At 29.3% G+C, this 115,343-nt stretch carries 105 protein-coding genes, 1 tRNA gene and 3 rRNA genes (2 of these 109 cut by a window edge); 7 read left to right on the forward strand and 102 right to left on the reverse strand.

The window, feature by feature from the left end; all coding sequences use genetic code 4:
- The 15 genes from SALLE_RS02580 to SALLE_RS02650 form a co-directional block, all read right to left on the reverse strand.
- Positions 1-812, reverse strand: the 5' portion of a protein-coding gene (locus tag SALLE_RS02580) for a Y-family DNA polymerase (protein ID WP_115558079.1). The gene continues 487 nt to the left of window position 1, outside the view; 812 of the gene's 1,299 nt are visible here — the first part of the coding sequence; the start codon lies at positions 810-812; its stop codon lies off the left edge, out of view.
- 1 nt (position 813) lies between these two features.
- A complete protein-coding gene (locus tag SALLE_RS02585; protein ID WP_115558080.1) occupies positions 814-1,635 on the reverse strand; it encodes a TlyA family RNA methyltransferase in 822 nt (273 codons plus the stop codon).
- A gap of 9 nt (positions 1,636-1,644) precedes the next feature.
- The gene (locus tag SALLE_RS02590) at positions 1,645-2,247 is read right to left on the reverse strand and encodes a hypothetical protein (RefSeq protein ID WP_115558081.1); all 603 of its coding nucleotides are present in this window, start codon (positions 2,245-2,247) and stop codon (positions 1,645-1,647) included.
- 9 nt (positions 2,248-2,256) lie between these two features.
- Complete coding sequence (locus SALLE_RS02595) at positions 2,257-3,894, reverse strand: 1-deoxy-D-xylulose-5-phosphate synthase (RefSeq protein WP_115558082.1); 1,638 nt, start codon at positions 3,892-3,894, stop codon at positions 2,257-2,259.
- A gap of 17 nt (positions 3,895-3,911) precedes the next feature.
- Positions 3,912-4,130: an exodeoxyribonuclease VII small subunit gene (xseB, locus tag SALLE_RS02600; RefSeq protein ID WP_115558083.1), complete on the reverse strand. Its 219-nt coding sequence runs from the start codon at positions 4,128-4,130 to the stop codon at positions 3,912-3,914.
- Between the two features lie 22 nt (positions 4,131-4,152).
- On the reverse strand, positions 4,153-5,412 hold the full coding sequence (xseA, locus tag SALLE_RS02605; RefSeq protein WP_115558084.1) for an exodeoxyribonuclease VII large subunit: 1,260 nt from the start codon (positions 5,410-5,412) through the stop codon (positions 4,153-4,155).
- Positions 5,413-7,740, reverse strand: coding sequence for a hypothetical protein (locus tag SALLE_RS06010; protein WP_179948038.1), 2,328 nt, complete (start codon positions 7,738-7,740; stop codon positions 5,413-5,415).
- 11 nt (positions 7,741-7,751) lie between these two features.
- The gene (locus tag SALLE_RS02615) at positions 7,752-8,150 is read right to left on the reverse strand and encodes a transcription antitermination factor NusB (protein WP_115558085.1); all 399 of its coding nucleotides are present in this window, start codon (positions 8,148-8,150) and stop codon (positions 7,752-7,754) included.
- A gap of 13 nt (positions 8,151-8,163) precedes the next feature.
- The gene (locus tag SALLE_RS02620) at positions 8,164-9,081 is read right to left on the reverse strand and encodes a lipoprotein (protein ID WP_115558086.1); all 918 of its coding nucleotides are present in this window, start codon (positions 9,079-9,081) and stop codon (positions 8,164-8,166) included.
- A 114-nt stretch (positions 9,082-9,195) separates the two neighbouring features.
- Entirely contained in the window at positions 9,196-10,104 is a 909-nt protein-coding gene (locus SALLE_RS02625; RefSeq protein WP_115558087.1) for a deoxyribonuclease IV, read from the reverse strand.
- 47 nt (positions 10,105-10,151) lie between these two features.
- Positions 10,152-11,048, reverse strand: a complete 897-nt coding sequence (locus tag SALLE_RS02630) for a riboflavin kinase (RefSeq protein ID WP_115558088.1) — start codon at positions 11,046-11,048, stop codon at positions 10,152-10,154.
- A 20-nt stretch (positions 11,049-11,068) separates the two neighbouring features.
- On the reverse strand, positions 11,069-11,311 hold the full coding sequence (locus SALLE_RS02635) for a hypothetical protein (protein WP_115558089.1): 243 nt from the start codon (positions 11,309-11,311) through the stop codon (positions 11,069-11,071).
- A 12-nt stretch (positions 11,312-11,323) separates the two neighbouring features.
- On the reverse strand, positions 11,324-12,061 hold the full coding sequence (locus SALLE_RS02640; RefSeq protein WP_115558090.1) for an SDR family oxidoreductase: 738 nt from the start codon (positions 12,059-12,061) through the stop codon (positions 11,324-11,326).
- On the reverse strand, positions 12,042-12,344 hold the full coding sequence (locus SALLE_RS02645; protein WP_115558091.1) for a hypothetical protein: 303 nt from the start codon (positions 12,342-12,344) through the stop codon (positions 12,042-12,044). Before SALLE_RS02645 ends, SALLE_RS02640 begins: the two co-directional genes overlap by 20 nt.
- Positions 12,337-13,041 carry a hypothetical protein gene (locus SALLE_RS02650; protein WP_115558092.1) on the reverse strand — a complete coding sequence of 235 codons (705 nt, stop codon included), beginning with the start codon at positions 13,039-13,041 and terminating at the stop codon, positions 12,337-12,339. The genes SALLE_RS02645 and SALLE_RS02650 overlap by 8 nt, the downstream gene beginning before the upstream one ends.
- Positions 13,042-13,137: 96 nt before the next feature.
- Here SALLE_RS02650 and plsY point away from each other — a divergent pair, with 96 nt between their 5' ends.
- Positions 13,138-14,001: a glycerol-3-phosphate 1-O-acyltransferase PlsY gene (plsY, locus tag SALLE_RS02655; protein ID WP_115558093.1), complete on the forward strand. Its 864-nt coding sequence runs from the start codon at positions 13,138-13,140 to the stop codon at positions 13,999-14,001.
- A gap of 24 nt (positions 14,002-14,025) precedes the next feature.
- On the opposite strand, the gene SALLE_RS02660 is transcribed toward plsY, so the two are convergent.
- The 7 genes from SALLE_RS02660 to SALLE_RS02690 all read right to left on the reverse strand — a co-directional run bounded on the left by SALLE_RS02660 (position 14,026) and on the right by SALLE_RS02690 (position 20,354).
- On the reverse strand, positions 14,026-14,244 hold the full coding sequence (locus tag SALLE_RS02660; protein WP_115558094.1) for a YneF family protein: 219 nt from the start codon (positions 14,242-14,244) through the stop codon (positions 14,026-14,028).
- Between the two features lie 49 nt (positions 14,245-14,293).
- Positions 14,294-16,267, reverse strand: a complete 1,974-nt coding sequence (gene tkt / locus SALLE_RS02665; protein WP_425451053.1) for a transketolase — start codon at positions 16,265-16,267, stop codon at positions 14,294-14,296.
- A 131-nt stretch (positions 16,268-16,398) separates the two neighbouring features.
- A complete protein-coding gene (locus tag SALLE_RS02670; RefSeq protein ID WP_115558096.1) occupies positions 16,399-16,596 on the reverse strand; it encodes a DUF896 domain-containing protein in 198 nt (65 codons plus the stop codon).
- A 1-nt stretch (position 16,597) separates the two neighbouring features.
- Positions 16,598-17,554 (reverse strand): ROK family protein, encoded by a 957-nt coding sequence (locus SALLE_RS02675; RefSeq protein ID WP_115558097.1) that lies wholly within the window; start codon positions 17,552-17,554, stop codon positions 16,598-16,600.
- 11 nt (positions 17,555-17,565) lie between these two features.
- A complete protein-coding gene (gene yqeH / locus SALLE_RS02680) occupies positions 17,566-18,786 on the reverse strand; it encodes a ribosome biogenesis GTPase YqeH (protein ID WP_115558098.1) in 1,221 nt (406 codons plus the stop codon).
- On the reverse strand, positions 18,773-19,366 hold the full coding sequence (locus tag SALLE_RS02685) for a YqeG family HAD IIIA-type phosphatase (protein ID WP_115558099.1): 594 nt from the start codon (positions 19,364-19,366) through the stop codon (positions 18,773-18,775). The genes yqeH and SALLE_RS02685 overlap by 14 nt, the downstream gene beginning before the upstream one ends.
- A gap of 58 nt (positions 19,367-19,424) precedes the next feature.
- Positions 19,425-20,354 carry a hypothetical protein gene (locus SALLE_RS02690; protein ID WP_115558100.1) on the reverse strand — a complete coding sequence of 310 codons (930 nt, stop codon included), beginning with the start codon at positions 20,352-20,354 and terminating at the stop codon, positions 19,425-19,427.
- 95 nt (positions 20,355-20,449) lie between these two features.
- On the opposite strand from SALLE_RS02690, the gene SALLE_RS02695 reads away from it, so the two are divergent.
- Positions 20,450-21,301 carry a hypothetical protein gene (locus tag SALLE_RS02695; protein WP_115558101.1) on the forward strand — a complete coding sequence of 284 codons (852 nt, stop codon included), beginning with the start codon at positions 20,450-20,452 and terminating at the stop codon, positions 21,299-21,301.
- A 129-nt stretch (positions 21,302-21,430) separates the two neighbouring features.
- The gene (locus tag SALLE_RS02700; RefSeq protein ID WP_115558102.1) at positions 21,431-21,928 is read left to right on the forward strand and encodes an isochorismatase family protein; all 498 of its coding nucleotides are present in this window, start codon (positions 21,431-21,433) and stop codon (positions 21,926-21,928) included.
- Positions 21,929-21,978: 50 nt separating this feature from the next.
- On the opposite strand, the gene arcC is transcribed toward SALLE_RS02700, so the two are convergent.
- From arcC to rpsU, 7 genes are all read right to left on the reverse strand, one after another.
- A complete protein-coding gene (arcC, locus tag SALLE_RS02705; protein WP_115558103.1) occupies positions 21,979-22,911 on the reverse strand; it encodes a carbamate kinase in 933 nt (310 codons plus the stop codon).
- A 60-nt stretch (positions 22,912-22,971) separates the two neighbouring features.
- Positions 22,972-24,552 carry a YfcC family protein gene (locus SALLE_RS02710; protein ID WP_162807938.1) on the reverse strand — a complete coding sequence of 527 codons (1,581 nt, stop codon included), beginning with the start codon at positions 24,550-24,552 and terminating at the stop codon, positions 22,972-22,974.
- An 86-nt stretch (positions 24,553-24,638) separates the two neighbouring features.
- The gene (gene argF, locus SALLE_RS02715; RefSeq protein ID WP_115558104.1) at positions 24,639-25,634 is read right to left on the reverse strand and encodes an ornithine carbamoyltransferase; all 996 of its coding nucleotides are present in this window, start codon (positions 25,632-25,634) and stop codon (positions 24,639-24,641) included.
- A 24-nt stretch (positions 25,635-25,658) separates the two neighbouring features.
- A complete protein-coding gene (locus tag SALLE_RS02720) occupies positions 25,659-26,846 on the reverse strand; it encodes an arginine deiminase (protein WP_115558105.1) in 1,188 nt (395 codons plus the stop codon).
- Positions 26,847-26,970: 124 nt separating this feature from the next.
- Positions 26,971-27,927, reverse strand: coding sequence for a Holliday junction branch migration DNA helicase RuvB (ruvB, locus tag SALLE_RS02725; RefSeq protein ID WP_115558106.1), 957 nt, complete (start codon positions 27,925-27,927; stop codon positions 26,971-26,973).
- Positions 27,908-28,486 (reverse strand): Holliday junction branch migration protein RuvA, encoded by a 579-nt coding sequence (gene ruvA / locus SALLE_RS02730; protein ID WP_115558107.1) that lies wholly within the window; start codon positions 28,484-28,486, stop codon positions 27,908-27,910. Before ruvA ends, ruvB begins: the two co-directional genes overlap by 20 nt.
- 69 nt (positions 28,487-28,555) lie before the next feature.
- On the reverse strand, positions 28,556-28,720 hold the full coding sequence (gene rpsU, locus SALLE_RS02735) for a 30S ribosomal protein S21 (protein WP_025251067.1): 165 nt from the start codon (positions 28,718-28,720) through the stop codon (positions 28,556-28,558).
- A 155-nt stretch (positions 28,721-28,875) separates the two neighbouring features.
- On the opposite strand from rpsU, the gene coaBC reads away from it, so the two are divergent.
- A complete protein-coding gene (coaBC, locus tag SALLE_RS02740) occupies positions 28,876-30,051 on the forward strand; it encodes a bifunctional phosphopantothenoylcysteine decarboxylase/phosphopantothenate--cysteine ligase CoaBC (RefSeq protein WP_115558108.1) in 1,176 nt (391 codons plus the stop codon).
- Positions 30,052-30,065: 14 nt separating this feature from the next.
- On the opposite strand, the gene SALLE_RS02745 is transcribed toward coaBC, so the two are convergent.
- The 24 genes from SALLE_RS02745 to udk all read right to left on the reverse strand — a co-directional run bounded on the left by SALLE_RS02745 (position 30,066) and on the right by udk (position 61,237).
- The gene (locus tag SALLE_RS02745; RefSeq protein ID WP_115558109.1) at positions 30,066-31,949 is read right to left on the reverse strand and encodes a PTS transporter subunit EIIC; all 1,884 of its coding nucleotides are present in this window, start codon (positions 31,947-31,949) and stop codon (positions 30,066-30,068) included.
- Between the two features lie 77 nt (positions 31,950-32,026).
- The gene (locus SALLE_RS02750; RefSeq protein WP_115558110.1) at positions 32,027-33,019 is read right to left on the reverse strand and encodes an NAD(P)-dependent oxidoreductase; all 993 of its coding nucleotides are present in this window, start codon (positions 33,017-33,019) and stop codon (positions 32,027-32,029) included.
- 238 nt (positions 33,020-33,257) lie between these two features.
- Positions 33,258-34,217: an L-lactate dehydrogenase gene (locus tag SALLE_RS02755; RefSeq protein ID WP_115558111.1), complete on the reverse strand. Its 960-nt coding sequence runs from the start codon at positions 34,215-34,217 to the stop codon at positions 33,258-33,260.
- 155 nt (positions 34,218-34,372) lie between these two features.
- Complete coding sequence (deoC, locus tag SALLE_RS02760; protein WP_115558112.1) at positions 34,373-35,032, reverse strand: deoxyribose-phosphate aldolase; 660 nt, start codon at positions 35,030-35,032, stop codon at positions 34,373-34,375.
- Between the two features lies 1 nt (position 35,033).
- On the reverse strand, positions 35,034-36,014 hold the full coding sequence (locus SALLE_RS02765) for a Gfo/Idh/MocA family protein (RefSeq protein WP_115558113.1): 981 nt from the start codon (positions 36,012-36,014) through the stop codon (positions 35,034-35,036).
- Positions 36,007-36,597, reverse strand: a complete 591-nt coding sequence (locus tag SALLE_RS02770) for a hypothetical protein (protein WP_115558114.1) — start codon at positions 36,595-36,597, stop codon at positions 36,007-36,009. Before SALLE_RS02770 ends, SALLE_RS02765 begins: the two co-directional genes overlap by 8 nt.
- Positions 36,587-37,741 (reverse strand): N-acetylglucosamine-6-phosphate deacetylase, encoded by a 1,155-nt coding sequence (gene nagA, locus SALLE_RS02775; RefSeq protein ID WP_115558115.1) that lies wholly within the window; start codon positions 37,739-37,741, stop codon positions 36,587-36,589. The genes SALLE_RS02770 and nagA overlap by 11 nt, the downstream gene beginning before the upstream one ends.
- Positions 37,742-37,873: 132 nt before the next feature.
- A complete protein-coding gene (locus tag SALLE_RS02780) occupies positions 37,874-38,557 on the reverse strand; it encodes a hypothetical protein (RefSeq protein WP_115558116.1) in 684 nt (227 codons plus the stop codon).
- A gap of 488 nt (positions 38,558-39,045) precedes the next feature.
- Positions 39,046-39,918, reverse strand: coding sequence for a hypothetical protein (locus SALLE_RS02785; RefSeq protein ID WP_115558117.1), 873 nt, complete (start codon positions 39,916-39,918; stop codon positions 39,046-39,048).
- A complete protein-coding gene (locus SALLE_RS02790; protein ID WP_115558118.1) occupies positions 39,899-42,367 on the reverse strand; it encodes a hypothetical protein in 2,469 nt (822 codons plus the stop codon). The genes SALLE_RS02785 and SALLE_RS02790 overlap by 20 nt, the downstream gene beginning before the upstream one ends.
- Before the next feature lie 408 nt (positions 42,368-42,775).
- Entirely contained in the window at positions 42,776-43,018 is a 243-nt protein-coding gene (locus tag SALLE_RS02795) for a P-loop NTPase family protein (RefSeq protein WP_115558119.1), read from the reverse strand.
- A 205-nt stretch (positions 43,019-43,223) separates the two neighbouring features.
- Positions 43,224-45,692 (reverse strand): hypothetical protein, encoded by a 2,469-nt coding sequence (locus SALLE_RS02800; RefSeq protein ID WP_115558120.1) that lies wholly within the window; start codon positions 45,690-45,692, stop codon positions 43,224-43,226.
- A 280-nt stretch (positions 45,693-45,972) separates the two neighbouring features.
- On the reverse strand, positions 45,973-46,704 hold the full coding sequence (locus SALLE_RS02805) for an ABC transporter ATP-binding protein (protein ID WP_115558121.1): 732 nt from the start codon (positions 46,702-46,704) through the stop codon (positions 45,973-45,975).
- 14 nt (positions 46,705-46,718) lie between these two features.
- Positions 46,719-48,377, reverse strand: coding sequence for a hypothetical protein (locus SALLE_RS02810; RefSeq protein ID WP_115558122.1), 1,659 nt, complete (start codon positions 48,375-48,377; stop codon positions 46,719-46,721).
- Positions 48,378-48,405: 28 nt separating this feature from the next.
- Positions 48,406-49,017, reverse strand: a complete 612-nt coding sequence (locus SALLE_RS02815; protein ID WP_115558123.1) for a hypothetical protein — start codon at positions 49,015-49,017, stop codon at positions 48,406-48,408.
- Between the two features lie 52 nt (positions 49,018-49,069).
- On the reverse strand, positions 49,070-50,701 hold the full coding sequence (locus SALLE_RS02820; protein ID WP_115558124.1) for a hypothetical protein: 1,632 nt from the start codon (positions 50,699-50,701) through the stop codon (positions 49,070-49,072).
- An 88-nt stretch (positions 50,702-50,789) separates the two neighbouring features.
- Complete coding sequence (scm1, locus tag SALLE_RS02825; protein ID WP_115558125.1) at positions 50,790-52,040, reverse strand: motility-associated protein Scm1; 1,251 nt, start codon at positions 52,038-52,040, stop codon at positions 50,790-50,792.
- 13 nt (positions 52,041-52,053) lie between these two features.
- Entirely contained in the window at positions 52,054-54,261 is a 2,208-nt protein-coding gene (recD2, locus tag SALLE_RS02830; RefSeq protein WP_162807939.1) for an SF1B family DNA helicase RecD2, read from the reverse strand.
- Positions 54,262-54,331: 70 nt separating this feature from the next.
- Positions 54,332-54,544, reverse strand: coding sequence for a hypothetical protein (locus SALLE_RS02835; protein ID WP_115558127.1), 213 nt, complete (start codon positions 54,542-54,544; stop codon positions 54,332-54,334).
- A 44-nt stretch (positions 54,545-54,588) separates the two neighbouring features.
- Positions 54,589-57,081 carry a DNA topoisomerase IV subunit A gene (gene parC, locus SALLE_RS02840; RefSeq protein ID WP_162807940.1) on the reverse strand — a complete coding sequence of 831 codons (2,493 nt, stop codon included), beginning with the start codon at positions 57,079-57,081 and terminating at the stop codon, positions 54,589-54,591.
- 14 nt (positions 57,082-57,095) lie between these two features.
- A complete protein-coding gene (locus SALLE_RS02845; protein ID WP_115558129.1) occupies positions 57,096-58,085 on the reverse strand; it encodes a hypothetical protein in 990 nt (329 codons plus the stop codon).
- Between the two features lie 22 nt (positions 58,086-58,107).
- Positions 58,108-60,048, reverse strand: a complete 1,941-nt coding sequence (parE, locus tag SALLE_RS02850; RefSeq protein WP_115558130.1) for a DNA topoisomerase IV subunit B — start codon at positions 60,046-60,048, stop codon at positions 58,108-58,110.
- 83 nt (positions 60,049-60,131) lie between these two features.
- On the reverse strand, positions 60,132-60,599 hold the full coding sequence (locus SALLE_RS02855) for a hypothetical protein (protein WP_115558131.1): 468 nt from the start codon (positions 60,597-60,599) through the stop codon (positions 60,132-60,134).
- Positions 60,599-61,237, reverse strand: a complete 639-nt coding sequence (gene udk, locus SALLE_RS02860) for a uridine kinase (RefSeq protein ID WP_115558132.1) — start codon at positions 61,235-61,237, stop codon at positions 60,599-60,601. Before udk ends, SALLE_RS02855 begins: the two co-directional genes overlap by 1 nt.
- A 92-nt stretch (positions 61,238-61,329) precedes the next feature.
- Here udk and SALLE_RS02865 point away from each other — a divergent pair, with 92 nt between their 5' ends.
- Entirely contained in the window at positions 61,330-62,337 is a 1,008-nt protein-coding gene (locus SALLE_RS02865) for a hypothetical protein (RefSeq protein WP_115558133.1), read from the forward strand.
- Between the two features lie 54 nt (positions 62,338-62,391).
- Here the strand turns inward: SALLE_RS02865 and SALLE_RS02870 are convergent, their stop codons facing one another.
- From SALLE_RS02870 to rdgB, 24 genes are all read right to left on the reverse strand, one after another.
- Positions 62,392-65,058 (reverse strand): HAD-IC family P-type ATPase, encoded by a 2,667-nt coding sequence (locus tag SALLE_RS02870; protein ID WP_115558134.1) that lies wholly within the window; start codon positions 65,056-65,058, stop codon positions 62,392-62,394.
- Positions 65,059-65,201: 143 nt separating this feature from the next.
- Positions 65,202-66,749, reverse strand: a complete 1,548-nt coding sequence (locus SALLE_RS02875) for a lipoprotein (protein WP_115558135.1) — start codon at positions 66,747-66,749, stop codon at positions 65,202-65,204.
- Positions 66,750-66,892: 143 nt separating this feature from the next.
- On the reverse strand, positions 66,893-67,504 hold the full coding sequence (locus SALLE_RS02880) for a lipoprotein (protein ID WP_115558136.1): 612 nt from the start codon (positions 67,502-67,504) through the stop codon (positions 66,893-66,895).
- 142 nt (positions 67,505-67,646) lie between these two features.
- The gene (locus tag SALLE_RS02885; protein WP_162807941.1) at positions 67,647-69,515 is read right to left on the reverse strand and encodes a hypothetical protein; all 1,869 of its coding nucleotides are present in this window, start codon (positions 69,513-69,515) and stop codon (positions 67,647-67,649) included.
- 381 nt (positions 69,516-69,896) lie between these two features.
- The gene (locus SALLE_RS02895) at positions 69,897-70,499 is read right to left on the reverse strand and encodes a lipoprotein (protein ID WP_115558139.1); all 603 of its coding nucleotides are present in this window, start codon (positions 70,497-70,499) and stop codon (positions 69,897-69,899) included.
- A gap of 227 nt (positions 70,500-70,726) precedes the next feature.
- Entirely contained in the window at positions 70,727-71,326 is a 600-nt protein-coding gene (locus SALLE_RS02900) for a lipoprotein (protein WP_115558140.1), read from the reverse strand.
- A 197-nt stretch (positions 71,327-71,523) separates the two neighbouring features.
- Positions 71,524-72,135 (reverse strand): lipoprotein, encoded by a 612-nt coding sequence (locus SALLE_RS02905; RefSeq protein WP_115558141.1) that lies wholly within the window; start codon positions 72,133-72,135, stop codon positions 71,524-71,526.
- 336 nt (positions 72,136-72,471) lie between these two features.
- Positions 72,472-72,816 (reverse strand): lipoprotein, encoded by a 345-nt coding sequence (locus SALLE_RS02910; protein ID WP_115558142.1) that lies wholly within the window; start codon positions 72,814-72,816, stop codon positions 72,472-72,474.
- A gap of 189 nt (positions 72,817-73,005) precedes the next feature.
- Positions 73,006-73,692, reverse strand: coding sequence for a lipoprotein (locus tag SALLE_RS02915; RefSeq protein WP_115558143.1), 687 nt, complete (start codon positions 73,690-73,692; stop codon positions 73,006-73,008).
- Positions 73,693-73,888: 196 nt separating this feature from the next.
- Positions 73,889-75,715, reverse strand: a complete 1,827-nt coding sequence (locus tag SALLE_RS02920) for an ABC transporter ATP-binding protein (protein ID WP_245886022.1) — start codon at positions 75,713-75,715, stop codon at positions 73,889-73,891.
- Between the two features lie 74 nt (positions 75,716-75,789).
- On the reverse strand, positions 75,790-76,512 hold the full coding sequence (locus SALLE_RS05950; protein ID WP_162807942.1) for a hypothetical protein: 723 nt from the start codon (positions 76,510-76,512) through the stop codon (positions 75,790-75,792).
- Between the two features lie 59 nt (positions 76,513-76,571).
- Positions 76,572-76,679: ribosomal RNA gene (gene rrf / locus SALLE_RS02930) — 5S ribosomal RNA — on the reverse strand.
- Positions 76,680-76,790: 111 nt separating this feature from the next.
- Positions 76,791-79,704, reverse strand: a 23S ribosomal RNA gene (locus tag SALLE_RS02935).
- A 272-nt stretch (positions 79,705-79,976) separates the two neighbouring features.
- A 16S ribosomal RNA gene (locus SALLE_RS02940) occupies positions 79,977-81,497 on the reverse strand.
- The 16S, 23S and 5S rRNA genes sit together here, the layout of an rRNA operon.
- 283 nt (positions 81,498-81,780) lie before the next feature.
- On the reverse strand, positions 81,781-83,973 hold the full coding sequence (locus tag SALLE_RS02945) for a heavy metal translocating P-type ATPase (RefSeq protein ID WP_115558144.1): 2,193 nt from the start codon (positions 83,971-83,973) through the stop codon (positions 81,781-81,783).
- Complete coding sequence (locus tag SALLE_RS02950; protein WP_115558145.1) at positions 83,963-84,181, reverse strand: heavy-metal-associated domain-containing protein; 219 nt, start codon at positions 84,179-84,181, stop codon at positions 83,963-83,965. The genes SALLE_RS02945 and SALLE_RS02950 overlap by 11 nt, the downstream gene beginning before the upstream one ends.
- Positions 84,182-84,191: 10 nt before the next feature.
- Positions 84,192-84,470, reverse strand: coding sequence for a metal-sensitive transcriptional regulator (locus SALLE_RS02955; RefSeq protein ID WP_115558146.1), 279 nt, complete (start codon positions 84,468-84,470; stop codon positions 84,192-84,194).
- 65 nt (positions 84,471-84,535) lie between these two features.
- Complete coding sequence (locus SALLE_RS02960) at positions 84,536-85,570, reverse strand: hypothetical protein (protein ID WP_115558147.1); 1,035 nt, start codon at positions 85,568-85,570, stop codon at positions 84,536-84,538.
- A gap of 22 nt (positions 85,571-85,592) precedes the next feature.
- Positions 85,593-86,213, reverse strand: coding sequence for a deoxynucleoside kinase (locus tag SALLE_RS02965; protein WP_115558148.1), 621 nt, complete (start codon positions 86,211-86,213; stop codon positions 85,593-85,595).
- A gap of 24 nt (positions 86,214-86,237) precedes the next feature.
- On the reverse strand, positions 86,238-86,903 hold the full coding sequence (mtnN, locus tag SALLE_RS02970) for a 5'-methylthioadenosine/S-adenosylhomocysteine nucleosidase (RefSeq protein ID WP_115558149.1): 666 nt from the start codon (positions 86,901-86,903) through the stop codon (positions 86,238-86,240).
- A gap of 12 nt (positions 86,904-86,915) precedes the next feature.
- Positions 86,916-88,019 carry a nicotinate-nucleotide adenylyltransferase gene (locus SALLE_RS02975; protein WP_115558150.1) on the reverse strand — a complete coding sequence of 368 codons (1,104 nt, stop codon included), beginning with the start codon at positions 88,017-88,019 and terminating at the stop codon, positions 86,916-86,918.
- Positions 88,020-88,035: 16 nt separating this feature from the next.
- The gene (locus SALLE_RS02980; RefSeq protein ID WP_162807978.1) at positions 88,036-88,560 is read right to left on the reverse strand and encodes a TrmH family RNA methyltransferase; all 525 of its coding nucleotides are present in this window, start codon (positions 88,558-88,560) and stop codon (positions 88,036-88,038) included.
- An 11-nt stretch (positions 88,561-88,571) separates the two neighbouring features.
- The gene (locus SALLE_RS02985; RefSeq protein ID WP_115558152.1) at positions 88,572-88,919 is read right to left on the reverse strand and encodes a hypothetical protein; all 348 of its coding nucleotides are present in this window, start codon (positions 88,917-88,919) and stop codon (positions 88,572-88,574) included.
- A gap of 11 nt (positions 88,920-88,930) precedes the next feature.
- Positions 88,931-89,530 (reverse strand): RdgB/HAM1 family non-canonical purine NTP pyrophosphatase, encoded by a 600-nt coding sequence (gene rdgB / locus SALLE_RS02990; protein ID WP_115558153.1) that lies wholly within the window; start codon positions 89,528-89,530, stop codon positions 88,931-88,933.
- 69 nt (positions 89,531-89,599) lie between these two features.
- Between rdgB and SALLE_RS02995 the strand changes: the two genes are divergently transcribed.
- A complete protein-coding gene (locus SALLE_RS02995) occupies positions 89,600-90,391 on the forward strand; it encodes a phosphotransferase (protein WP_115558154.1) in 792 nt (263 codons plus the stop codon).
- A 56-nt stretch (positions 90,392-90,447) separates the two neighbouring features.
- Here the strand turns inward: SALLE_RS02995 and SALLE_RS03000 are convergent, their stop codons facing one another.
- The 9 genes from SALLE_RS03000 to truB all read right to left on the reverse strand — a co-directional run bounded on the left by SALLE_RS03000 (position 90,448) and on the right by truB (position 96,261).
- The gene (locus SALLE_RS03000; protein WP_115558155.1) at positions 90,448-91,173 is read right to left on the reverse strand and encodes a DxFTY motif-containing membrane protein; all 726 of its coding nucleotides are present in this window, start codon (positions 91,171-91,173) and stop codon (positions 90,448-90,450) included.
- A gap of 81 nt (positions 91,174-91,254) precedes the next feature.
- Positions 91,255-91,328, reverse strand: a tRNA-Gly gene (locus tag SALLE_RS03005).
- Between the two features lie 78 nt (positions 91,329-91,406).
- Entirely contained in the window at positions 91,407-92,336 is a 930-nt protein-coding gene (gene miaA / locus SALLE_RS03010; protein WP_115558156.1) for a tRNA (adenosine(37)-N6)-dimethylallyltransferase MiaA, read from the reverse strand.
- Positions 92,337-92,581: 245 nt separating this feature from the next.
- Positions 92,582-92,857, reverse strand: a complete 276-nt coding sequence (locus tag SALLE_RS03015; protein ID WP_115558157.1) for a hypothetical protein — start codon at positions 92,855-92,857, stop codon at positions 92,582-92,584.
- Positions 92,858-92,962: 105 nt separating this feature from the next.
- Positions 92,963-93,124, reverse strand: a complete 162-nt coding sequence (locus SALLE_RS05955) for a hypothetical protein (protein ID WP_162807943.1) — start codon at positions 93,122-93,124, stop codon at positions 92,963-92,965.
- Positions 93,125-93,493: 369 nt separating this feature from the next.
- Positions 93,494-94,018 carry a hypothetical protein gene (locus SALLE_RS03020; protein WP_115558158.1) on the reverse strand — a complete coding sequence of 175 codons (525 nt, stop codon included), beginning with the start codon at positions 94,016-94,018 and terminating at the stop codon, positions 93,494-93,496.
- 187 nt (positions 94,019-94,205) lie between these two features.
- A complete protein-coding gene (gene rpsO, locus SALLE_RS03025; RefSeq protein WP_115558159.1) occupies positions 94,206-94,472 on the reverse strand; it encodes a 30S ribosomal protein S15 in 267 nt (88 codons plus the stop codon).
- A 113-nt stretch (positions 94,473-94,585) separates the two neighbouring features.
- Positions 94,586-95,341, reverse strand: coding sequence for a nucleotidyl transferase family protein (locus tag SALLE_RS03030; protein WP_115558160.1), 756 nt, complete (start codon positions 95,339-95,341; stop codon positions 94,586-94,588).
- Positions 95,341-96,261, reverse strand: coding sequence for a tRNA pseudouridine(55) synthase TruB (truB, locus tag SALLE_RS03035; protein ID WP_115558161.1), 921 nt, complete (start codon positions 96,259-96,261; stop codon positions 95,341-95,343). Before truB ends, SALLE_RS03030 begins: the two co-directional genes overlap by 1 nt.
- Before the next feature lie 210 nt (positions 96,262-96,471).
- On the opposite strand from truB, the gene SALLE_RS03040 reads away from it, so the two are divergent.
- Positions 96,472-97,008, forward strand: a complete 537-nt coding sequence (locus SALLE_RS03040) for a hypothetical protein (RefSeq protein WP_115558162.1) — start codon at positions 96,472-96,474, stop codon at positions 97,006-97,008.
- 39 nt (positions 97,009-97,047) lie between these two features.
- On the opposite strand, the gene SALLE_RS03045 is transcribed toward SALLE_RS03040, so the two are convergent.
- The 16 genes from SALLE_RS03045 to uppS form a co-directional block, all read right to left on the reverse strand.
- The gene (locus SALLE_RS03045; RefSeq protein ID WP_115558163.1) at positions 97,048-97,917 is read right to left on the reverse strand and encodes an ABC transporter permease; all 870 of its coding nucleotides are present in this window, start codon (positions 97,915-97,917) and stop codon (positions 97,048-97,050) included.
- On the reverse strand, positions 97,907-98,620 hold the full coding sequence (locus SALLE_RS03050; protein WP_115558164.1) for an ABC transporter ATP-binding protein: 714 nt from the start codon (positions 98,618-98,620) through the stop codon (positions 97,907-97,909). The genes SALLE_RS03045 and SALLE_RS03050 overlap by 11 nt, the downstream gene beginning before the upstream one ends.
- A 13-nt stretch (positions 98,621-98,633) precedes the next feature.
- Positions 98,634-100,004 carry a hypothetical protein gene (locus tag SALLE_RS03055; protein ID WP_115558165.1) on the reverse strand — a complete coding sequence of 457 codons (1,371 nt, stop codon included), beginning with the start codon at positions 100,002-100,004 and terminating at the stop codon, positions 98,634-98,636.
- Positions 100,005-100,014: 10 nt separating this feature from the next.
- Positions 100,015-101,163 carry a hypothetical protein gene (locus tag SALLE_RS03060; protein ID WP_115558166.1) on the reverse strand — a complete coding sequence of 383 codons (1,149 nt, stop codon included), beginning with the start codon at positions 101,161-101,163 and terminating at the stop codon, positions 100,015-100,017.
- Between the two features lie 15 nt (positions 101,164-101,178).
- Positions 101,179-101,898 (reverse strand): RsmE family RNA methyltransferase, encoded by a 720-nt coding sequence (locus SALLE_RS03065; protein ID WP_115558167.1) that lies wholly within the window; start codon positions 101,896-101,898, stop codon positions 101,179-101,181.
- A 96-nt stretch (positions 101,899-101,994) separates the two neighbouring features.
- The gene (gene rbfA / locus SALLE_RS03070) at positions 101,995-102,345 is read right to left on the reverse strand and encodes a 30S ribosome-binding factor RbfA (protein ID WP_115558168.1); all 351 of its coding nucleotides are present in this window, start codon (positions 102,343-102,345) and stop codon (positions 101,995-101,997) included.
- A 1-nt stretch (position 102,346) separates the two neighbouring features.
- Positions 102,347-104,239, reverse strand: coding sequence for a translation initiation factor IF-2 (gene infB, locus SALLE_RS03075; RefSeq protein ID WP_115558169.1), 1,893 nt, complete (start codon positions 104,237-104,239; stop codon positions 102,347-102,349).
- A gap of 18 nt (positions 104,240-104,257) precedes the next feature.
- Complete coding sequence (locus SALLE_RS03080; protein ID WP_115558170.1) at positions 104,258-104,572, reverse strand: L7Ae/L30e/S12e/Gadd45 family ribosomal protein; 315 nt, start codon at positions 104,570-104,572, stop codon at positions 104,258-104,260.
- Positions 104,572-104,850, reverse strand: a complete 279-nt coding sequence (gene rnpM, locus SALLE_RS03085) for an RNase P modulator RnpM (RefSeq protein ID WP_115558171.1) — start codon at positions 104,848-104,850, stop codon at positions 104,572-104,574. Before rnpM ends, SALLE_RS03080 begins: the two co-directional genes overlap by 1 nt.
- 8 nt (positions 104,851-104,858) lie before the next feature.
- On the reverse strand, positions 104,859-106,247 hold the full coding sequence (nusA, locus tag SALLE_RS03090) for a transcription termination factor NusA (protein ID WP_115558172.1): 1,389 nt from the start codon (positions 106,245-106,247) through the stop codon (positions 104,859-104,861).
- A gap of 18 nt (positions 106,248-106,265) precedes the next feature.
- On the reverse strand, positions 106,266-106,760 hold the full coding sequence (locus SALLE_RS03095; RefSeq protein ID WP_115558173.1) for an LSm family protein: 495 nt from the start codon (positions 106,758-106,760) through the stop codon (positions 106,266-106,268).
- Between the two features lie 119 nt (positions 106,761-106,879).
- The gene (locus tag SALLE_RS03100; RefSeq protein WP_115558174.1) at positions 106,880-111,349 is read right to left on the reverse strand and encodes a PolC-type DNA polymerase III; all 4,470 of its coding nucleotides are present in this window, start codon (positions 111,347-111,349) and stop codon (positions 106,880-106,882) included.
- A 14-nt stretch (positions 111,350-111,363) separates the two neighbouring features.
- Entirely contained in the window at positions 111,364-112,734 is a 1,371-nt protein-coding gene (locus SALLE_RS03105; protein WP_115558175.1) for a site-2 protease family protein, read from the reverse strand.
- A 14-nt stretch (positions 112,735-112,748) separates the two neighbouring features.
- Positions 112,749-113,882 (reverse strand): 1-deoxy-D-xylulose-5-phosphate reductoisomerase, encoded by a 1,134-nt coding sequence (dxr, locus tag SALLE_RS03110; protein WP_115558176.1) that lies wholly within the window; start codon positions 113,880-113,882, stop codon positions 112,749-112,751.
- Position 113,883: 1 nt separating this feature from the next.
- A complete protein-coding gene (locus SALLE_RS03115; protein WP_115558177.1) occupies positions 113,884-114,969 on the reverse strand; it encodes a phosphatidate cytidylyltransferase in 1,086 nt (361 codons plus the stop codon).
- Positions 114,956-115,343, reverse strand: the 3' portion of a protein-coding gene (gene uppS, locus SALLE_RS03120; RefSeq protein WP_115558178.1) for a polyprenyl diphosphate synthase. The gene runs 332 nt beyond the window's last position; the window shows 388 of its 720 coding nt (coding positions 333-720); its start codon lies off the right edge, out of view — the gene reads right to left on this strand; the stop codon is at positions 114,956-114,958. The genes SALLE_RS03115 and uppS overlap by 14 nt, the downstream gene beginning before the upstream one ends.

A 115,343-nucleotide genomic window follows, 5' to 3' on the forward strand; every position in this document is an offset into this window, starting at 1 on the left:
CAAATTCAATAAATTATACTTCTAAGTTCCTCTTCATTACTTGTAGGAAATTCAAGTGTCATTTCATTGCCAATGCTCTTCATTTCATTACTTTGAAAAGCCACCTCATCATCGCCCTTACCTAGGGCGTTTAATTTTAATGCTCGACCATTCTTACCAAGCAATGATTCTAAAAAACTTATTTCAGTATTTGCAATATCCCCAATAGTAAAAATATTATTTTTATTTAAAATTTCTGCAGTAGCAATTCCAATTCCAAACATTTTCCTTATTTCTAAAGGTCAAATTAATTGTGGAACTTGATGTGGTAATATTACCATTGTTCCGTAAGGTTTTTTAAACTCAACGGCCGTTTTGGCTAAAAATTTATTAGTGCTAATTCCTATAGAACAACTTACATTTAATTCGTCCATAATTCTGCTTTTAATTGCTTCTGCCATGTTAGTAACGGATTTAAATTTTTTATATTCTTGTGTCACATCTACATAGCATTCATCGATTGAGGCTACTTCCATTTTTTTTGAAAAATTATTGTAAATCAAATCAAAAATTTTGCTAGAAAATTCAATATAAGTTTTAAAATCAGTTGGTAAAATTATTAAATCCTTTGATATTTTTTTTGCCTGAAAAACTGGCATTCCGGCCTTAATCCCTAGATTTCTAGCGGCATAACTTGCTGCTGTAATAATTGATCTACTATTTGGCGAAGCTACACCCACTATTGAATTTAGGGGAAGTTTGTTTTTGGCCATTGAACAAGATGCAAAAAAAGCATCTAAATCAATTAAAAAAATAACTTTATTATTGTCCATATTAAACTTCTTTCTTCATTAATAGATCCTGGGAATCTTTGACAACTTTATTAATTTTATCTTCCGATACTTTTATTTCGGGATTTAATTCCTGTTTCAATAAACAAATATATTCTATGTTATTTTTCTTGCTACCTAAAATTGGTGAAAAATCCAATTCAACTACCGAAAAGTTATTTTCAATTGCGTACTTAAAAACTTTTTCAATTGCTTGTTTATGATTTTTTTCTCCCAAAACTTTTCCATTTTTTATTATTTCTCTATTTGACTCAAACTGAGGTTTTATTAATATAACACCAATTGCTGGCTTAACCAATATATTTTTTAAAGCTGGCAAAATTTTGCTTACTGAAATAAAACTTACATCACAACAAAAAAAATCAATTTCTCCTTTGTTAAAATTTTGGATTGTAACATATCTAAAGTTTGTCTTTTCCATAGAAATTACTTTTGGATTATTTCTTATTTTTCAATCTAGTTGGTTTGTACCAACATCAACTGCATAAATCATTTTTGCACCATTTCTCAAGCAACAGTCAGTGAAACCTCCTGTTGATGAACCTATATCTAAGCAAATTTTATCATTTATATTTAGATCTCACACTTCGATTGCTTTTTGCAATTTCTCCCCAGCTCTTGAAACAAAGTTTTTTTCATTATTAATTATTTGAATTTTGATGTTGCTACCATCAAATAATGTACCGGGTTTAGTTTCCTTTAAATCGTTAACCAAGACTTTTCCATCTATTATTAATCCTCTTGCTTTACTTCGATTTTCAACTAACTCTTTATCTAATAATATTTGATCTAAACGCTTTTTCATATTTTCCTCTTATTTATCTGAATATAATTCTTCTTCTTGTTTTATCCATTCTGCTACTTTTGCCAAAAAATTTGATCCATAATTATTTTCTATCTCGTTTGTAAAACTCTCAACTCTTTTAATAATTTCTCGAGTCTTATCGGTCAATTTTCTTTCTAATTTAATTCTAATAAAACCTAAATGAAAAAAATCGTTTTCCTCTAATAATTTTTTATCTGTAAATTGTAAACTTTGTGATACATCATTATTTTTATCAAATTCATCCCCATCATTATTTAAAATATCAATTTCAATTTCTTCTGAAAGTTCTAAACTATTATCGGATAAATCATCAACTCAATTACTAACTAGCTCTGGATTTTTATACTTATATCCATAATTATTCATATTGAATTTTTCTAACTCGTTAATTAAATTATCTTCGCTGTCCTGTGAGACTCCTGTTGATAAAATTTTTTTCTTTAAATTTTTATTAAAACCATCTCTAATGTGTAGCATTTTTTTTAATTCATTAACGTCTTCTAATATTTTTTCAAAAATTTCTTCATCTTGATTTTCTTTAAATAATTCATCAGATTTGATTTTATTTTTTAGAAAATTATTCTCATTCATATTTTCTCCTTAGTTCAAAATATATTTTATGACATCATTATACCAAAGATTATTTTCTTTTAATAAACTTTCCATATCACCATGTCCTATTTTATTTTTTTTAAAGTTTAAATCAATAATCTGAATATTTAACTTTTTAAATAAACTTGCAAGACTACCATTATAAATTACGTGTTCATAAACATATATTTTTGTATTTTTTACTTTTTCCACGGATTTTTCATCTATCGTGTGAAGTCATCTAGCATTTATTAGGTTAATTGGGAATTCATTTTCCCTAATAATTTTTTCAAAAATATTGCAATTTTCCCCATAGGTAATAATAGTATTTTCGTTATTTTCATCATATAATACTGATTCATATTTTCCGATATCAAAGTTATCTTTTTGATGATTATTCTCCTTAACAAAGTTCTCTAATCTGATAAAAAATGGACTTAAATTATTTTCCTTACTAATTTCTAAAACCCTATTGAGTTCAAATTCATTTCTAGGTTGAACAATAATCTTATTTTCAATATTTTGACACATTGAAAGATCATAAATTCCGTGATGAGAAACTCCATTTCCAATACTCAAACCAACCTTCTCGATTAGAAATGTCACTGCTAAACTATTTCTTATAACATCATGAATTAACTGATCAAAAGTTCTTTGAAAAAATGTTGAATAAATCGAAACAACCGGTTTTTGATTATTAATGGCTAAACCAGCAGCTAATAAAACAGCGTGTTCTTCATTTATTCCAACATCTATGACATTTTTTGGGAATTTACTTTTCAGATCAAATAACAAATTTGACTCAATCATTCCTGGTGAGATTAATTTTATACTTTTATCTGAATTAATATTTTTTTCATAAAATTTATTTATAATCACATCTAAGTTTTTTTTGCTTTTATCCTCTATTAGAGAAATATTATGATTTGCTGTTCTAGAATTGTTATGATCATAGCCAAAACTTTTTTCTGTTTTAAAGTGAATTACAGTTGTTTTTTCAAATTGTGATGCTTTTTTTATTGCGTTTAATACATCTACTATGTTATTACCATTTTGACAAAAAACGTATTCTAGATTTAAACTTTTGAAAAAATTTTCAGAATCTTTTATCTTTAATTTATTTTCACCAATTCCATGACCATTATCATTATAGATAATAATAATTTTTTCAGATTGATTTGCTATATTAATTAACCCTTCAAAAGCCACTCCGTTCAATAAAGCGGCATCCCCTATAATGGCAATGATATTTTTTTGCAAATCACTAATTTTATGAGCCAGAGCAAAAGACAAACTTGTAGATGAATGACCTGATGAAATATGGTCATACTGACTTTCTCTAATTTCTTGAAACGGACTTATCCCTTCAAATTTTTTAATATTTGCAAAATCTTCAATTCGCCCTGTTAATAATTTGTAAAAATGTGATTGATGTCCAGTATCAAAAATTATTTTAGTTTCATCCAGTTTGAAATAGTTTAATAACCCAACTGTAATTTCCAAAACTCCTAAATTACTTCCTAAGTGTCCACCATTATTTTCGTTATGTTTAATTAAAAAAAATCTTAAATCATTAATTAATTCTTCAATTTCATCAATACTATTTTTATAAATATCTTTTCAATTTTTGTAATTAATTAATTTCATGATTTAAGATCCACCTTTTAGTTTTCGAAATCAACAATTTTATTGTCGATCATTACTTTCTTTACTTCGCCTTTTATATTTTCTAATTTATCTTTAGCCTCTTTTATTATTTCTAAACTTTCTTTAAATATTTCTATAGAATCTTCCATATTTGTTTGAGAAGAGTCTAATTTATTTATCTTTTCTTTTATCTGGTTCAAAAGTTCATCAAAACCCTTTTCTTTTAATTCGTTCATTTTGTGTCCGCCCCCCTTTTAATTACTCTGTTTTAGTATTTATAATTCCATCTCTCATTTCAATAGAAACTATTTTTTCAGCACTTATTTCATTTATGCTTCTTAAAATTTGATTATCTTTATTTCTAACTATTGCAAAACCTTTTTCCAGTGGTTTCAATGGATTTAGAAGTTTTATTTTATCATTAAAATGGTTTAAATTAACTTCATTTCATTCAATTTTATTTTTAATTTTAAAATATTGCTGATTTAAAGAGTTGTCTAAAAAATCATCAATTGATTTAATTTTAGAATTTATTATTTGAATTAAATTCTTTGAAATTAAATGAAACTCTCTATCAAAGTTCAGAAATTTATTTTTAAAAGACTTGATTGAATTCTGATAATAATTTCTTAGCTCTTTTTTAAAGTCATTATGTTTTTTTATTATTCCCTTTGAAATTTGTGCTTCATAGTTTTCCAAAGCTCTTTTTAGTTCTTCAATACTTGGAGTCGCAATTTCCGCTGCAGCTGTTGGAGTTGCCGCTCTCAAATCTGCAACATAGTCTGAAAGTGTAAAGTCCGGCTCATGTCCTACTGCTGAAATTGTTGGAATAATGGAATCCCTTATTGCTTCCAAAACAGGCATTTCATTAAAGGATCATAAGTCTTCATAACTTCCACCGCCTCTTCCAACAATAAGCACATCCAATTTTTTTTCAAAATTATTTGCTTGTTTAATTTTATTTGCGATATCAAATTGTGCTTGTTCTCCTTGAACCAGTGTTGGAAAGACATAAACATTTGCTTGTGGATATCTTCTCGATATGGTTTTTATTAAATCCTGAACAGCAGCTCCTGTACTGGCTGTAACTATCCCGATATTTTTTGGAAAATTTGGGACTGTTTTCTTTATTGATTTATCAAATCATCCAAGATTTTCTAATTGAATTTTTCTTTCATTATAAAGCAAATGAAGTTGTCCAAAACCATCAAGTTTAATATCAACAACTTCAAAGTTTGTTTTTCCATTTGGTACATAATAAGTTACTCTACCTGTAACAGTAAGATTCATTCCCTCTTTTGGATTTAGAGATTTTAATAGAATTGATTTATCCTTTCAAATCATACAGGAAATTGCAGAGCCTTCATCTTTAATTGAAAAATAAATATGTCCAGATTTATTAAATGTTAGATTACTTAGCTCACCAGTGACGTTGATATTTTTTAAATACTCATTTGACTCTAAATTTCTTTTAATAAAATTATTTAGTTCTGTAACTGATAAAGCCTTCTCTTCCATTTATTTTTGTCCCCTTTTTCAATTTGTAATTAATGTTTGCGCTTCTTCAAATTTACTTTGAACATGAAGAAATAAAGTATAAATTCTCAGAGCGAATAAACTATCAACCTCTTTGTTATAAATTTTGTTGAAAATCATCGAGCTATTTTCTTTTAAAAATTCATATGTTTCTTCGATATTCATGTATCTTAAATTTTCCTCAAATTTTTTGAATTTACTTTTATCGTATTTTTTTGAGTTAACAACTAAATTATCTTTTTGAATCTGAAATTGATCCATAAAATATTCAAAATATACTGCTCATCTCATAACTTCTGGCAGCGACTTATTATTCTTTAAGTAAACAAAATCCTCGGTAATTTCGGTTGTTAAATTATTTTCAAAAACCATTTCGAATGTATTATTAATAAATTCGTCATTAATTTCTTCAACTGTCATATCATTTTCGATTAAGTTTTTTTCATAAATATTTTTTTCTTTATTTTTAATAATTTTTTTAGGTTGATCTTTTTCTTTTTTTCTTTTTTCTTTTTTTAGTTCCGTAGTTTTATTAATAGTTTTCACTTCTTCAATTACTGGTTCTTCAATTACTGGTTCTTCAATTACTGGTTCTTCAATGATTTTTTCAAACTCTTCTTCAAGGACTACTGTAAAAATTTCATCCTCTTCAGAAAACTCGGTTGTAAAATCAACTTCTTTGGTTTCATCAATTTCTTCTTCATCGATATTATTTTTTTCGTTATTATCAAAAATATCACTTTTTTGAGCATCTTCTATTATATTTATTGGAATAACTTCTTTTCAAATATCAAGTAAATATTCACCGCTTAAATTAAATTTTTTCTCTTTTTCTTTAAACTCAATTGTGTGAATTTCGTTATTTTCATCTACAAATTCTGTTGTTGGGTCAAACGCAACAAATTCCTCTAAAACAATTGTTTCCTCAACATTTTTTTTATTTTTAGTTTTTCTTTTAGTTAAAAATGGTTCTTCAATTACTGGTTCTTCAATTACTGGTTCTTCAATTACTGGTTCTTCAATTACTTCTTCAATTACTGGTTCTTCAATTACTGGTTCTTCAATTACTGGTTCTTCAATTACTGGTTCTTCAATTACTTCTTCAATTACTGGTTCTTCAATTACTGGTTCTTCAATTACTTCTTCAATTACTTCTTCAATTACTTCTTCAATAACTGGTTCTTCAATTACTTCTTCAATTACTTCTTCAATTACTTCTTCAATTACTTCTTCAATAACTGGTTCTTCAATTACTTCTTCAATAACTGGTTCTGGAAAAATAATTTCTTCATCGAGTTTTGTATTACCTAATGGTATTGAAGAATCCAAGATTGATGTGTTTTCAAAAATAACTTTCTCTTCAAATACCGGAAACGTCATGTCTTTAACGGCTTCGTTTTTACAATTTAATTGTGATGATTGAATATTATCTAAAAATAATTCATCTAAACTAGCAATCTTTTTTAAATAAAAGCAGCTAGTAAGTGAATGAAAAAAATTGTTTGTTGGATTATATTCAATTATAGGTAATTGATTTTCTAATAAATTATTGTTAATAAAATCAAAATTATTTTCTAATAAATCATCTTTTAACTCCAAATTTACTAAATTTGAATTATAAATAATTATTAAAGAGTTTTTAAAAAACAATTCCTTTAAATTACTAATTACTATACTTCCTTTTTCTGATTTCATCAAATACTGTTTTAACATAGGTTTGACAGCTTCCTTAATAAATTGGAAATAAAGTTTTTTATAATCGTAATTTTCTTTTATGTTGATTAAATTCTCGTTAATTATTTTAAACTGTTCGAAATCAAAGTTAATATAATCGCTCATCTGGTATTCGATTAGGTTTTCTAATTCTAATTCACTTATTTTATTTTTCCCTACAAGTTGTTTTAGATCAATCTTTTTAAATTTAGTCTTTCGGTTTCAATTTTTCTTTATTGAATTGAAAATTTCTTTCTTCTCTAATTCACTTATTTTACCGTTATTTTCAATAAAACAAACATCTTTAAATTGACGATTATCAAAAGATTTTTTAGCTTCACTAAGATAGCTTCCTAAAAAATCATCTTCGTCTTCGATTAATTTTTTAAATTCTTTTTCTAAATTATGTAGAATTAATTTACTCTTAAAAATTTCGTTAAGAAGTTCTCTTTTTGAGTTTGCAGAATCGTTATTTGACAATTTTTTCTCATAATTAAAAATAGCATTAATAAATATTCTTAACAAAATATTTTTATCAAGACTATTTTTAATTACTTTTAAATTGTGAAATTGATCTGAAAACTTAGTTTTACTCATTGTTACCTCATCTATGATATTTTATCTAAAATTGCATTAATAAATTTAGAATCTAAGTCCGGTTGATAGCTACGTGACAATTCAACCATCTCGTTAATTATTATTGCTTTTGGAACCTCTAAAATTTTTATTTCAAAGATGCCGACTATTATTATTGCTTTAAAAATATTTGGAATTCTACTTCAAGTCCATTCTTTTGATAGCAAGTCTGTCGCAATTGTCTCAAGTTCACTTATTTTATCTAAGAGATTTAAAGTGGTCTGAATTGCATTTTCATCAAACTCAAGTTGAAAATTATCAAGTATCTCTTGCTTAATTTTATTTTCATTACAATCTAAAATATAGTATCGATATATAATCCTTATAAGTCCTTTTCTTCTAGATGTCAAACTTGTGCTTAGAATTTCCATTATTAATCCCTTTCTAATTACCTAAATAAATTGAGAATCAAACCCCTGCTATTTCAATTGGTTTTGAAATTTCTGAAGTATTATTTGCTTGAAAATCAATTAGAAGTTTCTTCATTGACTCATTTAATTTTTGAGTATCCGAATTTTCTTTTGTGTACAAGAAATTTACAAATTCAAAAAAGTTTAAACAATAAGATTTACCTTCATTACTAAATCCCTCGATAATATAATTTCTTTGCAACTGATTACTTATTTCTGTTGTAATCCCATCTTTAAATCTTTTAAGTTGCAAACTTTCTTCATTTGGATTGGTATTTCATTCAGATGGTTTTGAGCCTCTAAAATTCATGAAAAATGTTGAAGTGAAGCTAACCTGAAGTGGTTTTTCTTCGCTATTTTCTAATCCGGTGAATGACAATTTTTCGCCATTTCCGTTTACATCAATCTTTTCTAAATTAGATAAGGTGAATTGCAAGAAACTTGTTTTTTTATCCCCTTCAACGAATTTTATAAAATAGTTTCCAGGATTATTTAAAATTCTACCGTTTTCCGCGTCACCTTCTTTATGAAACAAACCCATTGGAGAAACAAAGTCATTATCAAGTATTCTTGATTGTTCCCTATTTGTACGATAAAACTCAATTTCAAATTTACTTATGTCGTTGATTATTTTGTTACTAGAGTTATTGTTTGTAAATTTAACTGCACTTTGATGATAAATTTCTTCCTTGATTTCTTTTAACGCGTCACCTTCTTTAGTTTCGCTACTTACATTACTAATTATAACTTTTTTAGAATTTGATCATGCTTTCTCGAATGAATCAATATTTTTGAATTCCACAAAAGTTAAGTGTTCAGCGCAAGCAACGACTCCCAAACTAGCTGTTGATGTTAAACCAAAAGCTGCTAAAAAACTCAATAATTTTTTCATATTTCCTCCTAAAATGTAATTTTACATATTTATTCTCTATTTAAATATACACTATTTCACAGTATTTTTATAGTTTCCTAACCCTATTAAAGTAAAAAAATAGTTATAAAATAACTATTTTTCATTATTGAGTTCTGGAAAATTATCTTTGAATTTTTTTTCCTTTAACATTGCTATTTCTGTTTTGTAAGGATTTTGGTCATTTACTCAAGGTGTTTCTAAAACTATCGGAATTCCTTGTAGTCTAGGGTTTTCTGTTATGCTAAGCAAAGAATCAAAACCAATCTTTCCATATCCAATATTTGCATGGCGATCTTTGCGGCTACCACTCTCGTTTAATGAATCATTAAGATGGACAGCTAATAATTTATCAAGTCCCACAATTTTATCGAATTCCTCAATAACACTATTAAAATCATTTTTTACATTGTAACCTGCATCATTTAAGTGACAGGTATCAAAACAAACTCCAACAAATTCTGGATACTTAAGACGATCTATTATATACTTAAAATCTTCAAATTTTGTCCCGACTTCATTACCTTTTCCTGCCATTGTCTCTAAGGCAATTTTAACATTTTGACCGGGCTTAATAACTTCATTTAGACCTTTTACTAGCTGATTTAAGGCTTGTTCAATTGGAGCTCCTAAAGAACTTCCTGGGTGAAGAACAAGAGTCTTAATTCCAATTGCTTCAACTCTATTAATTTCTTCTTTTAATAATCTAACTCCAAATTCAAAAGTTTCTGGCTTTAATGAATTCGCTAAATTAATTGTGTACGGTCCGTGGACAATTAAGTCGTTTATATCTATATTGTTTTCTGTCATTTTTTCTCTAAATTCTGAGATATTCAATTCTTCAACCGGAGTTCTTCTAGTGTTTTGTGGAGCTCCTGTAAAAATCATAAACGTATTTGCACCACAATCTAAAGCTTCTTGTAGTGAACCTAATAGATATTTTCCTGGTTTATTCATACTTACGTGGCATCCCAATAATAATTTTTTATTTTCTGCTAAACTCATACTAATTTTTACCTCCCCTATTGGTAAACAAACTCCCCTATGAGGTTTTATTTTATCTTACTTATTAAATTTTTGGCTTTTTCAAGATCCTTATTTATTAATTCTTTAAGTTCTTCCAAATTATTAACTTTTTTATTTTCTCTAATATATTCTAACGGTACTATTCTAACCTGTCACCCATAAATGTCTTGGTTAAAGTCTAAAATATAAGTCTCAAACATAGTTTTTCCTTCGGCATTGTCTCAATGATCACTAATTCCAAAAAATGATCTGTCTTCAATTCCTCTAACATAAACCTTTGATAAAAAAACTCCTTTTTCTAAAGGCAGTTTATCATCAACCTCTTGATTTATTGTTGGAAAGCCAATTTTTCTACCAATTTTTTTACCCTCTTTAATGAATTCGCTAAACTCATATTTCATCCCGGTTCTTTTTTCAAACTCTAAAAATTTACCGGCTTTTAGTAATTTATTTAATTCTAAAATTTCGGGATTTTCTCGACCTTTTAAATATTTAAAATTACCTTCAAAGCAATCGAATTTAGATTCATCTAAAATTCCGTTATCATAAAATTTAAAACTATCATCATAAAGTGCCGCTTGTGTATTCAAGTTCAGTTTCATAGCATAAAAAATACTAGTTACAGGGTCTTCGTTAAAAATATTTGTAGGATAGTAACAATAAAATATTAAGTAATCAATATCATAGTTTGAAAATTTTTCAATTATATTATGTTCGGCTCATAAACGATTGTGCTCTAATGTTTCAATCATAAATACAGTAATTGAGGTTTTTAATTTTCTCTCTCTACCATATTTAATCAATTCCTCAATTTTTTCATCATGATAGTCTGTTCAATTAGCAAAATCCGCTACTAGAGTTACATTCGGATCTAAGTGATGCAACATTCTGTTGTATGGATTAAAATAGGTTACTCTACTCATATAAAAAACTCCTTTAAAATTTATTTTATATTTTTTACTACAATTCGATGGCGAAATTTATTAAATCTAATTTTTCCATTTAGATTAAATTCACTACCACATTTCAAGCAACCATATATTGCTGGAGGTCCAACTAATCTAATCTTTTCGTGAGAACAAGTTGGCATTCCTTGTCCAATGCTATATTTTACCAATGAGTTCGAAGGACTTTCTGCTTCCTCTTTTTCAATTCCAAATCGGTAATCCTTTGCGGTTTTATTCATTGCTACCTCCAATTATATTTTTTGATTAACATGAGAAATAACTAATTCTTTAATAGCGATATGCTGTGGCAAACTATAAATGTATAATATTTGCTGAGCTATTTCTTCACTGGTTAAACCATTATTTATTTTTTTCTTAATTGTTTTATATTTATCAACAATTTCCAAATTCTTGCTTGTACTTAAAAGATTGGTATCAACAATTGCTGGAGCAATCAAACAAATTCTGACTCCTGAATCACTTACTTCTCTTCTTACAGCTTCAGTAAGTGCGTGTACTCCGAATTTAGTTGCATTGTAAACCGCTCTTCAATCACTAGTTCATCTACCAGCAACTGAACCAACGTTAATTATTGTTCCATGATTACGTTTTGTCATATTGGATAGAACACAATCCATTCCGTTTATAACTCCTTTTAAGTTAATATCTATCATATCCATTTTTTCGTTATGATCTTGACTTAAAAACCAATCAACTGGCATCACTCCTGCATTATTTATTAAAAGATCGACGGGTCCAAACTCCTTTTCGCCTTTTTCAACAGCTTTTTTAAATTCTTGAAAATCTCTTACGTCAACTTTTGCAGCAATACAATTATTTAATTTTAACTCTTCTATTAATTCTACTCTTCGAGCCATTAATAATAACGGGAACCCTTGAGCTGCAAACATTTTTGCGCACGCAAGTCCAATACCGCTACTTGCTCCTGTAATTGCAATTAAAGGTTTATTATTTTTGCTTTTCTCCATTTGAATCAACCTCTTGTTCCTTGTTCTTTTTGTAAAAAAGTAATTGTAACTCTAATAGTGCCATTTCTTCTTTAATTTTTCTCATTGGAATTTGAAATTCTGGATTTTCATTTCTTCTTTGAATGGCAAAATAGTAAATTAACATTCCAATAATAGGAATCATAAATCAAAGTCATAATTTACCTCTTTTTATTTTATCAATCTCTTTCTCTTTTTTATAAAGTTCGCTTAATCGGTCTTCAATCTCTTTTAGTTCTTCGGGATTTAAATCTTTTTTAATCATTGGCTACTTCAACCACTCTTTTTAAAACTCTTTCAACTAAAATATCTACCGACTGTAAAACTATTTTTAATTCATTTAATTGTGTTAGAAATATTTGTTGATCACTATCTAGTTCTAGACTTGATGACTTTAAGTCAACAAATGAATTTGTTTGTAATCATAACACAAATTCTTCTACACGGGCAATTTTTTCAATAAAATCCTTCTCAGTTAAAGCGGTAGAAATTTTATTATTTAATTTAGTAGAAAATACCTCATTTCAAACACTTAGTTTAGTTTCTCTTACGATTGCTAAAAAATTATCAAAATAAAAATCAATTTGCTTGCTGAAAAAAGGAACATAAATTGACTCAAAAGTTGCTGTTGGATTAGTAATTGATTCAGCAGAAATCGGATCTGTAAAATTATTATAGTTTACATATGTCTGATAAAAATAGTGATATCTTTGGATGAATTGTGATATAACCATCGCTTCGTTAAAACTTTCTTCTTTAGCTAATTTTTCAAATAAGGCTTCCAAGTCATTTAAAAAATCCTTTGGTTCAACCTTTTTTGTAATTTTCTGAAATTCTTCAACCATGCCTTTATTTACTATAAAATCATTACTCTTATTATTTTTTAGTGATTTTAAATCATCTAAAATAATTTCTCTGATAATTGGTTTAAAATTAATCACTTCATTTATTTTTTGACTCATATTATTTCTCGCTTTCAATATAATATTATTTTAACTCATTTATTCAATTATCTATTATTTTATTGTAAAATAATGATTATATAAAGGAGTTCATAAATGATATTAGGTACATTATTTGCAAGTATAATTGGTTACTTGATTGGAAGTATTAGTTTTTCGATAGTTTTTGTTAGATTTAAAACTGGTGGCGATGTTCGAAAACATGGTAGTAATAATGCTGGAGCAACAAATGCTAGCAGGATTTTAGGAAAAAAATGAGGTTTATTCATTGTTTTTCTAGACCTTGTTAAAGTAGTGGTTGCATCATTTGTTGCTTTAGGAATAAGCGCGATTCCGCATTCATTATTTTCTGAAACTTCGTTATTTATCCCGGCTCTGTTCGCCTTAATTGGCCACTGTTACCCGGTCTATTACAAATTTAAAGGTGGAAAGGCTGTTAGTTGTTTTATTGGTCTAATATTAGTCGCAAATGGCTTCTATGCGGTTATTTTCACCATCATCTGATGAACTACTATATTTGTTTTTAGAAAAATAAGTATTTCATCACTTGCAGCAACTATTGGGGTTTTGATTTTAGCTTGAGTACCTCAAATATCAAGTTTATCAAATTTCAGTATAAATGGTAGTGATTTTAATCAAATTTACTTCCAAGATGATTTTGTCAGTCGCCAAACTTGAATGAATTTCTTTCATAGTTTTGTTGGTCAAGATGGTGATTACTTTTTTGAAAGTTGATTAGTAATTAACATTACTGTTACAATTGGGGGTATTATTCTAATTATAAAACACCATGCTAATATCAAAAGACTATTCCAAGGTACAGAACCATATTACTTTACTTACGGACAAAAAACTAAGCGTATTGATGTGACAAAAGAATCAGATCAGTTAGTAGAAAAAGAATCAGTTGTAAAAGAACTAAAATCAAAAATAACCAAAAAAGGCAATTCATCAGAATAATGAATTGCCTTTTTTAAATAATATCTAAGCGCCTTTTTTAACTGCGTTCATAGTTCTTTTTATATCGCTTTCGCTTGGTTTACGACCCATGCTCATATACATTGCACGAATTTGTGCTTCATTTATAGGTGGGTTTTCTTTCAGTTGTTTCTTTACGATTTTTTTAGTAATTAAAAAACCGCTAAAACCTCCGACTACGAGTGCAACAATAATTAAAATTAATACTCAATATCACTCTAGCATTGTAATCCCCCCTTCATAATATTTTTCTCTAATTAGAATAACACATTTTTTATTTATTTAATTTTTTAATTATTTCTTTACTAATTTTTTCAACTGTAAAGCCAAATTCTTTAATTACCAAATCACCAGGAGCTGAATGACCAAATTCATCAATTCCAAAACTATATCCAGAATCGCCTAAATATTTTCCTCATCCAAATGTTGTTCCCATTTCAATTGAAAATCTTTGAGTGTTTTTATTAATAATTTTGTCTTTGTAGTCTTTTGGTTGTTGATCAAATAAATTCATTGATGGCATTGAAACGACGTTAACTCCAATTTTTTGAGTTTTTTCAATTTCATCACGAACCTTAATCGCTAAGTTTACTTCACTACCAGTGGCAATCAAAGTAACTTTGGCATTTTTTGATTCTCTTATTAGGTAAGCGCCCTTTTTAACGTTTTCAAGAACTTTTTCATTTTGAATTTCTTCTAAATCTTGACGAGTTAAAATGAATGCACTTGGATGATTTTTATCCTCTAATGCTGTCATATAAGCTGCGTAAGTTTCTTTAAAATCAGCAGGTCTAAAAACATTTAAACCCGGAATACTTCTTAGCATTGCTAATTGTTCAACAGGTTCATGAGTTGGTCCATCTTCTCCGACTGCAACTGAATCGTGAGTGAAAACATAAAAGCTTTGTAAATTCATTAAAGCAGCTAATCTTATGGCTGGTTTCATGTAATCTGAGAACACAAAGAATCCTCCAGCAAATGGTAATAAACCTCCGTGAGCAGCAATTCCGTTATTAATTGCTGTCATTCCAAATTCTCTTACCCCATACATTAAGTTTCTTCCAACAAGGTTTTTGTTATTAAAATTACCATCTGCTCCTTTAGCTTTTGTTGAGGCGGTTAAATCTGCACTTCCCCCAATAAAAGAAGGAATTAGTTGTGAAATTTTGTCTAAAACTTGACCAGAAGAAACCCTTGTTGCTTGCGCTTTTCCAGGAACCATGCTTTCAAAATCGCTTTCCTTAATTTGGTAATTTTTAGAAATTGCATTTTTGAATTCTTTAAATTCTGTTGGGAAAGCTTTTTCATAATCTTTTAGTAATTTATCTCATTGCTCTTGAACTTTAGCTCCACGTTGAGCCACTTTTTCTTGGTAATGATCATAAACTTCTTTATCAATTTGAAAACTTTCGTTTGTTCAATTGTAATATTTTTTAACATTAACTAAATCATCTTTAACTGGTTCTCCATGAACTGAACTGGTTCCTTGTTTGGTTGCTCCCAATCCGATTATAGTTTTAACTTCAATGTAAGTTGGTTTTGAAGATTTTTTAGCTTTTTCAATTGCCTTGCTAATTGCATTTAAGTCTTCTCCATCAGTTACTAAAATAGTTTCTCAATTAGCTGATTTAAATCTTTCAATCATATTTTCAGATTGGGCAACATTAACTGGTCCATCCAATTGAATATCATTTGAATCATGAAAAACGATTAATTTGTTTAATTGATAATTACCAGCAAACGAAATTGCCTCTTGAGAAATTCCTTCTTGCAAATCTCCGTCCCCAAGTAAAACGTAGGTAAAGTGATCAATAATTTCAAATTTAGGTTTATTGAATTTACCTGCTAAATGTTTTTCAGCCACGGCCATTCCAACTGCTGCTGCTAGACCTTGTCCTAAAGGTCCGGTTGTCACCTCAACACCATCTGTCATTCCAAATTCGGGATGACCTGGAGTTAATGAATGTAATTGACGAAATTGTTTTAAATCCTCAATTGATAATTTATGACCACTTAAGTGTAAAATTGAGTATAATAATCCACTTCCATGACCTGCTGATAAAACGAATCTATCGCGATTAAATCACTTAGAATCTTTTGGATTAATATTGATATGTTTTGTATACAATTCATATACCATTGGAGCTGCCCCTAAAATAATTCCAGGGTGCCCTGAGTTAGCCTTATTTACTGCTTCTACTCCTAAAATTCTTAAACTGTTTAAAAATTTGTTACTTTTATTGTCCACCATTAAATAAATCTCCTTGACTTTATTATTATATAACTAATTTTATAGATTATAAATAATTTTGGAATTTTTACCATTTAAATTAATATAAAATAACTAAAAATAGTAGCATTAGCTACTATTTTAAAAAATTATTTTCGTTTCGGGGTAATGTCGTTCCCATCTTTATCCACAACTTTAATTGCTTCTAAATGTTGTTTAAATCCAGCTCGAAAGTTTTTAATATATTCTTCACGCAATAGTGTTCGCTCATTTGTTTCGCTTAAAGTTAAATCTCTATCCTTAGCAATTTGGCTTAACTCATTAATTCTCTTAATTAACTTTTCCATATTACTTACCTTCTTTTTGAAGAGCATAATATGCGGCTCCAATTATCCCAGCATCATTTCCTAATTCTGCGGTTTGAATTTTTAAATCCGCTGCATAAACTGGCAACAATAATGGTTTTAGTCCGGTTCTGATAATATCAATTAGAGGGTCACCCATTTTGCTCCCCCCTCCACCAATTAAAATTGCTTCTGGATCCAATGCTTTAGTCATTAGTGCCATATGATTTAATAATGGCTTATACATTGTGATAATTAAATCTTTTAAATCTTGGGGAAAATTATTTTTTTTATAGACATTCGCGATGTCTACCATTTCAACTTCTTGGGGATTAGGAAAGTAACTTAAAGTTGAGTGATTTGGATTTTTCAGTCAAAATTTCTTAATGGCTTTACTTAGACCAACAGCGCTTGTGGTCGGTTCTAAACAATGTTTCAAACCACAATTACAGTCAATTTCGTGTTGCATATCACCACCGTGACCAAATTCTCCCGCATAACCGTGTTGACCTTGAATTAATTGTCCGTTAATGATGATTGCTCCTCCGATTCCAGTACCAAGAGTGTAAAAAACCACTGATTTATATTTTTCCCCAGATCCAACTCAAAACTCACCTAGCGCTGCTGCGTTGGCGTCATTTAAAACGACTACAGGTTTTTTGAATAATTTTTCTGCTTGATCTTTGAGATTAAAGTCGAATCAATTAAGATTACCAGCGATTCTAACAATACCTTGTTCATGGTCGATGAATCCCGCAGTTGAAAATCCGATTAAATCAATTTCTTCGTATTGAAAGTTTGATTCCTTCAGTTTTTCCTTAATTTTTTCTAACAGATTGGGTAAAATGTTTTTCATATCGTTTTCTACAATAAAGTTAATATCTACCTTACCATTCTGATCAACAATTCCAACTTTTGCGCTTGTCCCACCAAGATCGATTGACAATATTTTATTTTTCATTATTTCACCCCTTAAATAAGTGCTGGTAACAATTGGATTTTAACACCCATTGCTGTTTTTGGAAATGTCACACTAATTTTTAATCCTGGATAGGAATTGAAATTAACTCATCCTAAACCCGAAATATGTAAGTCAACATTTTCGCTTTTAGAAAATTCAAATTTTTTAGTTTCAAATTCACTGTCATTATCAGCTAAGCGAGGAGCTAATACATGACGATTTTTTCTAAAGTAATTTTCAGCATTGATTGCCTTAGTTCGATGCAATGGTAAATTTCGATTTACATAGAAATGAAAATTTGTGGCATTGCGCGATTTATGATTACTTAGTGGATTAATTCCCTCTTCGAAAGTGATTCAAGCAATTCCACCATAAAAAATTGTTTGTCCCGATTCTAATTGATAAGTTTTTTGAACTAATTCTTTGGCGAAAAAGAAAAAGTCTCAATATGAAGTTGCTGTTGCATTAGCTATGTGATGATGTTTCACCAAACCCGGAGTATCATAAATAGAATTGTTTTCTGTAAAATTAATTTTTATTCTGTCTAAAGTTGTATTTACATATTTACTAGCAACAATTGAAGAAATTTGGTTATTTGCTTTTAACATGGCGTTTATTAGGCTCGACTTACCAGCATTAGAAATTCCAACAACATACTGATCATAACTTACCTTCATTATTTCTTTTAGCAATTCTTCAACATAAATATTTTTCAAAGAACTTGTTAAAATAATTTTAGATTCTTTTAATGGAGTTGATGAAAATAGCTCCTTAACATATTTAATTATTTTCTCAGGTTTAACTGATTTTGGTAATAAGTCCTTTTTGTTAACAACGATTACAACTTCTTTAGTGGCAATTAATGATTCCAATCAAGTAATTCTGCTACCAGGAAGGTCGAATATATCGATTACATAATAGTAACGAATTTTATTTTTTTCTTTATTGATATTGTCTAAAATTTCAATAAAATCTTTATCATTAATTTCTTGTTCGACTAGACTATTATAGTACTTTATTTTAAAGCAACGAAGACAATAATCTTGCAGTTCGATATCCTTTACATAACCAGGTTTTTTAATATCTCTGGTATGAAGAAAATGACCACATCCAACACACTTTTTATTAGACTCGTTTTTATTAGTTGTATTACCAACATTTTCATCATTTTCTTTTAAAGCAGTTTTTGACTTGCCTTTTTTGCTTCCATCATCTGAATTAAAGAATCTCATAATTACCTCCTAATTCACCCTCTGTATAAAAACCTTCCTGAAGAATATTTTTTTGTGACAAACTCTTATAAATAAAGTTCTCCAAGAACCTCACAATTTTGCTGTCCTCATTTATTTTACTAATTGGTGAAACCAAAATACTTTTAATGTGAGCTCGATTGGCGACTAAAATATCAGTTATTAGTTGATCGCCAATCATAATAATTTCTGAATCATCGAATGGTAGTAATTTTTTTACAATTTTCATTTTACCCAAAAGCGGCTTTTTACAATCTCAAAAATAATTTTCAATCCCAGCTTTTTTTGCGAAGTTTTGAACTCTACTTCTGATATTATTTGAAAACAAAACAAATTCAAAACCATTTTCCTTAACATTTTTAACAAAATTCATTATATCTGCATTTGGAACTCTTTGATTTCAACCAATCAAAGTATTATCTAAATCACATAAAATAACTTTAATTCCGCTATTTTTCAAACTATTTAAATTAATTTTTTTATAACTTCTTAAGTAAATTGAGGGTTTGAAATAGTTTAGAAGTAAAAAGTTTCTGCCGCTGTTATTTTTCTTATTTGCCATTTTTAAGCCCTCCCTTTAGACACATATTTATATTATATTTGAATTTAATGCCAAATTGCTAACTTTGACCACTTTTTATGTATTTATTATCTTTATACGGAAGGAAAGAAAATGAATACAAAAAATCAATTAGTAATAATAATTTTAAAACATCGTTATAGCAATGTTTACGTATTTGTTTTATATCATTATTCAATTCTTTATATTTTTCTAGACTCACTTTTTTATAACTATAAAATTCAAGAGCTCGACAAGAGAGTTCATAAACATCTTTCTCCTCATAAAAATCATAATTATTTATTTGTTTAAAATAATCAAAAAACTTTTTCAAACCCGGTATGGAAATCATATCTTCGCCACACCAACCTGTCTTTAAAAAATTTTTAACATGAAATTCATGCCCCTCTTTATTAAAATTAGAAAAAGCTAAAGCTTCTTCTAATGGTTTATAAATATCAAAAGAATTAATGTCTGGTAAAGGACCTTTGCTATTGAAGTTGAATAAATCAATTTTTTTATTCTTGAATAATCCGTGGTATTTAGCTGCTCACTCGCGAATTATTTTATTATCATTAGTACCACCGGCAACAATCATTGTTCTTATTCTTTTTTTAATGCAGTTTGACAAAAAACTTTTAATCATTTTTTCGTACTGAGCTTCAAAGTCATACTTGCTATCGTTATAACCCCTTTTTAGAGATACCGATTGTATCGCTTTTGTATTATCTCTTGTTGTAATTTCTTTTAAGTTACTTATAAATGAATATTGAAAAACTACTACTACATCTTTTCTATTTTCATTATAAAGCTTTTCGTTGTTTGGATCATTTCGGTCGTGGGAGTGGTTGAAAAATTCAGTATCAATAACAATCGCTGGAAATTTAATCTGACTTAAGTAAGAATTTAACTTAGTTCGATCAATTTTCATAAATTGATGTTCATTAATAAAGAATTTGCCATCTCTTGGCGTAATTGAATATTTCTTCATGATACCACTCTCTCTTAATAAATAATATCAAATAAATTCTATTTTTTAAAAGTATTATGTTATAACATTTAAGTAAGAAAGTTTTGGAGATTTAAATGAAAAAAACCAATTATGATAAAAATTTAAAGCAATTTATAGATGAAATTGCTTTGTCTTGATTTAAAAATAATTTATCAATTAAAATAGAAAAATTAAAAAAAGACTTTTTAGAAATTTCAAACGGTGGTTTTGGTGAGTTCAACCCCCTAAGCGATGAAAATGCTGCAATTTCAATTAAACCACAGGTGATTGACAATGTCTACAAAGATTTTCAAATTAGGGTATCTGAGTGAAAAACCATTGAAGACATTAACTCATACTCTATTGATAGCCAAAATATTTTTGATTTATCAAAAATATTTTCAAATCAAAATACAGAAATCGGGACAGATATTGTTCAAGACTTAATTGAAAATCAAGTTGATATTGGAGAATTGATTGTTAAAGTTCAAATTGAAACTATCATTAAAATGTTGGCAAATAGCCTAGAAATAATGAATGATTTGGTAAATAAATTAGGACCTACTACCACATTGCAAAGTATCGATTTAGAGGACTTAGATTACATTTTAAAATTAAGTATTAAAAAATCAGTTGATAATTTTGAAAAATGAATAAATAGCAATTATAAAGAACTAGAAAATTTTAAGGAAGAATTTTTAATTCTTAAAGACGATAAAAAAGATTTAGAAATTAGGTTAGAAAAAGCTGATGTAATCAACATATTCTTTAAACAATTTAAAAGTAAAGAAATCGCCAAAGACATTGAGTCAATTGATTTAAATAATGATGCTGGTGTTTCGCAAAATACAGCTGAAAAGTTCATTAATTTTACTAACGGAGCACAAATAGCTGGAGATATTAAAAACCGTATTAAAATAGCTATTTTAATAAAAGAATCTTTTTAAAACTTTGTTCAATATTTAACAAAGTTTTTTATTTAAAAAAATATGGTTAAAGAAAATTTAATAAGCTAATTGATAATTATATCTATGCAGCAAATATTTGATAAAATATTTAAAGAAAGTGGTGAATGAATGAAAAAGGCGTTGTTAATAGTTGATTACCAATATGACTTTGTAAATCCTTTAGGAAGCCTATATGTTAAAGGTGCAGAAAAATTGTCAAATTACATCACGGAATTATTGACAAAATTTAAAGAAGAAAATCACATGGTTTTTGCTTCTCAAGACTGACATCCTAATAATCATTATTCATTTAAGCAATGAGGCGTTCATTGTTTACAAAATGAACAAGGCTCGCAATTGTGCCTTCCAGTTGATCAAGTTGATGAAATAATTATTAAAGGAACAGACCCTGAAATAGAAAGCTACAGCGCTTTTTATGATGAAAAAGGCAATAGTAATCATCTTCACGAAAAATTGGAGCAACTAGGCATCAAAGAACTAACAATTGTGGGAGTAGCCACCGATATTTGTGTTGCTAATACAGTTGCAGACGCAATTAAATTGGGTTACAAAACTATTCTAGACTTAGAGGGTTGTGCTGGATTTACCGACAAAATCCCCTTCTAATTTACAATATTAAAGTTAAAAAAAGAATCCTAATGGATTCTTTTTTAGTGCTATAACATTATTTTTGTTCCTGAATTTCCCTCAAGAACTTCTTTAACTTTTTCTAGATTTCCAATTACTGCAATATTATCTTTTTTTCTTGCAGCAAAACTAATTGCCGCTTCAACTTTTGGTAACATGCTTCCTGGAGCGAATTGGTTGTCTTTGATATGTTTCTCTAAATCTGTTGTTGAAATTTCCTTCAATGCTTCTTGGTTTGGTTTACCATAATTTATCATAATATTATCAACAGCAGTCAAGATAATTAGTTGATCGGCATTAATAATTTCTGCTAATTTTGCTGCAGCAAAATCTTTATCAATTACAGCAGCAACACCAACTAAATTTCTTTCTTCAAGAATGACAGGAATTCCTCCACCTCCTGCTGCGATTGGAACGATATGATTTTCAACCATTGAAATAACAATATTTTTCTCAACGATATCAGTTGGTTTTGGTGAAGCGATGACTCTTCTTCATCCCCTACCAGCATCTTCTTTAATTGACCAATTATTTTTTGCTGCTAAATCTTTGGCGGTCTTTTCATCATAAAAAGATCCGATTGGTTTTGTAGGATTTTTAAATGCTTGGTCATTTTTATCAACTAATGTCTGAGTGATTAAACTAGCAACTTCTTTTTTTAAATTCATTTTTTTTAACTCATTATTTAAAGCCTGTTGCAAATGATAACCAATGTAACCTTGACTCATACTTCCGCATTCTGGAAAATCAACGATTGGAGATTTACTCTCATTTTTATGAGCAATATCAAACCCTAAGTTAATCATACCTACTTGAGGACCGTTACCATGAACAATCACTAGTTTATTGCCTGCAGCAATAATATTTGCTAAATGTTTTGCGGTATTTTTAACAATTTGTTTTTGTTCTTCTGGGCTATCACCTAAAGCGTTTCCCCCGATTGCTACAACAATTTTACTCATTTTAATTTTCTCCTTTATTAAAAATATCACACACCAAGTGTGTGATATTAGTTTTTATTTTTAAAAAATTGGTGATGGTAATAATGGACCAACTGAAAGTAATACAATCGAAATTAGTAATACTCCTAGTAGGTAAATTCATCCACCTTTAAATATTTTGCTGTACTCAATTTTAGCAATTCCTAATGCTCCCATTACTACTCCTGAAGTTGGAGTAAATAGGTTTAAGAAACCTGAAGCAAATGAGAATGCTGTAATCGATCCACTAGCCGCACTTATTGAAATGCTTCCAGCAACTGGTCCTCATAAAGGGAATATTGCTGTGGCAAATCCTGAAGTTGATGGAATTAAGAATGATAAAGGAATAAAGAGGAAGAAAGAAATTACTACAAATCCTATTGTATTTAATCCTCCCAGACCACTTGAAAGTCCAGTAATAATTAGAGTTTGTAAACCAGTTTCGCTCATAATGAATCCAAGTCCAGCTGCAACTGCAATTACCAAACATACTCCTAACATATCTTTACTTCCAACAATAAAACCATCAATATAGTCTTCCTCACCTTTTCAATCAATTAATGCAATAATTAATGAACTAATAATGAAGAAACATGCAACCTCAACAAGTCCACCAGTTCCAAATCCTGGAATTAGTCCTGAAAGGAAGAAAACGTATTTGTTAAATCATTCCCCCGCTTGTTCTGCACCGTTACTTCCTAGGATGTCATTTCACCCCACTAAGTACAAAATCATAATTACAAAGGTTAATAAAAACACTACAAGTGAAGCGATTCTTTTTTTATTGAATTTTACTTCTTCAACTGATTCGCCAAGAAAGAAAATACGATCTCTTTCAGCTGTTTCGAAAACAACTGATTTTTGTGGATTTTTTTTAACCTTACTTGCATATCACATAATAAAGCAAATTGTGAAAAAAGTGAAGATTATTCAACCAATTCAACGAAATGCCATTCCTGTACTAGTTGTTAGTTCTGCAACTTTTGAAGCTTCAACAGCCAAACCAATTAAGAATGGGTTTACTGTTGAGGCAACAACCCCGGCTCCGGCTCCAAATAAAACAATCATCAAGGCTGTAAAGCTATCAAAACCCGCAGCAATCATTAATGGAATTACAATCATGTAGAAACCTAATGTTTCTTCTGCCATCCCATAAGTTGAACCACAAAAACTGAAGAAGGTTACTAAGATTGGGATAACTCAAATTGTTCTTTTACCCATTTTTTTAGTTATTGATTGGGTAAAAGCTTCCAGTGCTTTTGTTCTCATTATTATGTTCAAGAAACCTCCCAAACAAATAATGAAGATAATAATATCCGCTTTACCAACAAATCCTTTAGTCATTGCTAGGAAAATATCGAATATTCCAGCTCCTTTTACAACTACGTCTTTTTCAATTGTTTCAGGTACAAGAACTCCTCCACCAGGAGCGATATGTTCAGGAACTACTCTATCATAACTTCAGCCTGCTAAATTACCAATTCAGGTAAATATCACAACTATAAATAGTATGAAAAACAAGATTGTAAACGACGTTGGCATTTTAAATTTTCTTTTTTTGGCTGGTTTCGAACTCTTATCAGCTTTGAAATCTACATCAACCACTTTGTCATTTTTTTTCATAAAAAACCTTTCTATATTTAACAGATATAATGTTTATTTTAAACAATATTTCCTTAAATTAATAGTTCTTTATAATATTTTAAAAACTAATTTCCAATCATCGCAACCATAACGGCTTTGATTGAGTGAACGCGGTTCTCAGCTTCTTCAAAAACAACTGAATTTTTAGATCTAAAGACCTCGTCGGTAACTTCCATTTCTTTTAAACCAAATTTTTTATTGATATCCATTCCTACTTCTGTATTTAAATCATGGAAAGCTGGTAAACAGTGCATAAATAATGCGTCTGCTTTAGCTTGTTTTAAAATTTCTTTGTTAACTTGATATGGTTTTAATTCTTTAACTCTTGATTCTCAAACCTCAGCAGGTTCTCCCATTGAAACTCAAACATCTGTATAAAGTACGTCAGCATCTTTGGCAGCTAGTTTTGCATCTTCTTGAAATTCAATTTTAGCACCAGTTTCTTTGGCAATTGCTTGACATTCTTTTACTAAATCTTCATCAGGTCAGTATTTTTTTGGTGCAGCAGCAACAAAGTGCATTCCCATTTTAGCAGCCCCAATCATTAGTGAGTTACCCATATTGTTTCGAGCATCTCCGAAGAAAACTAATTTTTTACCTTTTAATTCCCCTCTTTCCTCAATGATAGTCATAAAGTCAGCTAGAATTTGAGTTGGATGGTATTTGTCTGTTAATCCATTAAATACTGGAACTCCGGCGTGATTGATTAGAATCTCAACATCTTCTTGTTTATAACCCCTAAATTCAATTCCGTCATACATTCTTCCTAAAACTTTGGCAGTATCTTCAACAGATTCTTTTTTACCCATTTGTGATCCACTAGGTCCTAAGTAAGTAACTCGAGCACCTTGGTCAAGAGCTGCTACTTCAAAAGCACATCTAGTTCTTGTTGAATCTTTTTGAAATAGCAAGCAAATATTTTTACCTACTAATTTTGGAATTTCATTCCCAGCGTATTTAGCTCTTTTTAAATCCCTTGCTAAGTCTAGCAAGTATCTAATTTCTCTTGGTGAGAAATCTAGTAAAGTTCTAAGACTTCTCCCTCTTAAATTTAAGGCCATATTTTTTCTCCTAACTTATATAGTTTATTTTAAATCTTCTCTTACTAGTGGCATTGTCATACAACGAGGTCCACCTCTACCGCGAGAAAGTTCGCTACTTGGAGTTGTGATTACCTCAACTCCAGCTTTTTTAAGTAAATCAATTGTTACTCAGTTTCTTTCATAAGCAATTACTTTACCTGGAGCGATTGTGATTACGTTTGTTCCATCGTTTCATTGTTCTCTACCTGCAGCAATTTCATCTGATCCACCACATTTTATTAGTTGAACATCTTTTCCAACTACTGAACTTAAGAATTCAATTAATGGTAGTTTAATTTCTTTTTTACCTGCTTTTGTAATTTCGAATATTTTAAATTCACTTATTGCATCGAAAATCAATGGATGCACAATAAATTTATCAAAATCAATATTAGTAAATACTGTATCTAAGTGCATATAACTTCTAGTTTTAGGCAAGTCTAATACTATAATTTTTTTAAATGTTTCTTCACCCTTGAATAAGTTTTGAGCTAATTTTTCAACAGCTTCATGACTTGTTCTTTGTGAAACACCAATTATTAATGTCTCCTTATTTAATACTAAGATGTCACCACCTTCGATAAAATCTTTATATTCTCTTTGATAAACTTTTTCTACATTATTTTTGTAATCTTTGTGATTATCAAAAACAAAGTCTGGAAATAGTGTTTCGCGATTTCTTGTCTCACTTCACATTTTGTGAATTGTAACTTTATTACCAACTGATGCAAATGGATCTCTTTGGAATAAAACGTTTGGCAGTGGATCTGCGATAAATGGATATGGTGATTTGTCATCTTGATTTAACTCAATTTTTTTAGTACCACCAATCATTTGTTTTACCATGTCAATATTTGTCATTTTTGATAAAAAGTCTTTAAAATCTTTTGCATATTCTTTTTTGACTTTTGCTTCTTCGATAAATTTGTTAATAAAACCGTCTCTTAAATCTGGGTTTTGATCTAGTGCTTCAGCAACTAGATTTTCAATATATTTTACTGTTACTCCGTTTTCAGTTAGCAATTGGGTAAACCTATCATGTTCATACTGTGCAACTTTTAGAAAAGGAATATCATCAAATAGTAAACGGTCTAATAAATCTGGAGTTAAATTTTCAACTTCATTTCCTGGACGGTGTACTAAAACTTCTTTTAATTTTCCGATTTCTGAAAATACATTAATTTTGCTCATATTAATAATTCCTCCTTCTTGATTTTTACTACTACTCTAGGCGTCACCCCCAAAATCTATCTTCACGATTATTATTACACTTTAAAATTTAAAAGCAATAGTTTTTTAGAAATATTACCGCATATTAATATTTCTTTTGGTGAAAATTATTTTTGAAAAGAATAGAAATTCCATCATCTGTTAGCATTCTTCCTTTAGAAGTCCTTTTTATAAGGTTTTGAATCAATAATGGAGGCTCAATAACTGACAAAATGACAGAAATCGGAATTGAAGCAATGTGTGAAATTGTTTCAATTCCGATGGGTTGATACTCTTTGACTATTAATAAATAATTAATATCAACATCAGTCAAACCATAATCATAAATATTCATTTTCTCCAAAATTGTTTTTAGTCGCGAAATTGTTAATATATCATTTTCTTCATAAACAATATAATCATAAATTCTTTTTAAAATATTGATCGCAACTCTTGGAACTTGTTTACAATGATTAGCTAAAAAACAAGCTAATTCCTCAGTAAGTTTAAGACCTATTTTTTCGCTCGCTCTAAAAACTATTTGACTAATTTCTTTGATATTATAGTTTTTTAAGTGTAAGTTAATCGCAAATCGATTTGAAAATGGTACCGGTAATTTATTTAATTCTGTTGTTGCCACAATTATTGTGATATCAGGAATTTTAATATTTATAACCTTAGAATTATAATCTTTACCGATTATTACACTAAGTTTACCTTCTTCAAGTACTGGATATAGAATTTCTAAGACCTCTTTTGTAACTGCGTGAATTTCATCAATAAATAAAATTTCTTTTTCCTTAATTGAAGTAAGAGTGGAAATTAAATCACTTGGTTTTTGTAAGCTTGGACCATTTAAAATGTGAATTTTTTGATTCATTACTTTTGAAATTAAATAAGCAAGCGAAGTTTTTCCCATTCCACTCGGACCATGAATTAAAATATTATCAAGAGATTTTCCTTGAATTTTTGCAGAACTTACATAAACCTTAAGATTGTTTATAATGTTTTCTTGTCCAAAGTATTCTTTTCAGGTCTTGGGTCTAAATACTTGACTGTTCATTTTCAACCACCCTAACTAGTACTTTTTGAAACATTTCTTCAATTTTTAAATTGTTATCAATTTTACTAACTGCTTGATAAATTCTTCTTTGGTTATAACCAAGTTTTTGTAAACTGTCAATTACACTTAATTGTTTGGAATTATAAGTTACTTTAAAGTACACTTTTTGTAACTCATTAATAATAACCTTAGCTGTAAAAGATCCAATATTTTTTAAGTCTTCTAATTTTTCAAAGTCATTGTCTTGAATTATTTGAATAATTTCGTCGTGCTCAAAACTTTTCATAATTAATTTTGCCGTCTTAATTCCAACTGTTTTTATTTTATTTAGTTCTGAGAATAATCTTTGATTATTTTCGTTTTCAAAGCAAAAATAAAATGACTCAAAATCCGACTTTATTTCTGTAACAAAGACCTTATTATTACTTGTTATATTTGTTTCAAATCCCTTATCTCCTAATGATTTAAAGTAATTGAACCTGAAGCCGATTTTTTGCTCAGTTTCGATTATTAAGAAGTTTTTTTCTATTTGTTTAATATCACCAATTATATAATGCATTTTTCATTCCCCTAATATTAATCGTATTTTTGGCAATTAAATAGGCAATAAAAAATAAAAAAATTTGGCTTAGCCAAATTTGCGGTTTTGTTTTTGTTTGTAAATACGTTTTTCTTTTTTACTTAAGTGATATTCACGTTTACGAGCTTCTGCTTTATTTGCTGAAGCAACTTTTTGAAAACGTTTTAATGCTTTTTCGATTGGTTCACCTTCGTGTAAAGTAACACTAGCCATCTTTTTCAACTCCAATTCAATTAAATTTTATAAAATTTCAAGAAATATTTCAACTAAAATGTTGATAAAGTTGAAAAAAATTACAATTATATTTTATTTTTCAAGAAAATTAACACTAATTTTAGTAAAATTATACAAAAGAAAAGGATGATAAAATGAAAAAGGTTAATTTGATTGTCACAGGTGGAATAGCTGCAAGTAAGAGTTATGAATTATATCAATTATTAAAAGAGAAATATGAGGTTAGTGTTATTTTAACCAAAAATGCATTTCGTTTTGCTAAGTTTGAAAATACCAAAATTTCGAGCAAGATATTTGATCAAGAATTTTATGATTCTCATAGTACTGGAGAGCACATTTCTAAAACCTATGACTCAGATTTCAATATAATTTATCCAGCAACATACAACTATATTGGTAAAATAGCATCAGGAATTTGTGATGATTTGGCATCTTTGATATTTGCTGCAAGTAATACGAAAACATGAATATTTCCTAGCATGAATTCAAGGATGTACTTAAACCCAATTTTTCAGAACAATAGAGAAACCTTGCAAAAATTAAATCACATCTCTTGAATCGAACCTAAAGAAGGTCGCCTTGCTAGTGGAGAATATGGAATTGGTCGAGCACTCGAACCCAAAGAAGTTTTAACTACAATTGAAAAAAACTATTATAATAAATTTAGCAAAATAAAGGATAAGAAATTTTTGATTAATTTTGGAAGAACCAGAACTTATCTAGATAAAATTAGATATTTAACAAATGAAAGTTCTGGAAAAATGGGGTTGGAAATTCTAAAGGTTCTTGAATCGAACCTTATTAATTCACAAGCAGTTGTTGGAGATTGCGACTTCTCCCTACCCAATAATTATAGCTACCAAAAAGTTAAAACCAACTATGAAATGCTTGAAGCAATGAAAAACAATTTTAAATCCGCAGAAGTTGTGATTTGCGCTGCAGCTCTTAATGATTTTGAATTTACAAATACTTCTGATAAAAAAATTGAAAAAAGAAGCATCGATTTAAAAAACTATAAAATAGACTTGAAGGGAAGTGTTGATGTTTTAAGAGAGCTCGGTAGAATTAAAACTAATCAATTTTTAGTCGGTTTTTCACTTGCAAATGATTTTAATTTAGAGAAGTCATGGGAAAAAATTCATGAAAAAAATCTAGATGCCTTAATACTAAACCTAACAACAGCAATGAGTAATTCAGAAACTGAAATAAAAATTCTTATCACTAAAACTAAAAAAGTTATTGATTTTAAATTAATGTCAAAAGTTGAAGCAGCTTTTGAGATCGTCAAAACTTTAAATGAAATAATGTAGTATTGCAAAAGAGTTTAAACCAATTTAGTGGCTTTAAATTCTTTTTTTAATTTCAAATATTTTTCTCGATCTTCTGAGAAGTTCTCTTGATTTTTATTTAAAGAATATATTCAAAGTCTACCCGCATAAGTTATTTGTGATTTATCGAATTTAAAGATAATTCTTTTTTCTGTAATAGAAAAACTTTTTATAAATTTATATTTATCTAAAATCTGCAAATCAATTTTAGCAACTTTGAGTTCTATTTCAAGACTTTCATCATTGATCATTGTGACTTTTGAAATATTTTTGATTCCCCTAAATGATAAATTCAAGATTTGAAAGGCATGTTTTTCCTGTAAGAATCTATTCTTCATTTTTAAAATACTTATATCCTGAATTAATGTTTTTTTTCAAACATCCTTTTTGTATAGATAGAAAAATGTCAAAAATGAAATTAAAGCAAAAACTAAGCCGATGATAAAAATATATCAAATTTTCATATCTTGATCGCCATTAGCTAGACTTGGTATTATTCCGTTAGTTGCAAAATCAAGTAACCCTGTAGAAAAAGTTGAACCAATTTTAATCTCTAATAAATTTGCAATCATTGCTTGCAATCCAGCCATTGGTGCATAAAAACCAAAATAAATAATAGGATTAGAATATAGAAATAGAAATTCAATTGGCTCAGTAATCCCCAAAAGAGCTGACATTAAAATTGCCATTAAATAATAGCCTTTTCTCTGTTTCCTTTCATTTTTATCTAAACTAAAAAATAAACTAGCACCAATAGCTGGTAAAACAATCATAGAATTACTAAAGCCCCCGCTTGTAAATCTTGTAAGTTTTAGACCAACATTCCAAAAATCTTGAATATTAACATAGCTGTTATTTAAAACTAAAACACTAGCAATTTGATCACCTTGGGCACTTCAAAAATTAACTCCAGTTCCCTGTCATCAATTTTCGACTAATGGAATAAAGTCCCCACAACTATTAAGCGACATTTTGTAAATCACTTCATTAATAAGGTCTTGATTGACTAAAGCTTCACTAATTTCTCATTGTGCAAATAAATTTTTATTAGCTGAACTGGTTATTTGAATCACATAATTTTGTAAAACTAGGTATTGATAATCAATTAAAGAACCCCCGACACTAGTTCATCAAAATGGACCATGTCAAATAACTTGGCCTTGAAAAACTACCAAAACTCTTTGAATAAATTTGAAAATAAAACTATCAATTCCAAATGGTAATTTAGTTGTTCAGTTACCAAAGATATTTAAACCGATTACAAAAATCGGTCAAACCAAAATAAAGATAACTCCTAAAAGAATTGCTAAAATCGGGGTAATTAAAAGTACAAAACGCTCTTTTGCAATGAAAGTTAAATAACTTGGCATTTGAAAATCTTTTAACTTATTATAAGCCAAAATAACAACAATCCCAACAACCATTCCACCAAGAACTCCGGTTTGCAAAGTTTCTAATCCATAAAAACTATCTAATAGTAGTTTGCTTTGCTGATTTTTGTAAAATCAAATATTAATCGTCCCATTATTGTTATGAACGATAAAAGCACCCATAAATGCTATAAAAACAAAATAACCCAAAACCCCAGATAAAATTGCAAAACCTTTATTTTTAGTGAAACCCAATATTAATGCGAGGCAAAAAAACAATCCTAAATTTTTAAATAAAATCCCCCCAATTATGTTAAAAACATTTGAGGCTTGATTAGGTCCATGACTGATATTTGTAATAATATTTGCAATTGAAAGTGATAATCCAAAAAAAGGCATTAATATAACAACGACAAAAAGACTCGAACCGATCTTTTGAAAAAAACCCGAAACGATGACTTTATTAAAATCTTTGATAGCAAAATTTGACACTGGTTCTTGATTTGACATTATTTATTCCTCAACTACTTTAATTAACTATAAACTAATCATACAAAAAAACCTCTCAAATGAGAAGTTTTTAAAAATTATTTAATTGGATTTTTGCAAGTTCCTGTTGCAACTAATTCTTTAATATTTTCAAAACTGGTTTCAACCATGTTTTTAATTGCTTCATCTGTAAAGTAAGCGATGTGAGGAGTAACTATTACTCGTGGATGCATACTAATCAATTCTTTTTGAACTGTTGATTTCATATCATTTTTTCACTTTTTGAAAAATAACTGATCTTCATTTTCTATTACATCTAAAGCTGCCTGTTTAACATGTTGACTTTTTAATGCATTCACCAAGTCTTCTAGATTAATTAATTCTCCTCTCGAAGTATTAACAATTATTACTCCTTTTTTCATTTTTGAAATTACTTCTTTATTAATAAAGTGTAGATTTTGACCCGGAATATATGGAATGTGTAAAGAAATTAAATTTGAATTTGCAAGTAAGTATTCCAAGTCTTTGTATTCCAGAATTCCTTTTGCATTATCACTTTTAAAAACATCATATCCAATTACATTAGCTCCCATACCCTTTCACGATTTAGCGGTTTCTAACCCAATTCTACCAGTTCCGATTATCCCAATGGTTGAGTTTCGAGCTTCAGTGGAAAACATTTGAGAGTCTACTGTAAAATCTTGATTTAAAAATTTTTCATAACAATAGAAGTTATTTCTTAGCATTGACATCCCCATTGAGAATGCCAATTCACTAATTGCATTTGGTGAATACCCTGGCACATGGCCCATTAAAAATCCTAATTCTTTTGCTTTTAAAATATCAATGTGGTTTGTTCCCACTGTTCTTGTTAGTAAATATTTAATTCCAAAATTTTTGATAATTTCTAAGCGAGCCTCGTTAGCATAACAATTTGTCATTAATAAAACTGCATCATGCCCCTTAGCTTTAAGAACGGTTTTATCATCTAAAAGATCTTCCAACAAAGTTAAATCAAAACCATATTCTTGATTTATCTTGTTAAAAACAACCGCTTCAACGTCACGGACACCATAACAAATAATTTTCATTTTCTAAATTCCCCATTTGCCTATTTTATAAGACTTTTCTACATAAACAAATCTAATTGCCTATATTAAAATTCTATCTTTGTTAAAAAAATATAACAAAAATAGGAAAAATATTTAATTTATTTTAAAATCAAAATATATTTGAATATTATTGTAAATATTCAGAAAAATGATTATAATTTTACGAATAAAAAATTGAAACCAGTTTGGTTTCAATTTTTTTTGTATTAAAGTTTTACTATTTTTTAATAGCTTCTCTTGCTTTGCTAATTGCAGCAGATAATGTAGTACATGATTCATTGAATAATTTTTGTTCATCTTTTGTTAAATCTCATTCAATAATTTTTTCTCATCCGTTTTCACCAATTATAGCAGGTACTCCTGTAAATAAATCTTTATTTCCATACTCCCCGTTTAATTTAGCTCCAACCATTAATGTAGCGCGTTCATTTCTCAAAACTGCCTTAACGATTCTTGTTAAACAAACACCAATTCCGTAGAATGTTGCGCGTTTTAGTTCAATAATTTTATAAGCCATGTGAACAGCTTCTTCTCTAATTTTATCTAAATCTGCTTGCTTAATTACTCCATCGCTGATGTATTTGCTAATTGGTTGTCCCATAACTGAAGCGCGTGATCATACAGCAACTGAAGAATCACCATGTTCTCCCGCTAGGAATGCATCAACTGATTCTGCTCCAACATTAAGTTTTTCAGCAAGCAATCTTCTTAAACGAGCTGAATCAAGTGTAGTTCCTGAACCAATAACTTTGTGTTGATCAAATCCTGTAACTTCTTGGTAAACTAATGTTAATACGTCAACTGGGTTTGAAGCAATAACTGTAATTCCTTTAAAACCAGATTTTTTAATTTCTTCACCGATTGATTTCATAATAACTGCATTTCCAGCAACCATGTCTAATCTAGTTTCTCCATCTTTTTGTGGTCTTCCTGCTGTAATAACAATTACATCAGCGTCTTTACAATCTGAATAATCTCCAGCTTTAATTGAAGTAAATGGTTGTGGTAAAACAGCCATTGTATCAGCTAAGTCTAAAGCATTCCCTTGCGCTGCTTGAGGAAAGGCATCAATTAATACATATTCTGACGCAATTCCTTGATTAATTGCAGAATACATAAATGAGGTCCCAACAGCACCAGCTCCTACTAAAACGACTTTGTTAGATGTTTTTTTCATTTTTCTCTCCTCTTACCCATTATTAGGTTATCCTTCTTTATAAACAAAAACCGAAATTGTTTATAAAGAAATTATAGCACTTTTATATTAATAATATTATTGAAATAAGATAATTTCATAAAAATAGTTCTTTAAATATTTAAAGAACTATTTTTTTAATATTCTTCGTTGGTTTTACCTTCGATAATAGCAACCCCGCCGCTTGTTCCGAGACGATCGGCTCCTGCTTTAATCATTTCTTCGGCATCCTGGAGGTTTCTAACTCCTCCGGCTGCTTTTACTTTAGCTTTTCCGTTAACTATTTTTTTCATTAAAGTAACATTTTCGATTGTTGCCCCAGCTGTTGAGAAACCTGTTGAGGTTTTAACAAAATCTAATTTAGCTTCAACTGCTAATTCACAAGCCTTAATAATTTCTTCCTTTGTTAAAAGTGCTGTTTCAAAAATAACTTTAACAATTGTTTTTCCGGCTGCTTCTTTTACTTTTTTCATGTCATTTAAAACTACATCATATTTTTGGCTTTTTAGAGCTCCGATATTAATTACCATATCAATTTCAGTTGCCCCATCTTTAATTGCTAGAGTTGTCTCAAAAGCCTTAACTTCAGATGTGTTCACTCCAAGTGGAAATCCAACAACAGTTGTAATTCCTACATTCGAACCTGTTAATGATTCTTTAGCCAGTTTTATTCAATAAGGATTTACACAAACTGTTGCAAAATCATATTTTTTAGCTTCTTCACATAGCTTAATTATTTGGGGTTCAGTTGCCTCTGGTTTTAATAAAGTGTGGTCGATATATTTATTTAAATTCATATTAGTTTTCTCCTATTTTCTCTTGATCTAATTCGATCATATTTAGTACTCTAATTGCTTCAATTGAAATTTCTAACAAATAGTCTCTTAAATTAAATTCGAGGTTTAATACCATTTCTACAAAAGTTTGAATTTCATAATCAAATGCATCTTGATTTTTTGGTGCTTCAAAGACTGTTTTTAAATTTTCCTCTCTTTGAGATACTGAAATTTTATTTATTTTGGTTAGTCCTTCAAATACTAAAGTTTCCTCATCTGAAAGTAGTTCGCTTCCTATTTTTCCATGACTAGCCTTTGAATTAACAATATTAACTAAAGTATCATTTTGGTGTCTTAAAATAACTGTATTATTCAATCCAACATGATTTGGTAAGAAGTGAGCCATTGCCTTTATCTCTTTAACTGGTCCAAATAAACTCACCGCTAATTCTACGGGATAAATTAATGTATCGTAAGTTGAACCCTTACCTAAGTTGGAATCGAAAACAGATTCATAAACACCCTTTTTGATGTCCTTCATTCTACTTGAATATTGATTAAATGATAAATTTGCTAAAAATGGGTTATTATTTTGAACTCAATCAACCAAGTTTTTAAATTGAGGAACATGAATAGTTTTGAATGCTTCCATTAAAATTACATTATTTCTGCTTGCAATTTCGCTTAGTTCAACTGCCTCTTCAAATTTCAAAGTTATAGGTTTCTCGACAAAAACATGTTTTTGTTGTAATAAAAAATACTTTGCTTGTTCATAGTGCAATCCATTTGGAGATGAAATATAAACTGCATCTATTTCATCAACCAAAACATCAAATTTATTAACTGCTTTTGCAGTTTTTATATTACATTTTTGGATAAACTCCTTTGCTCTTTCGATACTCCGCGAGTATACGCAAGCAATTTTGATTGCAACATTTTTTTGTGCTGCAGCGATAAATTGCTCACAAATTTGACTTGTACCAATTGTTGCAATTTTAATCATCAACAGTTTCCTCCTCAATCGCAAATGGATTTTCTTTGTTTTTTATTTGAGTTTCCTTCAAATTTTTTGAATTCAAATTTTTTTTAATTTTAGGTTTATTTTCTGCTGATTTAACTTCTTCTAAAACCTTTTTTCGATTTCAGTAAATAGTTTCATTTAACCTACTAAAATTTTCTAAAATAGATGCTAAAACACTTATGATAAGCGTTAATGTTAAAAAAACAATAGAAGGTATTTTTATTCTATTTAACTGAAAATTAATTATATAATAGCTTGTGAAAAACACTTGAAACAATATTACAAGAACTATTAGCGAAATAACTAATCATAAATAAATTTTGTCAATTTTAACCATTTTATAATCTGATTTTTTTTTATAAATAATTAGGATGATTATATAAGAAATACTAAGTAAAATTATTAGTCCAAGAAAAATAAATATTGTTTTTCTAACATTATCGATGTATTGAACACTTAGATCTTTTTTTGAACTAACTATTATTCCTAAAACAAATGTTATTAGATTTAAAAGAAAAAATAAAGTAAAAATAAATTTTGCATAAATATAATTTCTAGGATTCATTATTTTTGTAAACTATTTGTCCTTCGCTAATTGTCATTTCTACTTCTAATTCCTTATTCAAAATAACTAAATCAGCAAATTTATTTTCCGCAATACTTCCCGTTTTATCAAAAATATTCAATTGTTTAGCTGCATTAATTGATGTCATTTTTATAAGATCTAACATATCCACTCCACAAATCTTTTGGAAATAGCGAACATTATAATCATAATTCGCCCCGGCACCAGCTAGTGTATTTGTCCCTTCAAGAACTACCTTCATTCCCGTTTTTTCCACCGATAAAGTTCCGAGTTTATAGTCACCATCAGGCAAACCTTTCGCATTCATGGCGTCTGTAATAATCGAAATTCCTTCAGGACCTTTAATTTTATAAATTAATTGTAAAGTTTCTGGTTGAATGTGAATTCCATCAGTAATAACCTCGGCAATAACGTCGTCTCTTAGTAAGGCTGCGGTTGCTAACCCTGGTTCGTGCTGACTAACTCCGCTCATTCCATTAAATAAATGAGTTACATGTCTCAATCCTAATTGATAATCTTTCTCAAATTCACTTGCGTGCATATTGCTATGTCCTGCGCTTGGAATAACGTTATTTTTGAATAAGAACTTTGTAAAATCACCATTTTGTAAATCACTTGCATATGTAAGCATTCGAATGTTATTTTTAGAAAGGTCAATTAAAACTTTCATGGTTTCAATATCTGGATTCATTAAAAGATTTTCTGCATGAGCGCCCTTTCTAAGAGGAGAAATAAATGGGCCCTCTAGGTGAGCTCCTAAACATTGTGATTGAGGCAACCCCTTTTGTTTATCAATAAAAACAGCAAACTCTTTTAGTATTTTCTTATTATCATCTAAGCTATTTGTAACAGCAGCTTGTAAATATTTAGTAATTCCTTCTCGACTTACATTTTTAGCGAATTTATTAAATCCATCAACTGTACCAGTTTCAAAATCTACTCCATATCCTCCATGAACATGAACATCTATAAAACCCGGAACAATTCACGAGCCTCTTAAATCAACCCCTTCAAGTCCGCAACTCCCCTCTTTGATTCTAAAGATCCTATCATCTTTTATTTCCAAGTATCCGTTAGTGATTATCTTATTTTCTAATACGATTTTGGCATTTTTTAATATCATATTGCACCTCTTCTAATAAACAATAATATAAAATAATTTTAACTCTTTTTTAGTTTAATTAGCAGAAATTTTAAATTATCTCATTTAGGTAATTTAAAAATCTTTCAAAAAATATGAAAGATTTTGTTATTTTTAATTTTTTTCATGATTATTTATAAATTCGTCAATTTCTGATTCCTTAGAGTATATAAAACTTTGGGGTTCATTATTTTCCAAATAGATATATATAAATTTATTAGAGGCCATATTTTTGGCTAATCCACTAGCAAATATTTTTTCTTTGTAGTTTGTTAGAGCTAATTTCAGTGAATTGAAATTCCTAAATTCTCCGTCATTGTCTTTGTAACTATACAAAGTTCTAATATTATCTTTATCTAAAAAAAAATTTTTATTTTTTTTACTAAAATAGTGGTGTTTTATATTTAATAAATCTATATTTTTATTTGCTAGTTGAGAGTGATCCTCTTCTATCATTTTTTTCTTGCCAAATATATTCTGACATTCATTATAACTATATAAAAACGGCTTTTCTAACTTAAAAAATTTTAGCTTTAAATCATCTAAATTTGTCTCAATTTTATCACCTTTAATATCAGAAAAATCTTTCCCTTTGTTTCATGTATAATATTTTTTAAAATCATTGTATTGGTAAAAGTCGCTTGGTGATTCCTCGTGCAAATTATCATCTATAATTAAATTTTTTGATTTAAACGGAAATTTACTTATTAGTTTATAGAAACCTTTATATAAACTGATCATAGCCTTTAAATCATGCTTATTTTTTTCTAATTGTCCCCTTTCAATTAGAGGCATCATTGAATTATTATTATTGAAGACTTGGGTTTTTATTCCATAGAAGTCGCTGTCTTGATTTCGACCTCTTTTATAATCTAAATCGAATTTATCAAATAAATATTTATCGTAGAAATTATCAAAAATTATTTCAAAATCATCTTCCTTTTCTGAATATCACCTTTCTTTTGATGCCTCATCTTCTCCTATTTCTGGATAGTATATTTTAAATGGGTTATCAATTTCAGTTGTAAATTTTAAACCAATTTCCTTGTGAATTTCAATACCTTTTTTATCATGAAAGTGAAATGAAGCTTTTTCAAAATTTGGGTGATGCCCTTCAATGCTATCTCCGTAAGTTTTTGGATGAGCATTTTTAAAAACGACATTTACTTTTTCGTCATTGCAATCAGAAACATTGATTTCTCAATATGGTTCTCTCCCTGAATGCTTTTTTCAATTCTCCCTATTTATAACATATTCGATTCAATCATTACCGCCCTTTTTAAGTCTTAAATTAGCAATTTCCCCCCCTCATATCTTTCATATTTTCCGTCTGTATCTGGATAAAAAAAGTCAAATCTATCATCTGGACCAGGAATAAAATCTAAAGTATCCACATTAACTTCTTTCTGATTTTTATAATAATTTAGAGACAAATATTTTTCTTCATCGCTAGAATAATTATCTATTTTTTTAAAAAAATTTTTCTTTACAGCTTGTTTAACCTGACTTTTTAAATCTTCTTTTGAACCAAAAATAAAATCTTCTTCCAAAGGAATCATTTTTGATTTAAATATTACATAAACATCTTCTAATCTGCTCCTGAAATTTTCAATATCTTTTTTATTATTTGGATTAAAATAATTGTCATTTAATTTATACATTTTTAAACTTCGTACTTGAACGTCATTATCAAAATATTCATTTTTAGCCTGATCTATATTATCGTATCAATTGTTCCCTTCATAACTATATTTTTTAGTTCAGTTTAAATTATAAAAAAAACTTTCTGCGGCATTTTTGTAATTAGTAAGGACTCCGTTTTCACTTTTGAAATAAGAATTGTAGTTTTCAATCTCTCAATCGATAATTTTACTTTCATCTATTTTATAGCTTTGATAATTACTTAAATCTAAATCTTCAATTGTTTCTCTCTCAAAAACAAAATTATTTTTTATTAAGTAGTTGTCTAATGAAATTTCATCACTGAATTCTAATCCATTAAATGAAATTCTATTTTCATCTTTAAGGATATTAGAATTTCTCTGAATTTCCTCAACTATTTCATTTCTATTTGATGATGTTTTTAAGGCGGAAATGGGAGATAAAGCTCCTACTGTCGTTAAAATAGAGCACAGTAATTTAATTGAAAAGTTTTTCATTTGGACCTCCTGAATTTGTTTCTATAATTTCGCCTTCAATATATTCGTTAAAATTTTCCAAATTTTTGAATATATTTCCTTGATAAATAACAAATCTTTTATAAATATTGTAAATACCTTTTTGAATATCCAAATTTCTAACTAGGTAATATTTGGCGTCTTCATAAGTTTTAAAATTCAAAAGACGATCATTTAAATAAATTTGAAAATAATTACTTGTCAAATATGGACTTGCTTTTAACTGATCAAAATTTGATGAAATCAATAAATCATTAGAAAGAACGCTCTTCTTCAATACTAAAACGTTTTTTATATAATCTAAATTTTCTTCAATAAATTCCTGATTATTTTTATAGTATGTATCATACAACATTTTAAATGTAGGTTTTAATAAATATTGGTAATTTTCGTTTTCCAGAGTTTTATTGAGACTAGTTAAAGCCTCATCGCGACTACCAAATGTTTGCCCAAAACCATTTGTATATTCCTTTTTAGCATAGTCCTTGTATCTTGAATTAAAAATATCATTAGCATATTCATTAAGTTGAGTTTCAAAATTTTCTAGACTTTTATCTTTTATTACCCGCTTTTTAGAATTCTCTTGGTAATAATTTATTTCCAATTTTACTTCACTAAATTTTTCCGGAAATCTAATTATGTAATTTTTTAGTGCATTTATTGCTAATTCCTTTGAACTGTGAAGCGTGTTCATAAAAGTATAAAATTCTTCGTTTTTATTTGAGACAAGTGCTTTAAAAAATTGTTTTGAGTAAACGTATTTTGCAGGATTGTTTAAGTTAAATGAATAATTAAATATTGGTAATTTTAAGTCCATACCTTTAAAATAAATTTCCTGACCATTACCAAAATTTATTTTTAATATTTTGCTTTCAATAGGAGATAAAGATTGACTTAATTTTCATACTTTGGAAATTTCCTTAAAAAACGGCAATTCACTAACTATAGGTAATTTTTCCACATTTTCTACAAATTTATTTATCACAATATTCAAAGTTTTTACCATGTCATTAAATTTTTTTTTATTTGTAAGTTTTGAATTAAATAAACTAGGACTCAACAATAAATCTAATATGTCTATATTCAAAAAATCTTTATTATCAAAAATTTCACTTATCGGATTTTTTATTTCTTCAGTAACATTAACTATTAGAGATTTTTTAATGGCATCTTTAAATCTTTTATTAAATAAATTCATATTAACCTCATTAAAATCGTTGTTAGATGATTCAATATTTAACATAATTTTTTTTAAAAATAAAAGTGACTTTTGTTTATTATTTAAGCCATCAAAATTATTTAAATCTTTTTCCTCTTTTTTTCGATTGAAATTTAAGATATTGTCATCAGAATCTCATTCTGAATCTGAAACTAAATTAAAGGCATTAATAAAGTCGCTATAGTCAGAAGAATTATTATCAAAAATATCTCTTAGAACACTTCAACTTTTATCCTTTATATTTGGATTCTTCTTAAATTCAGTAAGAATATTTAAAAATTTAGATTGGGCTAGAATTGAGCCAAAAGCTAGACTTATTGATTGACTGTCTACAACTTCTCAGTTTGATAGTTTATCGCTAAAAGATTGCTTTCCAAGCTCACTTCATATTATTTTATCACCATAAAAATTTTGATTATTAGAATTAAAATTAATAACATAGCCATTCAGGGAATTATGAGATTTTCTAATATATTTATCAATGTATTTTTGAATTAATTTATTGTCAAATTTTTCGAATGGTGGAACTACATTATTTGATCAATGATAATCACCAAAACTAAAATTTTTAACAGTTTCTTTTTTAATTTTACTTAATACATCGCTCTTCTTAAAGCAAGAAGTGAATCCGATAGTATAACAATCTGTTTGAATGCTTGATTCTAATTCTTTTCTCTTTTTATCGTTTAAAAATTTAGTTAATTCATGTTTAAATTCAAATACTCCATCCTTAGCGCTTTCATCATCACTTTGTCAGTATTTGATAGTTGATAAATAACTTTCGATTGCTTCTTGTTCGTTTCTAACTGCATTTCCGTGAGAGTCACGATAAACCTGAACAATTTTTGATTTGTTTGAATCATAAACTCTAGAATTTATTTTATTACTATCATCAATATCCAAATTATCTAGATTCTGCAAAGTTTGTTTTTTTACAATTGGATGATCTTTTAAAATCTCTTCATACATTTTTTCTGATTGATAATTTTTGTAAATAACTCCTTTATAACTTGAAAATTCTGTGTCATCTTCTGTATAAGGTTTTGTTAAACTTCTAGCGTACTCCTGAGCTGCATTTTTGGTTGAAAAAAACTTGTCTTTAAAAATGAAACCATTTAAATTGTCTTTTTTAACAACTGAGCAAGATGCTGTAACTGCTGCTGATGATGCAATCGGGAGAATAGCACAAAGAATTTGTAAAATCCTTTTCATATACTCTCTCCTTTTTAGTCTTTTCACTTTTGATTATATAAAAATACATTATTAGGCAGCCAGTTATTCCAATTCAAATTATTTTCTCAACCTATCTTATAAAAGGTTGCAATTTCTTGGTGCTAAATTATTATTGCACTTAATTTTTAAAATACAATATTTCATTTAATAATAATTAAAGTTACTTTTTTAAAAATTAGAAAAAAACAAAACTGATAAATAAATTTTTAATTAGAAATTAATTAAGTCAAATTTATTTATCAGTAATTTTATCTATTTTTATTTGTAGAAGCTTGATAATTTTTCTAAATTATTTTCACCCTCAGTAATTAAACTATTGTGAATTTTTAAAATACTTTGAGTTTTATTATCAACTATTTTACCATTATCAATAATAATTAGTCAATTTTAAATCAACTGAAGATTATTGATTAAATGACTTGTATTCATAATTGTGATACCCTCTTTATGTAATTTTTTAATAATTTTAATGAGCTCCAATTTTGATTTGACATCAAGATTTACAGTCGGTTCATCAAAGATGATTAACTCGGGTTTATAAATAAAAGTTGCTACCATAATATCTTTCTTCTTTTCTCCATCTAAAGGGTCCTTAAGAAATGATTCGCATAGACTTAAAATTACCATCATGGACATTAACTTTTGACGAATATAATCAATTCCTCTTTTTTAATACCATATAACAATCCTATATATTTATCATATTTCTTTTTTGTCATTAAGAATTTTAGAATTTCTTTGAATTTACTTGATTAGTTCAATTCTATTCGATGGTGTTTTTAAAACAAAAATCGGAGACCAAGGTACTAATTCTCGTAAAACTGAATACAGTAATTTAATTGAAAAAATTTTCATGCTTCCCCTCTGAATTTGTTTCTATAATTTCGCCTTCAATATATTCGTTAAAATTTTCCAAATTTCTGAATATATTTCCTTGATATATAACAAATTTTTTATAAATATTGAAAATACCTTTTTGAATATTCAAATTTCTAACTAGGTAATATTTGGCGTCTTCATAAGTTTTAAAATTCAAAAGACGATCATTTAAATAAATTTGAAAATAATTACTTGTCAAATATGGACTTTCTTTTAACTGATCAAAATTTGATGAAATCAATAAATCATTAGAAAGAACGCTCTTCTTCAATACTAAAACGTTTTTTATATAATCTAAATTTTCTTCAATAAATTCCTGATTATTTTTATAGTATGTATCATACAACATTTTAAATGTAGGTTTTAATAAATATTGGTAATTTTCGTTTTCCAGAGTTTTATTGAGACTAGTTAAAGCCTCATCGCGGCTACCAAGTGTTTGCCCAAAACCATTTGTATATTCCTTTTTAGCATAGTCCTTGTATCTTGAATTAAAAATATCATTAGCATATTCATTAAGTTGAGTTTCAAAATTTTCTAGACTTTTATCTTTTATTACCCGCTTTTTAGAATTCTCTTGGTAATAATTTATTTCCAATTTTACTTCACTAAATTTTTCCGGAAATCTAATTATGTAATTTTTTAGTGCATTTATTGCTAATTCCTTTGAACTGTGAAGCGTGTTCATAAAAGTATAAAATTCTTCGTTTTTATTTGAGACAAGTGCTTTAAAAAATTGTTTTGAGTAAACGTATTTTGCAGGATTGTTTAAGTTAAATGAATAATTAAATATTGGTAATTTTAAGTCCATACCTTTAAAATAAATTTCCTGACCATTACCAAAATTTATTTTTAATATTTTGCTTTCAATCGTAGATAAAGATTGACTTAATTTTCATACTTTGGAAATTTCCTTAAAAAATGGCAATTCACTAACTATAGGTAATTTTTCCACATTTTCTACAAATTTATTTATCACAATATTCAAAGTTTTTACCATGTCATTAAAATTTTTTTTATTTGTAAGTTTTGAATTAAATAAACTAGGACTCAACAATAAATCTAATATGTCTATATTCAAAAAATCTTTATTATCAAAAATTTCACTTATCGGATTTTTTATTTCTTCAGTAACATTAACTATTAGAGATTTTTTAATGGCATCTTTAAATCTTTTATTAAATAAATTCATATTAACCTCATTAAAATCGTTGTTAGATGATTCAATATTTAACATAATTTTTTTTAAAAATAAAAGTGACTTTTGTTTATTATTTAAGCCATCAAAATTATTTAAATCTTTTTCCTCTTTTTTTCGATTAAAATTTAAGATATTGTCATCAGAATCTCATTCTGAATCTGAAACTAAATTAAAGGCATTAATAAAGTCGCTATAGTCAGAAGAATTATTATCAAAAATATCTCTTAGAACACTTCAACTTTTATCCTTTACATTTGGATTCTTCTTAAATTCAGTAAGAATATTTAAAAATTTAGATTGGGCTAGAATTGAGCCAAAAGCTGGACTTATTGATTGACTGTCTACAACTTCTCAGTTTGATAGTTTATCGCTAAAAGATTGCTTTCCAAGCTCACTTCATATTATTTTATCACCATAAAAATTTTGATTATTAGAATTAAAATTAATAACATAGCCATTCAGGGAATTATGAGATTTTCTAATATATTTATCAATGTATTTTTGAATTAATTTATTGTCAAATTTTTCGAATGGTGGAACTACATTATTTGATCAATGATAATCACCAAAACTAAAATTTTTAACAGTTTCTTTTTTAATGTAGTTTATTAAATCAACTTTTGTGTTGCATTCTATTTGAGAAGTTGAATAACAATCTGTTTGTATGCTTGATTCTAATTCTTTTCTCTTTTTATCGTTTAAAAATTTAGTTAATTCATGTTTAAATTCAAATACTCCATCCTTAGCGCTTTCATCATCGCTTTGTCAGTATTTGATAGTTGATAAATAACTTTCGATTGCCTCTTGTTCGTTTCTAACTGCATTTCCGTGAGAGTCTCGATAAACTTGAACAATTTTTGATTTGCTTGAATCATAAACTCTAGAATTTATTTTATTACTATCATCAATATCCAAATTATCTAGATTTTGCAAAGTTTGCTTTTTTACAATAGGATGATCCTTTAAAATTTCTTCATACATTTTTTCTGATTGATAATTTTTATATATTAATCCCTTATAGCTTGAAAATTCTGTATCATCTTCTGTATAAGGTTTTGTTAGACTTCTAGCGTACTCCTGAGCTGCATTTTTGGTTGAAAAAAACTTATCTTTAAAAATGAAACCATTTAAATTGTCTTTTTTAACAACTGAGCAAGATGCTGTAACTGCTGCTGCTGATGCAATCGGGAGAATAGCACAAAGAATTTGTAAAATCCTTTTCATATATTCTCTCCTTTTTAGTCTTTTGACTATTGATTATATAAAAATACAATATTAGGCAGCCAGTTATTCCAATTCAAATTATTTTCTCCAACCTATCTTATAAAAGGTTGCAATTTATTGGTGCTAAATTATTATTGCACTTAATTTTTAAAATACAATATTTCATTTAATAATAATTAAAGTTGCTTTTTTAAAAATTAGAAAAAAACAAAACTGATAAATAAATTTTTAATTAGAAATTAATTAAGTTGAATTTATTTATCAGTAATTTTATTTATTTTTATTTGTAGAAACTTGATAATTCTTCTAAATTATTTTCACCCTCAGCAATTAAACTATTGTGAATTTTTAAAATGCTTTGAGTTTTATTATCAAATTTTTTATCATAAAGTATTTTACCATTATCAATAATAATTAGTCAATTTGAAAGCAACTGAAGCTCATCAATTAAATGACTTGTAATCATAATTGTGATGCCTTCTTTATGTAATTTTTTAATAATTTCAATGAACTCCAATTTTGATTTAACATCAAGATTTGCAGTTGGTTCATCAAAGATGATTAACTCGGGTTTATAAATTAAAGTTGCTACCATAATAGCTTTCTTCTTTTCTCCAGCTGAAAGATCCTTAAGATACGATTCACCAAGACTTAAAATTCCCATCATCGACATTAACTTCTGACGACTTGCATCAATTTCACTATTTTTAATGCCGTATAATAATCCTACATATTCAACATATTCATTAACTTTTAAATCTAAAGGAATATTATTTGAATCTGGAAAAAACGCCATTTTACGCAAACTATTGCGATCGATTAATTTGTCCCTAAACTTAACTGAACCAGTATCGCTTTTAATTTCCTTGAAAATAGTTTTAATGGTGGTAGTTTTACCTGCCCCGTTCGAACCAACAAAAGCTACCAAATCCCCTTGATTAATTTTAAATGAAACATCCCTAATTCCGCTTCCGTTTTTATAGACCTTTCAAAGTCTTTTTACTTCTAACATTTTAATCACCTTTCTTAATTATATATTGATTTTCTGAAAACAAAATAACTACCGATTGCGATGCCAATAATAAAGCAATAGTAAAATATATACAAACTTCAGAATGGTACAATATGGATTTCTTTTAGTTTATCCACTAAATCATAATATGATTTATAACCTGCTTCATTATTTTGTAAATCTAATCAAAAACTATTACCTTCCCCCTCATCGCTTTTTTCATTAATAATTTCAGCTAAATTTGACTCACTGCTCTTTGAATAATTAACTTTGATAAAATTATTATTCAAAGAATAATTTAAAATTGAGAAAGGAAAACTGCTGATTAAACCATCTATTATCAAAGAACCTGAAGCCCCTTGACTCATATTTTGTAATTGTGCCATTGGGTTAAATATTAAATTATTTTTTAAATTTTTGTTTATCTGATTGTTATAGTCATTAATATAGTTAGCTAAACTGTTTGAAATATTAAAAACATTATTACTGAAATTTAAAATTAATCAAGATGAAAATACTGCCCCATAATTATGATTAAAGTAATTTCAAAGTTGTTCATTATATTTATACTGGTAATTATCGCTTGCTCTAATTAAGAAATCCTTGCTGTTATTATTTAGTAAAAAGATTTTTTCAAATAATTTGAAATTAGTTGAAATAAATTTAAGTAAATCCAACTCTGATTCACTACCTTGATAATTTTCAATTAAATAATTTAAGCTCTTCTTGAAATTATATCTTAAGTAATTGTTGTAGTTGAAAAAATAATTACTATTGAATGGCAAAGCACTGATTGGATCATCTTGAAAATTAAAAATATAAACATTATCATTTTCAAAAGTTTTATTTATATTTTTAATTATTAATGGATATTCATCGCCCATTTCTTCCATTGCGAAAATCTTTTCAAAGTTTGATTCATCATACTTGAAAAGGCTATCAAAATAATTATAAAAATTTTCAAACTCTTTATCTTTTTTTAATACTTGATAAAAGTCAAAAGTCATTTTTAATTCTAAATTAGCTTGAACACTTCTTTGGGTAAATTCTAATTTTTCTGTATTATTTGAAAAAGCATAGGCAAATCCTGAAATTTGTGAAAAGGATACCAAAACCGTTAAGGTCATAGAAATAATTAAAGCACTAATATATTTGAAGGCCATTGTGGCGAAAATTGTAATAACCATTACTGCAAGAACTATGAAAAAATAGAATAAATATGAATACAAATTGTAAAAGTAAATGAAATTATAATCACTTCAATAATTTATTGAAAAATCCAAAATCATTACTGATAGTAAGATTAACACACTAAAAACAAAAGCAACAAAAAACTTTTCTAAATAAATTACTAACTTATTTTTTCCTGATCGCAGTTCCAAATTTATTTTGCCACTAGCAATTTGATTGTGAAATAATTCGACTATTAAAACAATTTGTAAAATACCAAATAATAGGACTTGGATAAATTTTTTTATTGCGAAGATATTTAAAGCTAATTCAATATTTTGGTTCTCGGGTTTGCTAGTTGATTTCAATAAAAACAAAAATAAAGCGGAGGTAATTAAACTTGAAAGAATAATTTGCACCGCAATTATAATAATTATTGGTTTTCTGATTGTTGTTTTAAAATTATGTCAAAACATTTTAAAATATAAATTATTTGCTTTCATGATACCCTCGCTCTATTTTAATAGTTATTTATCAAATAAAATCAATTTGTTTGATTTTAGCATCTAATATTACAGATGTAAAAGCTCCTGTTGAATATGCTCTCGAATAACATGAAAGGTATACATCTCCTGTATCTTTGTAAATATAAACTTCCGGACTTATTTCAACTTTTTGAGTTGCTCAACCTTCTTTTCGCATAAATTCCCTAGTTTCAAAAAACATTATATAATCTCTTGCTATATATTGTTTATTTACTCCAAATCCGTCTAGATTTTGTGGTTTTTTGCCATTTTTGTAATTAGCCCACATATCCCCTTTGATTCCTAAACCTCTATATTGCGCGATACATTCATAACTTTCATTAAAATCTTTTATATTACCAAGAAAAACATTTCTAACTGATGTACCTTTTTTTCAACCCTGACTTAGAGCGCTTGCTGCAGTAATTTCTGCATAGTAAGAATTTGCCGGCGCAATAAATGTAACATCTCCATTACAAAGTTTTTTATTTGTTTTATTATCTTCAAACTCAACATCAACTTGATTTTCACTTGATAATTTTTGAAAACTTGAAACTGATTCGGTTACAACTGGTGTAATCAAATTAGTAGAAATCAAAGCCGCTAGTAAATATTTCATAATACGTCCTCTTTTCCGGTATATTCTCTATACCTGACTTCATTGTACTCCTTTATTTTAAATATTTTTTATTATATAAAAAATATCCAATTCCTAGCACAACCGATCCGTTAAAAATTTCACTAATATAAATTAATCAAACTGGCATTATTGCAACAAATGAAGCTTTATTAACTAAGTCGTAGTAAGAAGTTACCTTCGAATTTGAAATGCTTATTAAATCTGGTTGAAATCCATTTTTTCTTCTTATTTTATCTTCATTTTTGATTATTTCATTTAAAGTTTTTTCATGATCAGATTGATAATCAATTTTTATTCTTCCATTAATTGTTGTTCCAAATAATGAGTAATCAAGAATTTGGAATATATTGCTTAAGTAAATATTATCTGATTTTAAAATCATCATTTGCGACATTCTGGTTCAAGGATTAAATAAGAAGTTCGTTAAATCAGAATTATTATTATAACTTTGATAATTGTATAAATATTTTATCAAGTTATCTGAGATTGAAAAAACTGCCTTGTTGAAATTCATCAATAATCAACTTGAATACATAACACCATAGTTATAATCATAGTATTCAAAAACCTCATCCCTTAATCATCTATTTCGCTCTAATAAATTCAAATTTTCTTGACTTGGTAAATAAAATGAAGTCTGGTAATATTTTTGATTTTGATTAAAATATTTAAAAATTGGCAAATATTTCATAGCCTCTTCATCATCGGATTTACTAATTTTTTCAATTAAATCTGGAAGCACTTTATTAAATTTGAAGTCATTTTTGAATTCAAAATAATTAAACTGTCCAATTTCCATTGAAGGCAAAGCCTTATAATCTGAATTTGTAATTTTGAATTCAGGATTGGCATATATCTTAATTATTTTAGTAAAACTGAATTCTTGTTCGGGTGCTTCTGAAAGACTAAAGTAACTCAAATATCTATCGTTGGAAATTCCTTGTTGATAGAAACTGATATTGGTATCTTTCATTTCCTCGTATAAATCATTTGATTTTAATATTCGATAATATTCTCAAGCGTTGAAAAATTCTCATTCCGCATTTGCTTGCACATAATTATTTTCAATTTTTTCTTCTGAGGAAAATAATGAGTAAGCTGCTGTTGCAAATGAGAGACCAAAAATTACTAAAATTAATATTACAAAAGCATAGGTAATTTTAAATATAAATGAAAATACTATAGTGGCCCCAATTAATATAAAAGCAAATAATAAAAAGTATAGATAACTTGAAACAGATCTCATGATTAAAAAATTATAAGGATTCAAGCAACTAAGAATTAAATCGAAAATAAAAGTAATTCCGATTAAACTCCAAATTATTAATAGACTTGCTTGCAAGTTGGTCGCAAATACCACAATTGCTTTTTTACCAGCTCGTAATTCCAAATTTAAAATACCACTTTCACTATCCTTATGAAATAATTTAATAGCAACAATTAAAGTTACAAATCCCAAGGAAATAATTTGGCCACCATTTTTTATAGATAAGAACACATATCAATTGGTGCTTAAATCTTGAGCTTGGCTTCGCGATGAATTAACAAGCAATAAAATCGAAAATAAAAAACTAATCAAAAAAAATGTGGCACTAGCAATGACCAATGATTTTAGTTTTATTGTACTTTTAATTTTTACTCAAAACAGATTTATGTTATTCATTTATTTTCAATTTCCTTAAACCACTTTTTTATATATTAATTATATCACTGCTAAACTAAAACAACCACTTTTAAGTGGTTGTTTTAGTTTAAATTTTAGTTTTGATAAAAAATGTTAACGAAATTAAACCAATTGTAATTGATAGGATTGGAATGAAAACCGCAAATGTTGCTGGATAATTAAAGATATCTTTGAATCCAATTCATAAAACTAATTGAATAATTATTCCAACAAATATTAATAATAACTGTTGATAAAACATAATTTTATGTTGAGGTAGTTTAAAAATTTTATTAATTAAAATCTTTTGTACAATTGTTGGAATGAATGTCACAACCGCGATTACTAGAACTACAACTGTTACTATATAATCTTGAGGTTCTGAATATCTATGAAATACTCCTGGGATGAAAACTGAAATTCCAAACCCTGCTACTGCAACTCAGAATCAAATGTTATGGAAGATCATTTCGCGAAATTCTCGACGAGTATAGATTCCGCGATAATCAAGTCAGTTGTGGAAGTGTTCGATTTCTTGGTAACTTTTATTTGAATACATCGCCCCAAATCTAAATACAATCGCGTTAATAGCTAAGATTGAAGCAATTGGAGTTAAGATGATTAGAAAAACCAAACCAGCAATCATTTGTGATTCATTGATATTAGCGTTACTAAAAGCTCCCCCAATTTCATGAAGTTGATCGTTAACTCCAGGACTTAAGATGTTGGTCATAGTTGCACCAAACATGAATTTTAAAGCGGTAATAAATTCAAAAACGTGAACTAATTTAGTATTAACAATTACTTTGTCATTGTGAGTTCCGCTTCAAGCTGTTAATAAACCTGATTCTTTTAAATTTGATTCCATTGGTAAAAAGATTATAAATCCTATTAGTAAAAATACAATCGCACTAATACCAGCAATATAAATGATGAAACGATTGATATGACGAATCTCATCATAGCGATATTGTTTGGTGCGGTCGATTAAAATTTTATAACAATAAATTCCTCCAAAGAAGAAAATAAAGATAGCGCTAATCGGAAGTAAAATTGTTAAAAATATTACAAAAGCTCCAAAACTTGAAGAAACCCCAATATTTAACATCCCATTAAATGAAAAGAATCCTAAAGCAAAGTATGCTAAAGAAAATGGATTATCAACATTACCCTCAACTCGACTCCAATAATCTTGATTAATCTCTCCCCCATTTGGTCGCAATTGTTGGAAGACTTCCTCAACATTAATTGCTGGTGCTAATGAAAAAGTTGTAATTAAGCAAAATAAAAATGCTGTTGCTGATGTTATTGTTGCAATTGTCAAAGCTTTATTACGCATATAATTCTCCTTTTTATCCTTGATTAATTTTTAATATTTTCTCTACTAATGTAGTATTCCTTGGCTTGGTAGTTTTGGCTAAACCATTTCAAAATGCTTGCGATCCACCAATTACATATAAATGTTCCTTAGCTCTGGTTATAGCAGTGTAGATAATTTTCTTACTTAAAAAATGGTTATTGGCACTTGGATCTAGAACCAGGATGACATTATTGTATTCGCTTCCCTGACTTTTATGGACACTAATTCCATAACCTAAAGTCAATTCAGCAAAATTGGCATTTTTTAAATTAACATCTCGACCGTTGAATTCACAAATAGCTTCAACAAATCTGGCATTTTCAAACTTCATTAAACCAATTATTCCAATATCACCATTAGAAATTTCTAAAACAGAATCATTTTTTAAGTACATCACCTTATCGTTTGTAGTTATTTTCGTCTCTCCCTTTTTAAAAATTTTACCACTAATTTTCGAATTTTTATTAAAATTTTCTTGAATTATATTATTTATTATATTAATCCCTAAATCTCCTTTATAGAAAGGTGCTAAAATCTGGACATGATTAATATTATTTACATCTTGTGTCGCGATTTTATTTTGATAAATTTTTATCATATTTTCAATGTTTTCTTGGTTATTATCACTAAAAAGAAAATCTATATTATTTAGCTTTTTAGTCTTGAATTCTTCAGTATCCCCACGACTAATTCCTGCTGCCAACTCAATAATATCGTTTTGCTCAGATTGTCGAAAAATTTTGTTTAGCGTAATAGTTGGAAAGTTTTTTGAAATAATTAAGTCTTCAAATAAATTCCCATAACCAACACTTGGTAGTTGATCCACATCACCAACTAAAACTAATTTCTTCGCTTGCCCTGTTCCTCTAAGGAAATCAGAAAACAAGTGATTAGATAACATGCTTGATTCGTCTAGGATGATTAAATCCAAAAATATTGGATTTGTTTCGTTAACTTCAAAACTATCGTCACCACTTGCTTTTAAAAGTTTATGAATTGTTGTAGCTTTATAACCGGTTGTTTCTTGAATCCGACTCGCAGCTCTTCCGGTTGGAGCGGCTAAAGCAAAATTTTGTGAGCCATATATTTTTTCAAAAATTCTAACCATTCCATTAATAACCATGGTTTTACCTGTTCCTGGCCCTCCGGTTAAAATAATAATATTGTTATGGATAAAAGCTTTTAAAGCTGAGATTTGAATTTCATCATAATGAAAATTATCAATTTTAAAATTATTACCAATTTCTTTTTCTACTTGAGAAAGTAAATCTTCAAAATCAATTTGATTATTATTTAACAAGGGTTCGCGCTTTTTGATTTTAGCTAAGTTATTATTAATTAATTCCTCATCATTTCAACTTTCAAAAGAGTAAATTTTGTGATCATTAAAAATTAAAGATTTTTCTTCTTTACAATAAACCAAAGCCGCCATAATGGTATCATATGAAATTGCCAATCGCTTTTGAACTTCTTCGATTAAAATATTTTTTTTAGTATGAGTGTCGCCGGTAGTAAATAGAATATTATTAATTGTCTCATAAACTCAGGCCCCCACTCTTTGAGGACCATATTGCTCGGCTCCAAAATATAACGCAACTTTGTCTACTTCCAAAAATGGTTGAAAATTATTTTTTCTTGCATAATCATAAAAATTTGATTCTAGAATTGCGCTAATTTCATTTTTATCTTCGTGTCATTTCAACATTGATTGTAAAAAACTTACCTTTAATCCATTCATAGTAAAAATTTCAAGAAGTTCTTGTTCAGCATCAACTTTGCTAACAACACTAATGATTATTTGAGCAACTTTTTCAGATACCCCTGGAACAGTTTTTATCAAATCGGGATCTTGACGAATTTTTTTAGCAGCGTCAATTCCAAGATTTTCAACAATTATTTGAGCGGTTTTAGCCCCCACAGTTGGAAATAATCCTGAAGTTCAAAAAGCGATTGCCTGTTTAATTGTGGTGCTATCAGCCACTTTAAAACTTTGAACTTCAAATGATTGTCCATATTTTGGATGCTCATCAAGAAATCCTTGAATTTCATATACCACTTTCAAGCGCATTTGTCCAATTGGGCCCTTAATTCGCATTTGTTGATTCTTGTTATTTTCATCTAAAAACAAACCGATTCCCCAACCCATTTCGTTTATGAATAAAAACTTAATTAATAATCCCCTAAAAACCTTTGTATTCATGATAGCCTCCTTGATTATTATAAATAAAATAAACCGCATTTAGTTAAATAAATGCGGTTTATAAGTTAAATTAGTCTTCTTCAAATCAATCATCAAAGTCTGAGTCCTCATCTTTATTAAGTGGTTTTTCTTTGAATTGATCTAAATTCATTTTATTTAAATCGTTTATACCAAAAACAGGAGTTTTAATATCGTTTTTAGGCTCAAATCGAACTTTTTTATCCTCTTGAACCATTTTATCGCTAAAAACTTGTTTTTGCTTGTCTAAGGAATTAATCTTCAATTTCTCAGACTCGACGACTGATTTGGTATCTAATTTTTTAATTGTTACTTTTTTTCAGTTTCAACCTCATTTTCAGATTCGTTTTCTGAAGTGCGCGGCATTTTAGGAATATCATTTGTTTGAATGATATAGTTTTTCTCAATAATTGCAGTATCAATATCACCCATGTCAAGATCGTTATTGATTTCTTCTAAATCCGAATATTTGATTGAATTAATATTTAACTGAATTACACTATCATTTTCATCCAATAAATTAATTACTTCATTGGCATTAGCTGGAAACAAATCCTTAACAAACTCATCGCGTTTTTTGTTTCAAGGATATAATCGCACTCCTTTTTTAGGACGATTCATCATTGGAACTAAGTCAGCTTTAATTTTTTTAATATTTCCTTTATTAGTAATAATAACAATATCTTCATTATCAAACGCTTTTCCCGCCACAATTTTTTCATCTTTAGCCGAGAAAGATTTTACCCCTTTTGCAGTTACACTAGCTGATGGAATTTCTTCAATGTCATATCTAACTGAGAATCCGTTTTCACTAACCATTGTAACAAACTTGGTTTTTGAAGTTACCAGAGAAGCTGAAACTAATTCATCACCATCTCCTAGTTTCATTAGTTTGAAAGCTTTTGATGACATTTTTGTCTGCATACCCTCAATTGGAGTTCTTTTAATTAAAGCATTTCTTGAAGCAACTAAAATTTCTTGTTTTGCATCTTGGAAATCATTAACTACAAATGCAGCAACAATTTTATCATTACCGTTCATTGTAGCAATCTGGTTTAAGTGCATTCCGGTTTCTTTTCATTTACTTGGATTAATTTTAAATACTGGGATTGAATAGTAAACCCCTGCTGATGAAACTAAAATCAAGTGATCTAAAGTTGTTGCTGGTACACAAGAAATTCATAAGTCATTTGGACGTCTTTTAAATTCGTCAAAACTAAACTTACCAATTTGGCTAGCTTCTAAAGCTTTTACATAACCATCTCGAGAAATTCAAATTGTAAATTCTTTTGAAACAATTGTTTGTTTAATTTCAACATCTAAAGCTTCGATTTCATTAATAATTTCAGTACGGCGAGGCACGCCAAATTCATCTTTAATTTCTTTTAAGTTTTTAATTATTTCTTGATTCATCGCTTTTTCATCTTTTAAGATTAAGTTAAAGTGAGAAATTTGAGCATTCAAGTTAGCTTGTTCTTCTTGTAACTTAACAATGTCAGTCGAAGTTAAACGGTACAAGCGTAAATCAACAATTGCTCCAGCTTGCACATCGCTAAATTGGAATCGAGCAATTAAGTTGGTGATGGCTTCACCACGGTTACTCGATCCTCTAATAATTGCAATAACTTCATCTAAAACTGAAATCGCTTTAATTAAACCTTCAATTATTTCTAAACGTTTTAGAGCTTTTGCAAGTTCAAATTCTGTTCTTTTTGTATAAGTGATTCGGTGGTGCTCAATGTAAGCTTTCAGAATCAGGATAATCCCCATTTGCATTGGTTGTTTATTAACAATAACAACATTGTTGTAGTTATATGAAACTTGTAGTGGAGTGTTTTTAAACAAGAACTTGCGAGTAACTTCAAAATCAGTATCTGTTCCAAGTTCGATCACAATTCTTAATCCAGTACGGTCAGTTTCATCACGAACTTCTTTAACTCCGATTCCCGGATTAGCATCAACCACTTCTCCAATTTTTCTTACTAAATCTTGTTTTACAACTTCATAAGGAATTTCTGTAATTACTAAATGTCCATTTTCCTCATGGAATTTTGATTGAATAAATACTCTTCCTTTTCCAGTTTCAAAAGCATTTTGAATACCATCAAATCCACGAGCAATTCCCCCAGTTGGAAAATCAGGACCTTTAACAATTTTGAAAATATCATTTAAACTTAAGTTTGGTTTATCAATCAAGGCAATTGTTGCGTCAATGATTTCACCTAAGTTATGTGGAGGCATATTTGTTGCATATCCAGCAGCAATTCCGCTTGCTCCGTTGGCTAAAATGTTTGGAAAATAAGCTGGCAGAACTGTTGGTTCTTTTTCAGAATCATCAAAGTTTGGTGCAAATAAAACTGTATTTTTTTCTAAATCTTTTAATAGTAAACCTGAAAGTTTTGCTAGACGTGTTTCAGTATAACGCATCGCTGCAGCAGAATCTCCATCAATCGAACCGTTGTTCCCTTGCATATCAATCAATGGACTTCCTAATTTTCAACTTTGACTCATACGAACTAGCGCATCATAAACTGATCCATCACCATGGGGGTGATACTTACCAATAACTTCCCCAACAATTCTGGCTGATTTTTTATGTTGTTTATCATTGGTAATTCCCAATTCATTCATTGCATAAAGAATTCTTCTTTGAACCGGTTTTAAACCATCTCGAACATCAGGTAAAGCACGTTCTTGAATAATGTATTTAGCATAACGTCCAAAACGCTCACCAATAATTGTCTCCAACGGATAATCAATGATTCCCTGTTCGTTTAATAAATTCTGTTCTTCTTTTGACATTTTCATATCTCCTTTTAATTAATATCCATTGATAATAAATCATTTACGGTTTCAAAATTCAAGAAGTCTAACAAGTTGAAGTCTTCTAAAATCTTTTCTCCCAATTTTGTTAATCATCATTCTTTGGTTTTTTCATTTTGATAATAAAACGGGAACTCATTTCTTACAATCAGTTTCTTAGTAAATTCTAAAATTACAATGTTACATTCTTCATAATTTCTGAGGTGATTATAAAGATTTAAAACCTCTTCACGATGTTCTAAGTGGGCTTCAATGACGTTGCTCATTTGTACTTGATCGCCATTATTGTTTGAGGCTGTAATCATTTTCTCGTTACAATTTAAAACAAATAAATCTTTTTCTTTTTCAGTTAGATTAACATCTCATCGAGGCACTCCTTCAACTCGATATAATAACTCAAAGTTTTTTTCAAATCGATTTGTAATTATTTTCGCTAATTTAATTATCTCAGCGTTTGATATTTCTTGAACTTCTTCATCAAAGGTTTTTGACCTGACAAAGTTTTTTAAGAAATATATTATCGCTAAGATATCAACTTTTGTTAAATAGATTTCATTTTGAAAATCTTTGTTTAGTTGTAAAATTGATTCAATTTTTGCATTGGGTACATAAGCATCCAAGATGGGATTATATGTCATCAATCCTGCATCTGGTTTAGAAAATTCCTTCGCTTTTTTTAAGTTACTTTCACTTCTTTTAATTAAGCATTTGCTAGTGTAAATACCTCAAATAACTTCATCATTTTTATTTAAATCAATTATCAAGGCATCATCGTTATTGGTTTCGTTCAAGACTTTTTTATCTTGGCCAACTTCACCTTCACAAATTTCAATGTAAACTAAATTTTTATCACGAAAGTTGGTGTGGTAATAGTAGTTAAAAATTGGATAACGCGATAATTTTAAATTAACTTCATCATATTCCTTAAAACGCTTTATCAATAAGTTATATTTCTTATCTAAGCTATCTAAATTTGACTCCATAATTTCACACTCCCTTTTAAAGTTAGTTGCTAATTAGTTCTGTTTGATCATCTTCTAAAGTAAACTTAACGTTTTCTTCAATTCATTCTTTACGAATTTCAGCATCATCACCCATTAAAGTTCTAAATGCTTTTTCTGCCACTAGTGCATCTTCGATTGTTAATAAAATTAATTTTCTTTTAGCTGGATCCATTGTTGTTTCTCAAAGTTGTTCGGCATTCATTTCTCCAAGCCCTTTGTATCTTTGAATTTCATACTTAGTCTTTGAAGATTTTAAAATCCCTGCTAATTCTTCTTCATCTCAAACATAATAGAAATCACTTTTCTTGCTTGTTGAAGTTAATTTATAAAGTGGTGGTAATGCTAAATAAACTTTATGATTTTGAATTAGCTCTTTCATATATCTGAAGAAGAAAGTTAGTAACAATACTTGAATATGAGCTCCATCAGTATCAGCATCCGTCATGATAACAACTTTTCCATAGTTTACATCATCAATATCAAAGTCTGAACCGATTCCAGCTCCAATAGCTGTAATTATAGTATTGATTTCCTCATTTTTTAGTAAATCAATTAATTTTGTTTTTTCAGCATTAATTACCTTACCTCTTAATGGAAGAATTGCTTGGAAAGTACGATCTCTTCCAGATTTTGCACTTCCTCCAGCTGAATCCCCTTCGACTAAAAATAATTCATTACGATCTTTATTTTTACCTTGTGCAGGAGTCAGTTTTCCCAACATTCCGCGAGTTTTAGATTTATTTTTTGAATCTCGAATTGCTTGACGAGCTTTACGAGCTTCGTCGCGAGCTTTACGAGCAAGAAGTGCTTTTTCAATAATTATAACAGCAACGGTTTTATTCTCTTGCAATCAAAAACTAAAGTGTTGATTAGTAATTGCTTCAGTAGCTGTTTTTGCTTCACTTGTTCCAAGTTTACCTTTGGTTTGACCCTCATACTGAATTAGATTTTCTGGAATTTTAACAGTAACAACTGCGCTTAATCCCTCTTTGATATCAGTTGAATCTAATTTTCGGTCTTTTTCCTTAATAAGATTTGCTGATTTTCCGTATTCATTTAAAGCCTTGATTAACCCTGTTCTAAATCCAGAAACATGAGTACCCCCATCAGCAGTTTTAACGTTATTTGCAAAACCCAATACTGTTTCATTATAGTCTTCAGTATATCTTAAACAAATTTCTACTTCAATTTCTTCAGCAGCCCCTTTGATTAAAATTGGACTAGTAATTGGTTTTTGATTTGTAGTTAATTCTTTTACAAACTCGACCAAACCATCTTCGAAAAAATATTCAACTTGCTTGTCGCTTCGTTCATCACGCAATTTAATTTTTAATCCTGAATTAAGTAATGCTGATTCTTTAAGTCTTTCTGAAATTGTTGAAAAACTAAACTTTGTTGTTGAAAAGATTTCTTCATCTGGTAAAAAGTTAACTTTTGTTCCAGTAGTTTTTGTTTGACCAATAACTGTTAGTGGTTCAGCTAACTTACCACCTTTTTCAAATTTAATTGAATAAATTTGTCCATCGCGATTAATTTGAACTTTGAATTTTTTACTCAAAGCATTAACAACTGATGATCCAACTCCGTGTAAACCACCAGAAGTTTTATAACCACTACCACCAAATTTACCCCCAGCATGCAAAACTGAGAAAATGATTTCTGGTGTTGATTGATTTGTATCACGGTATTTTCCCGTAGGAACTCCACGACCATTATCAACAACAGTAACTGAACCATTTTTTTCTAAAACAACTTGAATTTCGGTCGCATAACCCGCTAGCGCCTCGTCGATTGAGTTATCAACAATTTCTCACACTAAATGATGCAAACCTCTTACATCTGTTGAACCGATGTACATCCCAGGTCTTTTTCTAACAGCATCAAGTCCCTCTAAGACTTGAATACTATCTTCGTTATATGATAAGTCCTTTTTTTCTGACATTTATAATCCACCTCTTAAACTTTTTTTAGTATAAATAGATTTTGACAAAATAGCAAATTTTTTTGCAATTTTGTCGCTATTAATTAGTTATCAAGGATTAAATCCCTTAAAACTACACTATTATCCTTCAAAATATGATAAAAATCTTCATTTTTATCAATTTTTCTAACAACTATTTCAAGTAAATCACTGAGCTGATAGTTAGTTATGTATCTTGCTAACTTGAAGTTTTTTACTGATTTTCGAGAAATTTTAACTATCGCACCAGCTTCTCAGCGATGTTCTAATAATTGTTTCTCATTTACTACTATAACTGATTTTTGCTCATTGAGATTATAAAGTGCATTAGAAATCATTTTATCTCAATATCAGCTCTGATTTTCATTTTGCAAATCAAAAATATTTTCCTTAAAATAATTCAAATAATCTGGTTCTTCTTTTAAAATTTTTCTCAAATTTAATAAATAGTAATTATGATCATCTGCTGCAAGCAAAGTTGCGCCAATTAAATATTTTTCTTCAACCAATAAATTAATCTCATTTAAATACATTATTTATCCCTACTTTTTAGCAAACTTTCAATTTTAGTTGCAATCATATCAACTGCAACTTCATTTCCTTCATAATATGGAATTATAATATCAGCATATTTAATGCTTGGTTCCACAAAATACTCATGCATTGGTCTAACTGTTTGCAAGTACTTATTAACAATGTCATCAAATTTACGACCATAATCTTTCATGTCACGAGTAATTCTTCTGATTAAGCGAATATCATCATGAGTTCTGATGAAAATCTTTATATCTCCTAGTTCGCGAATTTGTTCAACATGAAGTGCTAAAATACCGTCAAGAATTATAACGTCAGCTGGTTCAATATGCTTAGTTTCACTTAATCTTGAGCTTGTTGTGAAATCATAAACTGGTGAATCTATCGCTTGTCCATTCTGAAGCTTTTTTAAATCTGATACCAATAATTCAACGTCAATTGAGTCAGGATGATCAAAGTTGATGTCCTTAGTTTTATCTTTACCAACTTCTTTAAAATCACGATAATAACTATCCATAGATAAATTTATTACTGATTTGCCCTTAAGGATGTCGTTGGCAATTCTCTTGGCAACTGTTGTTTTTCCACTAGCACTTCCCCCAGAAATAATAATAATGTTTGTCTTTTTATTTTCCATTTGACTCCTTTAAACTATTATTCATTTTAACATTAATTTTAAAAATAAAAAATTTTTATAAATTTTGATAAAATATTAATAAGTTGGTACTTATGAAGAAAAATGAAAATGCTAAAATAATCAAAGAACTTAAGGAATTTTTTACAGTTCACAATTTTTATGGGCTGGTTTCTGAATTTCAAGGAAATCAAGACCTTTATAGACCGTTGGAAATTAATAATGATTTAATCAAAGATGAGAATAATTCTGAACTTTTGAGCAATTCTGAAATCCTTAAATTAACAAAAACTGAAAGAGATAAATATTTTGAAAAAATCAAGCAAAACTATATCAGGGAAGTTTTAGAAGAACCAATTAAAAATGAAGTTCCATTTTTTGAGGTTATTTACAAAAAGATGAGTTTTATTGTCTTTGAATTTTTGCAAAAATTGAATAGACTATCAATGGAATTTGAAAACTTATTTGATTATGATTTTGATTTTCAAGCTATTTTAGACTTTAAAAAAGAATTTGAAAACTATTTAAAGAACTTTAAAAAACAACTCAAGAAAATTAATAATAAAAAAGCACTGCTATTATTAGAACAATTTGAATTATTGTATTACAATTTTGATGAATTACTAAAAGAAATGAAAACTTATTTTATTAAGCAAGGATTTAAAGATTTAGTTTTATATAATAATTATTCATTTTTCACTCTTTATAAATTCAGTGCGCAAATACTAGATAACTTTTGAATACAAAATTTTGTTAATAAAAATGGTGAATTTATTTTTGATAAAACTGATAAGTATTTCATTGGTTTCTATTTAGAATTTTTGGAAATCAAAAAAATAATTAAAGATGAATACTTGAAGACAAAAAATTCTACAAAAAATTTGCTAAAGACAATGGAGTTGATCAGCCAATTTAAAGATAAAATGTCTAAAAATTTAATTCGTTATAATTATCAAATTTTATTAAAGTCACTTGAGAATTGAATCATAAAATTTTATTTTCTTTACTTAATTCACCTGAGTGTATATGAACATCAAGGCATAATTAAGACAGAAAAAATCTATGATATTTTCCGTTTAGATATTTGACCAATAAAAAACTAAAATACTAGTTTCTTTTTTAGAAACTAGTATTTTTTATTTGTAAATTTTTTTAGCTTAAATTCAACTCTTAAATATTTTTTGATAAAACAGTTTATTTCCCTCACCCAAAAATCATGTTGTTATTATTAAGGCGGGTAATACACTAATTCAAATTATTGGTGGCGATTGAAATCCTAATCTATTATTCAAATTAGGAATAAAGACCATTCCAAAAACAATTACTGCAAAACTTGAAATTATAACTAATATTATTCAATTAACATTACTTTGGAAAATTGAAATTCTATCAGTTCGATAAATTATCGATATCATCATATGTGTTAAAAAACTTTCCAAAAAAAATGCTGCTTGAAACATTTGTAAAGCATTAGTATCTCCGCCTTGAATTCTAGCAACCAAGCCAAAACCATAACCGATAATTGCAAAATTAATTACCGAAATTATTGTAGCAGCAATCGCATTAAAAGCAGCAAAAGGCAAAATTGATTTAGTTGATCATTGCTTAGGTTTGATTATCGCTTGCTTATCAACATTATCCCAGACAAAAATTAAATTAGTAAAATCGTATAAAAGATTTTGCATCAATAAGTGTAGCGGCAACATTGGTTGGAAGTCAAATCACAAAAGCGCGATAATCAAAGTTAGCATAAATGAAAAATTATTTGTTACGGAAATCTTGATGTATTTAATTGCATTGGTAAAAATGTGGCGACCTTGTAAGAAAGCTTTTTCTAAAACTAATAAATCTTTTTCTAACATAATTGCATCAGCACTCGCCTTAGCGATTGAAGAAGCTGTATTAACACTAATTCCTACATCACTTTGTTTTAAGGCAATTGAATCATTAACCCCATCACCTAAAAAACCAACACAATGATTTTTGTCTTGCAAAGTTTTAATAATTTCTGCTTTTTGAAATGGAGTTAATTTACAAAAGACATTGTAATTTGAAGCTATAGCCTGAAGTTCTTCATTATTTAGTTTTTCAAGTTCTTTACCTGATATCGCTTTTGATTCCCTTAATCCAACTGTTTGAGCAACCCTTAGCGAATTTGAAACTGAATCACCTGTCAAAATTTTCAAGTCAACATTATTTTTGTAAATCAGTTCAACCACTTCTCCAACGCCATCTTTGATAGTATCAGTAAATATTAAAAATCCCAAAAAAATTAAATTTTTTTCTTCTATCTTAAAAATGCTTTGAGATTTTTTATATCCCAGCCCTACTAAGCGATAACCTTGATTTGAATAAAAATTTGCTTTTGTTTTAATTGATTCAAAATCATCAATATTTATTTTCTTAATTTCACCGTTAGTTTTAACGTGACTGATAGTTTCTAATATTTCCTCAATTCCACCTTTGGTAATTTGACAATAAAATTTATCTTGAAATATTTGTGTTGATACCAATCTTCTTTCGTGGGTAAAGGGAATTTCATCAATAAGTTTCATTTCTTTTAAATCATCAGGAGTATAAATATTTTTTCGTAAAATGGTTTTATCTATTTCGTTGGAAATAATCGATTGAAAATTTGCATTAAGAAATGCTAAATTTAGTAAATCACCATCCTCTTGTAAATCAAAATTAAGATAATTTTCTAAATAAATTTGAGAATTTGTTAATGTACCAGTTTTATCAGTACAAAGAATGTCAATGGCTCCTAGAGTTTGGGTTGTAGAATTATTCTTAACAACAATTTTTGTATTTTTTAATCTTTTTGATCCCTCATATAAATTCAAGGTCATGATTGCTGGAAGTGATTCAGGAGTTATTGATACAATTAAACTAATGGCAAAAACTAAAGAACTGACAATTAATCCATTTTTTAAAAACATTATTAATAAAACTAATGGAAAAATAACCACCAATGTTAATAAAAGAACTTTTGTTACCTTTTTCAACCCTAATTCATACTCTGTTACATTATTTTTTTCATCATTTTCATTCATAGAATTTGAATAAGTTTTCGGACCAACACCGAAAACTACTGCAAAACAATTTCCTGAAGTAACTTTTGAATTTTGATAAATAATATTTTCCAAATCAAATATGTTATCATTTAAATTGCCTTTATTAGAAATTGATTTTTTAATTCATTCACTCTCTCCGGTGAAATCTGATTGATCAACTGTCAAATTTTTACTTCAAACTATTCTAGCATCAGCTGGAACTTTATCACCTGAAGATAAATAAATAACTTCACCAATTGTTAGCTCCCCTTCTTCAACTAAAACTAGTTTACTATTTAAATTTTTAATGCTATCGTCTTCAAAAACATCAACCTTACTTCTTAATACTAAGATATGGTTTTCAATTAATTGAGTCAACTTTTTATTCATCTTATAGGCTTTGTAGTCTTGGAAATAATCAACTGATGTTGATAAAAAAATCATAAAAATAATTATAGCAAAAGAAATCATATCAATTGGTTCATAACCTTGTGTTAAGTAAATTACTAATTGAATGATTGCGATAATTCAAAGTAATAAGTTGAATGGTGCGAACAATGAAAAAAATATTTTTCTTCAGTGATTAAAACTATTATTGTAAATTTTATTTGAACCAAAATCATTTTTTCTAGATATAATTTCTTCCTCTTTTAAGCCCCATTCTTTTAAGCCAAATTTATCTTTAAAAGCATCGTTGTCTAAATTGTAAATATTAAAAAACTCACTTTTTTTATCTAAACTTGGAAAAGCACCCATCTTATTTTTCTTCATTTTGAACTCCTAATTAATTATAATTTTATCGTAAAAATAACAATATGTATTTTAATTTAAAAACTCCTACCTAAAAATAATTTCAGGTAGGAGCAAATTTTAAAGTAATTTTTTAGACTATTTTTTTAGTTTTTAATAACTAATTAAGAATTAGAAGAAACTACTGGTTTAGCAGAATCTGCGGGTTTTGAAACATTTACAGGAGCTACTGGTTTAGCAGAATCTGCGGGTTTTGAAACATTTACAGGAGCTACTGGTTTAGCAGAATCTGCTGGTTTTGCAATATTTACAGGTGTTTCTGGTTCAACAGGTGCTTCTGGTTCAACATTATTTTCTATTATTTGGTAGGTTACCTCAATTTGGTCATCAATAAATAATTTTTCAGAACTATCTTTAACCTTAATTATCGACTTTCCTTCACTATAATCAGGTGAAATTACTAACTCGTTGATATAATTTGCGATTTCAGGGTTTAATTTTGCTAAAGGCACTTTAACGGTTTCTCCATTATTGTCACCTTCGATTTCTTCAATTTTACCTAGATCGGTTTGTTTGATTAAGCTTGATAATTTAGGCAATTTTGAGTTAACGCTAAATTCTAATTTAACACTTGTTTTAGGAACCAGTAAAGTTGCATCATCTTTGGCTGCTACAATAGCACTTTTTGTTGTAATACCTTTTTGAACTACAATTTCGTTTTTGAATACTTCTAAACCTTTGTTTAATGCAACTAAACTATCTAGAATTTGTTGTTCAGTTGGAATAGATTTTTCAACTTCTATTGTTTCTAAATTTTTCACAATGATAATTTCATCAAGTTTTTTAGGCGCCTTTTTAGTTGTGAATGAAACTTCAACCACCCCATTAGCTACTAAATTTTTTGCATCTTTTTTTACCGACACAATCAATTTGTTTTCATCGCCTTTAAATTTAAATTCAACTTGATCTTTATATTTTACTAAATCAGGATTTTTTGCTAGTAGTGCTGTAGAAATTTCTTCTATAGTTGGTTTATCACCAGCTATTTGAACTTCTCCGATTGCAGCTACTTTAATTAAATCACTAAGATTTTTTTGAACATCTGCTTCGACTCTAACTTTATAGGTTAATGAAACTTGGCTATCAACGATAAAGTAACCTGATTTTTGAGTTGCTTTAAGAATGGCTCCATTTTCAGTAATTTTATCAAAGGCATAGTCTTCTTTTACGTCTAAACCATTGTTTAATACAGAGCTATAGTTTTTAGCCTTTATAGCACCAACTAATTCTTCACTTGTTGGAAGTTTATCTTTTATTGATATTTCTCCTAAATCAAGAGTTTTAACCAAATCGATAAGGCTTTTCTTTTTATATTCTACGACACTAATATTTAAAGCAGCAACTTTTCCGCTAACGGTTTTTGAAGCCGCCTTTGCAGCTATGTCAACTGTAAATTTTTTATCTGCATTATTGGTCTTAAAGTTACTTAAAGTAACTTCATTAGGATTAATTCCTTCCAAACCACTTATTGAGTTGATATTTGCATTCACGCTTTCAATTGTTAGAGTTTTACTGTCTTTTGCTTCAAATTCTGCTGATTTTAATTTATCAAGTTTTATTATTCCCTTGGTGGTATCTTCGCAAGCAACAACAGCGCTACCAACTGAAGCTGTTACTCCCAAGGATGCTAAAATACTAAGTAATTTTTTCATACTTCCCTCTTTTCCAAGGATGTCGTTTCTAAAATCTTCTAGTCCTAAAAGGATTATAGTCCTTAATTTTAAAAAGTGGGGAAAAACAAAAAATTTCAAAAAAAAATGAAGTTTTTAAACTTCATTTTTAAGAAAAGTAAGTACTAAGCTTCTTGTCCGCTTTCTTGGTCTTCTCCACCAGTTGCTTTAACTGTGAAAGTTACAGTAACATTACCTTCGATAGTTTCATCATCAGCTTTAGCTGTAATAGTTGCTGATGCTCCTGCTGTAATAACAACATCTACTAAAGCATGCATGTCAGCTGTAAAGCCTGCGTTTAATGCAGTTACTTTTGCTAATAAAACATCTTTAGTTGGTTCTTCATCGAATTCTCCTAAAGCAAGTGTTGTAATTAAAGTTGCGATGTCAGTTTTTTCAGTAACTTCTTCTTTAATTTCTGTTAATAAAACATTTAAAGTAATTTCTTTAGTTGCTTCACCATCAACGATAGTTAAAACAACTGCAAAAGTTCCTTCTCCAGCTTCTGCTTTAATTTCAACAGCTACTTTTTCAGTTGCTAATGCAACTACTGCAGCTTCAGCAGCAGCTTGATCTGCAAATGGTTCAGTTTTTGAAGATGCAGTTAAAGCGTTAATTGCTTCTTTAACTGTATCCATTTCACTTTTTTCATTGTCAACGTTACCACAAGCAACAACAGCTGATCCAGCAGATGCAGTTAAACCGAATGCTGCTAATAATCCTAATAATTTTTTCATTCTCTATTCTCCTTATAAATATTTTCTTGTATATATTTAATTTCTTTAAATCTTTTAAAATATACAATAATAATTATTGGTAATATATACCAAAATTATTATAACAAAATAACACAGATAAGTTTAATTTTTTTGAAAATAATTAGTGAAAAGTTTTGATTTTTTCCAAGCGCGATGGTTTTTGAGCAATTACACTAAATACTAACGCTAAAATAGCTAAAATAATTAGTACTCCAACTACTATCACAATCATTAAATTAGTGATAAGAACAAAGGCAAAAATCATGGTAATGATAAATCCAATTAACAACGAATAAAGTCCGCGACCTAAAACGTGATCAAAAATCATTGCTAAATTATTGTGACGACCATTAATTAATGTTAAAGTGTTTTTCTTAGTTTTTGACATGATAGCCAATCCAACACCTAAAAGAATCTCGTTAATTAAAAAGCCAGTGAAGTAAATATATCAATACTCTGGGATAAATAGCATAACCATGGCCCCGGTTATTAAAACCACTAATCCTGTAACTACTAAAGCATAGGAAATGATATTTCATTTTAATATTTTATTTTCACTGATTTTTAAATTAACCACAATTAAAGCTCCAACTTTGCGAATTAAAAATCCACAAACTAGTAGTCCAACTACAATTAATTCACTCAATGGTCAATGCATGTTTTTAGCTAAAATATAAATAAAAGCAATGGCAGTATAAGTGAAAGCTTCCCCTAATGCGTAAAAGAAACTATTTGAGAAAATAAATAAGAAGTACTTTTTATGAGCTTTTAAATTAGCCATATCATCGGGTTGAGTGTAGAATGTCACCTCTTCGATTTGGGTTTTGCGGTTAAAATTAATTAAACAAGTTAATAGCAATCCAATAGTTGAAAATAAACCAATTAAACTATAGAACATGATTTTTTCATCCTTAATAAATAAAAATAAAATATAAGGTATCGGTATCATTATTAAACTAAAGATAATTTGTATTAATTCAAAACGATATTTTTTGTTAAAGTTTTTTCCATGACTTCTTAAAATCTCCATTGTAAAAGGTACAATCCCTGCCACAAATGATCCCGTAAAAAATAATAGTAGTGCCAAAGTTGGAACAAAGTTGTTAACCCCTTTTTGTAGCCCTCAAGTAATTAATAAAGTTAACATCAAAAATAGTCCAATACTGGTGATTTTGATTGTACTATGGTTTCCAATAACCGCTTTAAGTTTTCTTCACATTGGGGTGAATAAAAACATTCCCAAAGGTATTAATAAGATTAAACTTAACCCCTTAACCCCAACTAAATGGTAAATAAAGAATGGTAAAAAACTAAAGACCACTGCGACCAGACCGGTTTCGATCCCAAAAGTTAATTTTCAAGTCCGAACTGAATTTGGTGATAAATCCTTAATATTATTTTTGTTATATTTGTTAAATGCTATTTTATCTTTACTACTATTTAAAAAATCCTTGTTGAAGACAAACGGCATACGAATTTTTAAATTAGCAAATAGTTCTCAAATTAATGGAGTTATTAGAATTGGTAAAATTAGATAGGCTGTAAATAAGACATCATTTCTTATAACTCGACTTAAATATAATACTTTTGCTTTTTCTCAGCTTTGAGTAATTGCTAGCTCAAAAAGCATGTTGCTAGCCTCTAATAGGCACGATAAAATTGGGGCAATAATTAAAATTATTCATCAATGTTTGACAATTTGTTTGCGCATTAAAAATACAACCAACCAAATGATATTCAAACTGATTCAATATGGAATAAAAAAGATTGCCGAAAAAGTTGAAATTACCTTTAGTAATCCTAAAATATTTGTAAAGAGTGCTGATAGTGAAGTTGATAAAAATGTTGTTATTAAAATAACCATGAAAAAACCAATTTCTAGTTCATATAAAAATTGGGTTAGCATGTCAATTGTGATGGTAAATGCTAGTAAAATTCCGATTAGTGCTAGGGAATAACTTGTTGCCAGTCGTTTTGGTGGATTATTCATGTTTTTAATACCCATCCTTAATATTTGATTGATTCATTATATTAGTTCCTTTCATATTATATTAAAATGAAAGTCACCAATAAAAGTTGCATTGACTTTTAAAAAGAAAATTAATCATAATAAAAGCCCTCCTTAAAATTATTCTAACATATTATCATTTCATAATTTATTAAAATTAAAACAAAAAAATAAGCCTGGGCTTATTTTTAAACTATTATAACAAACTAGACAATTTTCTTTTTTAATGACTTAAATGGACTTTATCTTCCAAGATCATGAAATTATTTAAAATATAAAAAACCAGAACAGCAACAGTTCTGGTTTTGATTAATATTTAATTTTAATATTGGTTAATAATATGTTTTTGTAAGAATAATTAAATTATTCTCCTCCACCATCAACATCAGCTGCAGCAACAGTGATTTCAAATTCACCTTTGATTAATTTTGAGTCTTTTTTAGCTTCAACTTTAATTTTTCCTTCTGCTTTAGTGTCTCCTGTAATTGTGTAATCAGTGTCTTTTTTAGCATCTTTTGCTAATTTAGCAATTTCAGTTTGAACTTTTTCTTCAATACCTTCATCTCCAACTTTTACACCGTCAATTACAATACCAGTAATGTCAACTAAAACTGCTTTTTCAGTAAATGAAACTTTAACTTTTGATTCAAAAGTAGTAGCTTCTCCATCTTTTGCTGTTTTAACCACAGCTTCTTCAACACCTTCAACAGCTTTTACTGCTTCAACAGCTGCTTTTTCTGAAAGAGTTTGTTTTTCTTCTTTTGGCCCTTCTGCTTTTACATCTAATTTAGCAATTGCAGCTTCAACATCAGCTTGTTTAGCGTCTGCTTTTAAAGTAACTGTTAATACTACCTCAACAGCATCAACTTTATTTTCATCTGTTTTTGGGTCACCACAAGCAACAACAGCTGATCCAGCAGATGCAGTTAAACCGAATGCTGCTAATAATCCTAATAATTTTTTCATATTATTTGTCTCTCCTTTTTTCTGTTTTTTTTGTCTTATTTTTTAGTTGGTAATTTTCATTACCTTTACATATTATATTACAAAAAAAGTCAAAATTACTTTAAATTTAACATTTTTAAGTTGTTTTTTAGAAAAAATAAAAAAACCGAAACAGCAACAGTTTCGGTTTTTGGTAAATACTTGATTTTTATGTTTTTAATAAATTAATAGTAACTAAATAGTTTTACTTATTCAGCTGCAGCAACAGTAATTTCAAATGAACCAGTGATTAATTTTGAATCTTTTGTAGCTTCAACTTTAATTGTTCCTTCTGCTTCAGTGTTTCCTGTAATTGTGTAATCAGTGTCTTTTTTAGCATCTTTTGCTAATTTAGCAATTTCAGTTTGAACTTTTGCTTCGATATCTTCATCTCCAACTTTTACATCTTCAATTTTGATATCTTTAATATCTACTTTTTGAGCTGGTAATGCTTTTTCAGTAAATTTAACTGTTACTTCCATGTCAAATGCAGGAGTATTTTCTCTTGAAGCTGGTAATTCAACTTTTGGAGCTGCTACTGCTAAATCTTTAGTTGAAGCATCATTATTAATTTTATCTGCTGCTGCAAGTTGAGATAAAGTTACTTTAGCCTCTTTTGGTCCTTCAGCAGTAAATGATAATGCATTAATTGCTTTTTCAATATCTTCTTTTTTATCTTCACCTTTTGGTGAGATTGTTAACATTACTTTTACGTCTTCTGCTTTTGATGTGTCACCACAAGCAACAACAGCTGATCCAGCAGATGCAGTTAAACCGAATGCTGCTAATAATCCTAATAATTTTTTCATATTTATTGTTTCCTATTTCTTTCTTTTGTTTATTGATACGCGGTAATTTTTAATTACCTTTAGATATTATATTACAAAAAAGTTGTAAATTCACATTTAATTTATATTTTTATGTGTTTTTGAAAAAAACAGAAAAAAAACAAAACAGTTGCTGTTTTGGTTTTTGATTTTTATTTAATTTTAGTATTTTTTAATAACTAAACTGTTTCTTCAGTGTCTTCTTCAAGAGTGAATGAAACTTTTCCTTCACCTTTAACTAATTTTGCACCTTCAACAGCTTTTACTGTAGCTTCTGTATCAGTAGCTCCGCTAACTGAAATTTCTTTCAATTCGTCATCAGTAAATAATTGTGCAGCTTTTAAAGCAGCTTTAATTGTAGCTTCTTCGTTATCTGCTAATTCACCTAATTGAGCAGTTTCAACTGTTAAAACTGATAAATCTTTAACTAAAGCTTTTTCAGTAAATTTAACAGTTACTGTCATGTTAAATGCTGGTGTGTTTTCTTTGCTTGTTGACTCTCCAACTTTTGGAGCTGCCATAGCCATTTTGCTAATTGTTTCGTCAGTATTAATAGCCATTATAGCTGCTGCTAATGACAATTCATCTTTAACTTCTTTTGGTCCTTCAGCTGTAATTGATAATCCATTGATTGCTTTTTCAATATCGTCTTTGCTGTCTTCACCAAGTGGTGTAATTGTTAATTCAACTTTTACGTTTTCTGCTTTTGAGTTATCTCCACAAGCAACAACAGCTGATCCAGCAGATGCAGTTAGACCGAATGCTGCTAATAATCCTAATAATTTTTTCATATTAATTATTTCCCATTTCTTTCTTCTATTTATTGTTAAAAGGTAATTTTAATTACAAATGGTAATTTTAATTACCATTTGTAATTATAATACAAAATAACTTAGAAATACAAGAAATATATTATTTCTAACTGCATTGTCAATAAAATTCAAGCATTCGGATTTATCCTAACCCCTTTTCAACTTATTTTAAAAACGTTTATTTTAATATTAACTTTAACCAGGATTCCTTGACTTGCCAGAAGTTTAATAACTTAACTAGAAAATTTCATCTAAAATTATTTGATAAAAAAACCTAAAATAACAGCATCTGTTATTTTAGGTTTACTAATTAAATTATTCTTCTATTACTGGTGGATCAACTGGACAAGTTGAAAATTTAACCTCGATTTTTCCTTCGACTAGTTTAGCATTCTTTTTAACTGATAAAGTTGCAGTTGAAGCTTCAATATCTGTTACAAGAATTTCTTTTATTTCATCATCTGAGAGTCCAAAAGCTGTTTTTGCTGCCATTAAAATAGTCAAGGCTTTATTATCTTTAATACTTCCCAAATCACTTTTTTCAGTAAAGGATGCTAAATCAGTTTTCTTATCAACTGGTTTGTCTCCACAAGCAACAACAGCTGATCCTGCAGATGCAGTTAGACCGAATGCTGCTAGTAATCCTAATAATTTTTTCATATGTTTCTCCTTTAAAATATTTAATAGCATTTATCTTAATAAATCTATCTTTATTATAATAACACTAATATTTAATAATTTATTCTATTTTATAAGATATTTTTAATAATTATTAAAAAATTATAGGAAATAAAAAATCAAAACTATTAAGTTTTGATTTTGAAATATTTTAATAATACAAAAATATTATTATTCTTGTCCTTCTGGTTCTGGTTCTGGTTGAGGTTCTGGTTGAGGTTCTGGATCTACAGTTCCACTTTCTTTAACAGTGAATGAAACTTTTCCTTCACCTTGAACTAATTTAGAATTTTTAGTTGCTTTAACAGTTGCAACACCATCTTTAACATCAGTTACTTCGATTTCTTTTAAGTAATCTTCTGAGAAGTAAGCAAAAGGAATAATTTCTTTAAATAATTTATCAATTTGAGCTTTAATAGTTTCAGGTTTAGCATCAGCTAATTCTCCTAAATCAAAATTATCAGCAGTAAACATTTTTAAATCAAATTTACCGATTGTGTATTTAGCAGTCACAGTTACATCAAATTCACCGTCTTCTAATTTATATTCAGTATCTTCAATTTCAAAATATTCTAATAGCGCATCAAGCTCTTTATTTGATTCTAATTTATCATCTACAAAACCTTCAACAGCAACTTGGTTGTGCTTGTCTTCTTTTAATTTTGGAATTTCAAATTCCATTTTAGTTTCTTTGATAATTTTTTCAATTTTGTCTTTATCTTCAGCATTTTTTGGCTTATAAGTTACTCTAACGTCAGCAGTCGCTTGTTTTACAGTATCTCCACCACAAGCGACAACAGCTGATCCAGCAGATGCAGTTAAACTGAATGCTGCAAGCAATCCTAATAATTTTTTCATGTGTCTCTCCTTTATTTATTTAATAGCATTTACTTTCGTAAATCTACCTTTAATATAATAACACTAATATTTAATAAAAATAAATTATTTTTAAAATATTTCCAATAAATATTAAAATATTCAAAAAAAAGGAAAAAAATCAACCTTTTTAGAAACAAAATGAGTTTCTTTGAGGTTGACTATTTTATTTATTAATTTATTCCATTAATCCCGCTTCATAAAGATTTTTAAAATGACCAGCTTGAGATTTTAGTTGATTGAAAGTACCAGTTTGGACTATTCCTGCCCCATCAGGGCCTAAAACAACGATTTGGTCAGCATTCTTAATTGTACTTAAACGGTGAGCGATTGACACTGTGGTGCGCCCTTTCATTAATGATTCTAATTTTTCTTGAATTTCTTTTTCAACAATATTATCTAAAGCACTTGTAGCTTCATCAAGAATTAAAATTGTAGGATCTTTTAAGAACATTCTAGCGATAACTAAACGTTGCTTTTGTCCCCCAGATAATAAGAATCCACGTTCCCCCAAAATAGTATTATAACCATCTGGTCAAGTTTGGATTAGTTCGTGTAATTCAGCTTTTTTACAGGCCTCAATAACTTGTTCATTGGTTGCTTCAAAAGCTCCATACTTGATATTTTCATAGACATCTCCAAATAAAATTTGAGGCTCTTGTTCAACATAACCAACATGACTTAAATAACTTGAAAGATTAACGTCTTTTAAATTAACATTTTCGTTAATAATAATTTTACCCTCAGTTGGATCATAGAAACGTAATAATAGTCTTGAAATTGTTGATTTACCACTTCCAGTAGCCCCTACAAAGGCATAACTTTTTCCCTCTTTAAAAGTAAAGTCAAATTTTGGTAATACAGTTTTTGTTGGTTTTTCTGGATAAGCAAAACGGATTCCTTCAAATTTAATATCTCCAGTTATTTTTTCAATAATTTGACCATCAAAGTAATGAGGTTCCATTATTGATGGGGATTGTAAAGTTTTATCAATTCTTTGAGCCGCTACTGTTGCCATTGCTAATCCAAAGGCACAGTTCATAATATTAAATAAGGGTCCAATAATCATTCCTTGTGCTAATGTGAAAGAAGCAAAAGTTTGAGAAAAGAATGTTTTAACAACCTCAGGATTATTGTTATTCCCAAATAATAGCATCGCTGAAATAATTGTTGCAAATTGCAACAGTGATACTCCTCCAAATAAAATCGTTAACATTAAGGCTTGCATTTTCCCTACAGGACGACTTCTTTTATAATATTCTTCATGAACATTTTTGAATCGTTCAGTTTCGTAGTTTTCAGTTCCCGAAGATTTAATCAAACGTACAGTCACAATTCTATCAGTAACATTACCGTTAATCTCTGTTAATACTTGACGAACTTTGTAATATCTTTTTGTAGTGATCACAAAGCAAAGTCCCATCGAAATTAAGATAATCATAAATGTGGTGAAAGCTACTAAAGCAATCTGTCATTGGAAAATAAACATCATTGATAGTGACGCTAAAATTTGGAAGAAAGAAATTCCTACTTGCATTGGAATGTTAACCGCTCAATCACCAAATAGTTGAGAGTCAGAAACAACATTAGTTAAGATTTCTCCAATTTTTTTATCTGAGTAGTAAGAAATGTCTTGACGAACTAAACGTTCTAAACAACGATTTCTTAAATCAATTTCAATTTTTTTACCCATCAAATAACCAAGATAGTTAAAAGTAAAAGATGCAATTGAATTGGTAATTACAACTCCAATTCCAACATAAATTAATTTATCTCATGGTACTCCTCAATACATCGAGGTTTTTTCACTAATTCCTTTTTCAACCAAAATCGAAGTTGTCATTTGATTTGTTAGAAGCGGAATCATAATTTGACAACTAACAATGATAATCATTAATAGAAGCATACGAATTGTTATTTTTCATTCTCTTGCATAATAACCAACTATCATTTTAAAAAACATACCGTTTTTTGGCTGAGTTGGGTGGTTTTTATTTTTTTTCAAATTTCTTCACCTTTTCTATCTAAGAAAGTTTCTAAAAAAGATTATACCTAAAAAATGACCATCTTGATAAAAAATTAAAATTTTCTTTTTTTAAGAATTTTATCAATACGTTTATTCATTTTTTCGTGGATATGAGCTCTTTCGAACTTTCTATTAACACGATGTGCAAAAATCGACTCTGTTTGTTCTGAGGAATTTGGCGCTGTTGTGTTTTTATTTTTAGTTTTTATTTCCTTTATTGGTTTTTCTTTAATTTTTTTCTCTTTAACTGGTTTTTCTTTAATCTTTTTAACTTTTTCTGGTTTTTCAACTTTAATTTCATCAACAACTTCAATTCCTAAAGCTGGATCAAATTGAAATTCAGGTACAAGATTTTCTTCTAAAGTTTTTTCTCCCCCTTGCTCACCATCTTTTGATTCAAGATTATCAATTGGAGTTGGTGGTACGTCATCTAGTTCTTCAATGTCAAAATCTTCATCCACAATTAATGTTTCTAAAATCGTTAAGTCTTCAATTTTCTCAACTTTTCTTGATAACTGTTGACTGGTTTTAAGTGTGTTACAAGTAATATGAATGGGCTGTCAATTTTTATAGTGAAATTCTCCACCTAATTCTAGTAAAACAATGAAACCAATTTCTCAACTTAAGTCATTGGTTAAATCATATGCCTCATAAAAATTCATTGTTTTACTACATCAAGGACAATCTAGTTGCATTGGAAAAATCGGACCTGCAAGTCCTAATTTTGTCGCATAATTAATTCATAATTTTTGCAATTCAATTTTTTTAAATTCCATAGTTACCTCCAGTAAAAAGCTGTTTTAAATAGGAAAAAACAGTCTTTCGACTGTTTGTGAACTGGCACCGTGCTATTTTGCACTTTCGTACTATCGTCGCCGCAATAGAGCTTAACTTCTGTGTTCGGCATGGGAACAGGTGTGACCTCTACGCTATGGGCACCAGATCGGTTTTTTTGAAACAATAATATCCTTTAATCGAAATTGAAGGTGATTATTCTTTCAAAACTGAACATTAGATTTAACATAAATTTGCAACTTTTTAGATTTTTCTTGATTCTAAAAAGACTCTCGATCTATTAGTACTGGTAAGCTAAACACGTCACCGTGCGTACACACCCAGCCTATCAACCATGTGGTCTACATGGGATCTTACTTGCTAAACAATGGGAAAACTCATCTTGAAGGAGGCTTCTCGCTTAGATGCCTTCAGCGATTATCCGTTCCGCATATAGCTACCCTGCTATGCTCTTGGCAGAACAACAGGTGCACCAGGGATGCGTCCAACCCGGTCCTCTCGTACTAGGGTCAGCTCTTCTCAATTTTCCTACGCCCACAACAGATAGGGACCAAACTGTCTCACGACGTTCTGAACCCAGCTCGCGTACCGCTTTAATGGGCGAACAGCCCAACCCTTGGAACCGACTTCAGCTCCAGGATGCGATGAGCCGACATCGAGGTGCCAAACCTCCCCGTCGATGTGAACTCTTGGGGGAGATCAGCCTGTTATCCCCGGGGTAACTTTTATCCGTTGAGCGACGGCCCTTCCACACGGGACCGCCGGATCACTAAGTCCTGCTTTCGCATCTGTTCGACTTGTAAGTCTCGCAGTTAAGCATTCTTCTACCTTTGCGCTCTATGTATGATTTCCAACCATACTGAGAATACCTTTGAGCGCCTCCGTTACATTTTAGGAGGCGACCGCCCCAGTCAAACTACCCACCAGACACTGTCCCTGATCCGGATAACGGACCTAGGTTAGAACCTCAATGTAACAAGGGTGGTATTCCAAGGATGACTCCACAACCACTAGCGTGATTGCTTCATAGTCTCCCACCTATCCTCTACATGTTACACCAAGATTCAATATCAAGTTATAGTAAAGCTCCACGGGGTCTTTCCGTCTAGTTGCGGGTAACCAGCATCTTCACTGGTACTAAAATTTCACCGAGTCTGTAGCCGAGACAGCGAAGGGATCATTACGCCTTTCGTGCGGGTCAGAACTTACCTGACAAGGAATTTCGCTACCTTAGGACCGTTATAGTTACGGCCGCCGTTCACCGGGGCTTCAATTCATGGCTTCGTCGAAACTAACCACTCCTCTTAACCTTCCGGCACTGGGCAGGCGTCACCCCCTATACTTCGTCTTACGACTTTGCAGAGAGCTGTGTTTTTGCTAAACAGTTGCCCCTTCCTCTTCACTGCGGCTCACATAAAGTGAGCACCCCTTCTCGCGAACTTACGGGGTGATTTTGCAGAGTTCCTTAGCTACAGTTTTCTCGCTTGCCTTAGGATTCTCTCCTTGACCACGTGTGTTCGTTCTAGGTACAGGTACCATGTAGATTAGCGCTAGAAGCTTTTCTTGGAAGCATGGAGTCATGGACTTCGCTACTTGCCGAAGCGTTCACTCCCCATCACACTTCAGAGTTAAAGTACGCGGATTTGCCTACGTACACCCCTTTGTGCTTAGACCAGCATATCCAACAGCTGGCTTCCACTATCCTTCTCCGTCACTCCATCACTCTACATAGTAGTACAGGAATATCAACCTGTTGTCCATCGACTACGCCTTTCGGCCTCGCCTTAGGTCCTGACTAACCCTGGGTGGACGAACCTTGCCCAGGAAACCTTGGTCAAACGGCATGGGGGATTCTCACCCCCAAACGTTACTCATGCCGGCATAATCACTTCTAAGCGCTCCACCAGTCCTCACGGTCTGACTTCATCGCCCTTAGAACGCTCCCCTACCACTGACGCTTACGCGCCAATCCATAGTTTCGGTAGTATACTTAAGCCCCGGTACATTTTCGGCGCAGAATCACTCGACTAGTGAGCTGTTACGCACTCTTTAAATGATGGCTGCTTCTGAGCCAACATCCTAGCTGTCTGTGCAATTCCACATCCTTACACACTTAGTATACATTTAGGGACCTTAACTGATGATCTGGGCTGTTTCCCTCACGTGCATGGACCTTATCACCCATGTACTGACTGCCGAGTATGAAACAATGGCATTCGGAGTTTAATTGCATTCAGTACCCCTAGGTGGGGCCATCATACATTCAGTGCTCTACCTCCATTGTCCTAAACCTCGACGCTAGCCTTAAAGCTATATCGGGGAGAACTAGCTATCTCCGGGTTCGATTGGAATTTCACCGCTAGCCACAAGTCATCCACGGTCTTTTCAACGAACGTTGGTTCGGTCCTCCATTTGGTTTTACCCAAACTTCAACCTGCTCATGGCTAGATCACCCGGTTTCGTGTCTACGACATCGTACTAAACGCCCTATTAAGGCTCGCTTTCACTACGGCTCCACGGATTCCGCTTAACCTTGCACGATATCGTAACTCGCCGGCTCTTTCTACAAAAAGCACGCCATCACCCATTAACGGGCTCTGACTTCTTGTAAGCATATGGTTTCAGGAACTATTTCACTCCCCTCTCGGGGTACTTTTCACCTTTCCCTCACGGTACTGGTTCACTATCGGTAAAATGGTAGTATTTAGGCTTACCCAGTGGTCTGGGTAGATTCCGACAGGGTTTCACGTGCCCCGCCGTACTCAGGATACCTCTTCGAGACTAATGTATTTCGCATACGGGACTATCACCCTCTGCGGTGCTGCTTCCCAACAGCTTCTGCTATACATTAATTTTGTAACTCTAACTAAGGTCCTACAACCCCGGTCCGTAGACCGGTTTGGCCTGTTCCGCTTTCGCTCGCCGCTACTGACGGAATCTCATTCGATTTCTTTTCCTCTTGGTACTAAGATGTTTCAGTTCCCAAGGTTCCCTTCTCATGACCTATGAATTCAGTCATGGATAATACGAGATGAATCGTATTGGGTTTCCCCATTCGGATATCACCGGATCAAAGCTCACTTCCAGCTCCCCGATGCTTTTCGCAGGTAGTCACGTCCTTCTTCGGCTCCATTTTCCAAGGCATTCACCATATGCCCTTACTATACTTTTTAGAGAAAAACCTATTGCAAATTTATGATTTCAATTTTAGTTTTTTTAATAACAATTGATGTCTAATTTTTTATTTATATAAAACAAATAAGAAAATTGTATTTTTTCATCTAATATTCAGTTTTCAAAGAACAATTCTTTTTTCAAAGATTATCAATAATTTGTTGCCAAATTATTCAAATAATCTCTGAAAACTAAATAGAACATAAAGGATAGTCGAAGCTGTTAATACACTTAGTCACTTTCAGCTTCATTTACTTAATTCTCTCCATAGAAAGGAGGTGATCCATCCGCACGTTCCCGTACGGATACCTTGTTACGACTTCACCCTAATCGCTAATCCTACCTTGGTAGGCTCCCTCCTTACGGTTAGGACACCTGCTTCTGGTATTACCAACTCTCATGGTGTGACGGGCGGTGTGTACAAGACCCGAGAACGTATTCACCGCGGCGTTGCTGATCCGCGATTACTAGTGATTCCGGCTTCATGAAGTCGAGTTGCAGACTTCAATCCGAACTGAGATCGGCTTTTTGAGATTAGCTCCCCCTCGCGAGATTGCGACTCTTTGTACCGACCATTGTAGCACGTGTGTAGCCCAGGACATAAGGGGCATGATGATTTGACGTCATCCCCACCTTCCTCTAGCTTACACTAGCAGTCTCATTAGAGTCCTCAACTGAATGTTAGTAACTAATAATAGGGGTTGCGTTCGTTGCGGGACTTAACCCAACACCTCACGGCACGAACTGACGACAACCATGCACCACCTGTCTCAATGTTAACCTCCACTACATCTCTGTAGTTTTGCACTGGATGTCAAGCCCTGGTAAGGTTCTTCGCGTTGCTTCGAATTAAACCACATGCTCCACCACTTGTGCGGGTCCCCGTCAATTCCTTTGAGTTTCACTCTTGCGAGCATACTACTCAGGCGGAGTACTTAATGCGTTAGCTGCAGCACCGACATAATGCCGACACTTAGTACTCAACGTTTACGGCGTGGACTACTAGGGTATCTAATCCTATTTGCTCCCCACGCTTTCGTGCCTCAGCGTCAATAACAGGCCAGTAGATCGCCTACGCCACTGGTGTTCCTCCAAATATCTACGCATTTCACCGCTACACTTGGAATTCCATCTACCTCTCCTGTATTCTAGCAAAGCAGTTTTCAAGGCGAACCGGAGTTGAGCCCCGGGCTTTAACCTCAAACTTACTAAGCCGCCTACGCACCCTATACGCCCAATAAATCCGGATAACGCTTGCCACCTATGTATTACCGCGGCTGCTGGCACATAGTTAGCCGTGGCTTTCTGGTAGGGTACCGTCAGACTAAGAGCATTTCCTCTCCTAGTTATTCTTCTCCTACAACAGAGCTTTACGATCCGAAAACCTTCATCACTCACGCGGCATTGCTTCATCAGACTTTCGTCCATTGTGAAAAATTCCCTACTGCTGCCTCCCGTAGGAGTCTGGGCCGTATCTCAGTCCCAATGTGGCCGATCAACCTCTCAGTTCGGCTACGTATCATCGTCTAGGTGAGCCATTACCTCACCTACTAACTAATACGCCGCATCCTCATCTTTTAGCGGTCCAAACGGACCTTTCAACACCTTCTGATGCCATAGTGGTGTCATATGCGGTATTAGCAGTCGTTTCCAACTGTTATCCCCCTCTAAAAGGTAGATTAGACACGTGTTACTCACCCGTTCGCCACTGGGTGCAAGCACCCCGTTCGACTTGCATGTATTAGGCATGCCGCCAGCGTTCATCCTGAGCCAGGATCAAACTCTCATTTAAAAAAATGTGACTATATTTGATTCTGACTATCCTTTATTTTATTAAACTCAAACAAATTGATACAAGTTAAATTGTACAATTAATGATTGTTGTAAATTGTTCTATTTAGTTTTCAAAGATCATTTGTCGCATATTGCGCCACAAATGAATATATAATATTCCAGAATAAAATACAACCTTTTTTGCAAAAAAAATGAATTTTTTTTGCATTTTTCGTCATTATTTTACGAAAGAATATTGATTTAATAATGAAGTTTAAAAAAAACCGGATTTAACCGGTTTTCTATTTAACTTTTAAAAATAGAGAATTGATAATTACTGATATTGATGATAACACCATGATTAAAGCGCCAAGTTCTGGGAAAATAAGTCCAAATGCTGCTAGTGGAATTGCTAAGACATTATAGAAAAATGCTCAAAATAAATTGGCTTTGATTTTTCTATATGTTTTTTTCGCAATAATAATTGCTTTGGTAACGTTTAAAATATCATCACGTAAAATTAAAACATCACTAGAACTTATCGCAACATCTGTGGCATTAGCAAAGGTAATTCCTACATCAGCTTCATTCAAGGCAATGGCATCATTAATCCCATCACCAACCATTGCAACACTATTGTAGATTTGACGCTTCTTAGCAATTTCTCCAGCCTTTTGGGTAATTTTAACTTCCCCCATAATCTCGCTCATTTGTAACTGAGTTCCAATTGCTAAGGCAGTTCTTTGTGAATCACCAGTTAACATAGCTGTGGAGATTTTTAAAGCTTTGAGTTGCTCTAGCATTTCTTTAGCATTAGGTTTAATTTTATCCCCAACCACTAAAAATGCTATTAAAGTTTTGTTAATTGCTAAATAAATAATCGTATTACCTTGTTCTTCATAAACTTTAGTCTTACTTAAAACTTTTTTAGTTTCAATTTTATTTTCAAGCATCAAGTTTTGATTACCTAAAAGATATTCTTGACTTTGGTATTTAGCTTTTAAGCCAAAACTGGGTAAAGTGTGATATTCATCAAATTCTCATAATGGGGTTTGACTAAATTTAGATTCTAAACTTTTAGCAATTCCTAAACCAATGGAGTGTTCGGATTGTTTTTCTAGATTGAAAACCATTTCTTCAATTTGAACTTTAGAATAATCGGCATTAATCATCACAACTTCTTGCAATTGGATTTGACCTTGAGTTAAAGTTCCAGTTTTATCAAAAACCACAAAATCAGTTTTAGCTAACTTTTCTAAACTGTCTGCTGATTTAAAGATGATTCCTAATTTAGCAGATTTGCTAGTTACTACCAGAATGGCTGTCGGAGTGGCTAGACCTAATGCACACGGACAAGCAATTACTAAAACTGTAATAGCTCGAACCAAGCTTATTTGATTTCAGCCTTGATAATAAATAGTTCATCCAATCAAGGTAATTATAGCTAAGACAAAGATTATCGGTACAAAGTAGCCTGAAATTTTATCAACAATTAATTGCAATTGAGTTTTACGTGTCTGAGCAGTTTTAACCATTTCAATTACTTGAGCTAAAGTTGATTGATTAACTAGTTTATTAACTTGAACAATTAAATAACCAGTTTGATTAATAGTTCCAGCACTTACCAGATCACCTTGCCCTTTTAAGACCGGCAAACTTTCTCCAGTTAACATACTTTCATCCACACTACCTTGTCCTGAAATTACCTCCCCATCAAAAGGAATACTTCCCCCGGCCTTAATAGCAATTTGTTCACCAACTTGAATTTCTTCTAACGGTTTTTCTGTAGTTTGACCTGACTTAAGCACAAAAGCAGTTTGAGGTACTAATTTTATTAATTGGTTCAAAGCATTACCTGTGCGAGTTTTAGCACCCTCTTCAAGTAGTTTACCCAATAAAACAAAAGCAATTATGGTGGCACTTAATTCAAAATAAAGGGTTTCTCCGCTCATGGTTGCTTGTCAGTTATTTAACCAAGCATTATAAATGCTTAACCCATAAGCTGATAGAGTTCCCACAACAACCAAGAAAGCCATGTTAGCTTTACGTGATTTAATTCCATTATAAAATTCTTTATAAAATCTTGCTCCTAAGATGAATTGAACGATTGAGGTGATGGTAAGTTGAAATCAAGGATTATGTAAAAATAGTACAAAGCTGTTATGAACTCCGCTTATAGCCAAAATCATCCCCAATCACATTGGCAAAGTTAATAGCAACGCTAAAGATACTTGTACAATCTTTAATATCATCGGTTTGTCAAACTGAGCTTGGAATTGGTTGTTCTTAACTAATTTAGCAGTATATCCAGCTTTTTTAACCGCTTTAATAATTTGCGAGTCATTGGCTTCTTCAACAAATACCACGGTCATTAAGTTTAAAGCTAAGTTTATTTCCACACTCTTAACTATTGGAAGTTTTCTAACTTGATTGGTAATTGAAACAACACAATTACTACAAGTCATTCCAATAATTTGATAGTCATTAGTCTTCAATTGTTAAACCTTCAATTTCATAACCCAATTGGGTAATTAGATTTTGCATTTCCAATACGCTTTTTTCATCTTTTAGTTGGCAAGTTAAGATTTGTGAATCAAAGTCTAAAGCAACTTTTTTAGCTTTAAGATTTTTTTGTAAAGTCTTAGTAATTTTGTCAACGCAATGTTGGCAATTCATTTTTTTTATAATAGCTTTAATTTTCATATTTTACCTCCTATTTGGCAATACGATCAATAAGATTATTAATTTCTTTAAATGCTTCTTCATGATTTTGGTTGTCGCTAATAACACAACCTTGAATGTGCTCATTCACCAGTTTCTTGCTCACCGAAAGCAATGATCCACGAATGGCACTGATTTGGTTGATGATTTCAACACAATATTCATTATTATTAATTTGATTGATAACTCCTTCAATTTGACCCTTAATTCGATTCAAATGTTGTTGGTAGTTTTTTTGTAATTCTTCATTTCGGATTGTGTGTTTTTTCATAAATCCTCCTATATACCCCTATGGGTATATCTAAATAATAACACTAATTTGCATAAAAAAGACAATTAATTTTCATTAATTGTCTTTTTTGTTTTTCCGAGTATTTTATAAGCAATTTGGGTTAACTTTTTTACTTTGATTAATTCAAAATCAATTTTACTTGCCAAAGCGTTCTTAAAAATTGTTTTCGAAGCGTCCTTTTTAATAAAATCCAAACTTTGGTAGTTAAAAATTTCCTCGTTGACTTTGAAGTTAAAACAAAAACAAATTTTTTTCTCAAAAATTTTAATTGTTAACTCACTAAATTCTTCTAAATCAACTTTACCAAGTCAACTTTTAAAATTAAGAATTTTAATAATTTTTTCAACTTGTTGCGATTCTTCAATATCATTTTTATCAAAACCTGTTTTTTCAAATAAATATTGATTTAAGTCATTTTTTAAAAATCTCTCTTGCATAGTTTCAGTAATTTCAAGAGTTATTTCGTTTTCAAACCAATATTTTTCATCAATTATTTCAAGTCCATAAAACTTTAGAGTAGTAAAATTATTTTTGTTATTTGGAAAATAAATATCTGCATAAGAAATTAAATTTTTATCAAATTGAAAATTCAAAGCTTGATTAATGTAAAAATCACTTGTGCCAACTAACGGAATAAAATCAAAGTTATCCTCAATTAGAGGGACTTGATCATCTAGACTTAAAAGTTGCATATTGATATCAATAATAATTTTGCTTCTCAAATCATATAAATATTCTCAATCCTCAAAATATTCAAAATTGTTCTCCAATTCCCGACGTTTAAAAAATGAAATTATAGCAAGAATTGCCCCAAGGACAAATATTAAAAATGGCAAAATATACATGCAAAATATTTTTAAAGATTGACCATTTTTAATATCTTTAAAGGCTTTATCAAATTCTTGATAAAGAATTGATGAGACATAAAAATAAATAAATGCTACTGCAATTAAAGACATTCCATAGTAGATTAACTTAGTAGACCATTTACTCTTTTCAAAATTGACAGTTTCAGAGTAAAAACTATTGACAGAGTTTGTTAATAATTTTTGATATTTTTGCTCTAAATTTGACTCCATAAATAATTCACCACCTTGATAACTATTTAAAATTACTAATTTTTTTGAAAAATAAATCTACCTTTTCATCAATGTCATCAATATTTCCATCAATTACTATGAAAGGAATTTTATCAATTCATTCCAAATATCATTGTTCATACAAACTATTTAGAAGTTCTCAAAAATGTTGTTTGACTCTTAGTTCTCCAGGAATAGCTCTTTGATTAATTCTATTAATTGAAGTTTCATCACTAACTCTCAAATAAACCACTAGTTCATATGATTTAATATTTTCGTTGTTAAAAATTGCTGGAATAATATTAGTTTCAAAAAAAGTTCGATAAGTGTCTCAATCTCTTTTATCTAGATTACCCTCTTCATAATTGGCATTCGCAAAAATTAATGTATCCATAACACCGCGATCAAAAACCACATTTTCTAAATTCTGTGATTCTAAAAACTGCTTCATACGTTCTGAGAGCATAAACAATTCCATTTTATAAGTATTTGAGTTTTTATCTTGAAATTGTTCATAAAGTTTATCAAAATATGGATTCTTATTCAAAGGTTCAGCATAGACCTTATAACCTAATTTATTATTTAAAGCATTGATAAAAGAAGTTTTCCCTGCCCCAACTGTTCCAAAAATTACTAGTCTCATTATTTAGCTCCCTTTTATATTTATCTATTTTAATACAAGTTTTAAGATTTTACTTATCTTAATTGAAATTTCTTGTAAAAATTGATCAAATTGAATTTCGCTTGAATTATTCAAAAGATTATCTGAGATAATCTTGATTATAACAATTTGCTTTTTGAATCTGTTTGCGACATGAGAAAGCGCCGCCCCTTCCATATCAAAAACTTCAACTCCAACATCAGTTTTCTTAACAAAATTATTAAATTTTTCTTCACTATTTATAAAAATATCACTAGATGCAAGAGAACTAATTTTGGGTTCAAAAATTTTTAAATTTTTGAAGAATTCTGCATTAATGTGAGGATTGTGGTAATATTTAGGCTCACCTGGTAATTGACCATAACTATAATTAAATCCAGTTAAATCAGCAGCTGAATAATAAGTTTTATCAATGATAACAACATCTTTTACATTCAATTCCTGTGAACAACTTCCAGCTGTTCCTATATTTATTATTTCTTTAATTTCTTTATGTTTTGTTAAAAAGACACTTAATGTTAAACTCGCATTTACTAGACCAATTCCCGTAATTAATAGATAGCTTTCTTTATTTTGATAATAGTTTAAAAAAAGATCATCTACTTTTGAAAATTCTAAACTATTGATTGTATCTTGAGCTTCTTCTATCATAGCAAAAATTAATAATTTCATTTTAATCCCCCATTAATCATTCATAATTCAATGTTGATATGCAGCTTCTAAAATGCTACCAATTTTATCATGACCATTCTTTTTCAAAGCATTATCATACTGATTTTTTAAAATGGTTTTAAATCCCTGAAGCAAGTCTTTTTCAACTAAACTGCGTAATTGTTCAACTCCAGGATAATCACGCTCTATACTCACCTTATCAGCACAAAATACAACCATATCCAAAGGACTCATTTCTAAACTAGCGACAGTGTGGTTGAATACCGCTTGTAGTATTTCAACATCTTGGATTTGTCAATCCTTTTGCAAATGTAAATATCCAGTGAAACTGTGTCAAACCGGAAATGGTTCACTAATCATTGGGGGCATTCATTTTTTTAAGTAATTGAAATGTTCTTCTTGAGTTCATCTTTTGGTTACATCATGCAATGTGCCTGCTACTCAAGCTTTATTTTGGTCTAGATTATTAATTTTGGCCAGATGTCTTGCCATCACCCCGACATTCAAACAATGCTGAAAGCGTTTTTCATCCATTTTTTGAGCAAGCCTTTCATTTAGATATAAAAGATTTTTATTAATGTATTCGTTAATTTCAGGATCTTGTAAATATACGTCTTGCAAATTTCTTATTTTGGTTGATGATAAATGATTATTGTTAAATTCAAAAACTTCCAAATTGTATTTTTCAACTATTTTCTTATTATAAAATTCACTTCTCAAAAAAACTTTAAAATTTATCAACTTAATTAATTCTGGAAAGTGATCTCAATTTTCAAAATCATCAAGTTGGTCACTTCCCATAATAAACGAAAATTCAAAATCTTTGTATTGTGGTTGGAACTTTAAATATTTAACAGTTTCATAAGTAAAACTTCTTTCTTGCTTGCGAATTTCATACTCATTTATTCTAATAAAATCGTACTTTTGTCTTACAATTTCTAACATTGCCAAACGATCTTTTATAGAACTATTTGTTGATTTTTTAAAAGGACTAAGATAATTAGGAATCATTCAAACTTCATCAAAACCCAAATTTTCCACACAAGCTTTAGCAATATTAATATGGTCTGTGTGAACCGGATCAAACGTCCCTCCAAATAAAGCTATTCTTCGCATACCAAAATCCTCAATTCTATTCTTTAGTTAAATAGTCCACGCCCTTTTCAACTTCAACTTTACTCAAATCCAAATAATCTCATTGACGCAATACTTCATATGTGGCAATTCCAACTGTATTGGCAATATTTAAACTTCTTCCAGTTGATACCATCGGGATTCTAAATACTCTTTCTAAATTTTCTTGCAAGATATTTTTTGGAATTCCAGTTGATTCCTTTCCAAAAACAATAAAAATTTCGTTATTAATTTCACTGAAATTAAAATCACTTAGAGGTTTTGAACCGTACCTGCTCAAACAAAAAAGCATCGCTTTAGGATTTTGTTTAATAAAATCTTCTCAATTATCATACTTAAAATAATTAACCCCTTCAAACGTATTGGCACTACTTCTTGCAAAATTACGACGATCAAAAATAAAACCAAAAGGTTCTATTAAATGAAGACTAGCATTAGTTAATGCAGCTGTTCTAAAAATTGCTCCTACGTTATCGGCAATTTCAGGCTCAAATAAAACTATATTAATCTTTCTGCCCATAATAATTCCTCCAATTATTTTATTTTTTTCATCACTCCAGTAAAGTTATTTCTGTAATAGTCATATCATTGATCTGGTGACTTATATTTTTCTGGAGCTTGAGTTACAAAATTAATATCGAACATCGGATCGTAACGATTCTGATCTTCAAAATTTAAAGCTCTAAATAGCAACTGAACATCTTCGATATTTATTTCTCCGCGAGATTTCAAGTTTCCGCTTTTGTCCAACATTGCAGTTTCCTTAAAAATTTTACGATAGTCTGGAAAGTAGTTAAATAAGTTTTCTAAATGAACATAAACATTTATTGAAACGATATTATACTTACTTTGCATTTGATAAAAATATTGATCTTTTTTCATAATTCTCCTTGTTAAATTTTATCTAAAAATTCTCTTAATTTTTGACAAGCAATAGCACGGTGAGAATATTTATTTTTCTCACTAGTGCTCATTTGAGCAAAACTATTTTGATGATTACTTGGAGCAAAGATCGGGTCATAACCAAATCCTTGATTTCCTGTTAGTTTTGTTAAAATTGTTCCCTGAATTTCTCCTCGAAAAACTTCTTTGATGTTAAGTTTTTTATTAAAAATAGCAATCACCGTCACAAAACTAGCTTGTCTTTGATCGATACTATTTAATTTATGTTCTAACATCTTTTCTAAAAGTTTATCATTGATTTTATTTCAATCTTTTTCCGGACTAGCCCAACGAGCTGATTTAACTCCAGGAAAGTTATCCAAACCAAAAATACATAAGCCTGAATCATCAGCAATTACAGTTTCATCAATGATATCATAAAGTGTTTGTGCTTTAAAAAGCGCATTTTCTTCAAACGTTTCAAAATCCTCGGGTATATCTAAAACTTCCTTAAAATCTAAAAGTGATTTTATTTCATAATTTGGTAGTAAAACTTTAAATTCTTCTACTTTATTAATATTTGCAGTTGCCACTCAGATATTCTTTTTCATGACTACTCCTTTGAAATAATAGTATAATATAATAATAACATATTTAGAATATATAATTTGAGGTGAATTATGAAAAATGTAACCTTTTTAGAATTAGGATTAACTAATTTAACATATCTAGAGAATGGTCTTTTTTGTAAAAAAAGTAATTTTATTGTTGATGATTTTTTAGATAGAAAAAATGAATTTCAAGTGCTTAAAGAAATTTCAAATTTGGAAAATAGCGTTCTTATTAAGCCAGTAAAATTTGGATTTAAAAGTAATTTATTTACTAGTAGTTATGAGTATTTTGATGACAGTGAAACGCTGGAATCACGCGAAATTAACCCTGAGATAATTTTAGAAATTGCAAAAGCAATCAAGAAAATGCACGAAATAAAACTAAAAAATTCAAAAGTTAAAAAATTTAATTTCAAGAAAATTCTTAATTTTTTTGAAGAAAATACTAAGAATTTAATTTTTGATTTAATACCCTTTAAGGAAAAAATATATAAAATTATTAATGAAAATCAGATCACAGAGTTTACTTTTTGTCACAATGATTTAGTGCCTGGTAATTTCCTATTTACCAATTCTGGGTTAAAAATAATTGATTATGACTTTGCAAGTTTGAACGATCCATTATTTGATTTAGCAAGTTTCGTAAGCGAAACTTTAAAACAAGACCCCCTATTTACTAGAACATTTTTAAAAGAGTTCGATCTGACAATTGATGAATATAAAAAAGTAACGAACTATATTTTTTATCAAAATTATTTGTGATGTTATTGGGCAATGTATATGTTCCAAAGAACCGAGAAAAACATTTTTCAAAAAATTGCTAAAGATAAATATGAGCAATTAATTAACACTAAGTTTTAAAATTTAATTATAAAAAAAAATCAATTTCAATGATTTTTTTTCATTGAAATTGATTTTTATTTCTTTTTTTTACTTTGATTAATTTCCTTAGAATCCAATTCCTTAGAAACTTTTTCTTGATAATTAATTTTACTTTTTTCACGCTCATTCAATTCATCACTAATTTTTCTTTGCAATTCTTTACGAAAGGCAGCTAATTCTGCTTCGCGTTCTTGATTTTTTTTAACTTTATCCTCATAGCGGCGAATTTTCAATAATTTTTTTTCAGGAATTGTCTCGTTATTTTTGAAAGCCTGATACATTACTTTCAAATCTTCTTGACGCTTGTTATCTTGATTACGCATTAAAGCGGTTAACATCGCTCCAAGAATTCCTGATCCAATTAAAATAAAAACTCCCAAAAATGCCTTTAAAACAATTCCTGAGGGACTGTTACCCAATCAAAGGCCATTATATATAAAAGAAGTCATTACCATTGATGTAATAAAGGCAAAAGTAAAGTTATCGCTTTCATGTCAGTTTAAATAAAAAAATAACATTGTACTAAAAATACTTCATGCAATTACCAATAAACAAGCTAGAACAACCCACAATTCTTTTGGCTCTGCTAAATCTTTGAAAAAGCTAAAGCTAAAATCTTTTCCCATTAGAAATCAAATTAGAAATGCTGGAATTATAGCCTCAATTCATAGTCAACCAAAACTAATTCAAAAAGGAGTTCTTTGCGCATTGAACTCATTTTTGGATTTTCCTTCTTTAATTTTTTCGTCTTTTTCGTTCATATTCAAAACCTCATTAATGAAATTATACACCAATTGAAATAAAAAAATCTAACCTAAGTTAGATTTATCATAGTTTTATAATGGAGCGGGTGAAGGGAATCGAACCCTCACAGTCAGCTTGGAAGGCTGAAGTTCTACCATTAAACTACACCCGCATTAATAACCTTTGATATAATACAAGATTTTGAAATTAATGTCAATAAGTTTTGTAGAAAAAAGTTAAAAATATTCATTTACAATACTTTTTCTAAATATTCTAATACTAAATTACAAGTTTTTTGAAAATCTTTAAGGTTATATTCAAATCACTGAATATCTTTTAATTGATGTTTAAACCAAGTGATTTGTTTTCTGGCATATCTTCTATTAGCGGTCTGCATATCCAAAATTGCTTGCTCATAAGTTATTTCCCTTTTCAAATATTTTACAATTTCTTTACCACCAATACATTTTAGTGCTTGGGCATTTTCATTGTAGTCATTTTCTTTGTACGCTTTTTTGATTTCTTCAAATAATCCTCTTTGAATTAATTTATTTACCCTACTATTTAAAGATTCATGCAAATCTTGTCGATTAGGATTAAGACCAATTATTATTAATGGATTAGAAAAAAACTTTTCTCCCCCATCCTTTATTAAATCCGTCTTTAATTCTTTTCTTTCAAAAACCACTGAATTAGCTCGCAATAATCTTTGACGATTATTTTCGTGAATTTTACTTGCAGCTTCACTATCAAAATCATTTAGCATTTTCCATAATTCAATATTACTATAATTATCTAGATCGGGATGGTAAAGTTGACCATATTTTTCTTCTTGAAAATGATATTTTTTTAAAAGAGCATTAATGTACAAACCAGTTCCTCCAACAATTATTGGAATTATACTTTGTTTCAATAGCGAATTTATAACTTTTCGACCCTCATTTTGAAACTGAGCAACTGAATAATTACCATTTACAGGAATCGTAGAAAGCAAATGATGTTTAATTCCTTCCATTTCTTCTGTTGTAATTTTATTTGTCGCAATATCTGTTCCTGAAAAAATCTGAGTTGAATCAGCATTGATACACTCGCCCTTTAATTTTTTTGCAATTTTTATAGACAGATCAGTTTTCCCAGAACCAGTTGGTCCAACAATTAAAATAATTGGAATATTATTCATAATTACTCCTTTGCATTTTTTATTTTTAAAAAATCTAAATTTTTAAATCACTTAAAAATAAAAAATGCCCCCACCCGCTATAACCATGTATAAGATAAGAAGCATTAATTTATATAGCGGTTTTATAACACTTACACATACTTAAGAATAAACTTTGTATTCTTTGTGCTTTCGCACAAATAAATTATACTATACATTTTAACAAAGTTTTAAGATTTAAATATTGAAGAGATAAAGAAATATCTTTAATTTCTCGTCACTACTCAAATTACAAAAATAACCACCATCGCAATATAAATGAAAGTAACTATTATTTTATAAAGTTTAGGTTTAGGTTTATTACTAGAATATCGATGCAAATTATAGGGACCATGATTATTTTTATCGTTGTTAACACGGCACTTAATAGCCATTCCTTCTTCTTGATAATCCTCTTGATTATTAGCGAGTCCTTGAGTAATAAAAAAACTAGTTCCTATTAGCAATATGTAAAAATATAATAATTTAACTTTTTTAATCATGAATTTAACCTCTTCTTTTAAAAAAAATTTATTTAAATCTAATATAATAATATTTTCCTGAACTTTATAAAAAAATAATGAAGCAAAATCTATTAAATTGTTATTTTATGTTCATCAAGAGGTGCCTGGTTTTATCTGTGATAATTCAGATGATGTTAAAAAAGCTGCAGCAAGGGTTGGAGACAAAGGTTCCATTCCTGGTATAATTGCAGTTGCAATGGCACCCAGACCATATAAAAGCAAGCTTAAATTTTTCGGTTTTAACATTTTCAGACTTTTCAAAACTTATATCATATTTTTTTGTTTTACTATTTATTTCATAGTTTTTTTAATTGGTTGTGAAATAACAGTTTCTAGATTTTGTGGTGACAAATTATCATTTACATTGGTTAATGTTGGAACAAAGTTCATTGCAAAAATCAATAGATTCATTTGGGGAACTCCTTTCTTTTAAAGAATTAAAATATTAGGTTTCTCATTGAAATAATCAATTGATTTTGCTTCAATATTTATATTAGCACTATTAAAAATAAAGTGGGTTACTTTTAAAAATTTCTTTAAAAGTAACCCACATAACATAATTAATTTATTAATTAATTTCAAATAAAAAAACATGTTTCAGAACATGTTTTTAAATTATTTTTTATTAGATTTTCTAATTTGTAAGTTAATGCGTTTTGGTTCAACTTTAGTATCTTGGAATAAAGTTGTTTTACGAACTTTTTGGATAACTTCTGCTGGAATTTTTACATCTCTTAATTCATTATATGTATCTTTTGTATCTCATGAACCAGTAACTGGTGCAATTCACATTTCATCTGGTTTACGTTTAACTTTTGCATTCATTCAGTGCATTGCAATGATGTTGTTTACTTCATCAGAATCACCATTTGGATCAGCTAAAGTTAATACTCAACCAAATTCTGATTCAAGGTTTTTTTCTTGAACTTTAATAATCGCACCACATACGTCACGACGGTAAATCGATTGGTTATGCCCTGAAACTGGTTCAGCTTTTTCTCAAATGAATTTTTCTTGAACTTCAGTCAATTTAATTCCTTCAACTACGATTTTTTTTGGTTTAGGATCACTTGCTTTTTTACGAGTTTCTAAGTGTTGTGGCTTAGATCCTTTTGATTTGTTTGTTGTTTTAGTAGCCATGTGCTCTACCCATCCTTTTCTTTTTTATTCGATTAGATTCTAGCAATAACTAATTTATAATTAATTACCAAAATACTTATATATTATATCAAAAAAATGGCTTTTTTAAAATAGTATATAAAAAATTTAAAACATTATAAAAAAAATATATTTTTTATAATTTTTTAAAATAAATATACTATTCTAATTATTTTCTTAGATTTAATTTTGCGATAATTGCTTTATAGCGTTCAAAATCATTTTTGATTAAGAAATTTAAGTGATGTTTTCTTTGTGAAACTTTTTTTAATAAACTTCTTCTTGAAGTGATATCTTTTTTATGTAACTGTAAGTGTTCAGTTAAGTTTCTAATATCATCTGTTAAAAGTGCAATTTGAACTTCAGCACGTCCAGTGTCTTTGTCATTTTGACCAAATTCTTTAATTATTTCGGCTTTTCTTGCTTTTAATACCATAATATTTTTCCCCCTTGTTTTTTTCACTGGTTTTGTTTTGACAAAGTATTAATTTCGGGATAAATTAAAACAATGACAAACTATACCCTTAGATATTATAAATGAAAAAATAACTATTTACCTAAATATTTTAAAAATATAACAGATTTTGGTTCAATTCCAATGATGTCAGATTCATTTATTTTTAAACGATTTGCAACAACATGGAAATAGATTTTTTTACCTTCGATCAAGCCTAAATACTTTCCGTCCATTACAGTTATTGCATTATCTTCAGATTCATACAAATTAGCTTTTATTTTAGAAATTTTCAACTCCAATTTCTTCAACATCATTTTATTTGCTTGAGCTACATGACCAGTTGAGATTAACTCCTTTAGTTCACTTGATGAAAATTCATCAACTCTGTGATAGATAACAACATTATCGGTTCCAAATTTGGCTAATAAATCATAAATATCCCCTTGTCCCCTAAATCCAAAATTAACATCGCTTCCAACTACAATTTTTTTAGCCATCAATTTTTCCATCATTCATTTAATGAATTCATCTTTGTCAATTTTTATCATTTCGTCGTTTACTTCAATTTCAATAATATAGTCAATATAGGTTAGTTCTTCAATTTCGCGATATTTAATTTCATTATCAAGAATTTGTTCTGAATTTCCACTTAAAAAAGATTTAACTTTTCTTGAAAATGTAACAACCACGGCCTTTAAATCGTTTTTAGTTGCTAACTTAGCTGTCTTTTTTAAAATTTCTTGATGAATTCTATGAATTCCATCAAAAAATCCGATTGTGACAACACTAGGTTCCTTGATAATTTGTTCTTCGATTGTTTTACTCAAATCGATTTTAATAATTTCCATTAGTAGCCCTCCATTTCGGCCTCTGTTTTTTTAATAGCCGGATCATCTTGCCAAAGACCTCTTTGGCAAGTATAAATGTGATTAGCGGCGTGTTTATATATTCCAATAACTTCTTTTTTATCATTTACAATAAAAACGATTGGAAAAGATACTCTTGGCAAAGTTATTGATTTACCTTGACGAACATCTTGTTCAAAATGATATTGAATTAATACTTGTTCTGATTTAATTAGTGTGTCGTACAAGGAAACTAAATGATCTCAATCAATTACATCTAAATTCTTTGAATTTGATAAATCAAATCCCCCCGAAGCTGTTCGTTCTAATTTGGAGACTGTTGCAATTGTATCTAAATCATTTGCAAAATCTGTTACAAAACTCCTCACGTAAGTACCCTTGCTGACTTTTAGCCGCAACGAAATTTCGTGATTTTTTTTATCATAATTAACAAATTCACATTTTTCAATCGTCACCGTTCTTGGAGTTATTTCAACTTGATCAGCTTGATTTTTACGAGCATACTCATATAGTTTTTTTCCATCAACTTTAATTGCTGAGTAAATTGGTGGGTATTGTTCATAGATATAACCATTATATTTTTTAACAATATTATTAATTAAACTTTTATCAAGTTTATAAGGTTCAACTTTATTTATGACCTTTCCGGTAATATCTTTGGTATCAGTATCTTCAAAAAGTTTCATTGTCACATTGTAGGTTTTATTAGCCGACAATAAAAAATCACTAACCTTGGTTGCTTGATTAACTAAAACAACCATCAGTCCTGAAGCAAGCGGATCTAGAGTACCAGCATGGCCAATTTTTTTAATGTTTAATTTTTTTTGAATTTTTTTGATTAAATCATTTGAGGTCATTCCAGAGGGTTTGTTAACTAAGAATATCCCTGATTTTTGTAACATTAATTCCACTCCTAAGTCCAATAAATTTATTTTACCTCAATTATTAGTCTAAAATACATAATTTTTGTTATTATACTAGAAATATAAATTTATAAATAAGCGATACTGCAATTAAAACAAAAGTAAAATTTTATGCAATTTATATTTTATATATTAGCAAAAATGCAAAAAATTTGTGGTATAATAATTTAAATGAAAGGTTGTGCCTAGATGATTTATAAATCAAAACTATTTGATGAAATTGAGGTTGAATTTAGCAAAGTTACAGCAAAAGATTATACAACTGCTGCTAACCCCATAAATAATTTAAAAACAAGTATTTTTTATATTAAAAAACACCACTTCCCTACTCAAGAGGATTTTGAAAAGGCGGCAGTAAAGGCCATTGCTGATACAATAAAAATTTTAGAAAAAGACATTATTTCAAAAGCTTTAGCGTTTCAAGAATTGGCGTACAAAGACTACAAGCAACTAGTGGATCCACAAAAATGAATTAACTTTAGCCAAAAAGAAGCTTCTAAAATAAGCTATGAAGAATATAGCGATGATGAAATTAAATTTTTAAGACATTTGTATATCCTTTGATTGACTTGAGTTTATTGCGATGAAGAGCTTAAGAAATTAAGAATTAAAAGTAGTAAAGAACAGTACCAAAACCTTGGTAAATCTCAAAGGGAATATATTACTAAAAGAAACGACATTTTAAAACAACGCGTTCAATCTTGGCATATTACTGATGACGAATAAACACAATTAAAAATCCAACTTTTGAAAGTTGGATTTTCTTTATTTTTTGGCACTTCATTTAAAAGTAAAGCTTGTAATTACAAATAACGCTGTAATAATCAATATTGCACCCAAAATAGGTTGTCATGTTGATGTAAAGTTTTGCCCTCCAAATGATTCGTGATTATTAAACGATGAGTCTCATCCTGAATTGATTGATCCTTGCGTTGCATACAAGAATAACGATACTGAGTACTTGTGAGGAATGAAGTATGTAAAAATCATCATTCCCTTTGAAGTTTCGATAAGCGAAGGATCTAGCATAATTCCTGAAAAGAAAATTGATAAGAAGTAAACCATCATAACAACACCTTGCATTGCTCCCTCAGAACTAAATAAACCTCCAAATAAAGTTGCTAAACCAATAGAAGTCAGAGAAACTAACATTGTTGCCAATAATAACCAACCCCAGTTAATTTTGTTTAAAGTACTGATAAATGAAGGCATTCCTTCTGGTGATTTTATAATTAAACCAAAAATTAAAGCTACTACAAACATTACCACTAAGGCCACTAATGAAATTAGTAGATAAAAAAGTCAAAGCGCAGCTAAGAACATTCCCTTTTTAACTCCGGTTGTATCAATTCTTTTTAAAAATACTGAATTTTTTCACTCAACAATTGCTGGTGCTAGTGAAGTTAAAATTGTTAACGAAGGTAAAAGCATATATGGGTACAACGACTGTCCACCGCTTGCTTTATTACCTATAATACCAAAAAACATTATCATAAAGAATATCGGAACTATAAACATAAATAATGGTCCACGAGCATTTCTAAAAAATGATTTTGAAATTAAAACAAATAAGTTACCAAAGATATTTAGACTTCTTTTTAGACCAAATTCTGATTTTTCAAGTTTAGTTGTCATATTTTAGGCTCCCTTCAAAATGTTTATCCATAATATTTCTAATGGTTTTAAATTCCTTGATTGCTTCAGTTATTTTGCGATCGAAAGCAACTTTTCCATCTTTGATAATTACCATTCTATTACATAATAGTTCTACTTCTTCTGGACTGTGAGATACCAGGATTAAAGTTTTGTTATCTTTCTTCAGTTTATCTTTAAAAAAACTAATGATTGAAAATTGTAATTGCATGTCTAAACCAGTAGTTAGTTCATCTAAAATTACCAATTCAGGATCATTCATCATTGAAATCATTGCATTAAAGCGTTGTTTTTGACCACCAGATAATTTTCTAATTGATCTTTTTCTAAATTCTTCAATATCAAAAACTTGATTTAATTGTTCTTCTCAATCCTTGGTAAATCTTGGGTAAACCGAACGATAAAATTTTAGCATGTCTTCTGCACAAATACCTGCTGGCCATTCTCCTTGTTGAAATTGAATTCCAATTTCTTTTTTCAAGTCCCCTTCTAAATTAAATTCAATTGTCCCTGAAGTTGGTTTTGAAGTTTGAGCAATCATCTCTACGAGAGTAGTTTTTCCACACCCATTAGAACCCAAAATCGCTAACCGTTCTCCTTTTTTAATTGTTAAGTCAAGATCCTGCAAAACTTTCTTTTTACCGAATTCTTTTTTTAAATTTTTTATAGTAATAAAATCCTTCATATGTCTCCTTTATTTAATTGTCAAAACCAACCAAAAACTGTTTCTCAGATATACCATCAATTGTTTGAACCATTGTTTCCATTAGGTCATCAAAATTCTTTATTAAATGAATTGGATATTTAGTGTCAAAGTATGGTTTTGAATAAATTAATTTTGCTTGATAGATTGATAATCAATTATGCGCCAACTGGTTTAATGCTTCCATAGCTTCCCTTTGCTTTAGAGATTTTATTTCAGCAATGATTTCGTTTGGCAATTTATCATAAAGCTCTTTGGATTTTTTAATTAAAGCTTTTTGATAAATCACCAGATTAGCGCTACCTGTTTTTAATACTGGTGAAACCACATACCTTCGATCATGGGCTCGAGCGAAATCAAAGGCTACTTTGGAATAGCCTTCACTTTCACTTAAACCAGATTGTAGCTCATATTGGGATTCATAATTTCTTAAATCAAATATCTTGAAATCTTCAAAATAATCAACTGGTAATTGAAAGTTTGAATTTGTAAACACCGAGTATCGTGATATAGACTCAAACAATTCTTCCTCTATAAAATTAAAATTATTAAAGTAGTAAGTATTAGTTTTAAAAAACCTCTCTAAAATGTAGGTCATCATTTCTTTGAAATTAACATTCCTATTAAATCAATGTTGCAAATTATTTAACTTAGTGAAATTTTTAATATTAAAGTCCTTGAAATCCTCGCTTTTTTTCTGAAAAGTTTTTTTAAAAATATAATTATCAATTTTTTTGCAAAAATATTCATAAAATCAGCGAAGTATTAACATATCAATGTTGTAATTGTAGTCAAAATCATTTTTTAGAGTATATTTTATAATTAATTTTAGAGAAACTAAATTATTATTAGCAATTTTATTAGCCTTTTTAAAACTATCTGTAACTTTTACCATCAAATCTTCTTGAACAAATTGATTTCTCAATACAAAATAAGCACTCTTTTTGTTAGTTAAAACTGTTTTTACTACTGGTTGTAGATAAAAATTTATCTTAGTGTCGTTGATTACTTTAGTTATTTTTATATATTCATTATTTTTAATTTTTGTAATACTAAATTGATTACTAATTTGATCAATTGCTTTATCAATTTTTAACTGAAGTTTAGAAAAAGAAGGCTTAGTTGGTTTTAATTTTGAATAGATAATTAAGGCGACATCCAAATTAATTTCTTGAGAAAAATCGGTTAAGGCATTATATTCAAAATCACCAAGCTTTTTGAAGTGAATCCCAAAATCAGCAAAAGTTTTTTTCATTACTTGGCATGAATCTGAAATAGATTTTCTTACTTGTTTTAGGATATTGATGTGTTTTTTTACAGCCTGATTAAACTGACTTAACTCATTTTGACCTTTAGCTACTTTCATCATTTTCTCCCTATTCTAAATCAAGTTTATAAAATATTGAAAATAATACAAAAGTTCCAATTTCTTTATTATCGGGATAAATATACTTTTTCATTAATCTTAAATTTGATTCTTCATTCAATCTTTCTCAATTTCTTATTAAGACATTTTTATTTAAACCCTTACTTGTTAAATACGGATTAAATTCATATAAATGATAAATCTGATCTAAATCTTCATATTCTCTACTATTATACTTTGCTAAGAATGATTTTGCAAATTCAGTGTATTTGGAGATAAATTCGTCTAAATTTGGGTATGTCATGCTAAAAACATAGTTTAGTTTTTTTAGTTTAAATGAGTTGTATATTTTAGTAAATATTTTAGAACTCTTAAAATAAAAATCCTGAGTTTTAAATAAATCATCTACGTAAACCTCGTTTTTAAGAAATTTTTTAAATACTAGACTAACTCATTTTCTCATATATTCATTTTTATTAAGTTCAACCTGTATGTCGCTAATTATAACCTTTTTTAAATTATCAATGTCCTTTCGACTTAATTTCATATTCTTGTCCAATAAAAGTGATAAAAATAAAAAATCTAATTTTTTAAACAATAATTGATTTAAAGTTCGGTACTCTTTTGATAAATGTAAATCAAAATTTAATTCATATTTTTTATTTCTATTAACTATTTGATATATTTGTTTTGAATCAAGGCAAAACAAAATTTTTAAATTAATTTTTCTACCCGCAATTTCTCAGCTAATAACTAATTCATTATTTTCTCTATTTGGTAGTTTAATTTCAAAAGGCTTATTAATTAATTCCAATTTTAATTTTTTTATAATTTCAATCTGAAATTCTGATAATTTATCAGTTTTACTTTCTTTGTCATTTGATAATCCAATTAATTTTTCATAATTTTGAAAATTGCTAAAATTAATATATTTTAAAGCTACTGCTTTTAAATTCAATTCCTCAGTACTTTCCAAAATAAACTCGCTAGAAAGATCAGTAATTAGTTTTAATTTTCCAGATTTTGAAATCATTTGGCCTATTAGATCAAAATTACGTTTAATGTTTAATTGAAATTCTCTTGGAATTTTATAACTTAAAATATATTTATTAATTATTTCATAATCTCCAGTTATGTCTTTATAATTTCGTTCTTTCAAATTAAAACCTACAATCTACATTTCGTAATTAAAAATAATATTACTTAAAAACATTAAAGGAGCGGTTTCTGCTCGTAAAATTCTGTTACCCAAGGAAACGATTTTATAGTCGTTTTTCTCGAACCAACTGATTTCACTTTTTTCAAAACCACCTTCAGGACCAACCACTAAAGTAATCTCTTCCAGATTTTCTATTAAATATTTTTTAAAATTTTCATCTTTTTCAGACTCATATGCAACAAGTTTAGTTTTGCATAAATCAATTTTTTTTAAGTCCTCAATTTTAGTAACTATTGGTAAAATTTGAGGAATTTGAACTTGATGTGACTGTTCCGCTGCATCTTCACAAATTCTTTTTCATCTTTCTAGTTTAGAAATGACTTTTTTGTCTTCAATTTTAACAACATTTCTTTTAAAAATAACCGGGATTATTTTATTGACTCCGAGTTCCGTGGCTTTTTGGAGAACAAAATCTCATTTTTGTTCCCTAATTATACCTAAAACTAGATTAACTCTACACCCTTGTTTTACTTTTGATTTATTTTGGGAAATAATTTTTGTTTCAATTAAGTTTTCAGTCACCTTAATTACTTCAACCAGATACTCTGTTTTATTATGAATCATCATTACCTGTTCACCAGATTTTATCTTGACAACATTTTTAAAATGATGCAAATTCTCTTGATTAAAAACAAAGGAATTTGCAATTTTTTCTTCCACAAAATATCGATGCATTTTAAATTTCTCCTTCAATAAAATCTATCATTAATAATAAGTTTATAATTATTTTTAAAATAAAACAACTGAAATAAAATCCAGTTGTTTTAAAATTTATTTGTTTTTAATATTTTTTAGAATTTCTTCAATTTTATTAGCATTACTTAGTGATTCATCATAAATAAATTCTAACTCAGGAACAAATTTCATTTCAACTTTTCCAGCAAGTTTATGTCTAACTTCCTTACTTTTCGATTTTAATTCTTCAATTACTTCTTCTTTTGAAATTGAATCAATTAAATGCGAATAAAATACCTTAGCATGACTTAAATCATTTGTTAAACGTACTTCTTTTACAGAAATTGAACGCATTGTTTCATTATCATGAAACTCTTTTGAAAAAATTAAACTCAACTCTCTTAAGATACTTGAATTCAATCTTTCTACTTTAATATCGTGTCCCATATTACTTCACCTCTTCAACTTTATATACTTCTATAATATCATTTTCTTTGATATCATTAAAGTTTTTTATAGTTAATCCACAATCTTGGTCCTTTTTGGCTTCTTTAATTTCTTCTTTAACATGTTTTAAAGAAGATAATTCTCCAGTATAAATTATGATTCCATCTCTTAGAATTCTTAATTTTGACCCTCTTGGGATAACTCCATCGATTACATGACATCCAGCTATTGTTCCAACTTGTGAGTGTTTAAATATTTGACGAACTTCAGCTTGACCTAAAACTTTTTCTTCAAAAATTGGATCAAGCATACCTTTGGCAGCCTCTTCTAATTCTTCAATTACTTTATAAATGATTGTGTGTAGTCTAACTTCAACACCATCCTCATCAGCTTTTTGACGAACCTGAGCTGTTGGTCTAACATTAAAACCATAAACAATTGCATTACTTGCTAACGCAAGGGTAATATCTGAATTTGAAATGGCCCCAACTGTTGCTCTAATAACATCAAGTTTTACTCCAGGAATAGTAATTTTTTGCAACGAGTTTCTAACCGCCTCAACAGAACCTTGAGTATCTGCTTTCAAAATAACATTTACTGATTTTAAATTACCTTGATCAATTTGATTTTTAATTGAATCTAAGGTGAATGATTGAGCCTTATTGCGACTTTCTTGAATTTGACGTTCTAGTTGAGCCTCTGCAATATCACGAGCCATTTTCTCTTCGCTAACAACCATAAATTTATCACCAGCTCGAGGAACTTCATTTAGACCAACAAGTACAACTGGTTGTGAAGGAAGTGCTGATTTAACTTTAGCACCATTTTCATTTTCCATATCCTTGATTAGACCATAGGTTGCTCCTGCAACTACCAGATTTCTCATATTCAATGTTCCATGTTGAACTAATACAGTTGCCATTGGACCTCTTGATTTACTTAAGTGAGCTTCAATTACAGTTCCAGTTGCGAATTTTTCAGGATTTGCTTTTAATTCTTTTAACTCAGAAACTAATATAATTGTTTCAAGTAAGTTTTCAAGACCTTGTCGGTTTTTTGCCGAACCTTCAATAAAAGGTACATCTCCACCAAATTCTTCAGCTACAATGTTAAAACGCATAAGTTCAGTTTTAACACGATTTGAATCAGCACCTGGCTTATCAATTTTATTTACAAATACAATAATTGGCACTGCTGCTGCTTTTGCATGATCAATAGCTTCTTCAGTTTGAGGCATTACCCCATCATCAGCTGCAACTACTAAAATTACAATATCAGTTACATCAGCTCCTCTTGCACGCATTTCTGTAAACGCTTCATGTCCTGGTGTATCAATAAAAGTTATTTTTTGATTTTTATCGGTTTTAATTTGGTAGGCTCCAATATGTTGAGTAATCCCACCAAACTCTCCGTCTGTAACATTTATGTTTGTGTTTCTAATTGAATCAAGCAAAGTTGTTTTACCATGATCTACGTGACCCATAATGGTTACAACTGCTGGACGAGCTTTCAAGTCAGCTTCGTTATCATCAACTTGTAATGTTTCAAAAATATTTGACTTTGTAACTTCAACTTCTTTTTTAAAATCAAAACCAAATTCTAAAGCAAGTTCTCCGATTTGTTCTTCTGTAAGTGATGTGTTTGGCGTCACCATTCCCCCACTTTTGAAAAAGTACTTTACTATTTCAGCAACATTTTTATTAATTTTTTTACCAAATTCCGAGATGGTAATTGGACCAGTAAAAATAAAAACTCCGTCAATCAAGCCTGTTGCTTTTGTCTCATTCAATTGGCTTTTTAAAGTATTTGAATGTGCTTTAAGCTTACTTTTATCTGGATTTTGCTTTGACTTTGACCCTGAGGGTTTATTTGATTTAACATTTTTTGTAGCCATATTTATTTCCTCCTTATTTTATTTTTCGATAATTTCTTTTAATCACCTTGCATTATTGAAATTTTTAACTCCAACCGCTTTAACATTTTCCCTACCAATGGATTTAGAAAGTTCTTCACTAGAAATTAAATCAGAATAATATTCAATTTTATAAAAAATGCATTTATCTGTAATTTTTTTCTTTTGACTTTCTCCCATATCAGAAGAAATTATAACTAGTTTAATTTTATTAGTTTTAATCCCTTCGAATAGCATACTACCACTAGTTAGTCCTCTGCTTGATTGTAGCATTCCTAGAGTTTGAAGAAGTTTTTTGCTATTGCTAAATTCCATTAATCTCAATTCTCTTTTATTTCTTTTTCTAAAAGTATTCAAAAATTTTCATCTAATTTTGTTTTCAAAACACGATCAATGATATTAGTCTTTTTAACTTTTTCTAGTGCAGCAATGCTAGGACTTATGTAGATTCCTCGACCATTGGCTTTTCTAGTTGAATCAATAAAAACTTCTCCATTTTTATTTCTAACAATTCTAATCATTTCTTGCTTGGGTAACATTTTATTTGTTGCAACATCTTTTCTGGTTACAACTTTTTTTAGAATTTCTGACATTCTTCTACCTACTTATCGTAATATTGATCATAATCATCAATTTCTTCGTCTTCTTCGTCAACTATTTCTTCTTTTGCTAAGTTATCAAAAGCTTCTAAATTAGCTTGAATATCATCAAGACTTGCGGCTTGAACCTCTATTTCTGGTTCCTCTACAAAATCATCTCACTCTTCATTTTCTTCATGAATAAGTGGTTTTTCATTTTGATAATTTCTCTCAGAATTATTACGTCTTTTGAAAACATTATTAATAAATTCTGGGTCATTCATCTCTTCTTCTGTAATATTACCATTTCAAAGAATTTCAACCCCTTTTTCCAAAGCGTTATCATATGATAAAATGTTTATTTTCATTTTAACCAGATTAGCTACCAATCTAGCAGCCATCCCCGATTTACCGATTGCTAAAGAAAGTTGGTTATTTGGAACAACAACATCACATTCTCTGTGAGCATCTTCTAAATTACCTTCTTCGTCAAAAAACTCTTCTTCATCAACAAGAATATTTATTACTCGAACAGGAGCTAGTGCATTCATAATGAATTTTTCTGAATTTTCATCTCATTTTACAATATCAATTTTTTCCCCATTTAGTTCGTTAGTAACACTTTTGATTCGAGAACCTCCCGCACCAACACAAGCACCAATTGGATCGATATTTTCATCATGTGAATAAACAGCAACCTTGGCTCTTCTACCAGGTTCGCGAGAAACTGATTTTATCTCGATAATTCCTTCAGCAATTTCAGGAACTTCTATTTCTAAAAGTTTTGCTAAAAAGTCAGGATGAACTCTTGAAGTTGAAACCTGTGAGTGTTTGTTTTCCTTTGAAACATCTTCAACATAAAATGAAATTCTATCACCAATATTTATTTTTTCTTGATTAATTGTTTTTTTATTTCAAAGCGAAACTACTGTCCCATCAACATCGATTAAATAAGAATTTTCTGTTAAGTCAACTACTCTTCCAGTTTGGATTTCGTGTAACTTTGGTAAAAAATAATCATAAACTTTATTTTTTTCTCCCTCACGGATTTTTTGTTTAATTATTTGACCAACTTGAAAAATAGCCAAACGAGAATATTCATCGTTAAACTTTACTGGTTCGTTAATAATATCACCAATTGTACAGTTTTCTGAATATTTTTGTTTTGCTTGTGACAAACCAATTTCCAATCATTCATCTTCAACTTTTTGTACAACTGTTAGTCTTTTTGTAACATTGATCATTCCGGTAACCTCATCAACATTAACATCAATTATTGCCTCAGGGTCAAAAAACTTTTCATAAGCCTTTTGAAATCCTTCGCGAATTCCCTCAAAAATAATGTCATCTGGAATTTGTTTTTCTTGTGAAATAGATTTAATTGCATTTAGCAATTCTGCTCCGTTTACCATAAAATTATTTATCTCCTTTTAAAATTTTACTGCTAATCTAACAAATTTAATGTCTTCTCATTTAAGTACTGAATTTTTCTTTTTACCTTTTAAGAAAAAGAAAACTTTAAATTCGTCTTTTGTTGAATCATAATCGATTAAGTCGGCATTAAATTCATCAACAAATTCTATTTTATGGTTAATTTGAAAAAATAAGTATTTTCCTACATTTTCAATTAACTGCTCTTTTGTAAATATTGTTCGCTCAATTCCAGCAGAAGCAACTTCAAGAATATAAGCATCACTTAATTCTTTAATTTCATCTAATACAACTGAAAGTTTTTCGTTAGCACCAACGAGATTATCAAAATCAACTGTTTGGATTGATTCATCTTGATTAGTCACTAATACCTGCAAAACTGTGGTGTCAAAATCAAAAATTTGGTTTAATTCATATAAATTTAAATCAAAATCTTTTAGTATTGGCTTAATAACTTCGATTAAGCGCGTTTTTAATTCGTTAAAATTATTCATTCACTATTCCTTTCAATAATAAAGGAAGGCTTTCGCCTTCCTTTCATTTTATTGACCTGACTTTTAAATTATATGACTTTTAATTTTAAAAATCAAGTATTTGCTATTATAAATTCAAATTAAAAGTCAAATTTTAGTTGCTCATCATTTTCTAAAGAATTAGTGATTTGTAATTGATCAAAAATCTTAATTTGAGTTTTAGTGACTTGAGTTCTATTTTTCAAATCATTAATAGAAGTAAATTGACGTTCATCTCTGGCTAAAACAATTGATTGGGCCACAGCCTCCCCTAAAGAATCAATTACATTAAATGGTGGAATAATTGTTTTTTCCTGAGTTTTTTTATCGACAATTATTTTGAATTTTGAAGCATCACTGCTTTTGAAATCAATATTTTTAATCTTTACTCCTCGAGCAAACATTTCCAACATTATTTCATAAACTGTAATTAAAGCTCGTTCTTTTGAAGAAATTAATTCATTACGACTTAATCTAGTTTCCAATTCCTGGAGTTTTTCCTTAACAGCATTTACTCCAAGTAGCACTGTTGACAAATCAAAGGCATCGGCACGAGTTGAAAAGTAAGTTGCATAATATTCTTCTGGATAATAAATTTTATATCAAGCTACACGATAAGCCATTAATACATAAGCTGTCGCATGTGCTTTAGGAAACATATACTTAATTTTTAGACAAGAATCAATATATCATTGTGGGACACCATTTTTTAACATTTCAGTCACTCATTCTGGTTTAGGAATTCCATTACCCTTACGAACACTTTCCATAATACTAAAAGCAACCGAAGGTTCTAGACCTTTACTTAATAGGTAAACCATAATATCGTCTCGACAACCAATTACTGTTGAAATATTTGCCACTTTTTCTTTAATTAAATCTTGGGCATTGTTAACTCAAACATCAGTTCCGTGACTAAGTCCTGAAATTTGAACTAAGTCAGCAAAAGTTTGAGGTTTAGTTTCTCTTAACATAGCACGAACAAACTGGGTTCCAAATTCTGGAATTCCAATGGCCCCAGTTGTCTCCCCATTTATTTCTCCTGGCTTAATGTGCAAACTTTCCAAGCCAGAAAACAGTTGATAAACTTTTTCATCATTGGTTGGAATTTCAATCGGATCAACTCCGGTTAAATCTTTTAGCATTTTTAAAGCAGTCGGATCAACATGACCTAAAATATCCATTTTCAATAAATTATCGTGAATGGAATGAAAGTCAAAATGGGTTGTAAGTCAAGTTGAACTCGTGTCATCAGCTGGATAATTTACCGGAGTAAAATCTTCAATTTCAAACTCTGCAGGAAGAATTACAATTCCCCCAGGATGCTGACCAGTTGTTCTCTTAACCCCAGTGGCTAAATCTGCAATTCTTTCAACCTCAACTCTTCGTTGATTATTATCAATTCCATAAACTTTTTCAAAGTAAGCCTTAACATATCCATAGGCAGTTTTATCAGCAACAGTGGCAATGGTACCAGCACGAAAAACATTATTTTCTCCAAACATATCTTTGGTAAAATTATGGGCACGAGCTTGGTATTCTCCTGAGAAGTTTAAGTCTATATCTGGAACTTTATCTCCATCAAAACCCAGGAAAGTTTCAAAAGGAATATCATGACCATCACCAACTAGTGGTGTCTCACATTTTGGACATGGTTTAGGCGGCAAATCATAACCACACTTAATTTCTAAAGGAGTATTGAAATCTGAGTATTTACATTTAGGACAACGGTAGTGAGCTTTTAAAGGATTAACCTCGGTAATCAAACTTGTTGTTGCCACAAAACTAGATCCAACCGAACCCCTTGAACCAACTAAGTATCCATCTTCTAAACTTTGAGCCACCAACTTATGAGAAATTCAATAAACCACGGCGAAACCATGTTTGATAATACTTGTTAACTCTTTTTCTAATCGCTTAGCAACTATTTCTGGAAGCTGTTCTCCATATAATTTTCTTGCATTTTCATAACATAAATCTTTTAACATTTTATCAACATTGTCAATTTTTGGTGGATAACTCCCTGATTTAAGTGGTGAAATTTCAGAACTTATTTGTTCTGCAATTAAATTTGTATTAGTAATTACTAAATCATTTATCAGTTTTGAATTATTTAAAAATTCAAACTCTTCTAGCATTTCTGCTGTTGTACGTAAATGTTGTTCTGGATAATCAGTTACTCTTTGTTTGAAATCATAAAGTGGATGATTAGAACCCCCAAGTCCTTTGGAGTTAATAAACACTTCTCTAATTGATTTTAATTGCGGATTAACGTAGTGAGCATCACTGGTTGCCACAACCAATTTGTTCAAACTTTGAGCTAGTGAAATTATTTTTTCAACAATAGTTTGTAACCCCTTTTGGTTTAAGTCCCCAGTCTGAATCAAGTTTTTATAAACACTTAGAGGTTGAACCTCAATATAATCATAATTTTGCATGGCAGCGATCAAGTCAGTTTCCAACCCTGTTCGAGCTAATTCAAAAATTTCACCATTTACACATCCCGAGCCTATTAGGATATTATTTTTCTGACGAACTTCTAAAATCTTATCTTTGAAAATTTTTGGTGAACCAAAAAAGTTTTTTGTATGGGAGTGAGAAATTAGTTTATATAAATCTTTTAAGCCCTCTTGATTTTTCGCCAAAACGTTAATGTGATATCCTCGAGTTTTAATATAGTTAGCATTTTCTTTTTCATTTTCAGGAATAATTTGATTTCAATCACTATCAACAATTAAACTATATTGCTTTTTAACTTCAATAACAATTCTGTCATATACCGCTTTTAAAACCTCTGCATCATAATCCCCGCGGTGAGCAACTCTTTCATCATATAAAACTCCGACCGCTTTTGCCACTGTACCAAGACGATGATTTTTAATCTTTGGATAAAAATTACGAGCAATCGTTAAGGTATCAATAACAGTATTATCAACTGGACCATAGCCTAATTTTTGAGATCAAGCTTTCAAAAAGTTCAAGTCAAAGTTAGCATTATGGGCAACTAAAATTTTATTTTTGATAATTTCCATAATTTCCCCAAATGATTCTTGAATTGTTGGCTTATTTTCCAACATCTCATCTGTTATTCCTGTTAAATCGGTTGTGAATGCGCTTAGTGGTTCTGAGGGTTTTATTAAGATATCTATTTTAGCAGTTTCCCCAGTTTTCGGGTCGTAAACTACAGCTCCAAATTCTATAATTTCATCATATTCTGGTGAAAGACCTGTTGTTTCTAAATCAAAAAAAACAAATTCCTCTTGGCTTAATTGTTTACCTTGATTATTTTTGACTAGTCAAAAATCATTATTCAACATGTTCATTTCAACACCATAAATCATTTTTAGCTTATTATCTTTATCGCGATTTTTATTTATTTTACTTAGGGCTTGAGCCGCTTCTGGAAAAGCTTGAACATTTAAGTGATCTGTTAAAGCAATTGCACTATGTCCCCACTTATCAGCATATTCTAAATAGTCAGCAATTGTACTAACTCCGTCCATAACTGACATTTTTGAATGAGTATGGAGTTCAACCCTTTTTGTCTCTGATAAATCCATTCTAGTTTTCTGAATTCGATCTATTTTTTTAAATTCATCAATGTAAAAAACATTGTCTTTACTATACTCATTTCATCTTAGTGAACCACTCATCCCAACTCAGTCACCAATCCTAACGATATTTTCATACTCGGGGTGATCTTTTTCAATCTCATCAAAAAGATTTGGAACTCCAGCTAATCTTTGAAAAAAATTAGCTTGTAAAGACGAGGTTTCATCTGTGATTACAAAAGTATAAATATTTCTACCACTTTTTGGAGAAAATTTAATTGATTTTTTAATAATTCGAGCATGGATAATTACATTCTGTGCTCCATCCTCAATATCTCCAAGTTCTTGATATGTTGGAACTTCCAAATCAGCTTTTGGTTTTCTAAAAAATGTTTTCTTCTCCTTAACAACTTCATTATTTGAATCAGTTTTTTTAGATTCAAAATTGTTATTTGGTTGCTCTCTAATTTTTTTAACTTTTTGATTAGTTTCTGCATAAGATTCGTCAGCCTTGGCAATAACATCAACTCCGCTTGGTTTAACTTCAAAATTAAATTTTAAGTTATTAAAACCATAGTCTTGAAATTTTTTAATATAAAAGTTTAAATGGTTTTCTCAAAGGTTTTTTTCAGTTTCGTCATTAACACATAAATTTATTATATTATTTTTAAAAGTAAATTCATTTTCTCTTAAATTTTCAACAAAGCCATTCTTAAATTCTGCTTTATATTTAATTATAAATTGAAAGTAGTCTCAAACTAAATCATGACTCATTTCATCATTAGAAACTTGAAAAACCAGTTTGCTACCACAAACTGGATTATTTAATAATTGCTCTTCAATCGTTTTTAAAACTTCAGTGGGCAAAAAATTTTGAATGCTAATTTTAACTGTTACGCGATTTTTTTTCACATCAAAAATTTGTCGACCAATTATTTTAGAATTTTTAAAATGCTCTTTGTGTGATTCATGAAGCTCAACACTCATTGCTGTAAAAAAACTTTTTAGAGTTGAATCCATTTTAACCTCCTAATTTATATAAAGTCTTTTAGAATTACTAAAAGGAAAATTGATAAGAAAAGTAATAATCCAATTAAAGTAATAATTATTTTGAATTTTTCATTCAATTCACGGCGCAGACATAATTCAATTAAATTTTCTAAGAATCTATAACCATCAAGGGGTGGAATAGGAATTAGATTTAAAACAAATAGATTAGCTGAAATAAATGCAACATACAAGAAGAAACTATCAGCTCCTGAGGTAAATGTTGAAAATGATTGATTAGCTGTTTGGAATGGAGATGACACTCCTGAAAAATCAAAAGTAAACATTTTTCCAAAAGCTTTCATTATTTGTCACGACTGTACAAATGTATCCCCTCAACCAAAAGCATATCCTTCACCAGCTGTTCTAAAATAACGATTTGGTGCCGCAATTCCTACTGTATTTCCTGGAGTAAAATTAATTTTGTTATTTAATTCGTCAGTTTCATTAGGATTATAACCTTTTGATCAATTTGTTAATATTAAATTGTGATCTGAACCCTCTACATTGTCATTTAGAACTACACCTGTGTAAAGGTCTACTTTTTTAAAAGCAAATCTAATAAAAGTAGTTTTATTTTCTTCAGCGTTTTTAAATTTTAAATTATTAATAAAATTATAAACAGTTTTTTCATAAGTGACAGCTTGTTGAGAATCATAATTATTAATTAATAATTTTTTTTCAACCTGAGCTTCCTTACTTGTTAAAAAAATGTCTGAATTTGAAAATCCTTCATGTTGAATATTATTAAATAAGTAAGTCGTAGTTAATTCCTCATTTGGACTTAAATTACCTTGAAAATCTTGTTGAATAACTTGTCAACCTCAAATAACATATTGTTGATTTGGTGAAGCCGGGTTTGATGGATTTTGAATTTTTAGTTTTTCATCTAATAAATTATAAGTGATTTGATTTGAATCATATTGAGCACCATAGAATTGCATATCACTTTTTTTAACCCCAGTTGCAGCATAAATTGTTGTAATCAAAAATAAGGCAAGTGTAAGGTTGAAAGCGATTCCACCAATAATAATAAAGAATTTCTTTCATCTAGCAATATAATCCATTTTACGACTATCTGGGATATTTTTTTCTTCTTCTTCACGACCCTTTGGTGGATCAGCTTTATCCGAAGCGATAGAACAATAACCCCCAAAAGGAATAACTCTAAGAGTAAATCATGTTTCTTTTGTTTTGATAGTAAAAATTTTTGGTCCTAAACCAACAGAAAATTCATAAACATAGGCCTTGCAAATTTTTGCTATAATAAAATGCCCAAATTCATGAAGTGTAATTACAAACTGTAAGACAAATAATCCTAAAAATAATCCTAAAATAATTTCGAGTCAAACCGGCAAAATAATCCCTCTCTCTATTGCTTAATTAGATTTCGAGTTTCACTCCTAATTAATAAATCATACTCTTTTATATTATTATAATCATTAATTTCCTTGTTTACTGAACTATTAAATATTTTTTCAAGAATATCTGTTATCTGTCAAAATGCTATCTCATTATTTAGAAATGCTTCAACCAAAACTTCGTTTGCTGCATTTAAACAAATCGCTTTTGAGTTGTTACTATTTAGACATTCAAAAGCTCAAGCAATTGGTTTGAAACGTTTTTGGTCAATAGTTTTTAATTCTAATTTTTGTCAGTTTTTGAAATCTAATTTTTGAAACTCAGGATGTTTAAGTCTTTTAGGAAAGTTAAGACCGTAGTTTATCACCTGGCTCATATCTGGAACACTTAGTTGTGCTTTTACCGAAAAGTCCTCAAACTCAACCATTGAATGAACAATTGATTGAGGATGTAGTAAAACCTCAATATTTTTTGTTTTAAATAAATGGTAGGCTTCAATAATTTCAAACGCCTTATTCATCATCGTTGCTGAATCAACTGTAATTTTAGAACCCATTTTTCAGTTCGGATGATTTAATACTTGCTCTTGAGTTACAAATTTGGTTTCTGATAAAGTCAAATCTCTTAAACTTCCTCCTGAGGCAGTTAAGTAAATTTTTTCAATTTGATTACCCTCTTCAAGACATTGTAAAATTGCTGAATGTTCTGAGTCAATTGAAATTATTTTTGCATTTAATGATTTTTTTAATTCATCATTGACAAGTTTACCCGCAACAACCAAAGACTCCTTATTTGCTAATAAAATAGTTAAATTATTTTTTATTGCCTGCAAAGTGACTTGAAGTCCATAAAAACCCGATAATGAATTTATAACAACATCGTGTTGTTTGGCCTTGTTTACTAAATCAACAATTTGAAAACCACTTAAAAAATTAATATGCGGAAATTTAGCAACCAATTTTTCACTAGGTTGACTACTATAAACGAACTTAATTGTTGAAAAATCGTTAAGAATTTTTTCAAGAACTTTTAAATTTTGTCCTACCGAAACACCAATTAATTGATAGTTATTATTATTTTTAATTACTTTAAGGGCTTGTAACCCGACACTTCCAGATGCGCCAAAAACTATTATATTTTTCATACTAACGAATATAAATAGTAATAAAAAATACTACAAAAAAAGCAAATGTGAAAGAATCTAGACGATCTAACACTCCACCATGACCTGGAATTATTCTTGAGTAATCCTTTACATCAACTTTTCTTTTTATTCATGAGAAAAGTAAATCTCCAAATTGGCCGATTATTGAAAAAACTGCCGATAGACCAATATATGAAAAAACAATATAAACTGTGCTGCCATTTTGTTGCATTGTAATTGTTAGCGGCGCAAAGTCTCTAATTGGTTCTACGAAATAAAACATTAGTGCATATAATGCCCCAATAATGAAAGCTACAACAAATCCAATTGTGGCACCCTCTCAAGTTTTCTTAGGACTAATAGAAGGAGCAAGTTTTGTTTTTCCAAATTTCATTCCACCTAGATAAGCAAAAGTATCTGTTAAAATAATTATCATTCAAATTCAAATTACAGTATTAAAACTATAGAAAGCTTTATATTGCCCAAGTCCAGTTTCGATAACCGATAAACACAAGACTGTGAATCCTTTATAGGCAAGAACTATTACTAGACTCATAGCAAAAGCTAGTAGCATTTTAACTAAACTGGTATTTTTCTTTCAAAAACCATATGATAAATAAACCATTAAGAAAACAAAACCAAGAACTCAAAAAATTCAAAATTTTAATCAATCAAAATGTAAGTCTGTCATAAATTTTAAAGATGACTGGCTAATTGTCAATAAAAATTCCTCAGAACGAACTGGTGTAGCAAATAATAATAACGCAATTACAACTGTTATTAAATGCATTCATCAATCCTTAATACCTAAAGCGCGGTTCATTTCTCATATACTTATTGAAATTAAAAAAATACTTCCTAGTAAAGAAATTATGACAAAGTAAGGAGCTCCTGATCAAGAATTAATTAATGATGTATAGATTGCTCCTGAAATAACATAAATCAATAATAGAGTCAATAATACAATTGTTGATAGTGCTCTAACTTCGAGATTAGAAATCTCTTTTTTTGCTGACTTGAATTCTGGACTTTTTTTTGTTTTTTCTTTCGCAGCAGATTCTTCCGCTTTGATTTTATTGTTCTTCATTTTCAAGTCCTCCAAATCTTCTATTTGTTTTATTATAATATGAAATTGCTTTTTTTAAATCTTTTTGAGAAAAATCGGGTCACATTTTACTATTAAAGTAAATTTCCGCATAACTGCATTGTAACATCATAAAATTACTTAAACGAGTTTCTCCACCAGTTCTAATAACTAAATCAACATCAGGTAAATTGTTAGTATATAAGTTGGCTTTTATTAAATCTGTGGTAACTAGTTCAAGATTTTCACTTATTTTCGGATTGCTACTGATGATATTTTTAAAGCATGTATTGATTTCTTCTCAAGAACCATAATCAAAGGCTATTGTTAAATGCAGTCCTTGATTGTTTCTGGTTTTATTTTTAGCTTCAATAATT

Origin of the sequence: Spiroplasma alleghenense (genome assembly GCF_003363775.1) — a bacterium.
GTDB classification, from domain to species: domain Bacteria; phylum Bacillota_I; class Bacilli_A; order Mycoplasmatales; family Mycoplasmataceae; genus Spiroplasma_B; species Spiroplasma_B alleghenense.